Source organism: Pelomonas dachongensis (assembly GCF_043555865.1).
GTDB classification, from domain to species: domain Bacteria; phylum Pseudomonadota; class Gammaproteobacteria; order Burkholderiales; family Burkholderiaceae_C; genus Pelomonas; species Pelomonas dachongensis.
In genome coordinates this window covers 1-112,876 of the sequence record NZ_JBIGHY010000004.1, presented here as the reverse complement: position 1 = coordinate 112,876, position 112,876 = coordinate 1, and the positions used below count along the sequence as shown (strand labels likewise).

General features: G+C 67.6%; 105 protein-coding genes and 1 tRNA gene (1 of these 106 cut by a window edge). 23 read left to right on the top strand and 83 right to left on the bottom strand.

Features of this window, described 5'->3' with window-relative positions:
• The 4 genes in view from ACG02S_RS12615 to ACG02S_RS12600 are tightly spaced (at most 19 nt apart) and all read right to left on the bottom strand, a layout consistent with a single transcriptional unit that may run on beyond the window.
• Window positions 1-1,359, bottom strand: partial view of a M61 family metallopeptidase gene (locus tag ACG02S_RS12615; protein WP_394470816.1) — the 5' portion only. It extends 351 nt beyond the left edge of the window; the window shows 1,359 of its 1,710 coding nt (coding positions 1-1,359); the start codon lies at window positions 1,357-1,359; its stop codon lies off the left edge, out of view.
• Window positions 1,359-1,799, bottom strand: coding sequence for a DUF3429 domain-containing protein (locus ACG02S_RS12610; protein ID WP_394470815.1), 441 nt, complete (start codon window positions 1,797-1,799; stop codon window positions 1,359-1,361). The genes ACG02S_RS12615 and ACG02S_RS12610 overlap by 1 nt, the downstream gene beginning before the upstream one ends.
• 5 nt (window positions 1,800-1,804) lie before the next feature.
• A complete protein-coding gene (locus ACG02S_RS12605; protein WP_394470814.1) occupies window positions 1,805-2,536 on the bottom strand; it encodes a DsbC family protein in 732 nt (243 codons plus the stop codon).
• 19 nt (window positions 2,537-2,555) lie between these two features.
• Complete coding sequence (locus ACG02S_RS12600) at window positions 2,556-3,677, bottom strand: FAD-dependent monooxygenase (protein WP_394470813.1); 1,122 nt, start codon at window positions 3,675-3,677, stop codon at window positions 2,556-2,558.
• A gap of 138 nt (window positions 3,678-3,815) precedes the next feature.
• Here ACG02S_RS12600 and ychF point away from each other — a divergent pair, with 138 nt between their 5' ends.
• Window positions 3,816-4,907: a redox-regulated ATPase YchF gene (ychF, locus tag ACG02S_RS12595; protein ID WP_394470812.1), complete on the top strand. Its 1,092-nt coding sequence runs from the start codon at window positions 3,816-3,818 to the stop codon at window positions 4,905-4,907.
• Window positions 4,908-4,964: 57 nt separating this feature from the next.
• On the opposite strand, the gene ACG02S_RS12590 is transcribed toward ychF, so the two are convergent.
• From ACG02S_RS12590 to ACG02S_RS12525, 14 genes are all read right to left on the bottom strand, one after another.
• The gene (locus ACG02S_RS12590; RefSeq protein WP_394470811.1) at window positions 4,965-5,468 is read right to left on the bottom strand and encodes a Csu type fimbrial protein; all 504 of its coding nucleotides are present in this window, start codon (window positions 5,466-5,468) and stop codon (window positions 4,965-4,967) included.
• 4 nt (window positions 5,469-5,472) lie between these two features.
• Window positions 5,473-7,746 (bottom strand): fimbria/pilus outer membrane usher protein, encoded by a 2,274-nt coding sequence (locus tag ACG02S_RS12585; RefSeq protein WP_394470810.1) that lies wholly within the window; start codon window positions 7,744-7,746, stop codon window positions 5,473-5,475.
• 32 nt (window positions 7,747-7,778) lie between these two features.
• Entirely contained in the window at window positions 7,779-8,516 is a 738-nt protein-coding gene (locus ACG02S_RS12580) for a fimbrial biogenesis chaperone (protein ID WP_394470809.1), read from the bottom strand.
• A gap of 12 nt (window positions 8,517-8,528) precedes the next feature.
• Window positions 8,529-9,035 (bottom strand): Csu type fimbrial protein, encoded by a 507-nt coding sequence (locus ACG02S_RS12575; RefSeq protein ID WP_394470808.1) that lies wholly within the window; start codon window positions 9,033-9,035, stop codon window positions 8,529-8,531.
• A gap of 215 nt (window positions 9,036-9,250) precedes the next feature.
• Window positions 9,251-10,090 (bottom strand): response regulator, encoded by an 840-nt coding sequence (locus tag ACG02S_RS12570; RefSeq protein WP_394470807.1) that lies wholly within the window; start codon window positions 10,088-10,090, stop codon window positions 9,251-9,253.
• Between the two features lie 118 nt (window positions 10,091-10,208).
• Window positions 10,209-10,844, bottom strand: a complete 636-nt coding sequence (locus tag ACG02S_RS12565) for a response regulator (protein ID WP_394470806.1) — start codon at window positions 10,842-10,844, stop codon at window positions 10,209-10,211.
• Window positions 10,841-12,238, bottom strand: a complete 1,398-nt coding sequence (locus ACG02S_RS12560; RefSeq protein WP_394470805.1) for a CHASE3 domain-containing protein — start codon at window positions 12,236-12,238, stop codon at window positions 10,841-10,843. The genes ACG02S_RS12565 and ACG02S_RS12560 overlap by 4 nt, the downstream gene beginning before the upstream one ends.
• A 206-nt stretch (window positions 12,239-12,444) precedes the next feature.
• Window positions 12,445-13,482 (bottom strand): GGDEF domain-containing protein, encoded by a 1,038-nt coding sequence (locus ACG02S_RS12555; RefSeq protein WP_394470804.1) that lies wholly within the window; start codon window positions 13,480-13,482, stop codon window positions 12,445-12,447.
• 4 nt (window positions 13,483-13,486) lie between these two features.
• The gene (locus ACG02S_RS12550) at window positions 13,487-19,552 is read right to left on the bottom strand and encodes a hybrid sensor histidine kinase/response regulator (RefSeq protein WP_394470803.1); all 6,066 of its coding nucleotides are present in this window, start codon (window positions 19,550-19,552) and stop codon (window positions 13,487-13,489) included.
• Window positions 19,553-19,582: 30 nt separating this feature from the next.
• Window positions 19,583-21,964, bottom strand: coding sequence for a methyl-accepting chemotaxis protein (locus ACG02S_RS12545; RefSeq protein ID WP_394470802.1), 2,382 nt, complete (start codon window positions 21,962-21,964; stop codon window positions 19,583-19,585).
• Window positions 21,965-22,034: 70 nt separating this feature from the next.
• Complete coding sequence (locus tag ACG02S_RS12540; RefSeq protein ID WP_394470801.1) at window positions 22,035-22,565, bottom strand: chemotaxis protein CheW; 531 nt, start codon at window positions 22,563-22,565, stop codon at window positions 22,035-22,037.
• A gap of 16 nt (window positions 22,566-22,581) precedes the next feature.
• Window positions 22,582-22,947 carry a response regulator transcription factor gene (locus tag ACG02S_RS12535; RefSeq protein WP_394470800.1) on the bottom strand — a complete coding sequence of 122 codons (366 nt, stop codon included), beginning with the start codon at window positions 22,945-22,947 and terminating at the stop codon, window positions 22,582-22,584.
• 23 nt (window positions 22,948-22,970) lie between these two features.
• On the bottom strand, window positions 22,971-23,360 hold the full coding sequence (locus tag ACG02S_RS12530) for a response regulator (RefSeq protein WP_394470799.1): 390 nt from the start codon (window positions 23,358-23,360) through the stop codon (window positions 22,971-22,973).
• A 49-nt stretch (window positions 23,361-23,409) separates the two neighbouring features.
• The gene (locus ACG02S_RS12525) at window positions 23,410-23,562 is read right to left on the bottom strand and encodes a rubredoxin (RefSeq protein WP_394471142.1); all 153 of its coding nucleotides are present in this window, start codon (window positions 23,560-23,562) and stop codon (window positions 23,410-23,412) included.
• Window positions 23,563-23,744: 182 nt separating this feature from the next.
• Between ACG02S_RS12525 and thiD the strand changes: the two genes are divergently transcribed.
• The 3 genes from thiD to mpl are packed head-to-tail and all read left to right on the top strand — an operon-like array spanning window position 23,745 to window position 27,427.
• Window positions 23,745-24,686, top strand: coding sequence for a bifunctional hydroxymethylpyrimidine kinase/phosphomethylpyrimidine kinase (gene thiD / locus ACG02S_RS12520; RefSeq protein WP_394470798.1), 942 nt, complete (start codon window positions 23,745-23,747; stop codon window positions 24,684-24,686).
• A 19-nt stretch (window positions 24,687-24,705) separates the two neighbouring features.
• Window positions 24,706-25,992, top strand: coding sequence for a glutamate-1-semialdehyde 2,1-aminomutase (hemL, locus tag ACG02S_RS12515; protein ID WP_394470797.1), 1,287 nt, complete (start codon window positions 24,706-24,708; stop codon window positions 25,990-25,992).
• A 28-nt stretch (window positions 25,993-26,020) separates the two neighbouring features.
• The gene (mpl, locus tag ACG02S_RS12510) at window positions 26,021-27,427 is read left to right on the top strand and encodes a UDP-N-acetylmuramate:L-alanyl-gamma-D-glutamyl-meso-diaminopimelate ligase (protein WP_394470796.1); all 1,407 of its coding nucleotides are present in this window, start codon (window positions 26,021-26,023) and stop codon (window positions 27,425-27,427) included.
• 188 nt (window positions 27,428-27,615) lie between these two features.
• Here mpl and ACG02S_RS12505 read toward each other — a convergent pair whose 3' ends face one another.
• Both ACG02S_RS12505 and ACG02S_RS12500 read right to left on the bottom strand, forming a co-directional pair.
• A complete protein-coding gene (locus ACG02S_RS12505) occupies window positions 27,616-28,056 on the bottom strand; it encodes a response regulator (protein ID WP_394470795.1) in 441 nt (146 codons plus the stop codon).
• 29 nt (window positions 28,057-28,085) lie between these two features.
• The gene (locus ACG02S_RS12500; RefSeq protein WP_394471141.1) at window positions 28,086-29,531 is read right to left on the bottom strand and encodes an RAD55 family ATPase; all 1,446 of its coding nucleotides are present in this window, start codon (window positions 29,529-29,531) and stop codon (window positions 28,086-28,088) included.
• A 565-nt stretch (window positions 29,532-30,096) separates the two neighbouring features.
• Between ACG02S_RS12500 and ACG02S_RS12495 the strand changes: the two genes are divergently transcribed.
• The 7 genes from ACG02S_RS12495 (at window position 30,097) to ACG02S_RS12465 (ending at window position 37,926) form a co-directional block, all read left to right on the top strand.
• Entirely contained in the window at window positions 30,097-30,918 is an 822-nt protein-coding gene (locus ACG02S_RS12495) for an SOS response-associated peptidase (protein ID WP_394470794.1), read from the top strand.
• An 11-nt stretch (window positions 30,919-30,929) separates the two neighbouring features.
• Window positions 30,930-31,208, top strand: a complete 279-nt coding sequence (locus ACG02S_RS12490) for a hypothetical protein (RefSeq protein ID WP_394470793.1) — start codon at window positions 30,930-30,932, stop codon at window positions 31,206-31,208.
• 1,096 nt (window positions 31,209-32,304) lie between these two features.
• On the top strand, window positions 32,305-33,825 hold the full coding sequence (locus tag ACG02S_RS12485; RefSeq protein WP_394470792.1) for an alpha/beta fold hydrolase: 1,521 nt from the start codon (window positions 32,305-32,307) through the stop codon (window positions 33,823-33,825).
• 968 nt (window positions 33,826-34,793) lie between these two features.
• Window positions 34,794-35,156, top strand: coding sequence for a hypothetical protein (locus ACG02S_RS12480; RefSeq protein WP_394471140.1), 363 nt, complete (start codon window positions 34,794-34,796; stop codon window positions 35,154-35,156).
• Between the two features lie 142 nt (window positions 35,157-35,298).
• Window positions 35,299-36,891 carry a methyl-accepting chemotaxis protein gene (locus ACG02S_RS12475; RefSeq protein ID WP_394470791.1) on the top strand — a complete coding sequence of 531 codons (1,593 nt, stop codon included), beginning with the start codon at window positions 35,299-35,301 and terminating at the stop codon, window positions 36,889-36,891.
• A 99-nt stretch (window positions 36,892-36,990) separates the two neighbouring features.
• On the top strand, window positions 36,991-37,377 hold the full coding sequence (locus ACG02S_RS12470; protein ID WP_394470790.1) for a hypothetical protein: 387 nt from the start codon (window positions 36,991-36,993) through the stop codon (window positions 37,375-37,377).
• Window positions 37,378-37,410: 33 nt separating this feature from the next.
• Window positions 37,411-37,926: a hypothetical protein gene (locus ACG02S_RS12465; RefSeq protein WP_394470789.1), complete on the top strand. Its 516-nt coding sequence runs from the start codon at window positions 37,411-37,413 to the stop codon at window positions 37,924-37,926.
• A 40-nt stretch (window positions 37,927-37,966) separates the two neighbouring features.
• On the opposite strand, the gene ACG02S_RS12460 is transcribed toward ACG02S_RS12465, so the two are convergent.
• Genes ACG02S_RS12460 through ACG02S_RS12435 form a run of 6 tightly spaced genes read right to left on the bottom strand, consistent with a single transcriptional unit; the run spans window position 37,967 to window position 41,506 of the window.
• Window positions 37,967-38,176 carry a hypothetical protein gene (locus ACG02S_RS12460; protein WP_394470788.1) on the bottom strand — a complete coding sequence of 70 codons (210 nt, stop codon included), beginning with the start codon at window positions 38,174-38,176 and terminating at the stop codon, window positions 37,967-37,969.
• Window positions 38,177-38,234: 58 nt separating this feature from the next.
• Entirely contained in the window at window positions 38,235-38,723 is a 489-nt protein-coding gene (locus tag ACG02S_RS12455) for a DUF456 domain-containing protein (RefSeq protein ID WP_394470787.1), read from the bottom strand.
• Between the two features lie 28 nt (window positions 38,724-38,751).
• On the bottom strand, window positions 38,752-39,702 hold the full coding sequence (locus ACG02S_RS12450) for a sodium-dependent bicarbonate transport family permease (protein WP_394470786.1): 951 nt from the start codon (window positions 39,700-39,702) through the stop codon (window positions 38,752-38,754).
• A complete protein-coding gene (locus ACG02S_RS12445) occupies window positions 39,699-40,685 on the bottom strand; it encodes a TerC family protein (RefSeq protein ID WP_394470785.1) in 987 nt (328 codons plus the stop codon). The genes ACG02S_RS12450 and ACG02S_RS12445 overlap by 4 nt, the downstream gene beginning before the upstream one ends.
• A gap of 45 nt (window positions 40,686-40,730) precedes the next feature.
• Window positions 40,731-41,162, bottom strand: a complete 432-nt coding sequence (locus tag ACG02S_RS12440; protein WP_394470784.1) for a TerB family tellurite resistance protein — start codon at window positions 41,160-41,162, stop codon at window positions 40,731-40,733.
• A gap of 5 nt (window positions 41,163-41,167) precedes the next feature.
• Window positions 41,168-41,506 carry an HPF/RaiA family ribosome-associated protein gene (locus tag ACG02S_RS12435; protein WP_394470783.1) on the bottom strand — a complete coding sequence of 113 codons (339 nt, stop codon included), beginning with the start codon at window positions 41,504-41,506 and terminating at the stop codon, window positions 41,168-41,170.
• Window positions 41,507-41,603: 97 nt separating this feature from the next.
• Between ACG02S_RS12435 and ACG02S_RS12430 the strand changes: the two genes are divergently transcribed.
• Entirely contained in the window at window positions 41,604-42,494 is an 891-nt protein-coding gene (locus ACG02S_RS12430; protein WP_394470782.1) for a LysR family transcriptional regulator, read from the top strand.
• A 490-nt stretch (window positions 42,495-42,984) separates the two neighbouring features.
• Here ACG02S_RS12430 and dnaB read toward each other — a convergent pair whose 3' ends face one another.
• The 7 genes from dnaB to ppsA form a co-directional block, all read right to left on the bottom strand.
• Entirely contained in the window at window positions 42,985-44,409 is a 1,425-nt protein-coding gene (gene dnaB, locus ACG02S_RS12425; RefSeq protein WP_394470781.1) for a replicative DNA helicase, read from the bottom strand.
• A 154-nt stretch (window positions 44,410-44,563) separates the two neighbouring features.
• Window positions 44,564-45,016, bottom strand: a complete 453-nt coding sequence (rplI, locus tag ACG02S_RS12420; RefSeq protein ID WP_394470780.1) for a 50S ribosomal protein L9 — start codon at window positions 45,014-45,016, stop codon at window positions 44,564-44,566.
• Window positions 45,017-45,028: 12 nt separating this feature from the next.
• Complete coding sequence (rpsR, locus tag ACG02S_RS12415; protein WP_394397242.1) at window positions 45,029-45,319, bottom strand: 30S ribosomal protein S18; 291 nt, start codon at window positions 45,317-45,319, stop codon at window positions 45,029-45,031.
• A 28-nt stretch (window positions 45,320-45,347) separates the two neighbouring features.
• Window positions 45,348-45,659: a primosomal replication protein N gene (priB, locus tag ACG02S_RS12410; protein WP_394470779.1), complete on the bottom strand. Its 312-nt coding sequence runs from the start codon at window positions 45,657-45,659 to the stop codon at window positions 45,348-45,350.
• 50 nt (window positions 45,660-45,709) lie between these two features.
• Window positions 45,710-46,075, bottom strand: a complete 366-nt coding sequence (rpsF, locus tag ACG02S_RS12405; protein ID WP_394470778.1) for a 30S ribosomal protein S6 — start codon at window positions 46,073-46,075, stop codon at window positions 45,710-45,712.
• 159 nt (window positions 46,076-46,234) lie between these two features.
• On the bottom strand, window positions 46,235-48,304 hold the full coding sequence (locus tag ACG02S_RS12400; RefSeq protein WP_394470777.1) for a sodium:solute symporter family protein: 2,070 nt from the start codon (window positions 48,302-48,304) through the stop codon (window positions 46,235-46,237).
• A 73-nt stretch (window positions 48,305-48,377) separates the two neighbouring features.
• Window positions 48,378-50,786: a phosphoenolpyruvate synthase gene (ppsA, locus tag ACG02S_RS12395; protein WP_394470776.1), complete on the bottom strand. Its 2,409-nt coding sequence runs from the start codon at window positions 50,784-50,786 to the stop codon at window positions 48,378-48,380.
• Window positions 50,787-51,042: 256 nt separating this feature from the next.
• Between ppsA and ppsR the strand changes: the two genes are divergently transcribed.
• Window positions 51,043-51,864 carry a posphoenolpyruvate synthetase regulatory kinase/phosphorylase PpsR gene (gene ppsR, locus ACG02S_RS12390; RefSeq protein ID WP_394470775.1) on the top strand — a complete coding sequence of 274 codons (822 nt, stop codon included), beginning with the start codon at window positions 51,043-51,045 and terminating at the stop codon, window positions 51,862-51,864.
• Window positions 51,864-52,748: an EamA family transporter gene (locus ACG02S_RS12385; RefSeq protein ID WP_394470774.1), complete on the top strand. Its 885-nt coding sequence runs from the start codon at window positions 51,864-51,866 to the stop codon at window positions 52,746-52,748. The genes ppsR and ACG02S_RS12385 overlap by 1 nt, the downstream gene beginning before the upstream one ends.
• Here ACG02S_RS12385 and glgA read toward each other — a convergent pair.
• Window positions 52,729-54,195, bottom strand: a complete 1,467-nt coding sequence (gene glgA / locus ACG02S_RS12380; RefSeq protein WP_394470773.1) for a glycogen synthase GlgA — start codon at window positions 54,193-54,195, stop codon at window positions 52,729-52,731. The genes ACG02S_RS12385 and glgA overlap by 20 nt on opposite strands.
• Complete coding sequence (gene glgC, locus ACG02S_RS12375) at window positions 54,195-55,454, bottom strand: glucose-1-phosphate adenylyltransferase (protein WP_394470772.1); 1,260 nt, start codon at window positions 55,452-55,454, stop codon at window positions 54,195-54,197. The genes glgA and glgC overlap by 1 nt, the downstream gene beginning before the upstream one ends.
• Before the next feature lie 324 nt (window positions 55,455-55,778).
• On the opposite strand from glgC, the gene ACG02S_RS12370 reads away from it, so the two are divergent.
• Complete coding sequence (locus tag ACG02S_RS12370) at window positions 55,779-57,878, top strand: TonB-dependent siderophore receptor (RefSeq protein WP_394470771.1); 2,100 nt, start codon at window positions 55,779-55,781, stop codon at window positions 57,876-57,878.
• Window positions 57,879-57,914: 36 nt separating this feature from the next.
• On the opposite strand, the gene ACG02S_RS12365 is transcribed toward ACG02S_RS12370, so the two are convergent.
• From ACG02S_RS12365 to rpsB, 18 genes are all read right to left on the bottom strand, one after another.
• Window positions 57,915-59,093, bottom strand: a complete 1,179-nt coding sequence (locus ACG02S_RS12365; protein WP_394470770.1) for a DUF2325 domain-containing protein — start codon at window positions 59,091-59,093, stop codon at window positions 57,915-57,917.
• A gap of 73 nt (window positions 59,094-59,166) precedes the next feature.
• Complete coding sequence (gene hemP, locus ACG02S_RS12360) at window positions 59,167-59,352, bottom strand: hemin uptake protein HemP (RefSeq protein WP_394470769.1); 186 nt, start codon at window positions 59,350-59,352, stop codon at window positions 59,167-59,169.
• Window positions 59,353-59,429: 77 nt separating this feature from the next.
• A complete protein-coding gene (locus ACG02S_RS12355; RefSeq protein ID WP_394470768.1) occupies window positions 59,430-60,200 on the bottom strand; it encodes a TrmH family RNA methyltransferase in 771 nt (256 codons plus the stop codon).
• Window positions 60,197-60,838 (bottom strand): ribonuclease HII, encoded by a 642-nt coding sequence (gene rnhB, locus ACG02S_RS12350; protein ID WP_394470767.1) that lies wholly within the window; start codon window positions 60,836-60,838, stop codon window positions 60,197-60,199. The genes ACG02S_RS12355 and rnhB overlap by 4 nt, the downstream gene beginning before the upstream one ends.
• Complete coding sequence (gene lpxB / locus ACG02S_RS12345) at window positions 60,810-61,937, bottom strand: lipid-A-disaccharide synthase (protein WP_394470766.1); 1,128 nt, start codon at window positions 61,935-61,937, stop codon at window positions 60,810-60,812. The genes rnhB and lpxB overlap by 29 nt, the downstream gene beginning before the upstream one ends.
• A gap of 5 nt (window positions 61,938-61,942) precedes the next feature.
• Complete coding sequence (gene lpxA / locus ACG02S_RS12340; RefSeq protein WP_394470765.1) at window positions 61,943-62,731, bottom strand: acyl-ACP--UDP-N-acetylglucosamine O-acyltransferase; 789 nt, start codon at window positions 62,729-62,731, stop codon at window positions 61,943-61,945.
• An 11-nt stretch (window positions 62,732-62,742) separates the two neighbouring features.
• Window positions 62,743-63,204, bottom strand: a complete 462-nt coding sequence (fabZ, locus tag ACG02S_RS12335) for a 3-hydroxyacyl-ACP dehydratase FabZ (RefSeq protein ID WP_394470764.1) — start codon at window positions 63,202-63,204, stop codon at window positions 62,743-62,745.
• Window positions 63,201-64,229, bottom strand: coding sequence for a UDP-3-O-(3-hydroxymyristoyl)glucosamine N-acyltransferase (gene lpxD / locus ACG02S_RS12330; protein ID WP_394470763.1), 1,029 nt, complete (start codon window positions 64,227-64,229; stop codon window positions 63,201-63,203). Before lpxD ends, fabZ begins: the two co-directional genes overlap by 4 nt.
• A 10-nt stretch (window positions 64,230-64,239) precedes the next feature.
• The gene (locus ACG02S_RS12325; protein WP_394470762.1) at window positions 64,240-64,749 is read right to left on the bottom strand and encodes an OmpH/Skp family outer membrane protein; all 510 of its coding nucleotides are present in this window, start codon (window positions 64,747-64,749) and stop codon (window positions 64,240-64,242) included.
• Window positions 64,749-67,031 (bottom strand): outer membrane protein assembly factor BamA, encoded by a 2,283-nt coding sequence (gene bamA / locus ACG02S_RS12320; RefSeq protein ID WP_394471139.1) that lies wholly within the window; start codon window positions 67,029-67,031, stop codon window positions 64,749-64,751. The genes ACG02S_RS12325 and bamA overlap by 1 nt, the downstream gene beginning before the upstream one ends.
• Before the next feature lie 84 nt (window positions 67,032-67,115).
• On the bottom strand, window positions 67,116-68,480 hold the full coding sequence (gene rseP / locus ACG02S_RS12315; RefSeq protein ID WP_394470761.1) for an RIP metalloprotease RseP: 1,365 nt from the start codon (window positions 68,478-68,480) through the stop codon (window positions 67,116-67,118).
• Window positions 68,477-69,643 (bottom strand): 1-deoxy-D-xylulose-5-phosphate reductoisomerase, encoded by a 1,167-nt coding sequence (gene ispC, locus ACG02S_RS12310; protein WP_394470760.1) that lies wholly within the window; start codon window positions 69,641-69,643, stop codon window positions 68,477-68,479. Before ispC ends, rseP begins: the two co-directional genes overlap by 4 nt.
• 10 nt (window positions 69,644-69,653) lie before the next feature.
• Window positions 69,654-70,490: a phosphatidate cytidylyltransferase gene (locus tag ACG02S_RS12305; RefSeq protein ID WP_394470759.1), complete on the bottom strand. Its 837-nt coding sequence runs from the start codon at window positions 70,488-70,490 to the stop codon at window positions 69,654-69,656.
• A gap of 20 nt (window positions 70,491-70,510) precedes the next feature.
• A complete protein-coding gene (gene uppS, locus ACG02S_RS12300) occupies window positions 70,511-71,230 on the bottom strand; it encodes a polyprenyl diphosphate synthase (protein WP_394471138.1) in 720 nt (239 codons plus the stop codon).
• A 29-nt stretch (window positions 71,231-71,259) separates the two neighbouring features.
• A complete protein-coding gene (gene frr, locus ACG02S_RS12295; RefSeq protein WP_394470758.1) occupies window positions 71,260-71,820 on the bottom strand; it encodes a ribosome recycling factor in 561 nt (186 codons plus the stop codon).
• A 73-nt stretch (window positions 71,821-71,893) separates the two neighbouring features.
• Window positions 71,894-72,604 (bottom strand): UMP kinase, encoded by a 711-nt coding sequence (gene pyrH, locus ACG02S_RS12290; RefSeq protein WP_394470757.1) that lies wholly within the window; start codon window positions 72,602-72,604, stop codon window positions 71,894-71,896.
• 94 nt (window positions 72,605-72,698) lie between these two features.
• Window positions 72,699-73,592: a translation elongation factor Ts gene (gene tsf, locus ACG02S_RS12285; protein ID WP_394470756.1), complete on the bottom strand. Its 894-nt coding sequence runs from the start codon at window positions 73,590-73,592 to the stop codon at window positions 72,699-72,701.
• A gap of 69 nt (window positions 73,593-73,661) precedes the next feature.
• Window positions 73,662-74,408: a 30S ribosomal protein S2 gene (gene rpsB / locus ACG02S_RS12280; RefSeq protein ID WP_394470755.1), complete on the bottom strand. Its 747-nt coding sequence runs from the start codon at window positions 74,406-74,408 to the stop codon at window positions 73,662-73,664.
• A gap of 312 nt (window positions 74,409-74,720) precedes the next feature.
• On the opposite strand from rpsB, the gene ACG02S_RS12275 reads away from it, so the two are divergent.
• On the top strand, window positions 74,721-75,971 hold the full coding sequence (locus tag ACG02S_RS12275; protein WP_394470754.1) for an NAD(P)/FAD-dependent oxidoreductase: 1,251 nt from the start codon (window positions 74,721-74,723) through the stop codon (window positions 75,969-75,971).
• Window positions 75,972-75,981: 10 nt separating this feature from the next.
• A complete protein-coding gene (locus ACG02S_RS12270) occupies window positions 75,982-77,334 on the top strand; it encodes an NAD(P)H-hydrate dehydratase (RefSeq protein ID WP_394470753.1) in 1,353 nt (450 codons plus the stop codon).
• 9 nt (window positions 77,335-77,343) lie between these two features.
• Here the strand turns inward: ACG02S_RS12270 and rnr are convergent, their stop codons facing one another.
• Window positions 77,344-79,668 carry a ribonuclease R gene (gene rnr / locus ACG02S_RS12265; RefSeq protein ID WP_394470752.1) on the bottom strand — a complete coding sequence of 775 codons (2,325 nt, stop codon included), beginning with the start codon at window positions 79,666-79,668 and terminating at the stop codon, window positions 77,344-77,346.
• Between the two features lie 68 nt (window positions 79,669-79,736).
• Between rnr and ACG02S_RS12260 the strand changes: the two genes are divergently transcribed.
• A tRNA-Leu gene (locus ACG02S_RS12260) sits at window positions 79,737-79,821 on the top strand.
• 155 nt (window positions 79,822-79,976) lie between these two features.
• Here ACG02S_RS12260 and ACG02S_RS12255 read toward each other — a convergent pair.
• From ACG02S_RS12255 to ACG02S_RS12160, 20 genes are all read right to left on the bottom strand, one after another.
• A complete protein-coding gene (locus ACG02S_RS12255; RefSeq protein ID WP_394470751.1) occupies window positions 79,977-80,498 on the bottom strand; it encodes a phosphoribosyltransferase in 522 nt (173 codons plus the stop codon).
• Window positions 80,499-80,537: 39 nt separating this feature from the next.
• On the bottom strand, window positions 80,538-81,875 hold the full coding sequence (locus ACG02S_RS12250; protein ID WP_394470750.1) for an adenylosuccinate synthase: 1,338 nt from the start codon (window positions 81,873-81,875) through the stop codon (window positions 80,538-80,540).
• A gap of 39 nt (window positions 81,876-81,914) precedes the next feature.
• Window positions 81,915-83,078: an ATP phosphoribosyltransferase regulatory subunit gene (locus tag ACG02S_RS12245; RefSeq protein ID WP_394470749.1), complete on the bottom strand. Its 1,164-nt coding sequence runs from the start codon at window positions 83,076-83,078 to the stop codon at window positions 81,915-81,917.
• A gap of 63 nt (window positions 83,079-83,141) precedes the next feature.
• A complete protein-coding gene (locus ACG02S_RS12240; RefSeq protein WP_394470748.1) occupies window positions 83,142-83,324 on the bottom strand; it encodes a DUF2065 domain-containing protein in 183 nt (60 codons plus the stop codon).
• A complete protein-coding gene (hflC, locus tag ACG02S_RS12235) occupies window positions 83,321-84,196 on the bottom strand; it encodes a protease modulator HflC (protein WP_394470747.1) in 876 nt (291 codons plus the stop codon). Before hflC ends, ACG02S_RS12240 begins: the two co-directional genes overlap by 4 nt.
• Window positions 84,197-84,211: 15 nt before the next feature.
• On the bottom strand, window positions 84,212-85,420 hold the full coding sequence (gene hflK / locus ACG02S_RS12230) for an FtsH protease activity modulator HflK (RefSeq protein WP_394470746.1): 1,209 nt from the start codon (window positions 85,418-85,420) through the stop codon (window positions 84,212-84,214).
• A gap of 47 nt (window positions 85,421-85,467) precedes the next feature.
• On the bottom strand, window positions 85,468-86,709 hold the full coding sequence (hflX, locus tag ACG02S_RS12225; protein ID WP_394470745.1) for a GTPase HflX: 1,242 nt from the start codon (window positions 86,707-86,709) through the stop codon (window positions 85,468-85,470).
• Window positions 86,710-86,720: 11 nt separating this feature from the next.
• Entirely contained in the window at window positions 86,721-86,963 is a 243-nt protein-coding gene (gene hfq, locus ACG02S_RS12220) for an RNA chaperone Hfq (protein ID WP_056198163.1), read from the bottom strand.
• Between the two features lie 78 nt (window positions 86,964-87,041).
• Window positions 87,042-88,379 (bottom strand): ribosome biogenesis GTPase Der, encoded by a 1,338-nt coding sequence (gene der, locus ACG02S_RS12215; protein ID WP_394470744.1) that lies wholly within the window; start codon window positions 88,377-88,379, stop codon window positions 87,042-87,044.
• A gap of 10 nt (window positions 88,380-88,389) precedes the next feature.
• The gene (locus ACG02S_RS12210; RefSeq protein WP_394470743.1) at window positions 88,390-89,535 is read right to left on the bottom strand and encodes an outer membrane protein assembly factor BamB; all 1,146 of its coding nucleotides are present in this window, start codon (window positions 89,533-89,535) and stop codon (window positions 88,390-88,392) included.
• Window positions 89,532-90,200: a YfgM family protein gene (locus ACG02S_RS12205; RefSeq protein ID WP_394470742.1), complete on the bottom strand. Its 669-nt coding sequence runs from the start codon at window positions 90,198-90,200 to the stop codon at window positions 89,532-89,534. The genes ACG02S_RS12210 and ACG02S_RS12205 overlap by 4 nt, the downstream gene beginning before the upstream one ends.
• A 34-nt stretch (window positions 90,201-90,234) precedes the next feature.
• Entirely contained in the window at window positions 90,235-91,542 is a 1,308-nt protein-coding gene (hisS, locus tag ACG02S_RS12200) for a histidine--tRNA ligase (RefSeq protein ID WP_394470741.1), read from the bottom strand.
• A gap of 11 nt (window positions 91,543-91,553) precedes the next feature.
• Complete coding sequence (ispG, locus tag ACG02S_RS12195) at window positions 91,554-92,816, bottom strand: flavodoxin-dependent (E)-4-hydroxy-3-methylbut-2-enyl-diphosphate synthase (RefSeq protein WP_394470740.1); 1,263 nt, start codon at window positions 92,814-92,816, stop codon at window positions 91,554-91,556.
• Entirely contained in the window at window positions 92,816-93,760 is a 945-nt protein-coding gene (locus ACG02S_RS12190) for a helix-turn-helix domain-containing protein (RefSeq protein ID WP_394470739.1), read from the bottom strand. Before ACG02S_RS12190 ends, ispG begins: the two co-directional genes overlap by 1 nt.
• A 33-nt stretch (window positions 93,761-93,793) precedes the next feature.
• Complete coding sequence (gene pilW / locus ACG02S_RS12185; protein ID WP_394470738.1) at window positions 93,794-94,576, bottom strand: type IV pilus biogenesis/stability protein PilW; 783 nt, start codon at window positions 94,574-94,576, stop codon at window positions 93,794-93,796.
• Window positions 94,577-94,604: 28 nt separating this feature from the next.
• Window positions 94,605-95,714 (bottom strand): dual-specificity RNA methyltransferase RlmN, encoded by a 1,110-nt coding sequence (gene rlmN / locus ACG02S_RS12180; RefSeq protein ID WP_394470737.1) that lies wholly within the window; start codon window positions 95,712-95,714, stop codon window positions 94,605-94,607.
• A 42-nt stretch (window positions 95,715-95,756) separates the two neighbouring features.
• Window positions 95,757-96,185 carry a nucleoside-diphosphate kinase gene (gene ndk / locus ACG02S_RS12175; RefSeq protein WP_394470736.1) on the bottom strand — a complete coding sequence of 143 codons (429 nt, stop codon included), beginning with the start codon at window positions 96,183-96,185 and terminating at the stop codon, window positions 95,757-95,759.
• 86 nt (window positions 96,186-96,271) lie between these two features.
• Window positions 96,272-98,272, bottom strand: coding sequence for a 23S rRNA pseudouridine(2605) synthase RluB (rluB, locus tag ACG02S_RS12170; protein ID WP_394470735.1), 2,001 nt, complete (start codon window positions 98,270-98,272; stop codon window positions 96,272-96,274).
• Entirely contained in the window at window positions 98,269-99,048 is a 780-nt protein-coding gene (scpB, locus tag ACG02S_RS12165; RefSeq protein ID WP_394470734.1) for an SMC-Scp complex subunit ScpB, read from the bottom strand. Before scpB ends, rluB begins: the two co-directional genes overlap by 4 nt.
• Before the next feature lie 231 nt (window positions 99,049-99,279).
• Window positions 99,280-100,302: an RluA family pseudouridine synthase gene (locus tag ACG02S_RS12160; RefSeq protein WP_394471137.1), complete on the bottom strand. Its 1,023-nt coding sequence runs from the start codon at window positions 100,300-100,302 to the stop codon at window positions 99,280-99,282.
• A 43-nt stretch (window positions 100,303-100,345) separates the two neighbouring features.
• Here ACG02S_RS12160 and ACG02S_RS12155 point away from each other — a divergent pair, with 43 nt between their 5' ends.
• Window positions 100,346-101,161 (top strand): outer membrane protein assembly factor BamD, encoded by an 816-nt coding sequence (locus ACG02S_RS12155; RefSeq protein ID WP_394470733.1) that lies wholly within the window; start codon window positions 100,346-100,348, stop codon window positions 101,159-101,161.
• Between the two features lie 21 nt (window positions 101,162-101,182).
• Here the strand turns inward: ACG02S_RS12155 and ACG02S_RS12150 are convergent, their stop codons facing one another.
• Window positions 101,183-103,234 (bottom strand): DNA repair helicase YoaA, encoded by a 2,052-nt coding sequence (locus tag ACG02S_RS12150; protein ID WP_394470732.1) that lies wholly within the window; start codon window positions 103,232-103,234, stop codon window positions 101,183-101,185.
• Window positions 103,221-103,424 (bottom strand): YdcH family protein, encoded by a 204-nt coding sequence (locus ACG02S_RS12145; protein WP_394470731.1) that lies wholly within the window; start codon window positions 103,422-103,424, stop codon window positions 103,221-103,223. The genes ACG02S_RS12150 and ACG02S_RS12145 overlap by 14 nt, the downstream gene beginning before the upstream one ends.
• 62 nt (window positions 103,425-103,486) lie before the next feature.
• On the opposite strand from ACG02S_RS12145, the gene ACG02S_RS12140 reads away from it, so the two are divergent.
• Window positions 103,487-104,257: a PP2C family protein-serine/threonine phosphatase gene (locus ACG02S_RS12140; RefSeq protein WP_394470730.1), complete on the top strand. Its 771-nt coding sequence runs from the start codon at window positions 103,487-103,489 to the stop codon at window positions 104,255-104,257.
• Here ACG02S_RS12140 and ACG02S_RS12135 read toward each other — a convergent pair.
• The gene (locus ACG02S_RS12135; protein ID WP_394470729.1) at window positions 104,235-105,179 is read right to left on the bottom strand and encodes a glycosyltransferase family 9 protein; all 945 of its coding nucleotides are present in this window, start codon (window positions 105,177-105,179) and stop codon (window positions 104,235-104,237) included. The two genes, ACG02S_RS12140 and ACG02S_RS12135, sit on opposite strands and share 23 nt — an antisense overlap.
• A gap of 98 nt (window positions 105,180-105,277) precedes the next feature.
• On the opposite strand from ACG02S_RS12135, the gene ACG02S_RS12130 reads away from it, so the two are divergent.
• Window positions 105,278-105,907 (top strand): DUF4254 domain-containing protein, encoded by a 630-nt coding sequence (locus ACG02S_RS12130; RefSeq protein WP_394470728.1) that lies wholly within the window; start codon window positions 105,278-105,280, stop codon window positions 105,905-105,907.
• A complete protein-coding gene (locus ACG02S_RS12125) occupies window positions 105,904-106,674 on the top strand; it encodes a hydroxypyruvate isomerase family protein (RefSeq protein WP_394470727.1) in 771 nt (256 codons plus the stop codon). The genes ACG02S_RS12130 and ACG02S_RS12125 overlap by 4 nt, the downstream gene beginning before the upstream one ends.
• Here ACG02S_RS12125 and ACG02S_RS12120 read toward each other — a convergent pair.
• The 6 genes from ACG02S_RS12120 to ACG02S_RS12095 form a co-directional block, all read right to left on the bottom strand.
• Window positions 106,652-107,386 (bottom strand): lysophospholipid acyltransferase family protein, encoded by a 735-nt coding sequence (locus ACG02S_RS12120; protein WP_394470726.1) that lies wholly within the window; start codon window positions 107,384-107,386, stop codon window positions 106,652-106,654. The two genes, ACG02S_RS12125 and ACG02S_RS12120, sit on opposite strands and share 23 nt — an antisense overlap.
• A complete protein-coding gene (locus ACG02S_RS12115; protein WP_394470725.1) occupies window positions 107,383-108,687 on the bottom strand; it encodes a dihydroorotase in 1,305 nt (434 codons plus the stop codon). Before ACG02S_RS12115 ends, ACG02S_RS12120 begins: the two co-directional genes overlap by 4 nt.
• Before the next feature lie 2 nt (window positions 108,688-108,689).
• Window positions 108,690-109,652 carry an aspartate carbamoyltransferase catalytic subunit gene (locus tag ACG02S_RS12110; protein WP_394470724.1) on the bottom strand — a complete coding sequence of 321 codons (963 nt, stop codon included), beginning with the start codon at window positions 109,650-109,652 and terminating at the stop codon, window positions 108,690-108,692.
• A 79-nt stretch (window positions 109,653-109,731) separates the two neighbouring features.
• Window positions 109,732-110,217 carry a bifunctional pyr operon transcriptional regulator/uracil phosphoribosyltransferase PyrR gene (gene pyrR, locus ACG02S_RS12105; RefSeq protein ID WP_394470723.1) on the bottom strand — a complete coding sequence of 162 codons (486 nt, stop codon included), beginning with the start codon at window positions 110,215-110,217 and terminating at the stop codon, window positions 109,732-109,734.
• Window positions 110,214-110,612: a Holliday junction resolvase RuvX gene (gene ruvX / locus ACG02S_RS12100; protein WP_394470722.1), complete on the bottom strand. Its 399-nt coding sequence runs from the start codon at window positions 110,610-110,612 to the stop codon at window positions 110,214-110,216. Before ruvX ends, pyrR begins: the two co-directional genes overlap by 4 nt.
• The gene (locus ACG02S_RS12095; protein ID WP_394470721.1) at window positions 110,612-111,199 is read right to left on the bottom strand and encodes a YqgE/AlgH family protein; all 588 of its coding nucleotides are present in this window, start codon (window positions 111,197-111,199) and stop codon (window positions 110,612-110,614) included. The genes ruvX and ACG02S_RS12095 overlap by 1 nt, the downstream gene beginning before the upstream one ends.
• 15 nt (window positions 111,200-111,214) lie before the next feature.
• On the opposite strand from ACG02S_RS12095, the gene ACG02S_RS12090 reads away from it, so the two are divergent.
• A complete protein-coding gene (locus ACG02S_RS12090; protein ID WP_394470720.1) occupies window positions 111,215-112,657 on the top strand; it encodes a cryptochrome/photolyase family protein in 1,443 nt (480 codons plus the stop codon).
• Window positions 112,658-112,876: the final 219 nt, after the last annotated feature.

Here is a 112,876-nt window from a genome sequence, read left to right as displayed (position 1 = left end):
CACGCCATGCGCCGCCAGCAGCTCGCGCAGCGGCAGCTCGTGGGTGCCGTGCACCCATGCGTGCAGCTGCGCCGCCACCTCGTCACCCGCCAGCCCGCGCACGCCGGCCAGGATGTCGGCCTCGCTGACCGGCCCGCCCTCGCTGCGGTGCCACAGCTGCCGCATCAGCGCATCCAGCCCCGCCCCGCGAGTGCGCAGCGAGAGGTCCAGGCACAGCGCCACCAGCGCACCCTGCGCGTAGTAGTTGCTCGTCGTGTTGGGGCTGTTCTCGTCGGGCCGGTAGTACTTGGTCCAGGCCTCGAAACTGGCAGCGCTGAGCGGCTGCACACACCGGCCCGGGGCGGCCAGCACGCTGTTGACAGACGCCGCCAGCAGCTTCAGGTAGCGCGGCGCGTCCACCAGGCCCGCGCGCAGCAGCACCAGCTCGTCGTAGTAGCTCGTGAAGCCCTCGAAGAACCACAACAGCTCGGTGTAATTCTCGCGCTGGTAGTCGAAAGTAGCGAACTCAGCCGGCCGCAGCCGCTTCACGTTCCACGCATGGAAGTACTCGTGGCTGAACAGGCCCAGCAGCCTCATATAGTTGTCGCCCGGCGTGGCGGGCTCGGCGGCGGTCGGCAACTCGCGGCGCGCGCAGATCAGCGCGGTGCTTGCGCGGTGCTCCAGGCCGCCATGGCCGTCGTCCACCGCCCACAGCAGGAAGCTGTAGCGAGCGAACGGCGCGCCGCCCCACAGCGCAATCTGCGCCTCGCAGATACGCTGCACGTCGGCCAGCAGCCGCTCGCCGTCGAAGCTGGGCCAGGCGCCGGCAACGACGATGCGATGCGGCACGCCGGCCGCCTGGAACTCCCCCTGCCAGTGCGGGCCGATCTCGAACGGGTGGTCAAGCAGCTCGTCGTAGTCCGCCGCCTCGAAACCGTCGCCCTGCACACGCATCTCGGTGGCGACCTGCCAGCCATCGGGCACGGCGGCCAGCGTCAGGCGGTGCGGCTCACTCTCGCGGCCATGCGCGCGCAGGCACAGGCTGCTGGCGTTGAAAAACGCGCGCTGGCTGTCCAGCCAGGCGGTGCGCACGGACGCATCGAACGCGTAGACCTCGTAGCTCAACACCAGCGCCTCGGCGCCGGTGCAGCGGACCCGCCAGCTCGCCTTGTCCAGTTGCTCGACGGGCAACTCCCGTTCGCCCTGACATGCGCTCAGCCGGCTCAGGTGCTTGGAAAATTCGCGCACCAGGTAGCTGCCCGGGATCCACACCGGCAGGCTGAAGTCCTGCTCGGCTGCGGGGTGCGCCAGCGTCAGCGTGACGCGAAAACGGTGGGCCGCGAGGTCGGCCAGTTCGACGCGGTAGTCGGGTCCGTGCATCAACTGCCTGCGGCGGCCAGGAAGCAACTCAGCGCCGCGACCAGCGTCAGCCGAAAGCGCAGGGTCAGCCAGCCCCCTGCCCCGAGCTGCGGGTACAGGCGCCGGTCCACGAGGTAGCAGGCAATCAGCATGCCGCCATGCAGCGCCAGTCCGGCATGCGGCGGCATCAGCACGCCCACCCAGCCCAGCGACATGGCCGCCGCCCCCCAGACCAGCGATCCGCGCAGCGGCAGGCCGCGCGCGAACGACAGCCCCCAGTGCAGGCCTCCCAGCATCGCGATGACCAGGCTTGCATACGTCGACACCGCGAAGCCGACGAAGACGTACTGCTGCTCCATGCCCTGGCCGCCGAACAGCCAGATCAGCCCGGCGCCCAGCACCAGCGGCAGCAGCGCCGCATAGGCCAGGCGATGCGCGAGCTGGCGAAGATCTGCGCTCATGAGGGTCAGGACTTGCCGGCCGGCGCCGTCACCGCCTGCAGGCGGCGCTCCAGCTCCACGGCGCCCACGGCGCCCGGGATGCGGTTGCCGTCCTCCATCAGGATGGCCGGCGTGCCGTTGACATGGATGCGGCGCGACAGCGCCAGGTTGCGCTCCACGGCGCCGCTGTCGCAGGCGGCCGGCGGCTTGGGCGGCTGCTCGTTCTTCAGCATCCAGCCCAGCCAGGCCGCCGTGTTGTCCTTGGCACACCAGATGGCGCGCGACTTCTCGGGCGAATCGCCACCCAGGATGGGGATCAAGAAGGTGTAGACCGTGACGTCCTTCAGCTCCTGCAGCGACTTCTCGAAGCGCTTGCAGTAGCCGCAGTTCGGGTCGGCGAACACGGCGATGCGGCGCTTGCCGTTGCCGTTCTTCCACACCAGCGCATCCTTGAAGGGCAGTGCGGCGAAGTCGACCCGGTTCAGCTGAGCGATGCGCTCCTCCGTCAGGTTCTTCTTGGCCTTCATGTCGAAGATCTCACCCTCGATCAGGAAGCTGCCAGTGGCGTCGGTGTAGCGCAGCTCGTTGCCGATGCGCAGCTCCCACAGGCCCGGCACCGGCCCCGGCCGCACCTCGTCGATCTTGGGCGCGTTGGGCATGCGCTCGGTGAAGCTCTTGCGGATGACGGTCTCGTTGGCGAGGGCGGGCAGGCAGGCGGCGACGAGCAGACCGGCGAAGAGGCGGAGGGAATACAGCACGATTCGGGCGATGGACGGGTTAGAGCCCCAGCGCGCGCTGGGTCAGCCAGCGTTTGACGGGGGCAAGTTGGTCGAGTGCATCGAGGCCGCGATTGCGCAAGCCCTGCGCCGTCGGGGATGGATGAGCGAACAGCCGCTGCAGCGCATCGGTCAGCTCGCCCATTGCCAGCGTGGGCGCCAGGCGCTCGCGGGCGTAGCGTCGCAGCAGGCGCTCATCGCCCAGCGGGCGCCAGGTCTCGCGCGCGGCCAGCACGCGGGCCAGCGCAGCCACGTCGCCCAGGCCCAGGTTCAGACCCTGGCCGGCCAGCGGGTGGACGATGTGGGCGGCGTCGCCCAGCAGCACCCAGCCGGGGCCGCTGACCGCGTCGGCCCGCGCGATGGCCAGCGGCCAGCTCGACCGCTCGCTCGCCAGACCCAGGCTGCCGGCGACGCCGCCAGTGATCGACTGCAGTTCCTGCTCGAACTCGGCCGGCGCCAGCTGCTGCAGCGCTTCAGCGCGTGCGGCGTCGCAAGACCACACCAGACCGTAGGACGCACCCGGCGCCGGCCGCTCGAACGGCAGCAGCGCCAGCACCTCGCCGCCCGGGCGGAACCACTGGCGCGCCACGCCCTGGTGCGGACGGTCGGCCACCAGCCGTGCCGCCAGCGCGCGGTGGCCGTAGGACTGCGACATGAACTCGACGCCGAGCGCCGCCCGGGCGCCCGATTCGCGGCCCTCGCACAGCGCCGTCAGCGCGCTGCGGCAGCCGTCAGCCACGTCACGCACATGTGGTGAGAAGCGCAGCGCCGTGGCCAGTTGGGCATCCAGCGCACCGGCATCGACGATGACGGCCAGCTCGGACAGCCCCTGCTGCCATGCCGAGAAGCTCAGCCGGCCCGCCGGTCGGTCCGCCGGCGCGTCGCCGCGGATGACCATGTCGTAGACCGGACTGATTGCATCGGCCGGCAGCGCGTCCCATACCTTCAAGTCGGTCAGCAGCGCGACGGAGGCCGCGTTGAGCGCATAAGTGCGCACGTCGTCGGCGCGCGCCGGCTCGGGCCGCCCGGTCATGCCGACGGACAGGCCCTGGGCCGCCAATGCCAGTGCCAGGCTGCTGCCCACGGCACCCCGCCCTTTGACCAGTACATCCACGCTCTGCATGCTGGCATTGTAGGCAGCGGGTATGCAGCCACCTGCCGCACCTGGGCCCGACCGCAGCCAGCCGCGCCCGGCCGACTAAAATTGCCGGCTTGGGCCGCCGACCTGCGGCGATCGCCCTCCCCAAAGGAAAGTCCTCTCATGAGCCTCAAATGCGGCATCGTGGGCCTGCCCAACGTCGGCAAGTCCACCCTCTTCAATGCCCTGACCAAAGCCGGCATCGCCGCCGAGAACTATCCGTTCTGCACCATCGAGCCCAACGTGGGCATCGTCGAGCTGCCTGACCCGCGGCTGGCGGCGCTGGCCGAGATCGTCAAGCCCGAGCGCGTGATGCCGGCCGTCGTCGAGTTCGTCGACATCGCGGGCCTGGTGGCCGGCGCCAGCAAGGGGGAAGGCCTGGGCAACCAGTTCCTGTCGCACATCCGCGAGACCGACGCCATCGTCAACGTGGTGCGCTGCTTCGAGGACCCGAACGTCATTCACGTCAACGGCAAGGTCGACCCGATCTCCGACATCGAGGTCATCCAGACCGAGCTGTGCCTGGCCGACCTCGGCACTGTCGAGAAGAGCCTGCACCGCTACAACAAGGTGGCGCGCGCCGGCGACAAGGAAGCCATCGCACTGGTCAAGGTGCTGGAGAAGTGCCAGGCAGCACTGGACCAGGCGAAGCCGGTGCGCAGCATCGACTTCAGCAAGGAAGAGTGGGTCATCTTGAAGCCGCTGTGTCTGATCACTGCCAAGCCGGCGATGTTCGTCGGCAACGTGTCGGAAGACGGCTTCGAGAACAACCCCTTCCTGGACCGCCTGAAGGAATACGCTGCGGCACAGAACGGCCCGGTCGTCGCCATCTGCGCGAAGACCGAGTCGGAACTGGCCGAGATGGAGGACGAGGACCGCGCGCTGTTCCTGGCCGAGATGGGCCAGGACGAGCCGGGCCTGAACCGCCTGATCCGCGCGGCCTTCAAGCTGCTGGGTTTGCAGACCTACTTCACGGCCGGCGTGAAGGAAGTGCGCGCCTGGACCGTGCCCATCGGCGCCACCGGCCCGCAGGCGGCTGGCGTCATCCACACCGACTTCGAGCGCGGCTACATCCGCGCCCAGACCATCGCCTTCGACGACTTCATCCAGTACCGCGGCGAGCAAGGCGCCAAGGACGCGGGCAAGATGCGCGCGGAGGGCAAAGAATATGTCGTCAAGGACGGCGACGTGCTGCACTTCCTGTTCAACGTCTGAGTGCCGCCCGACGCTGAACCGCGAGGCCGGCTGCATGCCGGCCTTTTGCATTGCCGCTCAGTAGTAGGTCAGCGTGACGCTGATGGTGTCGGCATACGTGCCCGGCACGGCCGTCAGCTGGCGGCCAGGGATGCGGCCGTAGATGTAGAAGGTCTGCGCCGGCGACAGGCCGAGCAGGTCCAGCAGCACGCTCGCGTTGACCAGTTGCGATGTGGCACTGCCGTCGCCCCAGAGCGTCGTGTACGACGCATCGGTGTAGAGGTTGTAGCGCAGCACGTTGGCGCCGCTGGCCATGCGCCGGTTGGCGTACGTTCCCCCACCGCCCGCGCTGATGGCGATGTTGAACGGAATCAGCAGGCCGGCCACACCGCCGCAGCTGATCCTCACGCTGCCCGTCGTGTCGGTGTTGCCGAAGGCCAGCGGGCTGTAGGTGCCGAAGGCGACGTTGGTCGTCGTCACGCCGCAGCTGCAGACGGCGGGCAGGCACAGCGCCTGGGCAGGCGCGCCCCAGCCCAGCAGGGTCAGCAGCAGCGCCAACAGAACGAGCGGGTGTCGGGTCATGTCATCACCGGCAGATCAGGGTGCCCAGGTCGGGCAGATCATCGCCGCTGGCGGCCGGCAGTTCCAGGTCGAACTCGCAGCGGCCTTCGGGCCACTGCGCCAGCACGCGGTTGCGACCGGCCGCCAGGCCCGCGACATAGGCGCGCCCGTTGAAGCCCACGGCGAACTGCTTGCCCGGGGCGACCAGCCGCAGCTGGCTGCCCGGCGGCAGCGCGCGGCCGGTGGCGTCGATCAATTGCATGGCCGCGGCGCGGCCGCGCTGGATCGGGAAGTCGATGCGAGCCGCGCTGCGCGCCGCCGGCGTCAGCTGGATCTCCAGCGCCTCCAGCTCCACGTCCATTGGTAGGTCCGACGCGAAGATGCCCACGCGGTTGGACTGGTAGCCGCGCAGGCCGGACACGAAGGCGCGGCCCTGCGCATCGGTGCGGGCGACGATGTGGTTGTCCTGTGTGATGCGCACGCCTGCGTGGCCGCCCACGTCGACGATGGCGATCCCGCCGTCGACGCGACGGCCGGCAAAGAAGCTGCCGTCCATCCAAGCCAGCCCGCCGCTGGCGCCGGCCCGCACCTCGGTGTCACGGCCGCGCCGCGCGACGCCACCGCTCAGCACCGCGCGCTCACCCTGCCATTGCGCCTGAGCGAACTGCCGGTTGTCACCTTCGGCCAGCAGTTGGTAGCCCAGGCCGGTGCCGAACGCCGGGTTGCGCTGGAACTGTGCCTGCAGCACGTTTTCGTATCCGCCGTCCAAGCCACGCTGGCGCTGCAGGCTGGCGCCGGCGCCGTGGCGCTCGTCCAGCGCGCGGCTCCAGCTCAGGCCCACGGTGTTGCCGTTGCCGCCGGGGCTGAAGTCGCGCAGCACGATGAGCCCCAGGTAGCCCCAACGGCCCAGGTCGCGGCCGTAGTTGAACTGCGCCAGCTTGCTTTCGAAACGGCCACCGCGCTGCTGCGCAAAGCTGACCCCGAACGAATGGCCGCGCCAGGCAGTGCCGGCCGCAGCCGTCACGACGGTGCGTGGCGCGGTGCCCTCCCCCAGGCCCTGCTGGCTGAAGCGCGAGCTGGCGTGGCGCACCTGCACGCTGCCGCTCCAGTCACGCGCCTGGCGCTCCACACCGGCCAGCAGCATCCACCCGGCACCGAGGCCGCGCGCGTGGCTGGCAACGGCCGAGGCCGTGACGGTGCCCAGCGTGGGCCACAGCAACCAGGCGCTGGCGCCCACCGACTGCTGACGGCCTGCGGCCTCGACGCGCAGCTCGCGCGTGAAGCGCTCGGTGACGCCGCGCCGGTGAGTGACGCTAGCCTGCGCACGACCGTAGCGGTTGCTGGCGATGCCGTAGTCCTCGCGCTCCGCGCCGAAGTCGATGCTGACGGCGCTCAACCCCGGCTTGAGCAGCGCCGGGCTCACGTAGTACGGCGTCACGACCACCTGCTCGCGGCCCAGCAGGTCGCGCACGACGGTGCGGATCTCGCCCTGGCCGGTGACGACCGGCAGTTCGCTGAGGTCGAAGGGCCCGGCCTGCAGCCGGCTCTGCAGGCGCTGGCTGTTATTGACGTAGACGTCCAGCGTTGAAGGCAGCGCCGCCTCGCCGCGCAGCGCCGGCAGCGGAAAGCTCAGGAACCCGGGCTGCAGCGAGAAGTCGGTGCCCCACTGGACGCCGCCGTAGCGCAGCGCCCGCCCCCAGGCGCCACCCTGGCTGACGGCGTCGCCGACGCGCAGCCGGGCCAGCCGCGCCGGGTCGTCGCGCTGCCAGCGCGTGTCCAGCCGCACGCCGCGGCCCTCGCTGCGGGCCAAGCCGGTGCTGCTGAAGTCGCCCGTGGGGCTGAACAGGCCCAGCTCCCACAACGCATCGGCCATGGCACGGCTGCGCGAGCGGCGCTGCCACTGGGCGTCGTAATTGATGAAGGGCGCCCAGGCCGACGGCTGGGTGACGCGGGGCTGACCGGGCGACAGGTCGACCCGCTGCCCCACGAAGGCGGCGGCCGGTGCGTCGACCTCCAGCGTCTGCGTCGCTTCGTCGATATGCCAGCGCAGCGGGCCGGCTGCAGCGAGCATCACGTGCTGCTCGCCGTCGATGACGCGCGTGCCGGCGGTGGGCAGGCGCAGGTTCAGCTCATCCCAGTTGGACTGCGGAATGGCCAGCCCCTCGGCCAGCCGCACGGCGCGCAGCATGCCGTCCTGCGCGATGCCATTGAAGCGCAGCGCCAGCAACAGCGTCTCGCCCCAGTTCACGCGCGTCGGCGTTGGCTGCGGCGACTCTGCAGCCGCGGCGACCGCAGCCATCAGCACTGCAGCAACGGCAGCGCGGCTGAAGATCAGGGCTTGACCTCGCGAGGCTCGTTCAGCGCCACGGTCTGCGGGCCCTGGTCGGTCTGCACCAGCACCTGCGTGGCCTTGTCATGCGCCGGCAGCCGGAAGGTGCGCTGCTCGCCCGGGAAGATGACGGACTGGCTGCCCTTTTGCGTCAGCGACGCGAGCGCGGTGCCGCCCTCACCCTGCAGGCGCAGCTCACTGACCTTCAGGTGCACGTTGCCGCCGTTGGACACCTGCGCCAGCAGCTCGCCATTGGGGGCGCGGCTGACCTGCCACTGCTCGCTGCGCTTGACCTGCGCAGGCGCCACGTAGACAGGCACGCGCAGCGCGACCAGCACGCGAACGCTGCCGGCCACGTTCAGCACGTCGGACGGGCGCGGCATGGGCACCTCGCGCAGCACGATGCGATAAGTCGCCTCCTGCTCCAACTGGGGGCTGCGGCGCAGGCCCAGGCGCAGTACCTGCGTCTGCCCGGGCTGCACTGTGAAGACCGGCGGGTTGACGATGAGGTCACTGGTGGGCGCGTCGATGTCGATGCCGCCCACGCGGTTCCAGGCGATGGCCTCGGCCTGCATCAGCACAGGCTCCTGGCCATTGTTCATCACCTGCACGGTGGCGCGGTCGTTGGCGCGGTCCAGCTTGACGGTGACGGGCATCAGCGTGACGTCGGCGGCGCGTACCGAGTACGACCAGAACGACACCAGGAAGAACAGAGCCAGCATCCTGGCGAAGCGCTTCATGGCTAACCTCCTTCAGTAGCTGACCGTGACGGTCACGGTGTCGGTGTAGCTCCCCGGGACGACATTGGCAAGTGAAGGCAGGCGGCCGTAGATGGTCAGCGTCTGCGCGCTGCCGGTGCCGGTACCCGGCGACGTGCTGCTGCTGGCGGTGCCGTCGCCCCAGACGCTGGAGCGGCCGGCGTCCAGGTACAGCTGGTAGGCCAGCGTGTGGCTGCCGCTCTTCATCGTGCGGGAGCCGAAGTTGGACGTGCCGCCGGCGTTGACGCCCGCATTCAGCGCCACGGTGTACGGCGTGGTGTTGGTGCACTGCACCGTCAGCGTGGAGGTGGCGTCCAGTGGCGTGGCGGTGGCCAGCGGGTCGATGGCGGAGCCGAAGTTCAGCGTCGTGCCCGACACGGTGCAGGCGGTGGTGACGGTGGCGGTGACCTGGAAGCTGTTGCCGCTGGTGGCAGCCTGAGCCAGCGCGGGCAGCAGGGCAGCGGTCAGCAGGGCCAGCTTGCGGATGTTCAGGGTGGTCATCGTCATGTCTCCGGGTTGATTTGAAGCACTTGCGGGGGGGCGGGTCGGACCGGTGGGTCGCCTTGACCGTTTCCCGATGAACGCAATCTTCGAATCTGGCCGGATTCTTCAGCAGCGGGCGTTGCCTGTCTGTGGGCGGCGGGATGTCTGCAAGCTGGCGTAGGCCAATTGCCTACACGCGCCAGGCAGAGCGACCGCGTCCCTCCCGCCGCCCCTCAAAGCGCGCCGAACGCACTGGCCTCGGCCAGCGTCAGCAGGCCGTGCGGCGACACCGCGTCGGCGGGGAAGAGGGCCATGCCGATCTCGATGTTCAACGCGCGCTCGCCCCCCGGCAGCTGGAAAGGGGGCGCCATGCGTGCCGCCAGGTCGCGGGCATGGCCGGCTGCCTGATCGGCTTGATGCAGCCGGGTCAGCACCACGGCGAACTGGTCCCGGGTACTGCGCGCCACGATATCCGACTCGCTGCCGACGGACCTCAGCCGTTCGGCAACCTGTATCGCGATGGTGTCGGCCTGATCGGCTGGCAGATCGGTCAAGCCCAGCAGGCGCACCACATAGACGGCCAGGTCCACCCCGTCACGGCTGGCGCAGCGGGACGCCTGGTCCAGGCGCTCGTGCAGCGCCACCTTGTTGTGCAGGCCGGTCAGACCGTCCCGCAGCTGCATGCAGGGCCGGCCGTCCAGGTCGCCAGCACGCGTGGCGGCCAGGCCGGCCAAGTCGTCGAACAGCGTGTTGAGGCCGGTGCCCTTGTCGTAGAAGGCATCGGCGCCAGCCTTCATGCAGGCGCTGCGGTAGGGCTCCGCGTCCTGGGCCGTCAGCACCGCGATGCGACCGCTGTAGCCAGCGTCGCGCAGCTGGCTGACCAGGCCGAAGCCCGATCCGCTGGCCAGGGACAGGTCCAGCAGCACCACCTGGGGTTGCGTCCACTGGATCAACGCGAAGGCCTGGCGCTGTCCGGCAGCCTCACCCACGACCCGCAGGCCAGGCATGGCATCCAGGCGGCGTACCAGCAGCCGGCGGATGGCGACAGAGTCTTCAACAACGAATATGTCCATGGCGCCGATCCTGCGGCCAGGCGCGCTCCGGCATCAGTGGGGGATGCAGGCAGCACGACGGCGGGATTGCCGCGAGGTGATGTAGGTGAATTGCCTACACGCCGGAGGGGCTGACGCGTCAGATATCGGTCAGCCCGTGCTGCACGCAGTACTTCGTCAGCTCGGTGTTGTTGGCCCAGCCCGCCTTCTCCAGGATGCGGGCCCGGTAGCTGCCCACCGTCTTGACCGACAGGTGCATGGTCTCGGCGATCTGCGAAGGCGTCTTGCCGGCTGCGATCAGCAGCATGACGCGGTGCTCCTGCGTCGACAGCTGCTCGTGCGGCAGCGCCTGAGGCGCTTTGCCGCTGAGCAGCGCCAGCAGGTGGTCGGCCATCGTGGCGGTGACGTAGCGGCCGCCTTCCGACAGCCGGCGCAGCGCAACACGCAGCTCATCGGACGCACGGTCCTTGGGCAGGTAGCCGCTGGCCCCCATCTGGATCAGCCGCGCGGCGTAGGCGGCCTCGGCATTCAGGCTCAGCACCAGCAGCGGCACGCCCGGCACGGCGCGCAGCAGCTTGCTGGCGCCCTCGGTGCCCTGGGCGTCCGGCAGCGACAGGTCCAGCGTGATGAGCCCTGGCCGGGCCGCGGCCGCCCGGGTCAGCGCCTCGGCAATGCCCGATGCCTCGTCCACCTGCGCGTCGGGCCATTCCTGCAGCACCAGCTGGCGGATGCCCATGCGCATCAATGGGTGGTCGTCAACGATCAGGACTCTCATGTCCAGGCCTCCTCTTCCTGCGCATCCTGATCCCCGGCGCCGGGCGGCTCCAGCGGCAGCCAGACCCGCACGCGGGTGCCGTGTTCCAAGGCCGCGCCAAAGTCGAAGTCGCCGCCGGCCAGCGCCGCACGCTCTCGCATACCGCGCAGCCCTGACGCATCGGGCCGCGTGCCGCCCGGGCCGCGACCGTTGTCGACGATCTCCAGCTCGTACCCCGACTCTCCCGCCTGCACCCGGGGCCGGCCGGTCACGCGCAGCGCGGTGGCATGGGCGTGCCGCAGCACGTTGGTGCTGGCTTCCTGCACGATGCGGAACAGCGGGTTGGCCTGCTGCGGCGTCAGCAGCTCGGCGGCATCAAGTTCCAGCCGCGTAGTCAGCCCAGACTGGCGCCCCAGCGTCTGCAGGTAATGCCCGAGCGCCGCCTCGAGGCCAAGTTCGTCGAGCAGCGGCGGGCGCAGCGCGGCGGAGATGTGCCGCGCAGACCGGATGGTGTCGTCGGCCAGCACCTCCAGCTCCTTGAACAGCGGCTCGGCGCGCGAGGGCGGCTCGGCACGCAACGTGGCCACAATCATCTTAATGGCGGTGCCGACCTGGCCGATCTGGTCGTGCACCTCGCGCGCCAGGCGGCGGCGCTCGTCCTCGATGCTGCGATCCAGCTCGGTGGCGAAGCTGCGGATGCGCAGCAGCGCCTGGCTCAGCGCCTCGGTGCGCTGCGCCACCTGCTGTTCCAGCCCCGCGTTGGCGACGCGCAGGGCTGTCTCGGCCAGGTCCCGCAACCGGCGCTCATAGAACATCAGCGCTAGCGCCAGCGCCAGCGCCACCAGCCCCACCCCGAGCAACGACTTCGTCAGCCAGGTCGTGCGCTGCTGGACGTCCTCGGCCAGAAGGTCGACGTCTGCAATGCGCCGCTGCTGCTCCAGCGCCAGCTGGTCGACCTGGAAGCGCAGGTCATCCATGAGCCGCTTCCCTTCGACGTAGGGCCCCAGGTCCTGCGCGATGGCCGTGTGGTCCACGCGGCGCTCGACACTCTGACGGCTGTGCTGGATGCGGGCGTCGATCAGCTGGTCAAGCCGGTCGAGCATTTCCGTCGGCGCCCCGTTGCGCTGCAGCCGCACGCGCAGCCCCTCGCGCTGCTTGCCCAGCTCCTGCAGCGCCTCCTCGTAGGGCCTCAGGAAGGGCAGCTGCCCGGTGATGATGTAACCGCGCTGGCCGGTCTCGATGTCCACCAGCAGCGTCAACAGCCGCTGCAGCTCGGTGTCCAGTTGCAAGGCCTCGCGACGCTCGGCATCCCGCACCATCAGGTCAGCCAGGCTCAGGCGCGTGCCGACGGCCGTGCCAACGAACGCAATGACCGCAGCAATCAGAAGGCACAGCGAGACCCAGTAATAGCGCATGTTCTCCCGCAGCAACGTGACGATCGGGGAACGGCCGCGGACCTCTGCGGCGACGCCCGGCGAAGACAGCCGAGCCGGTCCACACACTCGAACACGAACAATCGGCCGGCGTCGGCGCGACGCCAGCACGGAACGCCGTTAGGCTATGGCTTGCGCACTAAAAAGGCAAGTCAGCGCAACCCGCATGGAGTTGCGGTTAGCAAACCTCAGAACAGCTCGACGTCGCTCTGCTGCTCGGCCTCGCGGATGACACCCCGCGCGACCAGCGCCGCGTAGTTGTGAACCTGGTTCCGGCCGTGGCCCTTTGCGTGGTAGACCGCCTTGTCGGCCCGCTCGAAGGCGGCTGCGGGCGCGTCTCCGGCCCGCACCTCGGTAAAACCGATGCTGACCGTGATGTGGCCCACCTGCGGGAAGGCGTAGCGCTCGGTGTTCAGGCGCAGGCGCTCGAAGGCCTCGCCAGCATGGACTTCCTCGTCGCAGCGCATCAGCACGACGAACTCCTCGCCGCCGAAGCGGTACAGCAGGTCGTGGAAGCGGAACGACCCGCGCATCAGGCGCGACAGCAGCAGCAGCACCTCATCGCCGATCAGGTGGCCGAAGCGGTCGTTGACCGACTTGAAGTGGTCGATGTCGATAACGCCCAGCACGTAGTGTGGCACTGCGACATCATGGCGCCGGTCCTCGCCCTCGTGACTGACGGCCGGCCGGGCCGGCATCTCGGAAAGGACCTTCAGGAAGCTCTCGTCGAAGGTCTTGCGGTTCAGCAGCCCGGTCAGCGTGTCACGCTCGGAATAGTCCAGCAGCCCCTGGAAGTTGTGATAAATCCGCAACACGCTGCTGACCATGCGCTGCGCGCCCGTGCCCAGCCGGTGGGACGACAGCACCTCGATGACGCCCACCACGTCGCGGTCGGTCGCAATGGGGAACAGGTACAGCCAGCTCTCGCCTTGCATCACCTGCGTCACGTTGCGGCTGCGCATTGCCTCCAGCCGCAACGGATGGGTCGTCGCCAGCGGCAGCGACTCAGGCATGGCCCACAGCGGATCCGCCGTGGCCACCGCCTCGCCGGCACGCAGGTGGGCGCGCGTCAGCCAGCGCTCCTCTCCCGTCTCGCCGATGCAGCGGTAGATGGCCACCGACTCGGGCTCCAGCAGGTCACGCAAGGCCATGACCAGCGTGACGTCCATGACGTCACGGTCGCGGAAGCCGGTCAGTTCGGCAAGATGGTCAACAACCTGGGACATGGGTTCAAGCGATGCTCGCCTGTGTGAACTGGCGGATCAGGCCCAAGAGGTAGTCCTCGTCGTACGGCTTGCCGAGGTAGTGGTCAACGCCGAGTTGCGCCGCATAGTCACGGTGCTTCTGCGCGATGCGCGACGTGATCATGATGACCGGCAGCCCCGCCAGGCGGGCATCGGCACGCATGTTGCGCACCAGGTCGAAGCCGTCCATGCGCGGCATCTCGATGTCCGACAGCACGACGTTGGGCAGCTCGTCGGCAGACAGCTTCTCCATGGCGTCCAGACCGTCCTTGGCGAGCACCACCCGCAGGCCCACCCGCTCCAGGAAGCGCTGCGTCACGCGGCGCACCGTCAGCGAGTCGTCCACGACCAGCACCAGCGGCGCCTGCGTAGCCTCCTCGACCACCGGGACCACCGGCGCGGCCTCGCCGCCGTCCTCCACCTGCGCCTGCAGCGCTGCCAGACGGGTCTGCGCGTCGGCGCCGTACCAGTCGGCCAGTGCCACGACGTTGTAGATCAGCGCCACTTCGCCCGAAGCCAGCAGGCTGATGCCCGCCAGGCCCGGCACGCGGTTCAGCTGTGCGCCGAGGTTCTTGACGACCACTTCCTGGTTGCCGACCACTTCGTCGACGTGCAGTGCCAACGCCGCCTGGGCGCTGCGCACCAGCACGACCGGCGCATGGCGCCCGTGGGGATGCCCGCGGCCCGCATGGCCCAGCAGACCGCCCAGCCAGTAGAACGGCAGCTCGACGCCGCCGTGCTGCAGCTTGCCGCTGGCATAGGCCGCTTCGATGGCCTCGACCGGCACACGCTGCACAGACTCCATCAGCGCCGCCGGCACGGCGACGACCTGCTCGCCGCTCTTCAGCAGCACGACCTGCGTCAGCGCGGTGGTCAGCGGCAGGCGCAGCAGGAAGCTGGTGCCCTGGCCGGCCGTCGACGTGGTCTCGATGCTGCCACCCAGCGTGCCGACCTCGGCTCGCACGACGTCCATGCCGATGCCCCGGCCGCTCAGCTCGGTGACCTGGCTGGCAGTGGAGAAGCCCGGCGCGAAGATCAGGCGGCGCAGATGCGCGTCGTCGGTCTCGGCATCGGCCGAGATCAGTCCCAGCTGCAGGCCACGTTCGCGGATGCGGGCTAGGTTGAGACCGGCCCCGTCATCCGAGAAGTTCAGCAGCACTTCGTTGCCGTGCTGGCTGACCTCGATGCGCAGCGCGCCGACCGGATCCTTGGCAACGGCCGTCCGCACGTCCGGTGCCTCGATGCCGTGAGCCACGCTGTTGCGCAGCAGATGCTCGAAGGCGCCCGAGGTGCGCTCCAGCACGGAACGGTCCAGCTCCGTCTGGCCGCCCTTGATCTCCAGCTTGACCTGCTTGCCGCTGTCACGCGCGGCTTGCCGCACCACGCGGTGCATGCGCTCGCCGATGGAGTCGAACTCCACCAGCCGCGTGCGCAGCAGGTCATCCTGCAGCTCGCGCGTCAGTCGCGACTGCGCCGCCAGTTCGTCTTCGCCGGTCTGCACGTTGCGCGTCAGCGTGCGCTGCAGCGTCGCGACGTCGCCGACCGATTCGGTCAGCATGCGGGTCAGTTCCTGGAAACGGGTGTAGCGGTCGAACTCCAGCGGGTCGAACTCGCGCCCGCCCTGCTGCGCCGCCTCCTGCTGAGCGTGCATCTGGGCTTCCGCCTGCAGATCCAGCTCGCGCAGCTGCGTGCGCAGCCGCTCCAGGTTGTCGTCCAGGTCGAGCAGTGCGCCCTTCATCTGGACGAGCTCGGACTCCATGCGCGCACGGCGGATGCTGACCTCGCCGGCCTGCGTGGCCATGCGTTCCAGCAGGCTGCCGCGCACGCGCACCAGCGACTGGCCGATGGCCAGGTTGTCGCTGCCGGCCTCGATCTCGGCGGCCTCGGCAAAGCGGCTCCAGTCGATCTGGCGGTCGGACCCCGGCTGCGCCTCCTCGACCGGCGCCGGCATTGCGAAGCGGGCCAGCGGCTCGGGCCGGTCGTCCTCAACGTCGACTTCGACTGCGGGGGCTGGCGTCGGCGCAGGCGCCGGCGGTGGCGGGGCCACCAGGGCGGCCGGCGCAGTGGCAGCGGGCGCCTTCAGGCTCTCGCCCAGTGCCTCGAAGGCATGCTCCAGCGCGTCACCTTCGTGCTGCAGTGCCTGCACCTGGGCGAAGTCGGCGGTGCCGGCCTGCAGCAGCGCCTCGATGGCGGACTCCAGGTGATGGGCTTGTTCGCCGAGTCGCATCGCACCCGCCAGGCGTGCACCACCCTTGAAGGTGTGCAGCGCGCGCATGCAGGCGTCGGACCGACCGAGGTCGTCCGGCTGGGCCTGCCAGTCGCGCAGCGCGCCGTGGAGCTGTTGCAGCAGGTCGCGGCCTTCTTCCTCGAAGATCGGATACAGCTCGGGCTCGATGGCGTCGGGCAGACCCGGTTCCGGCTCGGGCTCCTCGGCTTGCAGCGGCAGCGCCGACGCCACTTCGGACGCGGGCGCCAACTCGGGCTCCGGCTCGGCGACGACCTGGGGCTCTGCCTCCAGCGCCTCGTCCGCGAAGACGGGCGGGAGCTCGTCGACGGTCACCGGCTCCAGCTCCGGTTCTGGCTCCGGCTCCGGCTCCGGCTCCGGCTCCGGCTCCGGCTCCGATTCCAGGGTCAGCGCCGTTTCTGGCGCGACCGGTTCTTGCTGCGCCTCGGCGGGCGCTTCTTCGTCGTAGTCGCCGATCAGCGTGTCCGCCACATCGTCCGGCTCGTCCAGCGGCAACTGCGTGGAGTTGAACTCTTCCTGCGGCTCGTAGGCATGCAGGCGCTCGATGACGTCGGGGTCGTTGTCCTTCAGGAACCCGGCGGCGAACTGGTGCAGCAGCCGACGGATGTCGTCGGCGGCGCGCACGAACAGCGCGGCGTCCTCTTCCGTGTAGCGTGTAGCGCGCTGGGCGCGACTCAGTGCGTGTTCCAGCTCCCGGGCCAGCGCGGACAGGCCTTCATAGCCCACCGTGCCGGCATTGCCGGCCAGCGCATGCGCCTGCTCCTCGCAGCTGTGCGGCACGGGCGGGTCGCGATCGACCGCCCATTCGGCCAGCCCCACGGCTAGCTTGCGCGACAGCTCGTCGGCCTCGTTCAGGAAGATGTTGAACAGCGCGATGCTGATGCGCAGCGGTCCGATGACCTTGAAACCTTCGTCCGGATCGACAGGCGTGACGTCCTCGTCGGACGGCACGGCCGTCTCGGCGAAGTCCGGCTCCACCACCGTCAGCGTGGGCAGGGCCATCGTGGGCTCGTCCAGCGGCGCCACGGGGGTCGCAACGGCCGGCGTATCGACGACCTGCGTCGGCTCGTCGTCCAGATCGAGCTCCAGGCGGAAGGCCGGCAGCGTCTGCTCTTCAGGCGCCACCAGCGGCATGGGCGCTGTCGCCTCGTGCTCAGCCATCAACTCGGTGGGCAGGTCGCCCAGATCCAGCGTGACCTCTTCGACCACCGGCTCGGGCAGGAGCTGGGGTTGGGGCTCGGCCAGGTCAAGCGAGAACTCGGGCTCGTATGCGGGATCCGGCTCGGGCTCCGGCGCGGCAGCCATCTCGACGACCTCCACCACCTCGATGGTCTCGATCTCCAGCGGCAGCTCCACCATCTCCACGGTCGCATCGGCGACGGGTTCGGGCGCGGCTTCAACCGTCGCGGTGGCCTCCACCTGCAGCGGCAGGTATTGCCCTTGCAGGCGCAGCGCGTCGGCGCTGCGGCGCAGCGGGCCGGATTCGCTGCGACCGCTTTCGTTGCCAGCGATCTGCTCGCGCCAATGTGTCAGGTGGTCCAGGGCCTCCGTCGTGAGGTTCAGCAGCGCGGTGTCGGCCTGCGGCGTCGCCTCGGCCAGACGCGCGTTGTAGAGCTGCTCGCACGCCCAAGCGCCTTCGCCGAAGTCGTTCAGGCCCACCATGCGGGCGCTGCCCTTCAGCGTGTGGAACGCGCGCCGGATGACGGTAAGCTGGCCGTGATCGGTCGGCGACTTGCGCAGCGCATCCAGCGCGGCGCGGGCATTGCCGATGACCTCGTCGGCCTCCTCCAGGAAAATCTCGCGCATCTCCGGGTCGTCGGCGACGCTAGGCTCGGTCGGCGCAGCTGCGGCCACGGGTGCCGGTGGGGGCGCCGGCACGGCGACAGGGGTCGGCGCGGGCAGCGACAGATCCAGATCGGGCAGGCTGAGGTCGGGCAGGTCCAGCGTGGTCAGGTCGACACGCACGGGCTGCGTTGCATCGAACACGGGCGCGGGGCTTGCCGGCTCGAGATCGACATGGAAACCGCTGGCCTCGAAGTCGGGCAGCTCGACCGCGCCTTCGCGGCGGCCCATGACCGGTTCCAGCCGGCCACTGCGCTCATCGAACTGGAACATGCGCTTGGCCAGGGCCGGCTGCACGCTCAACATGTCGATGAGGAAACCCAACGCGCCCAGGTTGGTGGCGAGGCGTTCGAAAACGTCGCGCGCGCCCGGCCGATCAAAATCAATTTCGGTGCTCGCGAGGCCGTCGACCTCGTCGCGCATGCGCATGGTGGCCTGGGCGGCCTGGTCCAGGCCCAGCACGCTCAACACACCGCGCATGGCCTGCAACTGGCCGGGCACGGGGATCAGCAGCTCACGCTGCGTGGGGCTGCGGAAGTACTCGTCGCACTGCTTTTCGATCTCGGACAGGCTGGCGCGCAGCTCATGCACCACGCTGCCCAGCGTCTGGCGATCGGAGACGCGGCGGTACAGCTCCTCCATCCAGTCATCCAGCGGCTCGGCGGCCTGGCCGTGCGCGACAGCCTCGACGCGGCGCGCCAGATGGCGCACCCGGTCGGCTTGCTCGGCCTGGTCGAAGGCGGCATCTTCCAGTGCCGCCTCGACGTACAACAGGCTGGTGGCGACTTCCATCGCCAACGCCGGCGGAGGCGTGCTGCGCGAGCGCAACGTCGCAACGACGGCGCGCTGCAGGGTCTGCGCGAGCACCTCGCCGCTGGGGAACAGCCGCGTCAGCGACTCGGCCAGCGCGGCAAACTGCTCATCCAGGCCGGCCAGACGGTGCTGGTCGCCCTCGGCCGCGCTGGACCAGCTGTCCTTGGCCGCCACCACGCGGCGCTTGGCCTGCGCAACCCAGGCCGGGTCGATGCGGCCCAGGCTGGCGTCCTCATAGTCGCCTGCCTGCTCTTCGGTCAGGCGCCAGGCGTCATGGACAGCCTGCAGGCGCGGGCCGGCACCTTGCGTGACGCGGCATTGGGCGCAGAAGAACAGCAGGTCCTGCGCGAGGCGCTCGGACACGTCGGCCTGTCCCAGCACGCGCAGCTCGTGCAGCAGCTTGGAGCCCAGGCGCTTGATGTAGGCATCGCTGGGCAGCAGCTTCAGCGCCTGCCCCTCGAACACGGCGGCGGCCAGCTGCCACAGCGTGCGCGAGTTGCCGGCCGGCAGCGCGGCGGCAAGGCCGGCGCACAGGCCAGACAGGTTGGCGGCATGGGCCGGGTTGGGCTCGCGCATCTGGCGCAGCAGCGCGGCCTCGAACGGCGCACGCACCGTGTCGGGTGCGCGGGGCGCGACGCCAGGCTCCAGCGGCACCGTGCGCCAGCCCCATTCGAACGACCACAGGTCGGCCGGGTGGATGCGCTCGGCGCCATTGAGCTTCTGCAGCTCACGGTAGCTGGGATACAGCGACAGAGGCGACGCGCGCGCGCCGGCCAGCAGCCGGGCCACATAGGCCAGCAATGCGAAGTCGGCGCGCTCGATGGTGTCGACCGTGCTGGCCTCGACTTCCAGCGGCCGCTGAGCCAGCCGTTCGACGGCGGTCTCTGCGGCGCGCAGCATGGCCGCGCCCGCGGGCAGGCCGACCAGCGACAACACGCCGCTGACCTGATGCAGTTGCGCCGCCGCCTGCTGCAGCGGTGCACTAGGTTGGCTGTCGCTGCCGAAGGCGGACAAGCGGTTGTCGCCGCCTTCCCTCACCAGGCGACGCAGGGTCTTGTGTACCGACTCCAGGGAACGGCGCAGTTCTTCCTGCACCCAGGCCAGCGGACTGAGGTCGGCCGGAAGTTCGGAGTCTCGCAGGGAGCTGTCCATGCGTTGGCTTTCTCGCTCAGTGCGTCAGGTTCAGGCGACCTTGAATCGGGCCACCGAGGTGCGCAGCGCCTCGGCGGAGCGAGACAGCTCGTGCACCATCTGGGCAGTGGAGCGCGTACCTTCGGAGGTCTGCTCGGTCACGGCGAAGATGTGCTGGATGTTGGAAGCCACTGCATTCGCATGCTCGGCCTCCTGCTTGGCCTGAGCGGAAATGCGCACGATCAGCTCGTCCAGCTGGCGCGACACGCTGTCGATGTCTTCCAGCGCCTTGCCGGCCGCGTCGGACAGTTGAGTACCTTCCACCACCCCGCGCGTCGAACGCTCCATGGCGGCCACGGCGTCGTGCGTGTCGGTCTGAATGGTCTTGACCAGCGCGGCGATCCGGCGCGTCGCATCGCCGGAACGTTCGGCCAGCCGCTGCACTTCTTCCGCCACCACCGAGAAGCCGCGACCGGCTTCACCGGCGGATGCGGCCTGGATGGCGGCGTTCAGGGCCAGCACGTTAGTCTGTTCGGTAATGTCCGAGATCAGCTCCGTGATCTCGCCAATTTCCTGAGACGACTCGCCCAGCCGCTTGATGCGCTTGGACGTCTCCTGGATGGAGTCCCGGATGGTGTTCATACCGGCGATGTTGTTCTGCATCGCGGCCAGACCCAGCTCGGCGGCCTGACGGCTCTGGCGCGCGACCTCGGCGGTCGTCTGCGCCTGTGCGGACACGTCCGTGATTCGACCCGCCATGCCCAGCACGGCCTCGCCGGTCGCGCGGATCTCGTGCAGCTGCTCCTTCGACGCTGCCAGCAGGTCGGTCGACGTCTGGTCCACCGCGCCGGTGGTGTCGGTCACGCGCGCTGCCGTCTGCTGCACCTGGCCCACCAGCGTGCGCAGCTCCTCCACCGTGTAGTTCACGGAGTCGGCAATCGCGCCGGTGATGTCTTCCGTCACCGTGGCCTGCTGTGTGAGGTCACCTTCAGCGACCGTGGACAGCTCGTTCATCAGCCGCAGAATGGCCGCCTGGTTGGCGTCGTTGACGCGCTTGGCCTCCTGCTCCAGCGCCTCGGCGGCGCGCTTCTGTTCTTCGGCGAGTTCGGCACGGCGACTCTGGTCGCCCAGGTACAGGCGCAGGAAGCCCAGTGCGCCACCCACCAGCGCGACCAGCGACAGCAGCAGCAGGACGATCAGGCCCCAGCCGGCACCGCCGGACTTTTCCAGGTCGGCGGCGGACTGCTCCAGCCCTTTGCGCAGCGGCTCTGAGTCGGCCAGGATGGCGGTCTGCGCTTCACGGGCAGACACCAGACCTTGCAGGTTGCCCAGGATGGCGGAGGCCTGCGTGCGGGTCTGTTCATACTGCATCAGCAGCGTCTGCAGGCGTTCCTTCAGCTGCGGGTCGCGGGCGGCATTCAGGCGCAGCTCGGGGCTGCCGTTGATCAAGGCCTCGGTGATGAGCTTGAAGGAGTTCAAGTCCTTGCCCAGCAGGAACACGGCCTCGGGGCTCACGCCTTCCTGTGTCAGGAACTCGTTGGCGCTCTTGCCGATACGCTGGGTCAGCATGACCAACTGACCGACCGCAGAGACTTCGCCGGCGGACGCGCCGATCTGCAGCGCTTGAGATGACACTGCCTCTGCGCTTTCGAGCAGGTCGCTGGACTGGCGGTTGATGGCGCGCAGCGCCTGACCCACCTGCGTCAGCACCTTCTCCTGGCCCTGCACGATCTTGCCGTTCTTCTCGGCGCGCTCGACCAGCGGCATCAGCGATTCCAGCGTGGGCTGCACGGCAGCCGGTGCGATGGACAGCTCACCCGTGCCGGTGCGCAGGTTGTTGACCACGCTGCTGAGCGTGCCCACCGATTCGCGCAGTTCCGCGAAGGCCGTCGGATTGCCCACCAGCGCCGCAGACACGGACTTGGCCATCCGCTGCGAGTGCATCAGCGCTGAACCGGCGGCGCGCACCTGGGCCGCGCTGCGGTTGGAACTCACCAGCACCATCGCGACGGAACTCGCCGTGCCCACCAGGCCTAGTACCACCAGGCCCGTCAGCACGCGCTGGCGGTGCTTGCCGAACAGTTCGGTCAGCCGCTCGGCACCCGTCGCTGCGGGCGGAGACAGCAGCATCGTGGGATCGGCAGCCTGCGTGGTCTGGGCGAACCCCATGCCGCTGGGCGGGAACTCGCTGTTGGGCCCAGGCTCCGTCGGCACGGCGGGCGAGATGATGGACGGCGAATCACCGTAGCCGTAGGCATAGGCCCCTTCAGCACGCGGCGGGATCTCGACGCCAGCCAATGTCGCTTCAGAGTTGCGTGTCGGGTCGAAGCCGGCGCCACTCGTGGAGTCGATGGTCGTGTCGCCCGCCTCGGGGGCCGGCGGCGGCACGTCATCGGCCTCGGACTTTCCCCTGATTTTTTCCAGCAGACTCATCTCACCCTCGCCCTTCAATTGTTTGTGACGTCCGCGATCCCACGCGGACCTCGGGACTCGCTCTCGCGGATCACGCGACGATATGCAAGAAGTTTTCCTGCCTCGCCAGCGCCTCAAGATTGATCTCTTGCCAACGCCGGCCGGCTTCATCACGCCGCAGCGCACCCGCAAAGCGGGGCAGCGGACCTGCCGGCTGCTCTTCGGCCAGCGGCAGTTGCTCATTGCTGCGCAGGCCGGCCAGCCGGTCCACCAGCAGCGCGCAGTTCAGATTCAGGTCGCTGTTCATCGAGACCAGCCGCGCCTGCGCGGACACATGGCGGGCCGCGAGCGGCTCACGCAGGCCCAGGTAGACCGCCAGGTCCACGACGGTGAACAGGCCGCCGCGCAGATTGGCCACACCGTTCAACCAGGGCTTGGCGTACGGCACGGCCTTGATGGGCACTGGCGCGAAGATCTCGCTGGCCTGCTTCAGCGAGAACAGCAGACCCACGCCCGCGCATTCCACGGCCAGCCAGTTGGCAATCAGCGTGGTCTCGCGCGCGGCCTGCATGCGTTCGGCCAGGCGTTGCTGCAATTCACGGAGAGCGGTCTTATTGGCCATGTCTGCGCGGTCCCGTTCAGCCCAGCGCCTTGATCTTGGCCAGCAGCTCCTCGGCCTTGACCGGCTTGACGACGTAGTCGCTGGCGCCCTGGCGCATGCCCCAGACCTTGTCGGTCTCCTGACCCTTGCTGGTACACATGATGACCGGCACGCCGATGAAACGCTCATCGCGCGTGATGGCCCGGGTCAGCTGGAAGCCGTTCTGGCCGGGCATGACGACGTCCATCAGGATCAGGTCGGGCTTGGCCTCAGCCAGCCGCTTCATCGCCTCTTCGCCGTTCTCGGCGGTGCGCACTTGATAGCCGCGCTTGGTCAGCATCTCCGACAGCGCGTGAAGTTCTGTCTTGGAGTCGTCGACCAGCAAAATGTTCTGGATGCTCATGGCTGTTCTCGCTTCTGTTGCGCTCAGGGGGTGTGCTGCAGCACGGCCTGAAGCAGCTGATCCTTGGTGAAGGGCTTGGTCAGGTAGTCTTGCGACCCCACCATGCGCCCTCGCGCCTTGTCGAATAGGCCGTCTTTGGACGACAGCATGATGACCGGCACCCCCGAGAACTCCGGGTTGCGCTTGATGATGGCGCAGGTCTGGTAGCCATCCAGGCGCGGCATCAGGATGTCGCAGAAGACCAGGTCGGGATGAAAATCTCCCAGTTTGGCGAGCGCGTCGAAACCGTCCTCAGCCAAAGCGACCTCATGGCCGCCCTGTTTCAGGAAGATCTCCGCGCTGCGGCGAATGGTGTTGCTGTCGTCGATGACCAGGACCCGCGTAGGGCCGGTGCCGGAAACTTGCTCGTTCAAACCTCGTCTCCTCTGAACTGTCAGCTCGGGGCCGGGCCGGCAAACCGAATCAGATCCGCACCATCTCAAAATCTTCCTTGCGCGCGCCGCAGTCGGGGCAAACCCAGTTCATGTCGACGTCTGCCCATTTGGTGCCCGGCGCAATGCCGTGCTCGGGATCGCCCGTTTCTTCGTCATAGATCCATCCACAGATCAGGCACATCCAAGTACTGGGTTCGCTCACGTGTTGCTCTGGTTTTGCTCACTACAATCGAATCATTCTAGCCAGGGCCCGGAAGCGCAATGCTGAGGGCAAACGCCTGTGCTGAGACTCACGGAACGGCCCATTTAGCGGCAGACTCCACGCTTTTCTGCAGCTCTTCGGCCGCACAGCCCCGACCCTCCATGAGCCCCTCCTCACTCCCCCACGACGCTCAAGCGGATCCGACGCCGGACGACCAGGAAAACCCGCCGCCGGCCTGCGTACTGAGCTTCAATGCCAGCGACGCATGCGGCGCCGGTGGTCTGGCCGGCGACGTCGCCACCATCGCCGCGATGGGCGCGCACTGCCTGCCCGTCGTGACGGCGGTCGTGCTGCGTGACACGGCCGAGACCTTCGAGCACCACAACCTCGACCCTGACGTCGTTGCCGAGCAGGCCCGCCACATCCTGGAAGACGTGCCCATCACGGCCTGGAAGGTCGGCTTCCTCGGCAACGCCGAGGCGGTGAGCGCCGTCGCCGAGGTGCTGAGCGACTACCCCGATGTGCCGCTGGTGACCTACCTGCCCTCCATCGCCTGGATCGACGAGGACGAGCAGCAGAGCTACCTGGACGCGCTGCGCGAGCTGGTGCTGCCGCAGACGGCCGTGCTGGTGGGCAACCACAAGACGATGACCGACTTCCTGCTGCCGGACTGGGACAACGAGCGCACGCCGTCGGCCCGCGAGCTGGCGGTCGCGGCCGCGCAGGCGGGCGCCCAGCATGTGCTCGTCACCGGCATGCAGCTGCCCAACCAGTTCGTGGACAACGTGCTGGCGAACGCTTCCGGCCCCATCGCCGGCGAGAAGTTCGAGCGCTTCGAAACGGCCTTCTTGGGTGCCGGCGACACGCTGGCTGCCGCCCTGGCGGCGCTGCTGTCGGTCGGCGCCGAACTGCACTCCGCGGTCAGCGAGGCATTGTCCTTTCTGGATCAGTCGCTGGACGCGGGCTTCCGCCCCGGCATGGGCAACGTGGTGCCGGATCGCTTCTTCTGGGCGCTGCCGCCAGCCGACGAGGAAGGGGGCGAGCCCGCGTTCGAAGATGTCGAGCCCGAGCAGCCGCCCAAATCGCCTCGGCGCATGCACTGAAACCTATCAAAGCTTTCCGATGGTTACCAATTCGCAGCTGTTCGAACGCGCCGCGCGCGTCATTCCCGGTGGCGTGAACTCGCCGGTACGTGCCTTCCGGGCTGTCGGTGGCACGCCGCGGTTCATTGCACGAGGCCACGGCGCCTACATCTACGACGCCGAAGGCAAGCGCTATGTGGATTACATCGGCTCCTGGGGGCCGATGATCCTGGGCCATGGCCACCCGGCGGTGCTGGAGGCGGTGCAGAAAGCGGCCGTCGAAGGCTTCTCGTTCGGCGCGCCGACCGAGCGCGAGATCGAGCTGGCCGAGCAGATCCTGAAGCTGGTGCCCAGCATGGATCAGGTGCGTCTGGTCAGCTCCGGCACCGAGGCGACGATGAGCGCCATCCGCCTGGCGCGCGGGGCGACAGGCCGGGCGAAGTTCATCAAGTTCGAGGGCTGCTACCACGGCCACACGGACGCGCTGCTGGTCAAGGCCGGCTCGGGCCTGGCCACGTTCGGCCACCCGACCAGCGCGGGCGTCACGCCCGGCGCGGCCGCTGACACGGTGGTCCTGGAGTACAACAACGTCGAGCAGCTGGAAGCCGCGTTCGCGCAGTACGGCAACGAGCTGGCCTGCGTCATCGTGGAGCCCATCGCCGGCAACATGAACTTCGTGCGCGCGTCCGTGCCGTTCATGACCGCGATGCGCGAGTTGTGCACACGGCATGGTGCACTGCTGGTGCTGGACGAGGTCATGACGGGTTTCCGTGTTGCACTGGGCTCCGCACAGTCGCACTACGCCACGCTCATCCCCGGCTTCGCACCAGACATCTCGGTCTTCGGCAAGGTCATTGGCGGCGGCATGCCACTGGCGGCCTTCGGCGCCAGGCGCGAGGTCATGCAACACCTGGCGCCGCTGGGCGGCGTCTACCAAGCCGGCACGCTGTCGGGGAACCCGGTTGCCACGGCCTGCGGCCTGGCGACGCTGAAGGAAATCCAGAAGCCCGGCTTCTTCGAATCGCTGACGGCCAAGACCCAGCAACTGGTGGCAGGCCTGAAGGCGGTGGCCGCCGAGAACGGTGTGCCGTTCAGCGCCGACAGCGAGGGCGGCATGTTCGGCTTCTTCCTGCTGCCGGAGCTGCCGCAGAACTACACCACCGTCATGACGACGGACAAGGAGCGCTTCAACCGCTTCTTCCACGCGATGCTGGATGCCGGCATCTATCTTGCTCCGGCCTTGTACGAGGCAGGTTTCGTGTCGGCCGCGCACAGCGCAACGGACATCGAGACCACGCTTTCGGCCGCGCGCACCGCTCTGCGCTGATCTTCAGGCGCCCCGGGGCGCGACTGCCATGCATCTCCACATCCTCGGCATCTGCGGCACCTTCATGGGCGGCTTGGCGGCGCTCGCGCGCGAGGCCGGCCACCGCGTGACCGGTTGCGACGCCAACGTCTACCCGCCCATGAGCACGCAGCTCGAAGCCCTGGGCATCGAGCTGGTTGAGGGCTTCGGCGCCGAGCAGCTGGAGCTCAAGCCCGACGTCTTCGTCATCGGCAACGTCGTCACGCGCGGCGAGCGCTTCCCGCTGATGGAAGCCATCCTGGACGCCGGCCTGCCCTACGTGTCGGGCCCGCAATGGCTGGCGGAGCACGTGCTGCAAGGCCGCCACGTGTTGGCCGTGGCCGGCACGCATGGCAAGACCACGACGACGTCCATGCTGGCCTGGATCCTGGAGCATGCCGGTCAGAAGCCCGGCTTCCTGGTCGGCGGCGTGCCGCAGAACTTCGGCGTGTCGGCGCGGCTGGGGGCCGTGGAAGCTGCGCTACCGCGCTGCGTGGGCGCGCCGTTCGTCATTGAAGCGGACGAGTACGACACCGCCTTCTTCGACAAGCGCAGCAAGTTCGTGCACTACCGGCCACGCACGGCCATCCTGAACAACCTCGAGCACGACCACGCCGACATCTTCCCTGACCTGGCCGCCATCGAGACGCAGTTCCATCACCTCGTGCGCACCGTGCCCGCGAGCGGCCGGCTGGTCGTCAACGCCCGCGAGGAGGCGCTGCAGCGCGTCATCGCACGCGGCTGCTGGAGCGAGGTGCTCCGCTTCGGCGCCAAAAAAGAGGAGGCCGGCATGCTGCGCGCGCGCGGCGAGCCGCAGGCCTTCGACGTGCTGCGCGGCAGCCTTAAAGTGGCGCGTGTCGAATGGGGACTGATCGGCGAGCACAACCAGCTCAACGCGCTGGCGGCCATTGCCGCAGCGGAGCATGTCGGCGTGACGCCGGAGCAGTCGGCTGCGGCGCTGGCCGAGTTCCAGAACGTGCGCCGGCGCATGGAGTTGCGCGGCGAAATCAGTCGAGCTGGGGGCGTCATCAAGGTCTACGACGACTTCGCGCACCACCCGACCGCCATCCGCACCACCATCAACGGCCTGCGCCGCCGCATCGCGCCGGCCGAGCGCATCCTGGCCATTTTCGAGCCCCGCTCCAACACGATGAAGCTGGGCACGATGAAGGCGCAACTGCCCTGGGCGCTGGAGGAAGCGGACCTGGCCTTCTGCAACCAGCAGGGTCTGAGCTGGGACGCGAAGGAAGCGCTGGCGCCAATGGGCGCGCAAGCGATGGTCGGCGCCGACGTCGAGGATCTCGTCGCGGCCATCATCAAGGCGGTCAAGCCGGGCGACCACCTGCTGTGCATGAGCAACGGCGGTTTTGGCGGCATTCACGACAAGCTCCTGCAAAGCTTGGCCGCCCGAGCCTGAGGCTCGAGGGCGGCATTCACGACAAGCTCCTGCAAAGCTTGGCCGCCCGAGCCTGAGGCTCCAGGACGTCAGCTGCGGGCTGAAGGCGATCGGCCAACAAACGGATTGCACGTCGTACCGCCAGGTGCGGCACCGTCAGACCGACATGGACGCCGTGGAGCGAAGGCGGCGCTCGCCTCGGCGCCGCTTCAGGCGTCCGGCGGAATTTCGATGCCCTTCAGCAGATGACGCATCGACTTGTTCACGTCCTTCGCGTTGATGCGCGGCTTGCGGCCACCGATGAAGTCGCGGATTGCACCAAGCAGTCTGTTCACGTCCGCAGGTTTGGACAGGAAGCAGTCGTAGTCAGAAAACGCGGCTCCGACGACTTCCTCGCTCGTACCGCTGACGAAGACGAAGGGAATGTCACTCCAGGCGGAGTTTGCCCGAACGGCCGTGCCCAATTCCGCGCCATTCATGTGCGGCATCATGAAGTCGGACACGATGACTGCCGGCTTCTCCGTGGCGAGCAGATCCAAGGCGGCCTTCCCATTGGGAGCCGACGCCACCCGATAGCCCTGAGCGGCCAGCACCAGTTCCATCACCTCCGCAGCGCCGTACTCATCTTCAACGACCAAGATCAGCTGCATGGACAACCCTCTCGACGCCCCTCGCGCGTCTACGCCGAGCCTACCAACGCTACAGACGTAGTGGCTGTAGGAGCGCCACGCATCTTTGCAACCGTCAATTGACGCTCTCTCCCTCCCGTAAGCGTCAACAAATTGTCAAACAGAGCTGACACGCCGGGGGCTAGGGGCGTTCCACCTGCAAGCGAGAGTTCGGCGGGGTCCAGCGTAAACAGCGAAGTCGCATGCGCTCGCCTCAGTTCATGGAGTAGTCTGCCGAGGAAACGGTGGCCTCGCTCGGGAAATGCGGACGTGTCCGCAAGCGCTGCAAGGCCGTCCAGCGCGACACGAGCTGCCTTGCGTTCGTGGACTAGGCGCAGGATCTTGTGTCCCATTTCATCCAACGATTCATCGGTTTGCCCGATGGACTGCACATGCAATGCGCCGCTGGCCATCGCCTGTTTCAGCGGAATACCAAACCCCTCGGCCAGCGCGCAGGCATCAAATGGCGTTTCAGGCGAACCGAGAAGAAGAAGGCCAGGCTGTTCTACAGAGGCCTGCGCTGCAAATGCCAGTGCGAGCAGGGTCTTGCCAGTGCCACTCTCGCCGACGGCCAGAGACATCGTGCCTGACCCGACGCCGTCGTAGTTGAGCGCGTCGTCGACGGCTCGAGTGCCCAGCTTGACTCTGCAGGCCGGCGCAGCTTCCTTGGGCCGCAACGGCAGGCTCTCCAGGCGCGGGAAAAACCTGAGGCCATCGCTGGTGATGCAAAAGGAGTGCTGCCCACGCACGACCTCACTGCCGCGGAACTTGCGAACCTGGAAGCGCCTCTCGGCTTTGCCGCGAAACAGGTGATCTTCGAACGTAAAAATGCCGTCAACCATCGTCTGCTCTGCGCTGAGCGCGTTGCCCCGACCGCTGGTCAACAGCAAACAGGTACAGCTCATTGCGATCACGAGGCTCTGCAGCTCGTGCACGAACTGCCGAACGCCTTCATCGATATCCGGCGCGCTGACCACCAGACCATCGACCACCAGCAAGCTTGCACCGCTGCGCGCGAGTTCTCCACGAAGCAGCCCGATCACCGCCTTGAGTCCTTCGGTTTCCAGTTCTCGGTATCCGCTGATATAGAGAACCAGTGAGTTGACCGCAGATTTGTGGAAGAACGCCTGCCCGTCCATGTGCTGGACCATGCGCGCGTGCGACTCCGACAGCATGGTCACGTAGAGCGTTTTCTGCCCTTTAAGCGCGTGGGAATATGCGATCTGGTTGGCGAGCGTTGTCTTCCCAACGCCTGGTGGACCTTCCAGTATGTAGACACCGCCCTCGAACAGGCCGCCGTGCAGGATCTCGTCAAGTCCCGGGATCGTCGTGGGAAATCTGTTCATCGAGCTGAAGTGGACTGGATCGTTGGTGGAGCAGCGCTCCGGGAAACTTGTTTCTATACAGCAATCGTACTGCGAGGGTTGGGGTGCGAAGCCGTTGTGCCGAGCGCGCACCAGCGTTCCAGCCAACAAGCGCGACTGCTATCGCCAGCACAAATCGAATGAAGTCCAGCACGTGCATCGAGATGGAACGTTGGGATATCCGCGGAACGGAAAGCAGATCGAGCACCGGCGGCACGTTCAACACATGCATTCTCAAGCGGCCCTCGCCTCCGAATCCACATCCACATCCACAGTTCCCATGATTCTTCGCGTTGCACATGGTGTCTTCGAAGCCAAAACGGGCCGAGGCACCGTCAGGTGCGCTCGCGGCGCAGCCTTGCATCGGCGTGCCAGACCCCACCGCTCAGAGTCCAAGGCAGCCCATCCAGTTGCGCGCACGCTGGCAGGCGGTGGACGAAGCTCGTTGCCATGCCACAGCGCCGCCTCGACATGGGCTGGAAACGGCTGCGCCAGTGGGCCGGCAGTGTTCTGAGCGGGGGCTGGAGATTCATTGTTGTTGTACTGTATTTTCATACAGTATCATTGCGCCATCGGCCTTGTCGAGCTGCCACATGCCAGGCGTGAAGCGCGCCACGAACGGCAGGGCGGCTTCCCCAAGGCAGCGCTTGCGTTCCCTATGTGCTCGAACTACGAACCCGTCACGGACAACGACCGGCTGCTGGCCTGCTTCGGCATCTCGCTGCCTGACGATGCGGATCCTGCGCCTCATTGCAGTGCCGGCGTCGTGGCGCCTTTCATCGTGCGCTCGGAAGTGAAGTCGCCCGATGCACTGGGTGACGCCAACTTTGGCCTGCTGGGGCTGTTGCCGCACTTTGCGACCGACATCAGTTTTGGCAAGCACACCAACAACTGCCGGACCGAGACGATGAAGTCCAAGCCGGCTTTCCGGGAGAGTTGGTGGGCCGGGCGGCGCTGCGTGATCCCAGTGCAACGGATCTCCGAGTGGAACTACGAGTCGGGACGGCCGCAGATGTGGCAGATCCAGCGAGCTGATGAGGAGCCCATGGGCCTGGCGGGCCTGTGGAGCGAGTGGACAAGCCCAGTGGGCGAGAAGCTGCTGTCGTTCAGCATGCTGACCATCAACGCCGACGGCCATGAAGTCTTTGGGCGCATGAACGCGCCGGACCACGAGAAGCGCATGCCGGTCATCCTGCCGATCAGCGCGCAGGAGTTGTGGTTGTACGGCTCACTGAAGGATGCGCAGCGGCTTCTGGCGCGCTACCCGGCCGAGCATTTGCAGGCTACCCCGCGCGAGCAGACCGCGGCCGCCCGCCGTGAACCCAAGAGCTGGCAGGCCGTGCCGGACATGTTTGCGCCGGAGTGGCATGCAGCTGCTGTCGAAAAGCCGCGCAGGCGCACCACTCGCGTCACCAAGGCCTCGCAACAGGTGCCTCGGCCGCCCGAACACCCCGGCCCCATCACGGGCGATCTCTTCTGACTGGAGTACACATGCAACTCGATCTGAACAGCGTGGAGAGCATCGTCGCCTGGTGGCAGGTCTGGCCTGAACGGCATGATGTCTATCTGGACTACAAGCTCAGCGCGAGCCCGGAGTTCGCGCCCGCCATCCTTGCCGCGCAGCGACGGATTGCAGCCAGTCGCGAGTTGATGGCGCTGTACGAGAGTTCAGTTCAAGAAGGGCGCGTTCAGCAAGCGCAGCTCGCCGAACAGCAGATCACCTTGTCGGCGAGAGAACTCCGTTATCGCGAGTTCGCGATGATGACCTGAGACACGCGCGCGGTGTGCAATGGAGCAGTTGCCGTGTGTCTTGTTGACGGCGCGGTATTGGGCTTGTCAGTGAAAGCTGTCGAGCCCTTTTTTGTGGAGTCGTCGCGTCGCTTTGTAGCCGCAGCGGTCCGGGGCGTTTCCTTCAAGAGCTCAACGACGGGTCAGACTACTGCCCTGCCTTCTGCTGCAGCCACACCTCTTGCCGAAACAAGGCAAGTCTTTCACCAAAGGCAGATCAAATTCCACTGGATCGACAAACGGCGAGCTTTGGCAGCGGCCCGCTGGGAAATGCAGGCGCCTCAGGCGCCCGGTTTGGCCTTACCGCGATTGCTTCTTCTGACGTTGGCGCAAGACCCACGCAACGCTCAGAAACCCGCCAACATCAGGCCACTGCGGCGCGGCTCGGGCACGACGGCACCCTGCTCGACGCCGCTCAGGTTCAGGCGCCAGAAGCCACGAGTGCGGCGAGCCGGCAATGGAGCGCTTGAAGAAATTGCGGCGGCTGTTGCCGGAGCGAACGGGTTGGACTTTGGTGGGGCGCCCCATACATGACCGCGCTTGATGTGGCTGCGACCATTGCCACCGGGTATGACGGCGCTGAGACGGTGAAGGCTTGAGTCGGACCACCTGCGAGCCTGGCAATGATCTCTCGTTATTGCCGGCGCCCACACCAAGACCTCTGCCCGCGCCCCCGGCACGTGCTGCCGCTGATGCGGCGCCCGGCGCTGATGCGGCGCCCGGCGCTGCTTGCAACTCTCGGCAAGGCGCTGGACACCGCCCTTGACGTCCATTGCGCGGCGGGCGCAGGGCTGCGGCGTACATCACAGCGAAAGGTGGCCTGCGCTGGCATTCCTGGGAGGTGGCGCGTTGCAGGGCGGAACTCGGGCTATCGGAGTCGCGGGCGGCTTGCTGTGCGACCGCGTCCATGTCGGCATCGTCAGGACATGGTGAACCGGCCGAAATTTCGACGAGACTGCTCGGCCGCTGCGTAGCAGTAGCGGTTGTCGGGCAGCCGCCCAAAGCTGAACGGCGGCACGTGATGGGGCACCATTCAGTGCAACTTATCGACAACCGCCCCGCACGAATCGCTCCGCTTGTGGATGTCACTGACGTTGTTGCCGAGGAACCTGTGCTTGTTCACCGTTTGACCTGGATCGGGCCCAGCCCCGCCTTTTCGCTGAGGCAGGTGGCAGAGGTCATCGTCGCGGACGATGCTGATGATTTCGTGCTGGAGGCGGGTTGGCAAGGCAGTGACTTCTTCGTCATTGGGCCGCTGGAACATGGTCTGCCCGTGCCGGACCTCTTGCGGCTTATCCGCAAGCGCAGCCAAGCTGGCGTGGTGGTGCTGGGTCAGGGAAGCGCTCCGATCGCAAGTCTGCTGCGCGCGGGTGCGGATTTCGTGCTGCCGGGCGACGCGGGTGCCGATGATGTTCAGGCCGCCATTGAAGCCGTGCAAAGACGGGTGCATCCACCCGGCGCCACCAATGCACCCTGGACGTTCGCCGCGGCGAGCTCACGCCTGCTCACCCCAGAAGGCTACGAGATTGACTTGAGCGAAGCCGAGCAGCAAGTCATTGCCAGCTTCGCGCTCGCGTCGGGCGAGCCTGTAAGCCGCGAGCAGTTGATGCATCGTGTCTGGGGTCAAAGTGCTGCACGTTGCAGCGACAACGCCCTGCAAGCCGTCATGTACCGACTCCGACGTCGCATTCAACAAAGCGGGGCGGCTTTCGCGCCCATCCAGTCTGTGGCAAAGGTCGGCTATCGGTTCTGCGCGCCCCTGGCGACGGAACCAGCGGCCGCAGAACCCTCGTCAGACTTGATTCAGCGCCACCACGTGCGCCTGCAAGGGCCTGCGGCCGCCAGCCCGCCGCTGGTATTCATTCACGGCTATGCCTGCGACCAGGGCGTCTGGGACGGCACAATTCGCGCCCTGGGGCCACAGCGCCGGACCTTGTCCTACGACCTGGCAGGGCACGGCGGTTCATCTCCACGAACCTACAGCGTGGGCCGGCATGCAACGCTGGATGGGCACGCCAAAGATTTGATTCAAATCTGCAGCGCTGCGGATCTGGATCAGCCGGTGCTGGTGGGGCATTCGGTGGGCGCCTCCATCGGCTTGCTGGCCGCAGTGCGCCTTCCACAACACTTCAAGGCGTTGGTCCTGGTCACGCCTTCCGCGAGTTACGTCAACGACGCGACATACGAAGGTGGCTTTGAGCGCGACGAGCTGTTGGCGCTGCTGAAGGAGATGGATGCGGACTACCTGCCTTGGGCGCGACGCCTCGCCCCTGAACTGATGGCGGCGCCGCGATCTCACGCATTGTCCAAGTCGCTCACGGAACGCTTCTGCCGTTGCGACCCTTCGGTGGCGCAACATTTTGGTCGGGTGAGTTTCCTGACCGATCAGCGAGCGCTGCTACCGCTCGTACAACTTCCCACGCTGATCATTCAATGCCGAGACGATCCGCTGGTGCCCCGGGCGGTCGGTGACTACATGCATGCCGCCATGCCGCAGAGCAAGCTGGTTCGACTGGATGTTCCGGGCCATTGCCCGCACCTCAGCGCTCCGGATCAAGTCAAGATTGCCATCGACGACTTTTGCGCAAGCCTGGGCTGACCGGTTGGGTTGAGACCCCCTCTGGACCGTCTGTGTCGGTGACTTGGCGCCATCGAAGGACGACTGCGTCAATCCGCAGGCGCCGTGTCCACGGCCTGAACCTCGGCGTCTGCCGCAGAGGAACGGCAATCACCAGCGCTGGCCCGTTCCTCTTCAACCGCCGTCCTGCACGCACCCTGGGCTGCCGATGGGAAATCGGCCGGGTCGGAAAGCGTCTGGACTGCTGGGGTCATGGCCGCGCTGGCTTCCGACAACGTGTCAACGGACTGCTTGTGACAACCCGTCAGGCGTGACGAGCTCCACGCTTTCCGTCAGAAAATACAACCACATACGTCAGATCTGACGATACTTCTTGTTGCAGAAGACAAGAGGCGAATGGGAGCGGGTCCACCGAAACAGGCTGGCCAGGTCGAGCGCGCCAACGCATCTGTGGTGTCGCTTGCCTCTGCTTCAACCCGAAGACTGCCCCATTGCCTGATATGCCATCTCCTCAGATCTCCGTGCTCGACCTCACCGCACGCATCGGCGCGTCCGCACTGGAGCAACTCGGGGTGGCTGGGGTGACCGGCTTCGGCAAGTGGACGGACATCCCTCTGGCCCAGGTCGCACGTGCGCCGCGCATCGACTGGCACCGCCCTTCCAGCTCTGCGGACTTGGCCGCCCTGAACCCCAACCCCGCGGCCCTGGCGGTCTTGGTGGGACCCGGTTCCCTCGCACTTCTCGCTGAGGCGCTGACCCAACCCAGCATGGCCGACGCGCCGGCCGTCTGGTTCCTCCTGCTGCCCACTGCGGTAATGGAGCAAATCGCCCTCACCCGCTTCATCGCCACCCAGCGGCGTGAGGGTGTGACCAAGTACCAACTGCCCAACAGCGACCCACAAACGCTTTGGTTCGTGCTGATGGAGCAATTGACCAAAGTTGAACTGCTGAACGACCACTTTCTTAACGACGAGAACCGAGAAATCCATATGACGACGAATCTGAAGCCCTCCATGGATGCCGCGATGACGATTGACGGCGCGTTGGCCGTGGCGCTGGTGGACTATCGCAGCGGCATGTGCCTGGCCCAAGCTGGGGGCGGCCTCAACCTAGAGCTGGCAGCTGCAGGCAACACGCAAGTCGTGCGCGCAAAGCTCAAGACGATGGAGACGCTGGGCATCCGCAACGGCATCGAGGACATCTTGATCACGCTCGCCAATCAGTACCACCTGATCCGCCTGGTACCCAACGCGGAAGGCCTCTTTTTGTACCTGGTGCTCGACCGCGCGAAGGGCAACTTGGCACTGGCTCGCTACAAGCTGACCGACGTGGAGCGCTCCCTCAAGGTGTAGTCGTCAAACCGCGCGAAGGCCTGCGTGCAGGTTCTGAGCCGACAGTGCATCCGGCATGCGAGTGTTCGTCCTTGGGCGCGATCGTTCGACAGGCCCATTTAGAGAGCGATGGTCAGGCTTCGTCGGCTGACGCCTAGGAGGCATGCAAAAGATGTTCAAGTTCGATCAACAAACCATCAAGTCGAAGCTGACGATGGCTTTCTCGATCCTGGTCGCCATCTTGGTCGCCATGACGGCGTTATCTATCGCGAGCCTGAGCAAGTCTCAGGGCAGCTTCAATAGTTTCGTGACGGAAGAGTTCAGCCGAGGAAGCCTTGCTAGAGACATCCGCGCGGCGGCCAGCGCTCGCGCCATCTCTGCACGCAACCTGATTCTGCTGACCAGCGCAGAAGACATCCAGGCGGAGACGGTCGCCGTCAAAGGAGCTCATGACCGCGTGCAGGAACGGCTTGCGGCACTTCGCAAGGCGGTGGACTCCGCCCAGAGCGTGAGTGCCGCAGAGCGCGATCTGCTTGAACGCATGATCGAGCTCGAATCCAAGTACGGACCGGTTGCCCTGGACATTGTGGCCAAGGCACTCGCCGGCCAAAAGGAGCAGGCGATTGAGAAGATGAACGCCGAATGCCAGCCGCTGCTCAAGGCGCTGATTGCGAATACGGCCGACTACTCGAACCTGATCGCGCAAGGCGGGATGGCCAAGATCGAGGCGTCGGCTGGCGAATTCGAGCTGGAACGCTCGCTGCTGATGGGCGCCTCGGTCGTGTCAATGGCGATCGCCGTCTTGATGGGTTTCGCCATCCACCGAAGTCTCATGAGATCTCTCGGCGCGGACCCGGTTTCCCTCAGTGCTGCCGCCCGACAAGTGGCCTCGGGCAACCTGAGTCCGCTGAAGGCACCCGGGGCCGTACCTGCCACCAGCGTGCTCGCTTGTCTGCAGGACATGCAGTCCGCCTTGGCCGGCATCGTCAGTCAGGTGAGGTCAACGGCCACGTCCCTCGAGGCGGGTTCGAAAGAGATTGCAACGGGCAATTCGGACCTGTCAGTACGCACAGAGCAACAGGCCACGAGCCTGCAGCAGAACGCCTCCTCCATGGAGCAGATGACCGCCACGGTGCGGCAGAACGCGGAAACTGCACAAGAGGCCAGCCGTCTGGCGCTGTCGGCGCGTAAGGCTGCTGAGAATGGCGGGGCTGTTGTTCGCCAGGTGGTGTCCACCATGGATGAGATCAGTGACAGCTCCAGCAGGATCGCCGACATCACCAGTGTGATTGACGGCATCGCGTTTCAAACCAACATCTTGGCGCTCAATGCCTCCGTTGAAGCGGCACGAGCAGGCGACCAGGGCCGCGGCTTTGCCGTTGTAGCCGGCGAGGTACGCAATCTTGCACAACGCAGTGCCCTGGCAGCCAAAGAAATCAAGGCGCTTATTGATGCCAGCGTCACAAAGGTCGTCGTTGGTTCCAGCCTGGTCAATGACGCCGGTTCAGCCATGACCGCCATCGTGGACGAAGTCAAACGTGTTGCCGACCTGATCGCAGAGATCAGCCGGGCAACTCAAGAGCAGGCCAACGGCATCAACCACGTCAGCAGCTCGGTGGCGAGGCTGGATGAATCGACCCAGCAAAATGCGGCGCTGGTCGAGCAGATGGCCTCCGCGGCCGGCGTGCTGAATCAACAGGCGCAAGGGTTGGTGCATTCCGTAGCTGTCTTCAGATTAGTCCAGAAAACCATCTAGTTGTTGAGTTTGCAGTCGGTTGTACCGGCATGCTCCGGCGCCGCCTCGACGACCAAATTCGGCGCGTGACACTGCGAGTTCGATGCTCGGCTCGACGTGATGTGCACGAAGACCGGCGCAGCCGTCACATGCCGCGTCCGGGTCCGAAACCTCCAACACAGGCTGTCCATCGAGTCGCTGTCAAAGCGGCTGCGCGCACACGGGGAGTACGCCGATGTGGTGCCGGTGGCATTGCTGGCGGATGGCGTCAAGGATCGCAACGCAACCAAGGCCAAGATCCGCGCACTGCTCAACGTATTGGCTGGCAACGAGTCAGCCAGCGCCGCCCTGTCTGGCGTGCCAGATGCATCTCGGCTCGCCGCAGCCACTCCGGACGACCTGGTGATCGTGACCTTCGCCGGGCACGGCTACGTGGATTATCCAGGGACTTTCTATCTGCTGCCGCAGGACTTCGGCGCGAAGGGCAGCACTCGTCTGATCTCATAAGTCCTGTCGGCATCGGCGATCAGCACTGAGGATTTGGCGTCCTGGATTCGCGATGTGGATGCGGGAGAGTTTGCGCTGATCATCGATGCCTGTCACTCTGACGCCTCGGTAGCCTCGCCTGGATTCCGACCAGGGCCGCTGGGGACCCGTGGACTGGGGCAGCTCGCATACGACAAGGGGACCCGTATCCTCGCGGCCAGCCAGGCCGAAGATGTGGCGGCGGAGGATCCCTCGCTCAAGCATGGCCTGTTGACATTCGCGCTGATGCAGGGTGGTCTTGCTTCGAGCCGCGCCGACTTCAAGCCAGCCGACAAGAGCATCAGCCTCGAGGAACTGCTGGCCTACGGGAGGTCGGCGTGCCGGTGCTCGAGCAAGAGCTCCGCAGCGGCAAGCGGGCCGGCGCCGATGGGCTTCGAGCGGCAAAGGATATCGGCCTGTCGACAGCCGATCGTCGGGTGCAGCGGCCAAGGCTATTCAACTTCGCGCGGCGTGGAGAAGGGCCGGCGTTGGGTACGCCAACGTGACGGTCGGCCAAACCGAACGCTCTGACGAATGGGTCGCTGCACTCCTTTCGAGCCCTGGCGGCTGTCTAGCTTGGCACGCTGGTGACTGGCACGGGATCGCTGTCGAGCGGACAGAGTCCACTGGGCACAAAGTCTGCGTTGGCCATGTCGCCATCGGTGAACACGAGGCTGGCGGAACCTTGTTGCCCGCGCACTGCACCGTTGCGGACAGCAGTGCCGCGCTTGCCGCAAGCCGCTGCGTTGAAGCGACTCACCGGATTGAGCAGGAACGACATAGGCCGTGGATCCAATCCTCCTGAAAAACCGCAGCCTTCAAGTGCGACGCGGCAACATTTAGAACACAAGCGCCGCCACAAAAACCCCGATCATCACGAAGGCGATGACGACCTTCGCGACCAGTGCCAAAAGCAGACCTAGCCCAGTCGCAATACCCACCCGCGTGGCCGCTTGGTGGTCGCGGCGAGCGACGTACTCCCCGAGTGCCGCACCGATGAAAGGCAGCACGAACACGCCGACGATGCCGAACATCAGTCCAGCGACGGTGCCTACCGCAGCGCCGATCAATGCCAGCCGGCTGGCGCCCACTTTCTTGGCACCCAACAGCGCGGCCACGTAGTCGAGGATCCAGGACAGCAGAGCCAGCGCTACCAGCAGGCCCACCGTCCAACCTCCGACGCGCTCGAAGCCGTCAATCCACGCGCCGAGTACCGCGCCGGCCAGCACCAGCGCGGCACCTGGCAACACCGGCAGCACTGCGCCCGCGAGGCCGGCGGCCATCAGGAGGGCCGTCAGTATCCAGAGAAGAACATCGGTGCTCGGCATGGTGAGTGGTCTTGACGCTGCGTCAGCATCAGCCGCCGTGGGCGATGCGGATGTAGGACGGTATGCCGACGAGGATGTTGAAAGGAAAGGTCACGCCAAGCGACAGGCCCAGGTACAGGCCCGGTCTGGCCTCCGGGATGGCGTGACGCACGACGGCGGGTACGGCGATGTAGCTGGCCGAGGCCGCGAGCACCAGCAGCAGCGCCGTGTTGCCCGGCTCAAGGCTCAACAGCCGGCCCAGAGTCAGCGCGACGGCTGCATGGACCAGGGGCGCGGCCAGCGCATAGCCAAGCAGCCAGCGCGGCGCGCCGCCCAGCGCGCCCAGCTGGCGGGCGCAAGACAGGCCCATGTCCAGCAGGAAGAAGGCCAGCATGCCCTTGAACAGGTCGCCGGTGAAGGGCTGCATCGCCGCCTCGCCTCGGTCGCCCGTCAGCATGCCGATGAGCATCGCGCCCAGCAGCAACAGCTGCGCGCCGTCAGTCAGCGATTCATGCAGCACGTCGCGCAGCGGCACCACCTGGACCGTGCCCTGCTGGCGGCGGGCGCGGTTGGCCAGCAGCACCGCTAGCAAGATAGCGGGCGACTCCATCAGTGCCATCGCCGCTGCCATGTGGCCGCCGTAGGGCAGGCCTTGCGTGTCGAGGTACTGCACGGCGGTGATGAAGGTCACCGCGCTGACGGAGCCGTAGGTGGCGGCGATGGCCGCTGCGTCGAAGCCGTTGAGCGAGCGGCGCAGCAGCGCATAGCTCGCCAGCGGTACCGCCACCGCCAGCAGCAAAGCGGCACCGAGGCTGGCCGCGACCTCGGGCGTCAGGCCCGACCGCGCCAGCGCGAAGCCGCCCTTGAGCCCCAGCGCCATCAGCAGGTACAGCGACAGGAAGCGCGAGATGGCCGGTGGAATCTCCAGGTTGGAGCGCAGCAGCCCGGCCGCGATACCGAAGCAAAAGAACAGGATGGCGGGGTCGAGCAGCTGGTTCATGCCGGCTTGCCCACCGCCTGCGCACGCGTCTTCCAGAGCGACACCAAAACGCCACCTGCGATCAGGCCGAAGGTGATGCCCAGCGACAGCGCGGGCGGGAACTTGCCGATGACGTTGACGAGAAAGATTTTCGTGCCGATGAACACCAGCACCAGGGCCAGCGCGTACTTCAAGTAGTGAAAGCGGTGGATCATGGCCGCCAGCGCGAAGTACAGGGCGCGCAGGCCCAGGATGGCGAAGATATTGCTCGTGTAGACGATGAACGGATCACTGGTGATGGCGAAGATCGCTGGCACCGAGTCGACGGCGAACACCAGGTCGACGATCTCCACCATCGCAAGCGCCAGGAACAGCGGCGTCGCGTGGCGCACCAGCTTGCCGCCCGTGTCGGGCTGCTTCACGAAGAAGGCATTGCCTTGCAGCTGGTCGGTGACGCGCAGATGGCGGCGCAGGAACTTCAGTACCGCGTTGTTGGCCATGTCGGGCACGTGCTCGGCAGCCAGCCACATCTTGACGCCCGTGATGACGAGGAAGGCGCCGAACAGGTAGAGCACCCAGCTGAAGTTCTGTACCAGCGCCGCGCCCACACCGATCAGTGCCGCGCGCATGACGATGACACCCAGGATGCCCCAGAACAGCACGCGGTGCTGGTACACGCGCGGGATGCCCAGGAAGCCAAAGATCATCGCGATGACGAACACGTTGTCCATCGACAGCGACTTCTCGATGAGGAAGCCGGTGTAGTACTCCAGGCCAGACTGCGCGCCCATGTACCACCACACCCACGCGCCGAACAGCAGCGCGATGCTGATGTAGCCGGCCGACAGCAGCAGACTCTCGCGCACGCCGATCTCGCGCTCCTCCTTGTGCAGCACGCCCAGGTCCAGCACCAGCAGCACGACGACGACGGCCAGGAATGCCATCCAGGCCCAGACCGGCTTGTCCAACCAAGGGGTTTGCAACAGGGTGAGCAGGGTGTCCACGAGATCCTCTGAGTTGTTGGTTTGAAGGTGAAGGGGCCGACGGCGTCAGACGTGTGCTGCGTCCAACGCGCGCAGAAGGTCGAGACGGTCGATGGAGACGTGCCAGCGTCTCGCGGCGGCCTGCAGCACGCGAAACTCGCTGCGAGCCAGGTGGGCATCGGCCTCGATGACGGCGGCGCACAGCTGCAGCACGCGGATGCGCAGCGACTCGTCCTGCACCTCGTCGAGCAGCGCGTCGATCGTGGTGTCGTCCAGCGTCAGCGTGCTGGCCGGAGCGGCAGCATGCGTGGCCAGCAAGTCCTCGCAGAAGTCTCGCAGCACTGTCTGCAAGGTGCCCTCTGGCAGCGAAGCGGCCTGGTTGAACTGCAAGCGCTGCAACGCACCCAGCTCGCGCGGATGCAGGTTGCCATCAGCCAGCAGCGCGAGCGAGACGATACGGGCCACGGCCTGGGGACTGTCGGTGGGATAGCTGCGCATGGAAGTCAGGCGGCGTCGGGACCTGGCAGCGTCGGGCGGCGGCGCGACTGCTTGCGGCCAATTACGCGCGCCAGCAGGTGTCCGGCGCGCAGCAGCGCCTCATGCACCGCGCGCCGCCACGTAGTGGCAAGCGCGCGCGCCACCAGCGTGCCGTGACCCTCGGTGCGCAGCGTGATGCGGCACTCCTTGTCGGGGCCTCCACGCGGGCCGTTCAAGTCCTCCAACCGCACGGTCACCTGCGGCACCGCGTCGGCGCGGCGGCGCATCGCAAAGCGCACGCGGCGCTCGACGAAGGCGGCGAGGTCGCCGGCCGCCCTGTTCAATGACTGGAAGTTCACTTGCATGTCGATCTCCGAAGTTGAAGGACTGCCGCACGATAGGCGGCCCGAGACTTCCGTGAAAGCAGACAATACGGGAGCGAACTTCCCGAAAACCAGGAACATGTCACAGCACTTCAACTACCGGCACCTGTACTACTTCTGGGTGGTCGCCAAGGAGGGCGGCATGTCGCGCGCCGCCGCGCGGTTGGACATGGCGGTGCAGACGGTCAGCGCGCAGGTGCGCGAACTGGAGCGCGATTTGGGCGTGCAGCTGCTGCGCCCCGAGGGCCGCGGCGTGGCGCTGACCGAGGCGGGCCAGCGCGCGATGCAGCAGGCCGATGTCATCTTCGAGGCCGGCGAGGCGCTGCCCGGTCTGCTGCGTGAGCGCGACGGCGCGGGGCCTGCAGTGCGGCTGGCGCTGGGCATCAGCGACACCTTGCCCAAGCTGGTGGTACGTCACCTGGTGCAGCCCGTGCTGGCCACGCCCGGGCTACGGCTGCTGTGCCACGAGCAACGCTTCGACGACCTGCTGGGCAACCTGGCCGTGCACAAGCTCGATCTGGTGCTGGCCGACAGGCCCGCACCGCCGCACGCCGGCCTGAAGGTTTTCAACCACGCGATGGGGTCATCGGCGCTGGCCTGGTATGGCACAGCAGAGCTGGCGGCGCACGCGAAGAAGCGTTTCCCGCTGGGCCTGGCCGATGTGCCAATGCTGCTGCCCGCCGCCAATGCGGCCGTACGTCCGCACATCGACCGCTGGCTCATGCAGCACGGCGTTGCCGCGCGCGTGGTCGGCGAGTTCGAGGATTCGGCGCTGCTGAAGATCTTCGCTGCAGGCGGCTTGGGCGTATTCCCGGCGCCTTCGCTAGTGCACCAGCAACTGCTGGCGCAGTACGGCGTGCGCCATATCGGCGCGCTGGACGGCGTGGTGGAGCACTTCTACGGCATCAGCACCGAGCGGCGTGTCGTACATCCGCTGGTGCGGCGCATGGTGTCACCCGCCCAAGCCTGAGCTGGCAAAGTAGCTGGGCAGTCACGCTGCGAAGTCCCATGGGACGTGGGGGCATCCCGTGCGACATCGCACGTCGCATCGACGATAGGGTTGCGCGACGCCAGTTGCACGCGCTCGAGCTTCAGCCGCTGCTTGCCGCGGCGCTCGCGCGCCGACAGGCCAACCAGCTTGTAGAGCCAGTACACGTGCTTGTCGTTGATCTTCGTGCCGCCGCGCGCAGCAGATCGCCGATGCGCCGGTAGCCGAAGCGCGGCGCTCGTGGGCCAGCTCGACGATGCGCTGGCTCGTGGCCTGGACCAAGGCGCTGGCGCGCCGTCCAGTGATCGAGTTCGCTTCCAACGTCGTGCCAACCGTGCACCTCTTCGCCGTTGGGCTCAGCGCTTTACGCCGAATTCCACCTTCAGCGCCTCGTTGCCCAGCACGACCTCGGTCAGCAGCTTCTGAAGGATCCGCTTTCCTTGTGACAGACGCGCCGCTGTTACGGCATTTACTAGTACTCGTCGCGCTCCACGCCCACGTAGCCCGGCGCGAGATTCTCGAACTTGGTGTGCATGCGCTGGAACATCAGTTTCACGGTCCCCACCGGGCCATTCCGCTGCTTGGCAATGATGATCTCCGCCACACCGGGTTCCTTGCACTCATCCTTGGTGTAGTACTCGTCGCGGTAGATGAACATGATGATGTCCGCGTCCTGCTCGATGGCGCCGGACTCGCGCAGGTCGGACATCATGGGCCGCTTGTCGGGGCGCTGCTCCACCGAGCGGTTCAGCTGTGACAGCGCGATGACCGGGCACTTCAGTTCTTTGGCCAGTGCCTTCAGGCCGCGCGAGATCTCGCCCAGCACGGTCGCACGGTTCTCCTCACTGCCGCCGCCGTTGCCGCTCATCAGCTGAAGGTAGTCGATGACGATCAGTCCCAACTGGCCGCAGATTCGCGCCTGGCGTCGGGCCCGCGCGCGCACTTCAGACGGCGACAGGCCCGGGCTCTCGTCGATGAAGATGCTGGCCTTGCCCAGCTTGTCCACCGCCTCCGACAGGCGGCCCCACTCGTCGTCCTTCAGCTGGCCGGTGCGAAGGTGGCTCTGGTCGATGCGACCGATGGAGCCCACCATTCGCAGCGCCAGCTGCGCGGCGCCCATTTCCATGGAATAGATGACGACCGGCAGGCCCTCATTGATGGCCACGTTCTCGGCGATGTTGACCGCGAACGCCGTCTTGCCCATCGACGGTCGAGCGGCCAGCACGATGAGGTCGCCGGGTTGCAGGCCGGCCGTCTGCTTGTCCAGGTCGTAGAAACCGGTGCGCACGCCAGTGACGTCCTGATGCCCGGCCTCCGCCAGCTCGTTGACGCGGTCGATCAGAGCGACGACGAGGTTGTCCATGCTCTGGAAACCCTGGCGGCTGCGAGAGCCCTCCTCGCCGATCTTGAAGATCTTGCCTTCGGCCTCGTCCAGGATCTGCGTAACGGCACGGCCTTGGGGATTCATCGCGGCGGTGGCGATCTCGTCGCTGGTCGCCACCAGCTTGCGCAGAATGGCGCGCTCCCGAACGATCTCCGCATAACGTCGCAAGTTGGCGGCACTGGGCACGCTCTGCGCCAGCGCGTTCAGGTAGGCCAGGCCCCCGCATTCCTCGGCTCGGCCCACGGACGTCAGCTCGTCGAAGACGGTGACGACGTCAGCCGGCTTGCCGGCGTTGACGAGCTTGCCGACGGCCGCGAACACGTGCTTGTGCTCGAACCGGTAGAAGTCGCTGTCGGTCAGCAGGTCGGCCGCCTTGTCCCAAGCCGAGTTGTCGATCAGCAGGCCGCCGAGCACGCTCTGCTCGGCCTCGACCGAATGCGGCGGCACGCGCAGCCGCGCCACTTCATCGTCTTGCGGTACGGCGGAGGAGGAGGCAGGGAAGATCGCGGACATGCCTGTGGATAAAGCTGTGGACGAGCTGGGAGCAGCCGGTGGGTGACGCGGGAAAACTCCGGCCATAAAGACCGAAGGCCGAAACCCTGAGGGTATCGGCCTTCGTTCGATGTTGCGGTGACCGGGTGTCTCCGCACATCAGGGGAAGCGAGATTTACTCGGCTTCAGGCACCACGTGGACGGTGATGTCGACCACCACGTCTGTATGGGCAACGACGCTCACCGGGAACTCGCCAATGGTCTTCAGCGGACCGTTGGGCAGGCGCACCTGGGCCTTGGCGACGGCGGTGCCGGCCTTGGTCAGCGCTTCGGCGATGTCGGCGTTGGTCACCGAGCCGAACAGACGGCCATCAACACCGGCCTTCTGGGCGATGCGGACGGTCGTGCCGGCCAGCTTCTCACCCAGCTTCTGGGCTTCGGCCAGCTTCTCGGCGGCGACCTTTTCCAGTTCGGCGCGCTTGGCTTCAAATTCCTTGATCGCGGATTCCGTGGCGCGACGAGCGGCCTTGGTCGGGATCAGGAAGTTGCGGGCGTAACCATCCTTGACCTTGACGACGTCGCCGAGGTTACCGAGGTTGGCCACTTTTTCGAGCAGGATCACTTGCATGTCGTCAGCTCCTTAGACCTTGTGCTGGTCGCTGTACGGCAGCAGAGCCAGGAAACGAGCGCGCTTGATCGAGACGGTCAGCTGGCGCTGGAAGAAGGCACGCGTGCCGGTCAGGCGAGCGGGCGTGATCTTGCCGTTTTCGGCGACGAAGTCGCGCAGCGTGTCGATGTCCTTGTAGTCGATCTTCTCGACGCCAGCGACCGTGAAACGGCAGAAACGCTTGCGGCGGAACAGCAACGACTGTTGGTTGCGCTTGGGCTTCTTGTCTTTGGAGAAGCGACCTTTGCCACGAAGAGGGGGCATGTTGGACCTCTGTTAAATCTATCCGGAATCAAATGTTGCCGGGCTCCGGGGCAGCGACGGGTTCGATCAACGTGACGTGGGCGATGAAGCCCCGGCCGTTGCGCTGGTGGGTCAGGAAGCCGCGGAAAACCGCGTGGCCACCTATTCCCAGCGCCTGCAACTGCTTGGCCACCTCGCCCACCGCAACCGCCTTGATCTCCAGGGAAACCTTGCGCGGCTTGCCGGCTTCGATGACTTCGGACTCGGCCTTGAGGCTTGCGTCCAGGGCCATCAGCCCGGCGGGTGTGTAGCGAACTTGTCCGAGTTGCTGGATCTGTGCCGACAGCGAAAGCTGGTTCACACGTCGGCGGTTGCTGCTCTGAAACCTGGTGCTAGCGAATGAGCTTCAGCTCAGGCCGCTTCTTGCTGTTGCGGCGCCTTGCGGGCTTCTTCGCGCTCGACGGCCTTCATCATGACCGAAGGGGTCGTGATGGCCTTGTCCTGGACCACGGTGAGGTGGCGCAGCACGGCGTCGTTGAAGCGGAAGCCGGTTTCGAGTTCACCCAGGATTTCCTTGGTGGCCTCGATGTTCAGGCACAGGTAATGAGCCTTGCCGAGCTTCTGGATCTGGTAGGCCAGCTGACGGCGGCCCCAGTCTTCGACACGGTGCACGACACCACCACCGGCGGTGACGAGGCCCTTGTAACGCTCCAGCATGGCCGGAACCTGTTCACTTTGATCCGGATGGATCAGCAGAACGATTTCGTAGTGACGCATATCTACTCCTTGTGGATTCCAGCCCCGTGGAAATCACGGGGCTGTGGAAGCCGCACCACGGCGTCTACTCGTCGGTGCAGCAAGGGGGAACCCGCAATTCTAGCCCGGACTCGCGGAATGGCCAAGTCCGCTCGCAGCGCCGACGGCCAGCAGGGATCCTCAGGGCGCGGGACGGCTGCGCAGCGTGTCGACCAGTTCGCGCGCGCGCTGGCCCGGCGCGGCGGTCAGCAAGCTGACCAGCACCAGCGCCAGCGCCCCGGCGGGCACGCCGAACAGGCCCGCCGAGGCCGGCTGAATGGCCCAGATCAGGGTCGCCGGCCCGGGCAGGCCCACCAAGGCACGCAAGCCCGGATGAGCGACGGCCAGATAGCCCAGGCAGACCGCCAACCCCGTCACCATGCCCGCCAGCGCGCCGGCGCGGTTGGCGCGACGCCAAAACACGCCTGCCACCAGCGCCGGAAAGAAAGTGGAGCCGGCGATGGAGAACGCCGCCGTGACGACCGCGAGGATGTCCGCGGGCCGGCTGGCCGCCACTGCGGCCGCGGCCAGCGCGGCCGCCAGCAACAAGGCTTTCGACAACGTCACTCGCCGCGTTCGCGAGGCCTCCGGGTTGATGGCCTTGTAGTACAGGTCATGGGACAGCGCGCTGGAGATGGCCAGCAGCAGGCCGTCCGCCGTGGACAGCGCCGCCGCCAGCCCGCCGGCTGCCACCATGCCGGAGATGACGTAGGGCAACCCGCCCAGTTCCGGCAGCACCAGCATGACCAAATCGGGATGCAGGTGCAGTTCGCCCAATTGCAGCCGGCCATCGCCGTTCAAGTCCACGGCGGACAGCAGCCCGGGGTCCACCCGCTGCCATTGCCGGATCCACGCCGGCAGTTGCTCGAAGCTGGATCCCACCAGGCCGGTGAACACCTCGGTCTTGACCATGACCGCCAGCGCCGGCGCGGTCAGGTACAGCAGGCAGATGAACACCAGCGACCACGCGACCGACTCGCGCGCCTTCGCGACCGAGGAGGTCGTGTAGTAGCGCGTCAGCAGGTGCGGCAGGCCCGCGGTACCCACCATCAGGCACAGTACCAGCGCCACAAAATTGCGGCGCGATTCGCTGGCTTGGACCTGCTCGGAGGGGCTGCCGTCGGGGTTGCCCGCAAACGGCTGCGTGTGCGGCACCAGCCCCGACAGCGGCCGGGCCAGATGGGCTTCATTCGCCTGCTCGCGACGCCAGCGCTCCTCCGCCTCCGCGCTCGTGCGCGGCAGTGCGGCGCGCTGCTTCTCGGCGGCCTGGATCTGCGCGAGCGGCGCCTCCTGCGCCTTCAGGCCCGCCACACGTGCGGCGGCCTGGGCCTGGGCTTGGTCCAGCGCGGCGGGCACATCGGCCAGGCGCTCGCCCGCCGCGTCCGCGCGCTGCTGGTGGATGGCGCGCACCTGCAACTCGGCGGGGTCGTGGATCAGTTCGCGCTCGCGTTCGGCCAGCTGATGCAGCTGCTGGCCGAAGACCAGCTGCGGCAGCGGCCAGCCGGTCTGCTTCACGCTGAGCCACATGACCGGCACGAGGTAGGCCAGGATCAGGATGATGTACTGCGCCACCTGCGTCCAGGTGACGGCGCGCATGCCGCCCAGAAAGGAGCAGACCAGCACGCCGCCCAGCCCGACGAACACGCCGACCTCGAAGCCCAGACCGGTGAGCCGCGTCGTGATGAGACCGACGCCGTAAATCTGCGCGACGAGGTAGACAAACGACACCAGGATGGCGGCGCCCGCGCCCATCAGGCGCAGCGTGCGGCTCTCGAAGCGCTCGGCCAGGAAGTCCGCCAGCGTGTACTGGCCGAAGCGGCGCAGGTACGGCGCGATGCACAGCGCCACCAGCACGAAGCCGCCGGTCCAGCCCAGCACGTAGGCGAGGCCCGCGTAGCCGCTCGCATACAGCGTGCCGACCAGGCCGATGAAGGTGGCGGCGCTCATCCAGTCGGCGCCGGCCGCCATGCCGTTGTACAGCGGCGGCACGCGGCGGCCGGCGACGAAATACTCCGCGGGATCGGTGGTGCGGCACAGGATGCCGATGACCGCGTAGATCGCCACCGTGGTGCCGAGGAAGGTGTAGCCGATCCACGACTTCGGCATGCCGCGGCTCTCGGCCAGCCCCAGGCCCACGACGAGCCCGATGAAGCTCAGCGTGAACAGCAGGTATCGGCGATGCAGGCGGGCGTGGGAAGTGGGCGCGGACACGGGCGCGATGATGGCCGCAAAAAAGCCCGGGTTCCCTTACGGAGAACCCGGGCTGGTCGTCAGGCGCGAAGGCTTACTTGGCGGCCAGGCGCTGCCAGGTGTCGATCACCGTGTCGGGGTTCAGCGAGATGGACACGATGCCCTCCTCGGCCAGCCACTCGGCGAAGTCCGGATGGTCGCTGGGTCCCTGGCCGCAGATGCCGATGTACTTCCCGGTGGCACGGCAGGCGCGGATGGCGCGCGAGATCATGGCCTTCACGGCCGGGTCGCGTTCGTCGAAGTCGCCGGCCAGCTGCTCCAGGCCCGAGTCGCGGTCCAGGCCCAGCGTCAGCTGCGTCAGGTCATTGGAGCCGATGGACATGCCGTCGAAGTGTTCCAGGAACTGCTCGGCCAGGATGGCGTTGCTGGGCACCTCGCACATCATGATGAGCCGCAGGCCGTCGGTACCGCCCGCGGCCGCGCGCTTCAGCCCTCGCTCGGCCAGCATGGCGACGACCTTCTCGGCCTGCTTCACGGTGCGCACGAACGGCACCATGATCTCGACGTTGTTCAGGCCCATGTCCTTGCGCACGCGCTTCAGCGCCTCGCACTCCATCGCGAAGGCATCCTGGAATTCGCCGCTGATGTAGCGCGACGCGCCGCGGAAGCCCAGCATCGGGTTCTCTTCATCCGGCTCGTAGCGTGTGCCGCCAATGAGCTTTCGGTACTCGTTGGACTTGAAGTCCGACAGCCGCACGATGACCGGGCGCGGGAAGAACGCCGCGGCGATGGTGGCGATGCCCTCGGCCAGCTTGTCCACGTAGAAGGCACGCGGCGACGCGTGGCCGCGGGCCACCGACTCGACGGCCTTCTTCAGGTCGGCGTCGATGTTCGGATAGTCCAGGATGGCCTTGGGGTGGACGCCGATGTTGTTGTTGATGATGAATTCCAGCCGGGCCAGGCCCACGCCGCCGGACGGCAGCTGCGCGAAGTTGAAGGCCAGTTGCGGGTTGCCGACGTTCATCATGATCTTGATGGGGCAGTACGGCAGCTCGCCGCGATGCACCTCGCTGACCTCGGTCTCCAGCAGGCCGTCGTAGATGTAGCCGGTGTCGCCCTCCGAACAGGCCACGGTGACCAGCTGTCCGTCCTTCAGCACATCGGTCGCGTCACCGCAGCCGACCACGGCGGGAATGCCGAGCTCGCGCGCAATGATGGCCGCGTGGCAGGTGCGCCCGCCACGGTTCGTCACGATGGCGCTGGCGCGCTTCATGACCGGCTCCCAGTTCGGGTCGGTCATGTCGGTGACCAGCACGTCGCCGGGCTGCACGCGCTCCATGTCGGCGACGCTGTCGACCAGGCGAACCGGCCCGGTACCGATCTTCTGACCGATGGCACGGCCTTCCGCCAGCACGGCGCTGTGGGCCTTCAGCTTGTAGGCGAGCTCGACCTGGCCGGCGGCCTGGCTCTTCACCGTCTCGGGGCGGGCCTGCAGGATGTAGATCTTGCCGTCCACGCCGTCACGGCCCCACTCGATGTCCATCGCGCGGCCGTAGTGCTGTTCAATGATCAGCGCGTACTGGGCCAGCTCGGTGACCTCGGCGTCATTCAGCGAGTAGCGGTTGCGGGACTCGACCGCCGTGTCCACGGTCTTCACCAGCTTGCCGCTGGCGGCCTTTTCCTCGATTGAGGCGAACTCCATGCGCAGCAGCTTGGAGCCCAGGTTGCGGCGGATGATGGCCAGCTTGCCGGCCTTCAGCGCGGGCTTGTGGACGTAGAACTCGTCCGGGTTCACGGCACCCTGCACCACCGTCTCGCCCAGGCCGTAGCTGGAGGTGATGAAGACGACGTCCTGAAAGCCGCTCTCGGTGTCGATGGTGAACATGACACCCGCCGAGCCCAGGTCGCTGCGCACCATGCGCTGCACACCCGCGGACAAGGCCACGTCGTTGTGCGCAAAACCCTTGTGCACGCGGTAGCTGATGGCGCGGTCGTTGTACAGCGACGCAAACACCTCGCGCATCTTGTGCAGCACTTCATCGATGCCGACGACGTTCAGGAAGGTTTCCTGCTGGCCCGCGAACGAGGCGTCGGGCAGGTCCTCGGCGGTGGCAGACGAACGCACGGCGAAGGACACGCCGGGGTTGTCGGCGGTCAGCTGCGCGAACGACGAACGCACGCCGGCCTCCAGATCGGCCGGGAACGGTTGGTTCTCGATCCAGCCGCGAATCTCGGCGCCGGCCTGCGCCAGCGCGCGGACGTCGTCCGTGTTAAGCGTGGCCAGGCGCGCCGCGATGCGCGCGTCCAGTCCCTCGTGCTTGAGGAACTGCCGGAACGCATGCGCCGTTGTGGCGAACCCTCCGGGGACGCGCACCCCGCTGGCGGCGAGCTGCGAGATCATTTCGCCGAGGCTGGCGTTCTTGCCGCCAACTGCCTCGACATCGGTCATCCTCAGGTTCTCAAACGGTACGACCAGGGCGGTCGCCTCGAAAAGGGTGGACATGGAAAAACTCCGGGAGGTTGAAAAACCGGTGTCGTCGCGTCGTCCACACCCATGCTTTCATCTGCCGAGCTGAACCGCTCAAGGCAGGCGCGGCTCCGTCCATTTCTGGATTCTTCTAGGAGGGCGGAGGCGCACATGAGGCTGATCGCGAGGAATTGCCGCGGATTCTAGGCGGTTCGTACCTCGGCGTAACCGCCCCGGAACGCAGGGTCCGCTGGCTATCATGGGCGCGCCCCGAAACTCGCCGATCACCACCATGCCCGCCAGAACCGTCTACTTCGTCTCTGACGGCACCGGCATCACTGCCGAGACCTTCGGCAACTCCATCCTGGCGCAGTTCTCCATCAAGCCGCGGCACGTGCGCCGGCCGTTCATCGACACGCCCGAGAAGGCGCAGGCGGTCGTCGCCGAGATCAACGAGCTGGCCATGCGCGAGGGCGAGCGGCCCATCGTGTTCGCCACACTGGTGGACCGCGAGGTTCTGAAGATCGTCCGGGAGCGCTGCCAGGGCCGCGTCATGGACATGTTCGGCACCTTCATCGAACCGCTGGAAGAAGAGTTCGGCATCAAGAGCAACCACCGCGTGGGCCGCTTCTCGGACGTGGCGCAGAGCCAGGAGTACCACGACCGCATCGAGGCCATCAACTTCTCGCTGGCGCATGACGACGGGCAGTCTTCCAAGAACCTCGACGTCGCCGACGTCATCCTCGTCGGCGTGTCGCGCTCAGGCAAGACGCCCACCTCGCTGTACCTGGCGATGCAGCACGGCATCAAGGCCGCCAACTACCCGCTGATCCCCGAGGACTTCGAGCGCCGCAAGCTGCCCGCGCCGCTGCTGCCGCACAAGCGCAAGTGCTTCGGGCTGACCATCGATGCCGAGCGGCTCAGCAGCATCCGCAACGAACGGCGCCCGGGCAGCAAGTACGCCGACACGCTGAACTGCCGCTACGAGGTCAACGAGGCCGAAGCGATGATGAAGCGCGAGGGCATCGCGTGGTTGTCGTCCACACACAAGAGCATCGAAGAGATCGCGACGACCATCCTGCGCGACATCCGGCCAGACCGGCTCGTGTACTGATGCCCGCCTCGGCGCTGGCCCTCGTACTCACCGCCGCCCTCCTCCACGCGCTCTGGAACCTGGCCGCCAAGAAGTGGGGCGGCGGGCCGCATTTCGTGCTGACCTGCGCGGTCGGCGTCGTCGTGTTCTGGCTGCCCGTCGTGCTGTGGATAGGCCTGGACGAGGTGCCCGGCTGGACGCTGCTGAACTGGGCCTTCGTCGCCGCCAGCGCTGTCGTGCACCTGCTGTACTTCAACTGCCTGATCGCCGGCTACCGGCACAGCGACCTGACGGTCGTCTACCCCGTCGCGCGCGGCAGCGGACCGCTGCTGTCGGCCATCGCCGCCGTCGTGCTGCTGGGCGAACATCTTGGCGTGTACGGCACGCTGGGCCTGGCGGGCGTGGTCGGTGGCATCCTCGTCATCACGATGGGGCCGCGCCTCATCGGCCGCGGCGTGCCGCAGGACGCCAAAGCTGCGCGGCGCCGCCGCGACGGCATCGGGTGGGGCGCCGCCACGGGCGCGTTGATCGCCGGCTACACGGTGCTGGACGGCTACGCCGTCAAGGTGCTCGCGATGTCGCCGCTGCTGCTGGACTACTTCGGCAACGTGTTGCGCGTGGCCATGCAGTTGCCGGTCACGCTGCGGCAGACGCACAGCTTCTGGCCCGAGGTGAGGCGCTCGTGGCGCGGCATCCTGGCCGTCGCGGTGCTTGGACCGGCCGCCTACGTGCTGGTGCTGCTGGCCGTGAAGGAGGCCCCGCTGTCGCGCGTGGCGCCGGCGCGCGAGGTGTCGATGCTCATCGCGGCGTTGCTGGGCGGGCAACTGCTGGGCGAAGGCGAGCGCGGCTGGCGGCTGGCCGGCGCGGCGCTGATCGGCGTGGGCGTCATTGCGCTGGCGCTGTAGCCAGGCCGGCATAGATCTCGACATAGCGCCGCGCCGCCGCATCCCAGCCGAAGCGCTGCCGCATGGCTGCGTTGCGCACGTTCGCCCAGCTCGCGGGCCGGCTCCACAGCGCGAAGACGCGGCGCAGCGCGCGCCGGTAGGCGTCCGCGGTGAAGGCGTCGAAGACGAAGCCGGTCGCGGCCCCGGCGTCGAGGTCTTCCAGCGTGCAGTCCACCACCGTGTCGGCCAGGCCGCCCACGCGGTGAACCAGCGGCAGCGCGCCGTAGCTGAGGCCGTAGAGCTGAGTCAGCCCGCAGGGCTCGAAGCGGCTGGGCACCAGCATCACGTCGCTGCCGGCGTAGATGTGATGGGCCAGGCCCTCGTCCATGCCGGTGCGGCGGGCCACCTGCCCGGGATGCCTCGCCGCTGCGGCTGAGAACTCGGCTTCCAGGCGCGCATCGCCGCTGCCCAGCACCACCAGTTGGCCGCCGGCAGCGAGCAGGTCGTTCAGGGCTTCCAGCACGAGCGGCAGGCCCTTTTGCTCGGTGAGGCGGCTGACGATGCCGAACAGCGGGGCGTCGACCTTTACGGCCAGACCGCATTCGCCTTGCAGGGCGGCCTTGCAGTCGGCCTTGCCTTCGGGGCGGTCGGCGTCGTAGGGCTGGGCCAGGCTGCGGTCGCGCGCGGGCGACCACAGGCGGTAGTCGACCCCGTTGAGCACGCCGTGCAATACGGCGGCGCGGTGGCGCAGCAGGCCGTCCAGGCCGCACCCCTGCTCCGGCGTCTGGATCTCGCGGGCGTAGCCGGGACTGACGGTGGTGATGGCATCGGCGAAATGCAAGCCGGCCTTCATGAAGCTGACCTGGCCGTAGAACTCCAGGCCCTCGACCGCGTAGTGCGCTGGCGGCAGGCCCAGGTCGGCGAAGCAGTCGGCGGGAAAGAGGCCTTGGTAGGCGAGGTTGTGCACGGTGAAGACCATGCGCGCGTCAGTACGGCCACGTGCGCGGCCCGCGGCGATGTGTGCGCAGGCCAGGCCGGCATGCCAGTCGTGCGCATGGACGATCTGCGGGCGCCACGCCGGGTCCACGCCTTCGGCCAGCCGCGCCGCGGCCAGGCCCAGCAGCGCGAAGCGGCGGTGGTTGTCGGCATAGGTCACACCGGCTTCGTCGGCATAGGGGTTGCCGGGGCGGTCGAACAGGCCGGGCGCATCGAGCACATAGACAGGCGCCTCGAAGCCTGGCAGCCGGCCGCGCAACAGCACCGCCCGGCCCTCGCTCCACGGCAGTGCGACGGGCGCAACGGCGCACTCGTGCACCAGCGACTCGCGGATGGCCGGGAAGCCCGGCACCAGCAGCCGCGGCTCGGCTCCGGCCGCGGCCAGCGCGGCGGGCAGCGCACCGGCCACGTCGGCGAGACCGCCGGTCTTCAGCAGCGGGAACAGCTCCGCGCTGACCTGCAGAACCCGCATCACAACCTCGCGAGCATCTGCTTGGTGATCAGCACGACGCCGCTGTCGGTGCGTTCGAAGCGGGCGGCGTCCAGCGCTGCGTCTTCACCGACGACGAGGCCGTCGGGGATCACACAGGCGCGGTCGATGATGACCTTGGTGAGCCGGCAGTGCCGCCCCACCTCGACACCCGGCAGCAGCACGCACTGGTGGATGTTGCAGAACGAGCGGATGCGCACGTTGTTGAACAGCACCGACTGCACGACGTGGGCGCCCGACACGATGCAGCCGGCGCTGACGATGGTGTTGACCGTCATGCCGTGCATACCGTTGTGGTCGGGGATGAACTTGGCCGGCGGCAGCTGGCGCTGGTAGGTCCAGATCGGCCAGTCAGTGTCGTAGATGTCCAGCTCGGGATTGATGGAGGCCAGGTCCAGGTTGGCGGCCCAGAACGCGTCCAGCGTGCCGACGTCGCGCCAGTAGGGCGCGGCGCCGTTGGGGTTGTGGATGCAGCTCATGCTGAACGGGTGCGCCACGGCGCGGCCCTCGGCAACGACCTTGGGGATCACGTCCTTGCCGAAGTCGTGGCTGGAGTCGGGGTTGGCCAGGTCCTCGGCGAGCAGGCGGTAGAGGTAGTCGGCATTGAAGATGTAGATGCCCATGCTGGCCAGGCAGACGCTGTCGCTGCCCGGCATGGTGGGCGGGTTCGCCGGCTTCTCCTGGAACGCGGTGATCTGGCGCTCGCCATCGATGGCCATCACGCCGAACGCGCTGGCCTCGCCCTTGTCCACCTCGATGCAGCCCACCGTGCAGCCGGCACCGGTGCTGACGTGGTCCACCAGCATGCTGGAGTAGTCCATCTTGTAGACGTGGTCACCCGCCAGCACGACGATGTACTCGGCCGCCGTGCTCTGGATGATGTCCAGGTTCTGGTAGACCGCATCAGCGGTGCCGCGGTACCAGCTTTCCTCATCGACACGCTGCTGCGCAGGCATCAGGTCGACGGTCTCGTTCAGCTCGGCGCGCAGGAAGCTCCAGCCGCGCTGGATGTGGCGCAACAGCGAATGGCTTTTGTACTGCGTGACCACGCCGATGCGGCGGATGCCGCTGTTCACGCAGTTGCTGAGCGCGAAGTCGACAATGCGGAACTTGCCCCCGAAATAGACCGCCGGCTTGGCGCGGGCGTCAGTGAGCTGCTTCAGGCGGGAGCCTCGTCCGCCAGCGAGCACGAGGGCGATGGCACGGCGGGACAGCTGGTGCGGCGAGGGTACGGTGGCCATGGAATGTCGGGTGTGTGGTTTCGCCGCAGTCTGGGCGGGCAATGCGCCAGCCGCCAGCGGGGGTTCCCGCAACTATCCGGCAGACGCCACATGACACGAGCAATTGCCGCACCTTCCGAGCCCCCCGTAAGGCTCGCGGGGCTTCTTCAACCGGCAACACAGCTCAGTCGTGGCTGCGAAGCGGGCCGCATGAATGCAACAGTCGCCCTTTTTGAATGATATTGATTCTCATTTGCCAGCCTACAATGCCAGCACAACCTCATCCCCGGCCCTGCTGCGACGCTGCCCTCTTGCAGGCGATGCGCGCAACGCCTGCCAACCACCATGAACAAGCCTTTCACGCTGACGGCTGTCGCCGTCGCCTCCGCCTGCGCCCTGCTCGGCGCCGTCCACGCGCAGACCACCCCCGCGCCCACGCAGCAGATCGAGTCCGTTGTCGTGACGGGCAAGCGCGCCAACCGCATCTCCAAGGGCGCAACCGGCCTGGCGATGGAGCTGAAGGACACGCCGCAGACCATCAGCACGCTGGACAAGGAAGACATCGCCAACTTCGGCCTGACCGGCAGCAACGAGGCGCTGGCCCTGGCCACCGGCATCAACGTTGAGCTGTGGGAGACCAACCGCGCAACGTTCAATGCGCGCGGTTTCGACATTCAGCTCACGCAGCTCGACGGGCTGGGCATGAGCAACTCTTGGGGCACCGTGGTCGGCCGCGAGGACACGTTCGTGTTCGACAAGATCGAGCTGATCCGCGGCGCCAATGGCCTCCTGACCGGCGTTGGCAACGCGTCCGGCACCATCAATTACGTGCGCAAGCGCCCCACCAACGAGGACGGCGGCGAGGCCAACATCGCCTTCGGCTCATGGGGCAAGAAGCGCATCGGGCTGGACTACAACAAGGTGCTGAGCGATGACGGCGCTTGGGCCGCCCGTCTGGTGGTGGCGCACGAGGACAAGGACTCCTACCTGCGCGATCTGAAAGACCAGCGCACCACCGTCTACGGTGTGGTGGACGGCCAGATCGGCCGCAACGGGGTGCTCACCGTGGGCGTGACGGCCACCGATTCCAAGCAGGACGGCGCCATGTGGGGCTCGCTGACGCTGCGCCGCTCCGACGGTACCCAGGCGGACCTGCCGGTAGGCTCGTCCACCGCGCAGAAGTACAACTACTGGAACGTCGAGTCCCGCAGCGCCTTCATCGAGTACGCGCATCGCCTGTCGGACGACTGGGAAGCGAAGGTCACCTACAACAACCGCCAGGGCAAGGAATCGACCAAGCTGTTCTACGTCTACGGCACGCTGAATCCGGACAACACCGGCCTGATCGGACAGCACTACCGCAGCGAAGGCGACACCAACAACCAGACGCTGGACGTGAACCTCAGCGGCCGCTTCAGCGCCTTCGGTCGCAAGCATGACCTGCTGGTGGGCCTGAACCGCTCTGAGGAGGAGCTCAGCACCGACACCTACGTGCCAGGCGGCGACTGTCTGGCCGGCTACGCGAATCCGTCGCTGCCAGCCCAACCCTTCGGCGGCGATGCCGTGCCTGAGCCCACCTGGGGCCAGCGCACCACCTGCACAACCGGCGAGCAGTCGCTGACCCGCCTGTATGTCGCCTCGCGTCTGCAGCTGACCGACGCCTTCAAGGCCATCCTGGGCGTCAACGCGATGCGTCATGTGCGCGGCGGCCAGTCGCGTTACGGCAGCGGTGGCAAGCTGCTGGACCCGAAGACGCAGGAAGTCAGCCCCTACGTCGGCTTCACCTACGACATCACGCCCGACGTGCTCGGCTATGTGTCGTACTCCGACATCTTCCTGCCGCAGGAACAGGCTGACATCAACGGCGACCTGCTGGCGCCGGTGAAGGGCATCAACACCGAGGTCGGTGTCAAGGCTGAATGGCTGAACAAGTCGCTGCTGACCACGTTCGCGCTGTTCACCGCCAAACAGGAAGGCCTGGCCACCTACGCCGGCGTCAATGCTGCCGGCCAGTGGTGGTACAAGCCGGTGAACGTCGAGTCCAAGGGCTTCGAGATCGAAGCCACCGGCCGCCTGGGCAAGGATGCCAAGATCACGACCGGCTACACCCGCCTGATCCTGACCGGCGACGACGGCAAGGACATCTACGAATGGGTGCCGCGCAACACGTTCAACGTCCGTGTGGACAGCGGGGTACCTGCGCTGCCGGCGCTACGAGTCGGCATCGCTGCGCGCTGGCAGTCGGACGTGTCCAAGGCCTTTGGCCCTTCCCAAGGCGCTTATGTGAAAGCTGACGCCTTCGCGGCCTACAGCCTGAACGACCGCGCCACGCTGCGCGTGAACGTCAACAACTTGTTCGACAAGAAGGCCGTTGGCGGCCTGCAGTCCGGGGCGATCTACATCCCGCCGCGCCACTACAGCGTGTCGCTGAGCTACAAGCTCTGATGCGGCAGCGCCCCGGCCGCACGCCGGGGCTGGCCCTCACGAGGGCTCAATCGCCGCCTGCGCCAGCGCGCGCTCGAACGCGCTGCGGCTGGGCGTCTCGACGAACACGCAGCGCTTGCCGTGGCGCTTGCAGTGGTCCTTCACGCGCCAGTAGGCGTCGTGGCTGATGCAGCCGGTCTGGCAGATCACCAGGTCGGCCGCAGCCAGTTGCGGCTCCAGCTGCGCGGGCTTGTGCTCGCTGCCGCCGTCGTGGTGCAGGAACTGCGCGCCGCAGACCTCCACCGCCTGCCGGTACTGCGGCACGCTGCCGCCACGCCCGCCCACGCACAGCACCACGCGGTGCTCAAGCTTGACCGGCACAAGCGGCAGCTCGCATGCCGCTGCCACGGGTGCGGGCTCCGCATCGGCCACATCTGCCGGCAGCGCCGCGCGTGACGTCAGCCGGTGGACCTCGCGCTGCAGCAGCTGGTTGCGCGCCGCCTGCTCGGCCAGCCGCTCGCGTAGCGCTTCGCGCTCCGGCAGGTCCGGCCGTGCTGCCTGCCATTGCTGCAGCTGCTCCTGCGCATGCGCGAGCTGTGTCTGCAGCGCGATCACCGCGCCACGCTGCTGCATGCGTTCCTGCTCCCAGGCCTGCTGCTCACGCGCGCGCTCCTGGCCCCAGGCCGTGACGCGCTGTTGCGCTTCGGCGTAGTCGCGCATCAGCGCCTGGTGCTCGGCCGCGAGTTCGCGGTGGCGCGCCAGATCCACGCGCTGCGCGGCGCCCACCTGGTGCTGCAGCATGTGCACCTGGCCGAGCACGCGCATCTCCAGCCACTCGTCGCAGCGCGCATGCGTCAGCGTGGCCCACAGCGCGCCGGCGATGCCCTCGCTGTGCAACGCACGGCCGCGCCACCAGGCCATCAGGCTGTCGCGACACTTGGCCTGCGCGGCAGCGCGCACATCCAGCGTGAAGCGCTGCTCCAGGTCCTTCTGCAAGGCCTCCGCCACCGCATTGCGGCGTGCGGCTGCGGTGACGAGGCTGCAATGCAGCGTGTAGTCGTCTTCGTCACCCTGCAGCACCAGCAGCTTCTTCGCCAGCTGGCGCACGCGCTCCAGCGGCAGGCAGACGCCGATGACGGGACAATGAGCATGGCTGCCCAGCTCCCAGAGCCGGCGGCGGCGCGAACCGGTGGTGGGGGGCAGTGCCGCATGCGCGGCGCAACAGGCTTCGGCCATGGGCAGGCTCCGGTGGGAAGCGCGGGCTCGCGGCGGCTGGCTGGCGCGGGTGTCGAATGGCGACAGGGACGGCTTACTTGGTCAGGATCAGCTTGCCCAGACTGGTCACGCGCAGGCGGTAGACCTGCTGCCGATGGACGATCAGCACCTCGCCGCGCGGGCCCAGTAGCGCGTCACTGTCGATGCGCGGCAGTGGAGCAACGTCGGGGCGCGACGCCGGCGTCGCAGGCGTCTGGCGGGAGTGGGGGTCAACAAGCATGTCGCCACTTTAATGAGAGCGATTCGCAATTGCAAGCGAATCTCATCTTCAAGCCAGGCCCGCCCGGCGGCCGTCGTTCAGCCGCGCTGGCGCTCGCTCTCGTAGAGGCAGATGGCGGCAGCGGCGGCGACGTTCAGCGACTCCTCGCCACCCGGCTGCGGGATGCCCACAGTCAGCGCGCAGCGCGCCATCAACGCAGGCGACACGCCCTGGCCTTCATGCCCCATGACCCACGCGCAGGGCGAGGGCAGGCTCACGCGGTGCAAAACGTGCTCCGTGTGCGAGCTGGTCGCGATCAGCGGCACCTGGAGGGCGGCCAGATCATCTGAGGCCAGGCCTTCCACGAGGCGCAGCCCGAAATGTGCGCCCTGCCCCGCCCGCACGACCTTGGGCGACCACAGCGCCGCCGTGCCCTTCAGCGCGAGCACCTGGCGCACGCCGAAGGCCGCCGCGCTGCGCAGGATGGCGCCCACGTTGCCGGCGTCCTGCAGCCGGTCCAGCACGACGCTTGCAGCGTCAGCGGCGATGGCCGGCGCTGCGGGCAGCGTCAGCTCGGCACCGATCTGTGCGGGCGACTCCAGGCCGCTCAGGCCCTTGAACAGCGCGGTAGGCACGACCAGCGCGCGCGGCGCGGCCCCGGCGAGCGCCGCCAGTGCCGGGTCCTGCATCGCGCCTTCGGTGAGCACGACGAGCGCCGGCTGCCAGCCGCGCTGCAGCGCCGCGCGCAGCAGGTGGTCGCCTTCGACCCACACGCTGCCGGTCTTGCGGTAGCCCGCCGAGTCGGCCGCTATCTTGCGCAGCCGAACGAGCGCCGGGTTGTCGCGCGAGGTGACGGGGTCCAGCTTCATGCCAGCGTGTTGGTCGTCACGTCGATGCAGACGTTGCGCACGGGCGCAAAACTGCGGCGGTGCCACGGGCTGGCGCCATGCGCCTTCAGCGCGGCCAGATGCTCCGGCGTGCCATAGCCCTTGTGGGTCGCAAAGCCATACTGCGGATGGCTCTGGTGCATCTGCTCGCAGAACAGATCTCGCGCAACCTTGGCCAGGATGCTGGCGGCGGAGATCGCCTGCACGGTCGCGTCGCCCTTCACGATGGCCTCGGCGCTCATAGGCAGCACGGGCAGGCGGTTGCCGTCAATGCGCACCAGCGTCGGCTTCAGTCGCAGGCCGTGCACGGCGCGCTGCATGGCCAGCATCGTCGCCTGCAGGATGTTGATCTGGTCGATCTCCTCAGTCGTCGCGTGTGCGATGCAGCAGCACAGCGCCTTCGCGCGGATCTCGTCATAGAGCCGGGCGCGTTTGGCAGCCGTCAGCACCTTGGAGTCAGCCAGCCCCTGGATCGGCTGCAGGTCGTCGAGGATGACGGCGGCGGCGAACACCGGCCCGGCCAGCGGCCCGCGGCCGGCCTCGTCCACACCGGCCACGAGGCCGGACGGCGTCCAGTCGAGCATCACCTGCTCAGGCACCGATAAGCGTCGCGATGGCATCGCTGGCACGCCGCGCGGTGTCTTGCCGCAGCAGCTCGTGGAGTTGGACAAAGCGCGCGTGCAGCGCAGCGCGGCGTGGTGCATCGGCCAGCAAGGCCTCGGCCTCGCGGGCGAGCATCTCGGGCGTGCAGTCGTGCTGGATCAGCTCGGGCACCAGGAATTCGCGCGCCAGGATGTTGGGCAGGCCCACCCAAGGCAGCAGGCCCTTGCCCTTCATGCGCCACCAGTTCAGCGCGTTCATGCGGTAGGCGATGACCATGGGCCGCTTGAACAGCGCCGCCTCCAGCGTGGCCGTGCCGCTGGCCACCAGCGTCAGGTCGCAAGCGGCCAGCACGGCGTGGGACTGGCCGTCGATGAGCTGGATGTCGGCACCCTGCAGCATCGGCTCGACGAGGCCGCGCAGGCCCGGCACCACCGGCATCACGAAGCGCCGGCCCGGTCGCGCCAGCAGCTTCGCAGCGCCGATCAGCGCGGGCGCGATGTAGTTGATCTCGCTCTTGCGGCTGCCGGGCAGCAGCGCGATGACGGTGTCGCCCTCGGCCAGGCCCAGCGCCTCGCGCGCAGCCGCACGCGGTGGCTCCATCGGGATGGCGTCGGCCAGCGGATGGCCGACGTAAGTGGCGCCGATGCCGGCCTGGTGCAGGATCTCGGGCTCGAACGGGAACAGGCACAGCACGTGGTCGGCCGCGGCCTTGATCTTCTCGACCCGCTCTGGCCGCCAGGCCCAGATGGACGGGCAGACGAAGTGCACGGTCTTGATGCCCGCCTCGCGAAGCCGCGTCTCCAACCCGAAGTTGAAGTCAGGCGCGTCCACACCGATGAACACATCGGGCCGGTTGGCGATGAGCCGCGTGCCCAACTGCTTGCGGATGGACAGCAGCTCGCGGATGTTCAGCAACGCATCGACATAGCCGAAGATGGACAGCTTGGTGTGCGGCCACCAGGTCTCAAAGCCCTGCGCTATCATCTTCGGGCCGCCAATGCCCTGCGAGGTCAACTCGGGCCAGCGTGCGCGCAGACCATGCAGCAGCAGACCCGCGAGCAGGTCGCCGCTGGCCTCGCCGGCCACGAATCCGAAGCGTGGCGCTGGTCCGCTCATTCGCTTCAGCGCACGATGCCGCGTGTTGACGCGGCAAGAAACCCGAGCATGTTGTCGATGTCACCATCGGCTGCACCGCCCTCGGTCCCCTTCAACGCCGCGATGGCCGCCTTGGCCTCATCCAGCGTGTGGCCCGTGCGGTACAGCAGTTTGTAGATCTGGCGGATGACGCCGATGCGCTCGGCGCTGAAGTCGCGGCGCTTCAGGCCCACCACGTTGACCGCCCGTGCCGCCAGCGGGTTGCCGTCCACCGTCATGAACGGCGGAACGTCCTGCGCCACGTGGGCCTGGAAGCCGATCATTGCGTGGTCGCCGATGCGCATGCGCTGCAGGATGCCGGTCAGGCCGCCGATGGTGACGTGGTCTCCCACGTGTACGTGTCCGGCCAGCGTGGCGTTGTTGGCCAGCACGCATTCGTTGCCGATGACCACGTCATGCGCCAGGTGGCAGTAGGCCATGATCCAGTTGTCATTGCCCACCGTCGTCTCGCCGCGGTCCTGCACCGTGCCGATGTTCAGCGTGCAGAACTCGCGGATGGTGTTGCGGTCGCCGATGACCAGCGTCGTCGGCTCGCCGGCGTACTTCTTGTCCTGGTTGGCGGCGCCGATGGAGCTGAACTGGAAGAAGGTGTTGTCGCGGCCAATGGTCGTGTGGCCTTCGATGACGACATGAGGGCCGACCTGCGTGCCGGGGCCGATCTTCACGTGCGGGCCGATCAGCGAATAGGCGCCGACCTCGACGCTGCTGTCCAGCTGCGCTCCGGGGTGGACGATGGCGGTGGGGTGGATGGCCATCGCGTGCGACCTCAGGCTTCGAGCCGGCGCATCGTGCACATCAGCTCGGCCTCGGCCGCGAGCTGATCGCCCACCAGCGCGCGGGCGCTGAACTTGTAGATGCCGGCCTTCGCGCGGCCCAGCGCCACCTCCAGCACAAGCTGGTCGCCCGGTTCGACCGGGCGCTTGAAGCGTGCGCCGTCGATGCCGGCGAAATACACCACCGACTTCTCGTCCAGCACCATGTCCTTGCTGCGCAGTGCCAGCAGCGTCGCGGCCTGGGCCATGGCTTCGAGGATGAGCACGCCCGGCATCACGGGCCGGTGCGGAAAATGGCCGAGGAAGAAGGGCTCGTTGATCGACACGTTCTTGATCGCGCGGATGCGCTCGCCCTTGACCAGCTCCACCACACGGTCCACCAGCAGGATGGGGTAGCGGTGCGGCAGGCGCTTGAGGATGTCGTGGATGTCCATCGTGATCGTCTCGGTCGTCATTTTTTTTCCAGCGCGCGCACACGCTCTCTCAGGGTGTGGAGCTGGCGCAGCGTTGCCGCATTCTTCTGCCAGCTCGAGTTTTCTTCGAAGGGGTAGGCGCCGCTGTAGGCCCCGGGCTGCGTGATGTCCCGCGTCACCAGCGTGCAGGCGGTGATGTGCACGCCGTCCACGATGTTCAGGTGGCCGATGATGTTGGCAGCGCCACCGATGGTGCAGTTGGCACCCACCGTCGTCGACCCTGCGATGGCGCCGCAGCCGGCCATGGCCGTGTTTCGGCCGATGCGCACGTTGTGCGCGATCTGGATCAGGTTGTCCAGCTTCACGCCATCCTCGATGACGGTGTCGGCCAGCGCGCCGCGGTCGATGCAGGTGTTGGCGCCGATCTCGACGTCGTCGCCGATGCTGACGTTGCCGAGCTGCTCGATCTTCACGTAGCCCTGGCTTGAAGGTGCGAAGCCGAAGCCGTCGGCGCCGATGACCACGCCGCTGTGCACCAAGCCGCGCGCGCCAATACAGCAGCCGTAGCCGAGCACGACCCGAGGCGCCAGGCGAGTGTGCGCGCCGACGCGGGCGCCACGCTCGACGACGCAGTGCGCGCCGATGCGGGCGTGGTCACCGATGACAGCGCCTGCCTCGATGACGGCCAGCGGGCCGATCTCGACACCCTCACCGACCTGCGCCTCGGGCGACACGACGGCACTCGCGTGCACACCGACCGCGGCAGCGGGGCGCGTGCGCGCGGCCCACCACTGCGTGAGGCGGGCGAAGTACAGATAGGGTTCGGGCGTGACGATGGCCGCGCCACGGGCGGCAGCCGCCTCGGCGAACGCCGGCGCGACGATGACGCAGGCGGCCCGCGTCGTCGCGAGCTGGGCCCGGTAACGCGGGTTGGACAGGAAGCTGATGCTGCCTTCGCCCGCCTCGTCGAGCGGCGCGATGCCCGTGATGCGCAGATCGGACCCGCCAAGCAAATCGCCGCCCAAGGCGGCGATCAGTTCGGAGAGCGCGACGGTCGTCGTGCCCATCGTGACAGCTTTACTTCTGCGCGTTCAGCGTGTCGATCACCTTCTTGGTGATATCCACACGCGGGCTGAAGTGGATGGCGTCCTGCAGGATCAGGTCGTACTTCTCGGCATCGAAGATTTGCTTGATGACCCTGTTCGCCTTCTCGACCACCGCCGACAGTTCCTCGTTCTTGCGCTGAGTCAGGTCTTCCTGCCATTCACGCTTCTTGCGCTGCAGGTCGCGATCCTGCTCCACCACGTCACGCTGGCGGCGGCCACGCTCGGCTTCGGACAACGTTGGGGCGTCCTTCTCGAGCTTCTCGGCAGCGCCGCGCAACTTGGTTTCCAGATCGCGCAGGTCTTTCTCGCGCTTGCCGAACTCCGTCTCCAGCTTGATCTGCGCGGCCTTCGCCAGGTTGGCTTCGCGCAGCACGCGTTCGCTGTTGACGTAGCCGATCTTCAGTTCCTGGGCTTGCACGGCCGAGGCGGCCACCATCATCGAAGCGGCCAGGGCCACCGATTGCAAGAGCTTGCTCATCATCAGAATGCAGTCCCGATCTGGAATTGGAATTTCTCGATTCTATCCTTGCCGGATTTGCGAATCGGCTTGCCGTAACTCAACCGCAGCGGCCCCATCGGCGAGATCCAGGAGAGGCCGATACCGGCCGACATGCGCAGCATGTCGCGTCCCTCGTTGGCCTTGTCGTCAACCAGCGTCTTCCAGTTGAGCTTGGCCTCCGGGCCCCACACGCCGCCCATGTCCATGAAGCCGAAGATGCGGAAGCTCTTGTCATTGCCGCTGCCGGGCACCGGCAGGTACAGCTCGGCATTGACGTTCAGGCGGCGGTTGCCGCCGATGTACGAGCCGGTCGGATCCACCGGTCCCAGCGAGCCGGCCTCGAAGACCCGCACGGAGCCCAGGCCGCCGCCATAGAAGTTCTTGAAAATGGGGTAAGGGCGGCTACCCAAGCCCTCGCCCCAACCCAGCTCGCTGTTGAGGCCCAGAGTGATCTTGTTGGTGATCTCGAAGTAGCGCTGGTACTGCAGGTTCAGGCGCCCGAACCGCGCATCGCCCACCGCACTCAGCTCGAAGTTGACGCGCTGGTAGACGCCCTTCATCGGCGTGATGACGCTGTCGCGGCTGTCACGCTGCCAACCGATCGTCAGCGGCACGGAGTTGCTGCGCTGGCCGAACTGGTTGACGAACAGCAGGTAACTGTTGGGCAGGCCCTTGGAGGTCGTGATGTCGGTCTGTTCGTAGCCGAGGCCGAAGAACACCGTGTCGACCTCGGAGAACGGCACGCCGAAGCGCAGCGCGCCGCCCTTGGTGACGTACTCGTATTCCTCGCCCAGCGTGTTGATGGGCTTGGTGGTGCGGTAGAACACGTCGATGGCGCGCGACACGCCGTCCACCGTGAAGTACGGGTCCACCGTGGAGATCTGGAACTGCCGCCCCGTGCGCGCCGTCGCAACGTCGATGCCGAGGTAGTTACCCGAGCCGAACACGTTGTCCTGGCGGATGGAGCCGGAGAAGGACAGCTTGGTCTGGCTGGAGTAGCCGGCACCGACCGTGATGGCGCCGGTCGGGCGCTCGACGACGGTCAGGATCACGTCGACCTGATCCTGCGCACCCGGCACCTCCTGGGTGTCGATGGAGACTTCCTTGTCCTTGAAATAGCCCATGCGCTCCACGCGATCGCGTGAAGCCTTGATCTTCTGGCCGTCGTACCAGGCCGATTCGAACTGGCGGAACTCGCGGCGGATGACCTCGTCCCGCGTGCGCGAGTTGCCCGAGATGATGACCTTGCGCACATAGACGCGGCGCTGCGGCTCGGCCACGAACGTGACCATCACCTGACCGGTGGCGCGGTCGATCTCCGGCCGGCTGTCGACGCGCGCGAACGCGTAGCCATAGGTACCGAACAGGTCGCTGAACGCGCGCGTGGTGTTTGCCACCGCCTCGCCCTGGTAGGCCTGGCCGGGCTGCAGGAACACCAGGTGCTTGAAGTCTTCCTCGCGGCCCAGGAAATCGCCTTCCAGCTTCACGCCGGTGACCGTGTACGGCTGACCTTCGCTGATCGTGACAGCGATGCTGATGCTCTGCTTGTCGGGCGAGATGGTGACCTGCGTGGAGGTGATCGCCACTTCCAGGTAGCCACGGTTCAGGTAGTGGCTGCGGATGGTTTCCAAGTCCGCGTTCAGCTTGGCGCGCGAATAGCGGTCGGTCTTGGTGTACCAGGTCAGCCAGCCGCTGCTGGTCTGCTCCAGCAGGCCGAGCAACGTGCTCTCGGAAAACACCTTGGTGCCCAGGATGCGGATCTCGGCGATCTTGGCCGGCTCGCCCTCGGTCACGTTGAAGCTGACGTTGACGCGGTTGCGCTCGATGGGGGTGATGGTCGTCGTGACCTCGGCGCCGTACAGGCTGCGGGTCAGGTACTGGCGCTTCAATTCCTGCTCAGCGCGGTCGGCCAGCGCCTTGTCGAAGGGCTTGCCCTCGCCGATGCCGACGTCCTTCAGCGACTTGGACAGCGCCTCGGTGTCGAACTCCTTCAGACCGACGAAGTTCACGTTGGCGATGATGGGACGCTCGTCGATGATGACGACGACCGCGTCACCCTCGATGTTGATGCGCACGTCCTTGAACAGGCCCGTGGCGAACAACGCGCGCAACGCGGCGGCGCCCTTCTCGTCGTTGTAGGTGTCGCCGATGCGGAACGGCAGCGAGGCGAAAACGGTGCCCGGATCGGTGCGCTGCAGGCCCTCGACGCGGATGTCCTTCAGCACGAAGGGATCGACCGCCCAGGCTAGCCCCGACTGAAACATCCCCAACAGGGCCAAAGCCAGGAGTGAGGGGCGACGCTTCTTCGCTCCCGAACTGAAAGAAAAGGACATGGGGACCGGGGAGTTTCAATGCCAGCCCGTCAGGCGGGAGGCAATGTCGTTGGAAAAGGCCAAAGCCATCATCAGCACCAGGACCAGCGCGCCGACGCGCTGAAGTTGCCGCTGCCACCATTCCGAGACCGGGCGGCCGCTCAGACCCTCGAAAAGATGATACATGAGGTGCCCGCCGTCGAGCATGGGCAGCGGCAGCAGGTTCAGGATCGCCAGGCTCATGGAGATCTTGGCGAGGAAGTCGAGGTAGGGCACGAGGCCGGCCTTGGCCGATTGGCCAGCCGCATCGGCAATCGCGATCGGTCCGCCGAGGTTCTTCAGCGACGCCTCGCCGATCAGCATGCGACCCAGCAGGCGCACCGTCGTCGCGGCCATGTCCCAGCTCTGCTGGACGCCCTGCCACAGCCCGTCGAGCAGGCCGCGACGGACGAAGACGCGCTCGGGCGCCGCACCGAATCCGATGCCCAGGCGCGCCACGCGGCGCTGGCCTTCGTCGGCCATCACCGGCGTCGCCTGGACTTCGACCACCTGGCCGCTGCGCTCGACGCGCAGCGCCAGCGGACGCGGCTGGTCGCCATCGTGTGCGCGCCGGACGGTCTGCTGCAGGTAGCCGAAATCGGGCACGGTCTGGCCGTCGATGGACAGCACGCGGTCGCCGGTGCGCAGGCCCGCAGCAGCGCCGGCGCTGCCGGGCTGGACCTGGCCGATGAGCGGCTGGACATGCGGCGCCAAACCGATGTCGTTGAACAGTTGCGCGTCAGGCGCGCGGCCGGACAGCCGCTCGGTCTCCAGCTTCACGCTGCGCGAGCCGTGCCCCCCCTCGCCGCTGACGCTCAGGTACAGCGGCTCGCCCAGCGCCTGGGCGCGTGCCACGGCGGACTGCAGGTCGAGCAGCGACTGCACGTCATCCCAGCGCTGGCCGTCGTCAGACACGGCGTTCACCGTGTCTGCGGCGCGAATGCCGGCGCGCTCGGCCAGCGACCCGGCCGGCGGCGTGCCCAGCACCGCCTTCGGCACCTCACTGCCCAGCCATGCGACAGCGGCGAACAACACGATGGCCAGCAACCAGTTGGCCGCCGGACCGGCCGCGACGATGGCGGCGCGCTGGCGCAGCGGGCGCTGGTTGAAGGCCTGGGCGCGCTCGTGCGGCGCCACGGCACCCTCACGCTCGTCCAGCATGCGCACGTAGCCGCCTAGCGGCAGCGCGCTCAGCGTGAACTCGGTGCCATCTCGACCCACGCGGCGCCACAGCACCTTGCCAAAGCCGATGGAGAAGCGCAGCACCCTGACGCCGCAGGCACGCGCCACGCGGTAGTGCCCCCACTCGTGGATGGCGATCAGCAGGGCCAGGGCGGCCAGGAAGGCAAGCAGTGTCGTCACAGCAATTCGCGCGCGTGGGCCCGGGTACGGGTGTCAAGGTCGAGCAGCGCATCGATGCTTGCGCAGTCACCGGGCTGAACGTCGGCCAGGCATTGCGAGTTGACCGCATGGATGCGGTCAAAGCGCAGGCGACCTTGCAGGAAGGCGTCGACCGCGACCTCGTTGGCCGCGTTCAGCACAGTGGTGCTGCCTTCCGGCGCGCGCAGCGCCTGCCAGGACAGGTGCAGGCCGGGGAAGCGAATCGCGTCGGCCTCCTCGAACGTGAGATTGGGCGTGGTCAGCAGGTCCAACCGGCTGGCGCCGGACGTGATGCGCTCGGGGAAGGACAGGCCGTAGGCGATGGGCACGCGCATGTCGGGCGTGCCGAGCTGCGCAAGGACCGACTGGTCGCGGCAGACCACCATCGAATGGATGATGCTCTGCGGGTGGATCAGCACCTTGATTTGCTCGGGCGCGAGGTTGAACAGCCAGCGCGCCTCGATGACCTCCAGCGCCTTGTTCATCATGGTCGCGGAGTCGACCGAGATCTTGCGGCCCATGACCCAGTTGGGATGGGCGCAGGCCTGATCGGGCGTCACATCGGCCAGCGTCTGCGGGTCGCGGCTGCGGAAAGGGCCGCCCGAGGCTGTCAGCACGATGTGGTCGATGCGCTGGTTCCAGGTGGTGCGGTCCTCGGGCAGGCACTGAAAGATGGCGGAGTGCTCACTGTCGATAGGCAGCAGCGTTGCGCCGCCCTGCTCCACCGCCTGCATGAACAGCGCACCGCCGACGACGATGGCCTCCTTGTTGGCCAGCAGCAGCCGCTTGCCGGCCCGTGCCGCGGCGATGGCCGGCGCGAGGCCGGCGGCCCCCACGATGGCGGCCATCACGGTATCGACCTCCGGGTGCGCGGCGATCTCGGCCAGCGCGGCGGCGCCGTCCAGCACCTCGGTGGTGCTGCCGGCCTCGCGCAGGCGCTCGCGCAGACGGGCGGCGGCGGCGCGCTCGGGCATCACGGCGAAGCGCGGCTGCCACTGCAGGCACTGGGCCTGCAACTCGTCCACGCGGCTCATTGCGCTGAGCGCCACGACTTCATAGCGCTCGGGGTGGCGCGAAAGCACGTCCAGCGTGTTGACACCGATGGAGCCGGTCGAGCCGAGGACGCAGACGCGTTGGCGATTCATGAAAGGGAACTCAGTGGCTGATCAGCGCGAGCGCCAGCGGGAACACCGGCAGCAGCGCGTCGATGCGGTCCAGCACGCCGCCATGGCCCGGCAGCAGGTTGCTGCTGTCCTTGGCTCCAGCCGCGCGCTTGACGAGGGATTCGAAAAGGTCGCCGACGACGCTCATCGCGCCGAGGAACATCAGGGCCAGCAGCGACACCCAGCCATGGCGCTGCACCAGCAGGGTGTAGAGGCTGGGTGAGTCGACGGCCAGCTGCACGTCGATGACATGCACCCACACGAAGCCCAGCAGGATGACGCCGGCGATGCCGCCCCAGACACCCTCCCAGCTCTTGCCGGGACTGATGGCGGGCGCCAGCTTGCGCTTGCCGAACGCGCGTCCGCAGAAGTAAGCGGCGACGTCGGCCATCCACACGAGGCAGAACACCGACAGGATGAAGTTGATGCCGATCACCTTGGCCTGCACGATGGCCAGCCACGCGCCCCACAGCAATACGGCGCCCAGTGCCAGTCGAGCACCGCGCGACAGCTGCGGCCAGCCCGTCGGGCCAGCACGCAGCGCATACGCGCCGCCCAGCACCCAGACACCCGTGGCCAGCAGCCAGATCCACGCCGGCGGCGCATGCAGGCCGCCCAGCACCAGCGTCCAGACGCAGGCCAGCGCCAGCGCCACGCCGGCGGCGACGGCACCGCTGCCGGGCAGGCCGTTCAGGCGCGACCATTCCCAGCCCGCAGCGCCGATCATCAGCACGCTGACCCAGGCGAACGGCCACGGCGACGACTGGAACAGCACCGGCAGCAGGATGGCCAGCAGCACGAGGGCGGTGAGGATGCGGGTCTTCAGCATGGCAGGCTCATCCGCAGTCCTCAGGCCGCCGCGGGCGCTTCCTTGACGCCGCCAAAGCGGCGGTCGCGCGCATGGAATGCCGCGATGGCCGCATCCAGCTCGCGCGCGCCGAACTCTGGCCACAGGCAGTCAGAGAACACGAACTCGGTGTAAGCGACCTGCCACAGCAGGAAGTTGCTGATGCGCACCTCACCGCCGGTGCGGATGAACAGGTCGGGGTCGGGCACATGGCTCATCGCCATGAACTCCGACAGACTGGCCTCAGTCAGTTCGCTGGCCGGCACACCCGCTTCCATGGCCTTGCGACAGGCCTGCACGATGTCCCAGCGACCGCCGTAATTGAAGGCGACGTTCAGCGTCAGCTTGGTGTTGTGCGCAGTGTTGGCCTCGGCCTCGTCCCAGGCGTGGCGCAGCTTGGGCGACACCGCCTCGCGGTCGCCCACGACGCGGATGCGCACGCCCATTGCGCCCATCTTGGCCAGATAGCGGCTGACGGCAGCCAGCACCAGGCCCATCAGGCCGGACACCTCGTCGTCCGAGCGCTTCCAGTTCTCGCTGGAGAACGCGAAGACGGTCAGGTGCTCGATGTCACGATCGATGCAGGCCTGGACGGTGCGCACGACCGCCTCGACGCCGGCCTTGTGGCCAAAGAAGCGCGGCAGGAAGCGCTTCTTGGCCCAGCGGCCGTTGCCATCCATGACGATGGCGACGTGCCGCGGCGGCGCGGGACGGTCCTGCATCACGCTGGAGGACGCGCTAAAGACGGCGCTCAAACCGCGAGGATCTCGGCTTCCTTGGCCGAGATCAGCTTGTCGATCTCGTTGATCACGCGGTCGGTGAGCTTCTGCACTTCGTCGAGGCTGCGACGCTCGTCGTCCTCGCCGATTTCCTTGTCCTTCAACAGCTTCTTGGCCTGCTCGTTCGCGTCGCGGCGCAGGTTGCGCACCGCCACCTTGGCGTCCTCGCCCGCGTTGCGCACGACTTTGGTCAGGTCACGGCGGCGCTCTTCGGTCAGCGGCGGCATCGGCACCCGGATCAGGTCGCCCTGCGACGCCGGGTTCAGACCCAGGTCGCTTTCGCGGATGGCCTTCTCGATCTTGGCGCCCATGCCCTTTTCCCAGGGCTGGACGGAGATGGTGCGGGCGTCCAGCAGCGTGACGTTGGCCACCTGGCTAATGGGCACCATGGAGCCGTAGTAGTCGACGCTGACCTGGTCCAGGATGCCGGGGTGGGCGCGACCGGTGCGGATCTTGTGCAGGTCGCCCTTCAGCGACTCGATCGACTTGGCCATCTTGGCCTCGGCGTTCTTCTTGATGTCGGCAGTGCTCATGATCGATACCTATGAATTTGCGGGACATACCGCTCGCGCGTCCGCGAGCAGTCCGGTCCCCAACTGACTCGTCTTAAACGTGCACCAGCGTGCCCTCGTCCTCGCCCTGCACGACGCGCTTCAGCGCGCCAGCCTTGAAGATGGAGAACACCTTGATCGGCAGCTTCTGGTCGCGGCACAGCGCGAAGGCTGCACCGTCCATGACCTGCAGATTGCGCGCGATGGCCTCGTCGAAGCTGATGCGCGCGTAGCGCGTGGCGCTCGGGTCCTTCTTGGGGTCAGCCGTGTAGACGCCGTCGACCTTGGTGGCCTTCAGCACGATCTCGGCGCCAATCTCGGCACCGCGCAGCGCAGCGGCCGTGTCGGTCGTGAAGAACGGGTTGCCAGTCCCAGCGGCGAACACGACGACCTTGCCCTCCTCGAGGTACTGAAGCGCCTTTGGGCGCACGTAGGGTTCAACGACCTGCTCGATGGCGATGGCCGACATGACTCGGGCGATCATGCCTTCCTGGCGCATCGTGTCGGCCAGGGCCAGCGAGTTCATCACGGTGGCCAGCATGCCCATGTAGTCGGCGGTCGCGCGATCCATGCCGACCGAGCCGCCGGCGACGCCGCGGAAGATATTGCCGCCGCCGATGACGACCGCGACTTCAACACCCATCTGCGTGACTTCGCGGACTTCCTGCACCATGCGGACGATGGTCGCGCGGTTGATGCCGTAGGCGTCGTCACCCATCAGGGCTTCGCCGGAGAGTTTGAGCAGGATGCGCTTGTACGCGGGCATGGTGTCCTCAAAAATCGGGGGGCTTGTCGTGGCCCGGAAGTTTAAAGGGCGCCAACTTGGCGCCCCTTCATTTCGTTCTATTTCGCAAGCGTCTTTACTGACCCTTGGCAGCCGCCACCTGGGCAGCCACCTCGGCAGCGAAGTCATCGACCTTCTTCTCGATGCCTTCACCGACCACGTAGAGCGTGAAGCCCTTGATCGTCGTGTTGGCCGACTTCAGGTAGGCAGCCACGGTCTGCTTGCCGTCGGCAGCCTTCACGAAGACCTGGTCCAGCAGCGAGACTTCCTTCAGGAACTTCTGCACCGAGCCTTCAACCATCTTGGCGACGATGTCGGCCGGCTTGCCGGATTCGGCAGCCTTCTCGGTGGCGATCTTGCGCTCCTTGGCGACCAGATCGGCCGAGACATCGGCGCTAGACAGGGCCGCCGGCTTCATGGCGGCCACGTGCATGGCGACGTCCTTGGCGGCGACATCGTCACCTTCGAACTCGACCATCACGCCGATGCGGGTGCCGTGCAGATAGGACGCCAGCTTGGCGCCGGTGTAGCGCTGGAAGCGGCGGATCGACATGTTCTCGCCAATCTTGCCGATCAGGCCCTTGCGCACGTCTTCCACGGTCGGGCCGAAGCCTTCTTGCGACAGCGGCAGGGCCGACAGCGCGGCAACGTCAGCCGGGTTCTGTTCAGCCACAAGGCCGGCCAGGGCGTTGACGAAAGCCAGGAAGGCGTCGTTCTTCGAGACGAAGTCGGTCTCGCAGTTCACTTCGATCAGGGCGCCGTTGCCGCCGACCACGGCCGAGGCAACGATGCCTTCTGCGGTGACGCGGGAGGCGGCCTTGCCAGCCTTGTTGCCGAGCTTAACGCGCAGGATTTCTTCCGCACGGACCAGATCGCCGTCAGCCTCGGTCAGTGCCTTCTTGCACTCCATCATCGGGGCGTCGGTGCGGGCACGCAGTTCGCCCACCATGCTTGCAGTGATTGCAGCCATTTCTATCTCCAGATTTCAGTTGGCAAAAGGGGCCTCGCGGCCCCTTTCAGATGCAGGATCGGAAGGGGCTCACGCCTCTTCGGAAACCTCGACGAACTCGTCGCCAGCGGGGGCGACGGCAGCCAGAACCTCGTTCGTGGCGTTGGCCTTGCCTTCCAGCACGGCGTCGGCAACGGCACGGGCGTACAGCGCCACGGCCTTGGCCGAGTCGTCATTGCCGGGGATGACGTAGTCGATGCCGATGGGCGAGTGGTTCGTGTCCACCACGCCAATGACGGGGATGCCCAGCTTCTTGGCTTCGGCGACGGCGATCTTGTGATAGCCGACGTCGATGACGAAGATGGCGTCGGGCAGCGCGGTCATGTCCTGGATGCCGCCGATGTTCTTCTCCAGCTTGGCGATGTCGCGCTGGAACAGCAGGGCTTCCTTCTTGATCGCGGGCTGCGTGCCGGCGTCAACCTGGGCCTGCATGTCCTTCAGGTTCTTCAGCGAGGTCTTGACCGTCTTGAAGTTGGTCATCATGCCGCCCAACCAACGCGAGTCGACATAGGGCATGCCGGCGCGCTGCGCTTCGGCGGCGATGAATTCGCGGGCCTGGCGCTTGGTGCCGATCATCAGGATCGTGCCGCGCTTGGCAGCCAGCGATCGGATGAACTTCATCGCATCGTTGAACGCGGGCAGCGTCTTCTCGAGGTTGATGATGTGAATCTTGTTGCGATGGCCGTAGATATACGGGGCCATCTTGGGATTCCAGAAGCGGGTTTGGTGACCGAAATGGACGCCGGCTTCCAGCATCTCGCGCATCGTGACAGACATGGGTCTTACTCCGAAGGTTGTGTCTAAAATCCGGCCCGAATTGCGTTGCAGCGTCTGGAAACAGGAGTTTCGAGTCCGCCGCAAGCCGCAACACCTTTGCGTGGCCGGTTTGCGATTTGTTGCAACGAGTGGGCGCTGAAGTCCTCAGCCACACACCCCTCACAACTGTTTTTGCCTCGGGCGGCAGCTCAAACGGCTGACCCCTCCGGCAAAACCCGCAGAGTATACACATTTCATGGCCGCCTTCCGCCGCCGCGCCCCGGCGCCCGCTCCGATTTCCTGCCTGAAGGCGCACGCCTGCCAGGTGTCCGCGTGAGCCGCTGCGTCGCCGTGGTGGGCGCCGGCCTCGCGGGCGTGACGACCGCCTACGAGCTGGCGCTCGCCGGCTTCGAGGTGCATGTCTTCGAGCGCGGAGGCAGCGTCGCCGAGCAGGCCAGCTTTGCCGGCAGCGCCCTGCTGCTGCCGTTCGTGCCCGGCCTGGCCGAGTCGGCCTCGTCGGCGCCGCTGAGCTGGCGCTGGCGCCGCTGGCGAGCCAACCGGCGCACCAGCGATGCACCGGCCACGCTGGCCGCCCTGAGCCAGCTGGGCCTGGCCCGCACCGCCGAGTTGCGCCATACGCTGGGGCTGGACGACGAGACCACCGAGGGCCTGCTGGTTGCGCTGGTCGACGCCAAGCGCGTGGCCGCCATCGAAGCGCAGCTGGAAGGCTGGACCGCACTCGGCCTGCGGCCCGAATTGCTGGACGCCGATGCCGCGCGCCAGCGCGAGCCCGGCCTGAATGCCGACGCCCAGCTGGCCGGCGCGCTCGCACTGGCCCATGGCGGCGCCGGCAATGCGCGGCTGTTCGCGCAGCAGTTGCGCCAGCAGGCACAACGCCTGGGAGCGCGCTTTCGCTTCCACACGACGGTGCGGGCCATCACGCCAGACGGCGCCGGGCTGACGCTGCGCCACGAGCACACGCCGCCGGCCGACGCGCCCACGCGAGCGGCCGACCGCGAGGCCGGCGACACGCAGCCGCATCCTGCCGGCCCGCAGGACGAGCGCTTCAATGCGGTCGTGCTGTGCAACGGCCTGGATGCGCCGGCGCTGCTGGGCCGGCGCCTGCCCCTGGCCGCCATGCACGAGGCGTCGGTCACCGCGCCCATCCGCCTGTTGGAAGCCCACCCGGAACTAGGCCCCAAGGCCGGCTGGGTGGACCCGGCCCGCGGCATCGCCATTGCCCGCACGGGCCAGCGCGTGCGCGTGACGGGAGGGCTGGCCATCACGGGCGCGCAGGACAAGGTCGCCCCCGACTTCGAAGCATTGCACCGCGACCTGCAGCACTGGTTCCCGGGCTCGGTGTTGCACCAGCAGGTGCAGCAGGGCCAGAGCCGCCGGGCGCTGGCCGCCGACGGCCTGCCGCTGCTGGGGGCCAGCGGAAGCGCCGGCATCTGGCTCAACCTGTCCCCCGGCAGCCAGGGTTGGGGCCTGGCCTGTGGCGCCGCGCAGGTGCTGGCAACGCAGATGGCCGGACAGACACCCGCGCTCGATCTCTCCGCGCTCGGCCCGCAGCGGCTGACCTAAGCTCGCGGGCATGCACGCGCTGCTGCCCACGACCACCACACTGCCGCTGTTCGACGTAGCCGCCAGCCGGCGCATCGAGGCGCGCGCCCTTGCCCATTCGCCCGACCTGATGGCTCGGGCCGGCCTGTCCATCGCCAAGCTGGCGTTGGCATTGCGGCGCGACGAGGGCCCGGTCTGGGTGGCCTGCGGCCCGGGCAACAACGGCGGCGACGGGCGCGTTGCGGCGCAGCGGCTGGCCGAAGCGGGCATCGCGGTCCACCTCAGCCATAGCCCTCCCGAGCGCCCGGCGCTGGTCATCGATGCGCTGCTGGGGCTGGGCTTGAACCGCGCACCAGCCCCGGAGTTGCTGGCCACGATGGCAGCGATGCAGGCCTGCGGCGCGGCCATCCTCGCCGTCGACCTGCCCAGCGGGCTGCTGGGCGACACCGGCCAGCCGGCCGGCGAGCGCGCCGTGCGCGCCGACCACACGCTGCAGTTGCTGACGCTGAAGCCCGGCCTGTTCACCGGTGAAGGCCGCGCGCATGGTGGCCGGCTGTGGTTCGACGACCTGGGCATCACGCCGGACGAGGCGGCGAGCGCCGACCTGCTCGGCCCCGCGGCGGCGCCAGCACGCAGCCAGACCAGCCACAAGGGCAGCCACGGCCAAGTGCTGGTCGTGGGTGGCGCGCCAGGCACGCAGGGCGCGGCACGGCTGGCAGCCCGGACGGCGCTCGCCTGCGGCGCCGGGCGCGTCTACGTGGACTTGCTTGACCTCTCCGCCGACGAAGCCGCCGACCCCGGCCAGCCGGAGCTGATGCGCGGCACCGCAGCCGAACTCCCGCAGGCGGTTGGTGTCATCGGCTGCGGCGCCGGCGCGGCGATCTCAGATGCACTGCCCGCGCTGCTGCAACGGCTGCCGCGCCTGGTGATCGACGCCGACGCATTGAACGCCATCGCGGCCGACGCCTCGCTGCAGGCGCTGCTGTGCGCCCGCGCACCGGCCAGCACGCTGCTGACACCGCACCCGCTGGAGGCCGCACGGCTGTTGGGCTGCGACACCGTCAGCCTGCAGGCCGACCGCCTCGCTGCGGCGCAGGCGCTGGCAGAACGCTTCAGCTGCACCGTCGTGCTGAAGGGCTCGGGCAGCGTCATCGCGTCGCGCGGCGAGCGACCGGCCATTTGCGCCAGCGGCGGGCCGGCGCTGGCCACCGCCGGCAGCGGCGACGTGCTGGCAGGCTGGCTCGGCGGCCTGTGGGCGCAGCAGCCCGGCGCGCCCGCGCACCGCATCGCCTGTGCCGGTGTCGATGCGCATGGTCGCGCCGGTGAAGCCGGCGGCGTGCGGCGCGCCGGCGACCTCATCTCGCAGCTCGCCCCGTCGCGCTGAGCGCGCTGCTCAGCGGCGCTTGCGCGTCGGCGGCTTCGCTGCCGTCTTCTTGGCGGCCTTGGTGGCGGCGCGCTTGGCGGCCTGCTGCGCGGCCTTCACCGGGTGCAGGCCGGCAATGACTTCCTTGCGGCTCTTCTTCACATCGCGGTCGGCCTGGCGAACATCTTCCAGCGTCTCGACGGCTGTCTTGGGCGCGCGCTTCTTGGCCGGCGTCTTGCCGGCCGATTTGCCGCTGGACTTGGTCGCCGCGCCGCGGCTCACCGACCGCAGCTCTTCGCCATCGCGCACAAGCCTAAAGTCGATGCGCCGGCCGTCCAGGTCCACGCGGCTGACCTGGACCTGCACGCGCGCACCGGTGGCGTAGCGGATGCCGGTGCGCTCGCCGCGCAGCTCCTGGCGCACGTCGTCGAAGCGGAAGTACTCGCCGCCCAGTTCGGTGATGTGCACCAGGCCTTCGACGTACAGCGCATCCAGTTGCACGAACAAGCCGAACGAGGTGACGGCCGACACGGTGCCGGCGAACTCCTCGCCGAGGCGGTCGCGCATGTAGCGACACTTCAGCCAGGCCTCGACGTCACGGCTGGCCTCATCCGCGCGGCGTTCATTGGCGCTGCAATGCGCGCCGACGACCTCCCAGCGCTCGGCTTCGTTGCGCGCGTCCGCCGGGTTGGGCGGCGGCGGGCGGCCCGGGCGCTTGGGTGCCTGCGGCACGTTCATCTTGGCGGCGTCCAGTGGGTACTTCTTGTTCGCCAGCAGCGCCTTGATGACGCGGTGCACCAGCAGGTCCGGGTAGCGCCGGATGGGGCTCGTGAAGTGCGTGTACGCTGGGTAGGCGAGGCCGAAGTGGCCGGAGTTAGTACCGGTGTAGATGGCCTGCTGCATGGAGCGCAGCAGCATCTGGTGGATCTGCTGCGCGTCCGGACGGTCCTTGGTGGCCTGCGCGATCTGCTGGAACTCACGCGGCGTCGGATCGTCGGAGACACCCATGCCGATGCCCAGTGAGCGCAGGTAGTTCTGCAGCGTCGTACGCTTCTCGGGTGTCGGGCCTTCATGCACGCGGAACAGCGCGTGGTGCTTGTTGGTCTGGATGAAGTCTGCCGAGCAGGTGTTGGCGGCCAGCATGGCCTCCTCGATCAACCGGTGCGCGTCGTTGCGGGTGCGCGGGATGATCTTCTCGATGCGGCCGTTGTCGTCGCAGACGATCTGCGTCTCGGTAGTCTCGAAGTCGATGGCGCCGCGCCGGCCGCGCTCGGCCAGCAGCGCGCGGTAGACCTCGTGCAGGTGCAGCAGGTGCGGCACCAGCTCGCGGCGCTTGGCGGCCTCGGGGCCATGCGTGTTGCCCAGGATGGCCGCGACCTCGGTGTAAGTGAAGCGCGCGTGCGAGCAGATGACGGCCGGGTAGAACTGGTAGGCGATGACGGTGCCGTCGCTGGACACGAGCATGTCGCAGACCATGCTGAGCCGGTCTTCGTAGGGGTTCAGCGAGCACAGGCCGTTGGACAGCTTCTCCGGCAGCATCGGGATGACGCGGCGCGGGAAGTAGACCGACGTGGCACGCTCGTAGGCATCGGCGTCCAGCGGCTCGCCGGGTTTCACGTAGTGCGACACGTCGGCGATGGCGACCAGCAGGCGCCAGCCCTCGATGGCTTTCTTGCCGCGACCCTGCTTGAAGGGTTCGCAGTAGACGGCGTCGTCGAAGTCGCGCGCGTCCTCGCCGTCGATGGTGACCAGCGGCACATCCCGCAGGTCGACGCGCTGCTTCAGGTCGGCGGCGCGGAGCTTCTCGGGCAGCTTGGCGGACTGCGCCAGCGTCTCAGGGCTGAAGCGGTGCGGCACGTCGTACTTGCGCACGGCGATCTCGATCTCCATGCCGGGGTCGTCGATCTCTCCCAACACTTCAACCACACGGCCGACCGGCTGCGAGTACAGCGACGGCGGCTCAGTCAACTCGACGGCGACGACCTGGCCTGCGGCCGCATTGGCGATGCCGTTTTTGGGGATCAGGATGTCCTGCCCCATGCGCCGGTCCTCGGGCGCCACCAGCCAGATGCCGGACTCCAGCAACAGCCGGCCGATGAGGGGTCGCTTCTTGCGCTCGAGGATCTCCAGCACCTTGCCTTCGGGACGGCCGCGCTTGTCGAAGCGCACCACGCGTACGCGCAGGCGGTCGCCGTGCATGACGGCGTGGGTCTCCTGCGACGAGAGGTAGATATCGGCCGAGCCGTCATCGGGGATCAGGAAGCCGTGGCCATCGCGATGGCCTTGCAGCGTGCCTTCGACCTCGCCGAGCAATCCGGCGCTGTCGGTGTTGGAGGTGTGATTTGCGTTTTTCAAGTCTTTTATGCTATAGTCCGCGCTTTCCTGAAACGGCCCAGGACTTCACCAGAAGTTCTGAGCACCTTGCCCAGGTGGCGGAATTGGTAGACGCACTAGTTTCAGGTACTAGCGGGTAACTCCGTGGAGGTTCGAGTCCTCTCCTGGGCACCAAAACAAGAAACGAAAAGGCCGACGCGAAAGCGCCGGCCTTTTTGCTTTGGTCCCGCAGAACAGGCCTTCAGAGGCTGCGAGTGCGGCGCCCGAATCCACGTGCGCCGGCTTCGATGGGCACCTCAGCGATTCCAGCCTTGCGCCCATCTTCATGTTCAAACGACGAACTTCTTCGCCAGGGCCTCGGGCCCCATGCCGTCGTATTCCTCGAACGGCTGGTGGATCCATGGCGAGGTTTCCAGCATCTCGCAGTAGTAGTCCGGCGTGTAGGCCGACACTTGCTTGGTCCAGATGACGGCCGAGCGCAGCTCGGTGATGGAAGGCATGCCGCGCAGGCGCTCGACGACGGCCTTCAGCGTGACACCGGAGTCCGCCAGATCGTCCACCAACAGCACGCGGCCCGCCAGTTCGCCCTTGGGCATGGTGATGTACTTGGCCATGTCCAGGCGGCCCTGGATGGTGCCGGCCTCGGCGCGGTAGGAGCTGGTGGACATGATGCCCAGCGGCTTGTCGAACACGCGTGACAGCACGTCGCCCGGACGCATGCCGCCACGGGCCAGGCACAGGATCTGGTCGAACTCCCAGCCCGAGGCGTGCACTTTCAGCGCCAGGCGCTCGGTCAGCAGGTGGTACTCGTCCCAGGACACGTAGAGATGTTTGCCGTCGTCGGTCAACATGGTGGTGTTGTCTCCGTGGTGTGATGGTGATCAGGCGGGTTACGCCGAATAGGGATGGCGCAGCACGATGGTGTGCTCTCGGTCGGGGCCGGTGGAGACCATGTCGATGGGCGCACCGATGACCTCTTCCACGCGCCTCAGGTAGGCGCGCGCATTCGCCGGCAGCGCGTCCAGCGATGTCGCGCCGAAGGTGGTTTCGGTCCAGCCGGGGAAGGTCTCGAAGACGGGCGTGCAGGCCTCGATCTCGTCGGCGTCCAGCGGCAGGATGTCGAGCTGTCTGCCATCCAGCTCGTATCCCACGCACATCTTGATCTCGGCGAGGCCGTCCAGCACGTCCAGCTTGGTCAGGCACAGCCCCGTGATGCCGTTGATGATGATGGAGCGCTTCAGCGCGGCGGCGTCCAGCCAGCCGCAGCGGCGCGCGCGGCCGGTGACGGTGCCGCGCTCCTGGCCCACGGTGGACAGGTGATAGCCCACGGTGCCCGGCTGCTCCCAGTCCAGCTCGGTCGGAAACGGGCCCGATCCCACGCGAGTCGTGTATGCCTTGGTGATTCCCAGCATGTAGTGCAGCATCTGCGGGCCCACGCCCGCGCCGGCGGCGGCGTTTCCAGCCACGCAGTTGCTGGACGTGACGTAGGGATAGGTGCCGTGGTCGATGTCCAGCAGCGTGCCCTGCGCGCCTTCGAACAGGATGTTGGCGCCGGCCTTGCTGGCCTTGTGAATCATGTAGCCCACGTCGGCCAGCATCGGCTTGATCTGCTCGGCCATCTTCATGGCCTGCTCGAAGATGGGCTCGAAGGCCAGTTCCTCGCCCTTCAGATAGCCCGTCAGCGCGAAGTTGTGCAGCTCCAGCAGCTCGCGCAGCTTCTTGGCAAAGCGCTCGGGGTGCTTCAGATCCTGCGCGCGCAGCGCGCGGCGGGCCACCTTGTCTTCGTAGGCCGGGCCGATGCCCTTGCCCGTCGTGCCGATCTTGCCGCTGCCACTGGTCTCGCGCTGCGCCTCGCGCGCCTTGTCGACGGCCACGTGAAACGGCAGGATCAGCGGGCAGGATTCGCTGATGAACAGGCGCGAACGCACCTCGACACCGGCCTTCTCCAGACGCTCGATCTCGGACAGCAGGTGCGTCGGGTCCAGCACCACGCCGTTGCCGATGTAGCAGGCCACACCGTCGCGCATGATGCCGCTGGGGATCAGTTGCAGCGCCGTCTTGACGCCCTTGATGACCAGCGTGTGGCCGGCGTTGTGACCCCCCTGGAAACGCACGACGCCTTGCGCGTGGTCCGTCATCCAGTCGACCACCTTGCCCTTGCCCTCGTCACCCCACTGGGTGCCGACGACGACCACATTGCGTCCGCGCGCGGTTTGGCTCATGTTCATTGCCTGTCTTGCTTGAAATGGGAATGTGGGCGCCGCGCCTTACAGCGTGCGGACGACCCAGCCAGCGTGCTCGCGAACCAGTTCGCGGTCACAGTCGAATTCATCGGCCTCGTGCTCATGGCCCGGCAGCACGCAGGCCACCGTCTCGCCTTGCTCGCGCAGCGCACGCACGGCCTGCCGCAGCGAGGCGTCCTCGCCCCACGGCGCACGCACCGCGGCGCGCAGCGGCGTCGGCGTGACCAGCGCCACCAGCGTCTTCAGGTCCAGGCTGAAGCCCACGGCCGGGCGGCGGCGCCCGAAGGCGGCCCCGACTTCGTCGTAGCGCCCACCGCGCAGCACGGCGTCCGAGCAGCCCCGGGCATAAGCCGCGAAGCGGATGCCCGTGTAGTAGGCGTAGCCCTGCAGGTCGGCCAGGTCGAAGCCCAGGCTGATCTCGGGATGCACAGCCGCCAGATGACCGGCCAGCCACTCCAGGTCGGCCAACGCCGCCTTTACAAGCGGGTGTTCGGGCAGGCGGCGCGCGGCCTCGGCAAGCACCTCGCGGCCACCGTAAAGGCTGGGGAGCGCCAGCAGCGCCTCGCGCGCGGTGGTGGGCATGTCGGCGGTCAGCGCCGCCAACTGGGCCATGTCCTTGGCCGCCAGCGCGGCCGTCAGCGCATCCAGCGCGTCGGCCGACAGCTTGATGCCGTCCAGCACGGCCTGCAGCAGCCGCGCATCGCCCAGATCCAGCATGACGTGCGACAGGCCTGCCCGGCGCAGCGCATCCAGCGCGAGATCATGCACCTCCAGGTCGGCCTCCAGGCCCGCGTGACCGTAGATCTCGACGCCGAACTGCAGCGGCTCGCGGCTGGTGTTGAGGCCGTCGGGCCGCGTGTGCACAACGGGGCCGCAGTAGCACAGGCGCGTCACGCCGCGGCGGTTCAGCAGGTGGGCATCGATGCGGGCAACCTGCGGCGTCGTATCGGCACGCAGGCCCAGAGAGCGGCCAGACAGCTGGTCGACCAGCTTGAACAGCTTGATCTCGGAACCCGAACCCGTGCCGGACAGCAGCGAGTCGAGGTGCTCCAGCAACGGCGGAATGACCAGCTCGCAGCCGTAGCTGCGGGCCATGTCGAGCAGCTCTCTACGCAGCTCTTCGATGCGGCGTGCCTGCGAAGGCAGGACATCGGCGATGTGCTCGGGCAGCAGCCAAGCAGAGGACATGGGCGCAGGCTAGGCGGTTAAAAACGGCATTGTACCTATGCCCTTCCCGCCCGAGCCTTGAGATCAGCGCAACCAGAGCAGCCCCAAGGTACCCGACGCGATGCTGACCAAGCCTATGAAACGGATCTGCCCGTCGCTCATCGTCAGAATGCGGCTGAAGGCCTCGCGCCAACGGGTCGGGCTGATGAAGGGCATCAGCCCCTCCAGCACCAACACCAACGCGCAAGCCGTCAGCAGTTCGGTCACTTGCCCGCGCCGGGGCCGCGCATGGCCTTGAAGAAGTCGCTGCTCGGGTCGACCACCATCACGTCGCTCTTCTTGCTGAAGCTGGCCCGGTAGGCATCCAGCTGGCGGTAGAACTGCGCGAACTGCGGGTCGCGGCCGAACGCATCGGCATACAGCGCCGACGCCTTCGCGTCGCCCTCGCCCTTGACCTTCTGCGCGTCGCGGTAGGCCTCGGACACGATGACCTCGCGCTGGCGGTCGGCATCGGCGCGGATCTTCTCGCCTTCGGCCGCGCCGGTGGAGCGCGCCTCGTTGGCGACACGCTTGCGCTCGGACTCCATGCGGCGATAGACCGAGTCGGTGATGTTGGACGCGAAGTCCACGCGCTTGATGCGCACATCCACGACCTCGATGCCGAACTGCTTGGCCTCATCGGCCAGACGCGCGCGCACGTCTTGCATGACCTTCTCGCGCTCGGTCGCCAGAACGGCGAGCACGGTGCGCTTGGTCACCTCTTCGTTGAAGGCGGCCTGAACGATGGGCGACAGGCGGTTCTCGATGTTGCGCAGGTCGGAGCCGTTGTTGCGGATGAACTGGCGCGGCTCGACGATGCGCCACTTGATGAGCCAGTCGATGACCAGGCTCTTCTTCTCGGCAGTAAAGATCGGGCGCGATTCGGGGCTGTCCAGCGTCTGCACGCGGCGGTCCAGCATGACCACGTTCTGCAGCGGCGGCGGCATCTTGAACTTCAGGCCCGGTTCGGTGATGACTTCCTTGATCTCACCGAGCGCGTAGACGGCGGCGAACTGGCGCTGGTCGACGATGAAGAGCGTCGACGACAGCAGCATCAGCACAACAAGGGCGCCAGCAACGATGGCGGCAATACGGTTCATGGCTTGGGTCCTCGATCAGCGGCCGTCACGGCTGCGCTGGTTGTCGCGACTGCGCGGGTCGTTCGAGCCCGGCAGTGTCTGCGCCTCCGGCAGCAGCGCACTGGGCTGCGGCTGGGACACCGTCACGCTGCCACTGCTGCCCTGCTGCAGCAGCTTGTCCAGCGGCAGGTACAGCATGTTGGAGCCGCTCTTGCTGTCCACCATAACCTTGCTGACGTTGCTGTAGACCTGCTGCATCGCGTCGGTGTACAGGCGGTCGCGCGTGACCTGCGGCGCCTTCTGGTACTCGGCCAGCACGCTCTTGAAGCGCTGTGCATCGCCCTCGGCGGTGGCGATGACGCGGGCCTTGTAGCCCTCGGCCTGCTCGCGCAGCTTCGCGGCCTCACCCTGCGCCTGCGGGACGATCTGATTGGCGTAGGCCTCGGCCTCGTTCTTGATCTGCTCGCGGTTCTGGCCTGCCTTGAACGCGTCGTCGAACGCGGCCTGCACCTGCTCGGGCGCCTGCACGCTCTGCACGTTGACGTTCTTGACTTGGATGCCGGCCTTGAGCCGGTCCAGCTGCGTCTGGATGGACTTGACCAGATCGGTGGCGATGGCATCGCGCTGTTCGTACAGCACGGAGTCCATCTTGCTCTTGCCGACGATCTCGCGCACGGCCGACTCCGCCGCCAGCGTGACCGCGTCGCGCGGCTGCACGTTCTCGTACAGGAAGTCGCGCGCGTCCTTGATCGTGTATTGCACCGTGAAGCGGATGTCCACGATGTTCTCGTCCTGCGTCAGCATGGACGAGTCGCGCAGACCGGTGGCAGCGACGACGGAGTTGCGGCCCACCTCCACCTGCTGCAGCTGCGTGACCGAGACCACCTCGTGCTGCTGAAACGGATACGGCAGGCGCCACTGGAAGCCAGCCTCGACGGTCTTGCTGTACTTGCCGAAGGCCGTGATGACGCCCTGCTGGCCTTCCTGCACGATGAAGAAGCCACTGGCCAGCCAGCCCAGCACGACCACGCCGGCGATCAGGCCAATACCGATGCCGGCCCCCTTCATGTCGGGCGCGCCGCCACCGCTGCTGCCGCTGTCTCCGCCGGTTGGGCCTCCGTTGCGACCACCGAACATGCCGGAGAGCTTGCGGTTGAAGTCACGCCAGAGCTCGTCGAGGTCGGGCGGGCCGTCGTTGCGGCCGTTATTCAGCAAGCGCCCGGCGGCACGGGCTACCGGCGTCATCAGACGCTGGACCCATGGGCTGCGGGACGGAATTTGGGAAGTGCTGCTCATGCCTGGGAAGGGTCTGAGGATGGAGGCTCGACTTCAAGAGCCGAGGCGTCGAAACGTGGGTCGCGTTCTTCGTAAGTCAAGGGCTCGGCCTTCATGGCCTGCGCAATCAATTCCCGCAGCTCGCCCAGGCCCGTGCCGTCCACCGCGCTGACGAACACGCGCGGCGTGGGCTCACCGGCCGCGTCATTGCGCAGCAGCGCATCGACGGCGACACGCGGGCGCTGGTCTTCGGGCAGCAGATCCTGCTTGTTGTAGACCAGGATCTGCGGCACGCCGCCGGCGCCGATTTCTTCCAGCACGCGCTCAACCTCGGTCATCTGCTCGTCCAGCACGGGGCTAGCGGCATCGACGACGTGCAGCAGCAGATCGGCGTCGGCCGCCTCCTGCAGGGTCGCGCGGAAGGCCTCGACCAGCTTGTGCGGCAGGTCGCGAATGAAGCCGACCGTGTCGGACAGCGAGACGCTGGCGCCGGCCTGCTCCAGGTAGAGCGAGCGCGTGGTGGTATCCAGCGTCGCGAACAGCTGGTCGGCCGCGTAGGCGCGCGCCTTGGTCAGCGCATTGAACAGCGTGCTCTTGCCCGCGTTCGTGTAGCCGACCAGCGAGACCTTGAAGACGCCGTTGCGCGACCGCGAGCGGCGCTGCGTGCTGCGCTGCTTCTGCACTTGCTTCAGGCGTTCCTTGGTCTTCTTGATGCGGTCGTCGATCATGCGACGGTCCAGCTCGATCTGCGCCTCGCCGGGGCCGCCGCGCATGCCGATGCCGCCGCTTTGCCGCTCCAGGTGGCTCCAGCGCCGCACCAGGCGCGTGGCCAGGTATTGCAGCCGCGCCAGCTCGACCTGCAGCTTGCCCTCGTGGCTCTGCGCGCGGGCGGCAAAGATCTCGAGGATCAGTGCCGTGCGGTCGGCCACCGGCACGCCCAGCACCCTCTCGAGGTTGCGCTGCTGCGCGGGCGAGATGGCCTGATCGAACAGCACCGTGTGGGCCTGATGCGCCTGCACGAGAAGCTTGATCTCATCGGCTTTGCCGGAGCCGACGAACAGCGCCGCGTCGGGCGAAGGTCGGCGGGCAATGACCTTGGCGACGGGCGTGTCGCCGGCGGACTCGGCCAGCAACGCCAGCTCGTCCAGGCTCTCGTCGAAACCCTGTTTGGCGGAGTGCCGACCGAAATCGACACCCACGAGAATGGCGCGCGCCGCCTCGGAGGGCGGCGTCGCGGTGTGGGTAGACGTTGAGGACAAGGCGGCGGGAATCAGGCGTCCGCGGGGGCGTCGCCAGCGTGGAAGTTGACCGCGCGGCCCGGCACCACGGTAGAGATGGCGTGCTTGTAGACCATCTGCGTCACCGTGTTGCGCAACAGCACGACGTATTGGTCAAAGGATTCGATATGGCCCTGGAGCTTGATGCCGTTGACCAGGTAGATCGAGACGGGCACATGCTCTTTGCGGAGCAGGTTCAAAAAGGGGTCCTGCAAAAGTTGGCCTTTGTTGCTCATCGGTATGCTCCGAGTTTTCGGGAAGGTGGGGTACGGGTTGGACCTTAACACAGGGTTTTGCCGCACCCGGACATGACCCTAGGTCTTTTCGTCGAAGGGATTCTTCGAGGAACGCAGCTCTATCTTCAGCGGCGTGCCGACCAGCTTGTAGTGGGCACGGATGCGTCCTTCGAGGTAGCGCTTGTAGACCTCGGTGACGCCGTCCAGCGCATTGCCGTGGATGACGACGATGGGTGGGTTCTGGCCACCCTGGTGGGCGTAGCGCATCTTGGGCCGCGACACGCCCGAGCGCTTGGGCTGCTGGTGTTCCACGGCCTCCTGGATGAGGCGGGTCAGCACCGGCGTCGTCATCTTGCGGTAGGCAGACGCGTAGGCATCTGCCATGGCATTCCACAGCGCCGACAGCCCTGTGCGCTTCAGCGCCGAGATGTGGTGCATGGGCGCGAACTTCAGGAAGGCCAGCCGCTGCTCGATCTGGCGCTGCAGCGTCTCGCGCTGATAGCTGTCGACGGCATCCCACTTGTTGCAGGCCAGCACGACGGCGCGGCCGCTGTCGAGGATATAGCCGGCGATGTGGGCGTCCTGGTCGGTCACGCCCTGCGTGGCGTCCAGCAGCAGCAGCACGACATGGGCGTCGGCGATGGCCTGCAGCGTCTTGACGACCGAGAACTTTTCGATGGCCTCGAACACTTTCCCCTTGCGGCGCAGGCCGGCGGTGTCGATGAGCTTGAACTTCTGGCCATTGCGCTCGAAGTCCACCGAGATCGCGTCGCGCGTGGTGCCCGGCATGTCGAAGGCGACGAGGCGCTCTTCGCCGAGCCAGGTGTTGATTAGCGTGCTCTTGCCGACGTTGGGGCGGCCTGCCACGGCGAGGCGGATGACGCCATCCTGCTGCGGGCCGGCACCGAACTCTTCGCTGGCATCCTCGAAGGGCTCCAAAACGGCGTCCAGCAGGCTGCGGATGCCTTGACCGTGCGCCGACGAAATCGGGTGCGGGTCGCCCATGCCGAGCTCGTGGAACTCGTTCATCAACGGCGACTCGCTCATACCCTCGGCCTTGTTGACGGCCAAGTGCACACGTTTGTTGACGCTGCGCAGATAGCGGGCGATATCGCTGTCGTGGGCCGACAGGCCCAGGCGGATGTCGACGACGAAGATGACCGCATCGGCCTCGGCGACGGCCTGCTTCGTCTGCTTGGCCATCTCCTTGACGATGCCGGTGGAGCTGTCCGGCTCGAAGCCGCCGGTGTCGATAACGATGAACTCGCGGTCGCCCAGGCGGCCGTCGCCGTAGTGGCGGTCGCGCGTCAGGCCGGCGAAGTCGGCCACGATGGCATCGCGCGACTTCGTCAGGCGGTTGAACAGCGTCGACTTGCCCACGTTGGGGCGGCCGACCAGGGCAATCACAGGTTTCATTTCGTCGGTTTCACTCGGCCTTGATGGCGAACAGCCCGCCACCCTTGGTGACGAACAAGGCGGTATCGCCCAGCAGCGCCGTCGCGACAACGGGCGAGCCATCGGTGGTCAGGCGCGAGCGGGTCTTGCCGGTATCACGGTCCAGCAGGTGGACGTAGCCCTCGTAGTCGCCAATCAGCACCTGCTTGTTCAGGACCACCGGCACCGACAGCTTGCGCAGCTGGAACTGGTCGGCCGACCAGGCCAGGTCGCCATTGGCGAGCTTCCAGGCCGACAGGCGGTCCGATGCATCGCCGGCGACGACGACCTGGTCGTCCGCGCCGATGCCGTTGGTGCCGCCCACGACACGGTTCCACAGCGCGCTGCCGCGCTCGGCGTTGACGCAGCCCACGGCCGACTGGAAGGCGCGTGCGCAGATCGCTTCACCCTGGCGCACCGCCGGGCCGACCAGGTCGGCCAGACGCTCGACCTCATTGGTGCCGCGCGGCGTGGCGATGCTGGCCTCCCAGCGCAGCTGGCCCAGCAGCGGATCGACACCCGCCAATCGCGAGCCCTGGCCCACGATGAGCGTGTCCTTGTAAGCCGTCAGCACGCCGGCCTTGGACAACGTCAGCGGGTCGCCGGGGCGGCGCAGTTCCCAGATCTTGCGGCCGTCCAGCGCATCGAAGGCGATGACCTGGCGGTCCAGCGTCAGCGCGAAGACGCGCTCGCCCGCCACCAGCGGCGCAGCCACGACGGGGGTCGGCAGGGCCTTCTTCCAAGTCACGCGGCCGGCGTCCAGCACCACCAGTTCGTTGTCTCGGTTGACGACCGCCGCGAAGCGGCCGTCGCTGCCGACGCCTGCCAGCAGCTTGCCGCCAGCATTGCCACGCCACAGCTCGCGACCGTCGGCCGCAGCCAGCGCGCGCAAGGAACCGTCGCTGCCGGCAACCACGAAGCTGTCGCCCGGCGTCGCGACGCTGAGCGGGAAGGCGATGCCGTCACCCTTGCCGCTCCAGACCACGCGGCCGGTCGCAGGACCGGACAGCGTCTCCAGCTTTGCAGGCTGGGTCTTGGCGTCGCCAAACCAGGAGTTCCACGTCGAGCTGATCGTGGAGCAGCCCGACAGCGACGTCGCCGCCAGGGCGATCAGCGAGATCTGGACAAGGCGCTTCATTGCGCGGCTCCGGTGGTTTCGACGGCAGCGGGCACACCCAGCGTCGACAACTTGGCCTCGACGATGCGGCGGTAGTCCTGCTCCTTGGGCAGGCCGGCCAGCGACTTCTGGTACTGCGCCTTGGCTTCGTCGCGCTTGCCTTGCAGCAGCAGCGCGTCACCGCGGCGGTCCGCCACCAGCGCCTCAAAGTCCTTGGACTTGATCGCGTCCAGCGTCTTGCCGGCTTCGTCGTAGGCCTTGGAATCCAGTTGCAGGCCGGCCAGGCGCAAGCGGGCCAGGTCGCGGTAGGAGGCCTCGGAGCCATGTTCGGCGACCCAGGCGAGGCTCTGCTTGGCCTCGTCGGTCTTGCCCTTCTCCAGCTGCAGCTTGGCAGCCTGCAGGCCGGCCTGGGCCGCGAAGCCGGTGCCGCCGAAACGCGCCTTCAGGTCGCCCGCCGCGGCGGCGGCCTTGTCGGCATCCTGCGCGGCGAGCGCGCGGTCGAACTCGGCGTACATCGCGCCGGCCTGGGCGGCCTGGTCGCGCTGGTACCAGTTCCAGCCCTGCCAGCCCGCGTACGCGGCCAGCACGGCGGTGATCACCCAGGTGATGAGGCCGCCCCAGCGCTTCCAGAACGCCTTGAGCTGGTCGAGTTGTTCTTGTTCTTCGAGGTCGAGATGGGATGCCATGGAAAAAGGACAGCTGTGCGGGCAGGGCCCGGGATTATGCGGTGCGCAGTTCGGTGGCCCAGGCGGCCACGTCGGCTAGGGCGCGGGTGACTTGCTCGGCGCCGTCACGAAGCGGCTTCACCGCCACTTCGCCGCGCGCCAGCTCATCGCCGCCGAAGACCAGCGCGTAGCAGGCGCCAGAGCCGTCCGCCTTCTTGAACTGCGACTTGAACGAGCCGCCGCCGGCGTGCATCTGCACTTTGACCCCGGCAGCGCGCAGCGCCTCCAGCGTGGGCAGGATGCGCGGGAGGTCGGCCGGCTCGGGCACGACGGCGTAGACGTCGGGCGCGGCAGTGGACGCTTGCAGGTTCAGCGTCTCCAGCAGCAACAGCAGGCGCTCCAGGCCCATACCGAAGCCCACGCCCGGCGTGGGCTTGCCGCCCAGTTGCTCGACGAGGCCGTCGTAGCGGCCACCGGCGCAGACGGTGCCTTGCGAGCCGAGCTTGGTCGTCACCCACTCGAACACGGTCAGGTTGTAGTAGTCCAGCCCGCGCACCAGGCGCGGGTTGATGCGGTAGGCCAGGCCGACCGAATCCAGCAACGCCTTCACGCCGTTGAAGTGGGCCAGCGAGGCTTCACCGAGAAAATCCAGCAGCTTCGGCGCGCCTTCGGCCATGGCCTGCATCGCCGGGTTCTTGGTGTCCAGCACGCGCAGCGGGTTGCTGTACATGCGGGCCTTGGCTTCCTCGTCCAGCACGTCCTGGTGCTGCTCCAGATGGGCGATCAGCGCCTCGCGGTGAGCGCGGCGCTCGTCCGGCTGGCCAAGGCAGTTGATCTCCAGCGAGACGTCCTCGCCTTCCTTCAGGCCCAGCTCGCGCCACAGCGTGCGCGCCAGCAGGATGACCTCGGCGTCCACGTCCGGGCCGGCGAAGCCCAGCGCCTCGATGCCCATCTGATGGAACTGGCGGTAACGGCCCTTCTGCGGCTTCTCGCGGCGGAACATCGGGCCGACGTAGTAGAGCCGGCGCGGGCTGTCGCGCAGGTAGCTGTGCTCGATCATGGCGCGCACGACGCCGGCCGTGCCCTCGGGACGCAGCGCCAGGTGCTCGGCCTGACCGTGCTTGTCGGCGCGGTCTTCGAAGGCGTACATCTCCTTCTCGACGATGTCCGTCACTTCGCCGATGCCGCGCACGAACAGCGCCGTCGGCTCGACGATGGGCACGCGCACATTCTGGTAGCCGTAGCGCGCCAGCACGCTGCGCATCGTCGCTTCCAACGCCTCCCAGCGCGCCGACTCCGGCGGCAGGATGTCGTTCATGCCCTTCACCGCTTGCAGCGGCTGGACTTTCTTGGTCTCGCTCATGGGATCCAGGTTCAGGCCGTGGCCGTGGCGCCGAAGCGCTTCTCGATGTAGTTCTCGACCAGCGCGTGGAACTCAGCCGCGATGTTGTCGCCACGCAGCGTCAGCGCCTTCTCGCCGTCGATGAAGACGGGCGCCGCCGGCGCCTCGCCGGTGCCAGGCAGGCTGATGCCGATGTCGGCATGCTTGCTCTCGCCGGGGCCGTTGACGATGCAGCCCATGACGGCCACCTTCATCTCTTCGACGCCGGGGTACTTGTTGCGCCAGACCGGCATCTGCAGGCGCAGGAAGTCATCGATCTGCTTGGCCAGCTCCTGGAAGGTGGTGCTGGTCGTGCGGCCGCAGCCCGGGCAGGCAGTCACGCTGGGGTTGAAGTGGCGCAGGCCCAGCGACTGCAGGATCTCCAGGGCGACGACGACTTCCTGCGTGCGCGCCTCGCCCGGCTGGGGCGTCAGGCTGACGCGGATGGTGTCGCCGATGCCTTCCTGCGCCAGGATGCCCAAAGCGACCGACGACGCGACCGTACCTTTGGTGCCCATGCCGGCTTCGGTCAGGCCGAGGTGCAGCGCGTAATCGCAGCGGCGGGCCAGCTCGCGATAGACCGAGATCAGGTCCTGCACGCCGCTGACCTTGCAGCTGATGATGATGTTGTCCGGGTTCATGCCCAGTTCGGTCGCATAGGCGGCCGACGTCAGCGCGGACTCGACCAGCGCCTGGTACATGACCGGCTTGGCGCCCCAGGGTGTGGCACGGCGGGCGTTCTCGTCCATGAACTGCGCGAGCAGCTCCTGGTCCAGGCTGCCCCAGTTGACGCCGATGCGCACGACCTTGTCGTACTTCATCGCCGCCTCGATCATCTGGCCGAACTGCTTGTCCTTCTTCTCGCCCTTGCCCACGTTACCAGGGTTGATGCGGTACTTGGACAGCGCCTGCGCCATCGCCGGATACTCGGTGAGCAGGCGGTGGCCGTTGTAGTGGAAGTCACCCACCAGCGGCGTGTCGATGCCCATGCGGTCGAGCTGCTCGCGGATGTAGGGCACCTGCTCGGCCGCCTCGGGCGTGTTGACGGTGATGCGCACCATCTCCGAGCCCGCGATCGCCAGCTCCTTGACCTGGATGGCGGTGCCGATGGCGTCCACCGTGTCGGTGTTCGTCATGGACTGCACACGCACCGGCGCGTCACCGCCGACGGTGACGACGCGATTGCCCCACACCACACGGGCCTGGCGGCTCTTGCGAGGTGCAGGTGCGGCCTCGGGAATGATCCATTCGCTCATCAATTCAACTCCAGACGGGCGATGTTGTCTTTGGAACGGGCGGACAGGTCCAGCGCCGCGCCGCGCCATTCGATGCGCGTGCCGCTGACGTTGCCGATCCGCACCTTGTAGGGCGCCGCGCCGCCAAACACCTGCTGCTCGCCTGCGCCCAGCACGCGAGACAGCAAGGTCTGACCCTGGGCGTCGACGACCTCGACCCAGGTCTGCGACGTCGCGCTGATGCGCAAGGCCTGAGCCGCCGGCACGACCGGGGCCGGCGCAGGCTGGGCCACGACGGCGGGGGCTGCCCCTGGCGTTGCGACGGGCGCAACCCCAGGTGCTACAGCGGATGCCGGCGTCAGGACCGATGCGGGTGCTGGCGCAGAGGCCGGCGCCACCGGCGCCGCAGCAGCCACCAGCCCGGATGCGGGCTGCGCGGCGGGTGCAGCGACGAACTCCGCCGGCGCGCTGGCTGCGCCGCTGACGGCGGGAGGGAACGCGGGCGCGGCGACGGTGGCCGTGCCGGCATCGCCGGCGGGCAGCCAGCCAGCGGGGATCCAGTAGACCGCGGCAGCCGCCAGCAGCAGCAGGGCCGGACCCCAGACGACCGGGCGCGCCAGCAGGGCCAAGATGCCGCCGTCCACAGCACCGCCGCGCTCGCGGAAGGGCTGGTTCAATCCCGGGCGCACGTCGAACTCGCTGGAATTCACGCGCGGCAGCAGGGCCAACACCGGCGCCGCGTCGACCTTGAGCGCGCGGCACATCGCCGTTGCCAGCGCGCGGGCGAAGGTGGCGTCAGGCAGTTCGTCGTAACGGTCGCCTTCGAGCGACTCCAACTTGGCTTGCGGCACCTTCAGCATCACCGCCAGCGCGGCGATGTGCAGGCCCCGCTGCTGGCGGGCGTTCCTCAGCATGGCGCCGGCCGTCACGGGCTGGCTGGCTGATCCCTCGGACATGGATTGCATCGTCTCTTCTTGTCGTCGCCGCGGTGGCGGCCTTCAGTCGTAGCGGCCGGCGTCCAGCGCCTGCGTCTCGGGCGCCTGCGGGAACTTGCGGCGCAGGTGCTGGGCCAGATCGTCCACCGCAGCCGTGTTGCCCAGCTTGCGCTCGATGCGCAGCTGCAGCCACTGGCTCTGGGCGTTCAGCAACTCGGGCTGGTCGTTGACGCGCTTCACGTAGAAGCGCGCGCGCTGCAGCTCGCCATTGCGGAACAGCACTTCGGACAGGTTGATCGCCACCGCCGGGCTGGCCGGGTCCAGCTCGAAGGCGCGCGTCAGCGTCTTCTCGGCCACCAGCAGCCGGCCGGCGCGGGCTTCGCAGACGCCCTTGGCCAGCAGCGTGCGGGCCGGTGCGCGGTAGGTGGGCTGGGCCAGCGCCTGATCAAACAGCGAATCCGCCGCCTCCCAGCGCTGGCGCTGGCACAGGAACCAACCGTAGTTGTGCAGCGTGTCGGGGTCGCCCGGGTAGGCCGCCAGCGCGCGGCGGAAGCTGTCCTCGGCCAGCTGGTGATCGCCCATGGCCGCGTAGATGAGGCCGCGCAGGTTGACGGCCTCGCGCATCTCGGGCTTGGCCTGCTGCGCGAGCTTCAGCTCGTCCAGCGCGGTGGAGAACTGCCCGCGCGAGAAATAGCCCTGGGCCAGTTCGAGCCGGATGGCCGCGCGGCGGTCGGCATCGGTCTGGTCGGAGTCGGTCTTGATCTCGCGGTCCGCGGTGGGGGCGGTGCCGGTGGTGGCGCAGCCCGCGAGCAGTGCGGACAGCAGGAGGGGCAACAGTCGCTTCATCGAATCCTCGAAGGTAGCCACCAGGGCGTCAGGTGGATTTGGCCACCGTCACGGGGGCTCTGACCATGCGGATATGCGCGCGGGTGCGGTCCTGCACCTCGCCCGCCAGCTGGCCGCACGCGGCGTCGATGTCATCGCCGCGCGTCTTGCGCACGGTCGTCACGATGCCGGACTGGATCAGCACATCGGCAAAGGCCTGCACGCGCGCGTTGGTGCTGCGGATCAGGCCGGACGCCGGGAACGGGTTGAACGGGATCAGGTTGATCTTGCAATTCACCTGGCCCTTCAGCAGCCGGACCAGCTCGCGCGCCTGCTCCGGCGCGTCGTTCACCTCGTGCAGCATGCAGTACTCGAAGGTGATGAAGTCGCGCGGCGCCCTCTCCAGATAGCGGTTGCAGGCGTCAAGCAACTCGGCGATGAGGTACTTCTTGTTCAGCGGCACGAGCTGGTCGCGCAGGGGGTCCGTCGGTGCATGCAGACTGACGGCCAGCGCAACGGGGCAGTCCTCGCGCAGCCGGTCGATCATGGGTACGACGCCCGAGGTCGACACCGTCACGCGGCGGCGGCTCAGGCCGTAGCCATGGTCATCCAGCATGGTCTTCAACGACGGCACGAGCTGGTCGTAGTTCTGCAGCGGCTCGCCCATCCCCATCATCACGACGTTCGAGATGACGCGTTCGGTCGTGCCCTGCCGTTGACGCAGGTTGTGCTCGGCGAACCACAGCTGGGCCGTGATCTCGGCCGTCGTCAGGTTGCGGCTGAAGCCCTGGTGGCCGGTGGAGCAAAAGCGGCAGCCCACCGCGCAACCGGCCTGGCTGGAAATGCACAGCGTGCCGCGGTCGTCCTCGGGAATGAAGACAGCCTCGACCGCATTGCCGGCGCCGACGTCGAACAGCCACTTGATGGTGCCATCGGTCGACACATGCTCCGAGATCACCGGCAACGCGGTGATCTGGGCGCGCCCCTTGAGCTTGTCTCGAAGGGACTTGGCAAGGTCGGACATCTGCTCGAAGTCCGACGCGCCCTTCTGGTGGATCCAGCGGAACAGCTGGGTCGCACGGAATTTCTTTTCGCCCAGTTGCTCGCAGTAGGCGGCCAGCCCTTGCAGATCGAATCCGAGCAGGTTGACCGCATCCATGGCGAGCTCCCGGGCCGGGGTCACCGACCCCGTTGGGGTTTCTTAACGGCCGGCGTAGACGTTCATGCCGGGGAAGAAGAACGCCACTTCGACGGCGGCCGTCTCGGCAGCGTCGGAGCCGTGCACGGCGTTGGCGTCGATGCTGTCGGCGAAGTCGGCGCGGATGGTGCCCTTCTCGGCCTTCTTCGGATCGGTCGCGCCCATCAGGTCACGGTTCTTCAGGATGGCGCCTTCGCCTTGCAGCGCCTGGATCATCACCGGGCCGCTGACCATGAAGTTGACCAGGTCGTTGAAGAACGGACGGGCCTTGTGGACGGCGTAGAACTGCTCGGCTTCGACGCGCGACAGGTGCACCATTTTGGCGGCCACGACCTTCAGGCCGGCCGCTTCGAAGCGGGCGTAGATCTGGCCGATGACGTTCTTCGCCACGGCATCGGGCTTGATGATGGACAGGGTGGTTTCGATCGCCATTGAGTTCTCCTGAAGGGCTGTATTGGACAAAGCCTGCGATTGTAGCGGGCAGGGATGACCCTAGTGACGGGCCATCCGCCCGGAAGTCAACGCCGGCCTCCAAAGCCGCCGCCGGAGCGACCACCGCCGCCACCGCCCTTGCCGCCGCGGCCGCCACCTCCACCTCCACCACCGCCGCCGCGGCGCAGGAAGGCGTCGCCGCCGATGTAGCCCACGGAGGTCTGCATCGGATCCGGCTCGCGCTGGCCACCCGGCTGCTTCTTGCCGGGCTTTTGCGGGTGGTTCTGCTGGCTGCCGCCAGCGCCGAAGCCCTGCGGAATGCCGCGCTTGCCACCGGTCGCATGGCGACGGTCGAAGGTCTGCTCCAGCGGATTGACGTAGGCGGGAATGAAGCCATCGTCCTCCTCGTCGTCATCCCGGCGTTGCACCCGCTCCTCGCGCGGCGGGCGCGGCTGCTGCGGCTCCGGCGGCCGGCTCGGGCGCGGCCCCACGCCGCCGTGGCGGTCGTCGGAGCGACGCTTGTTGCGGTCCTTCCTGTCCTGCTGCTGCAGCGCGGCCGGCTGTTGCTGCGGCTGGCCGTTGTGAGAGCCATGGCCGGCGAGGCGGCGGATGATGCGCACATCGTCGTCGCCCAGTTCCACCCAGACGCCGCGCTTCAGGCCGCGCGGCAGCACCACGGTGCCGTAGCGGATGCGGATCAGCCGGCTGACGACCATGCCAACCGCCTCGAACAGCTTGCGCACCTCGCGGTTGCGGCCTTCCGTGATGACCACGCGGTACCAGCGGTTGGCGCCTTCGCCGCCGCCGTCCTCAATGCTCTTGAACGACGCGGTCTGGCCCTCGACGCTGACGCCTTCCAGCAGCCTGCTGCGCTGTTCGTCGCTCAGCGAGCCCAGCACGCGGGCCGCGTACTCGCGCTCGACACCGAAGCGCGGGTGCATCAGCTGATTGGCCAGTTCGCCAGAGTTCGTGAACAGCAGCAGGCCTTCGGTGTTGATGTCCAGGCGACCAACGGACTGCCACTTCTGGCCTTGCACACGCGGCAGCGAGCGGAACACGGTTGGCCGCCCCTCGGGATCGTTGAACGTGGACACCTCGCCAGTGGGCTTGTGGTAGGCCAGGATGCGCGGGTTGGGCGGCGAGATGCGCACGCGCACATCCTTGCCGTTGACGCGCACGCGGTCGCCGAACGAGATGCGCTGGCCCACGTGGGCCACCTCGCCATTCACCTCGATCTTGCCTTCGGCAATCCATTCCTCAATGTCACGGCGCGAGCCGATCCCGGCCTGCGCCAGCACCTTCTGCAGCTTGGGCGCGTCGGCCTCGGCGGCCAGCACACGCTTGCCTTCGCCGTCGACCGCACCGCCCTCGTCATCGGACTCGGGGCGCAGCGTCGGCGGCGCATCCGCCGGGCCTTCCGATTCCACATCCAGGTTGCCGGACAGCACGTCGGCGAAGCGCGCACCGGCGGCCTCGACCAGTTCGGGTGCCAGCACCGGGCCCGCAGGCTCGCTGCCGCCCTGCGCCTCGCCTACCTGACGCTCGCCGCGCTCCTTGCGGTTGCGCCGGCGGTTGCGGCCACGTCCACCACGTTCGCCGTCCTCACCCTCACCCTCACCCTGGACGCCTTCAGCGCCTTCAGCGCCTTCAGCCGCTTCGGCGCCTTCAGCCCCACCTGCCGCTTCTGCCCTTCCGGCAGCGTCACCGGGCGCGCTGCGGCCGTCCGCCGCGTCGTCGCCCAACGTGAACAGCGGCAGCGTGACGGGCGCCGCAGCGGTCTCCGGTTGCCCCTCGGCAGCCGAGACAGCGGCCTTGCGCGGCGCACGCTTGCGTGCCGGCGCCGGCCCTTCGGCGGAGTCGTCGGCCGGCTCCAACGGCAGCGCCGCGGCTTCGCCCTCCACATCAGCCGCCTTGCGTCGCGTGCGCTTGGCCGCGGGGACCGGCGCTTCCGGCGCGCCCTCCACGGCAGCGGGCACGGCGTCAGGGGCAGCCACCTTGGCCGTCGTGCGACGACGCTTGGGTGCGGCGGTCGCCTCGCCGTCGGCGGCAGGTGTCAGGGACTTGTCTTGTTCGGCAGCGTCGTTCATGCGGATTGGAGCGGGTTTTGCGGGGACGGATCGGAAGGATCGGGGAAATCGGAGGGGGGCAGCGCCGGCGTACCGTCGGCCCCGAAAAGGCTTTGCGTCGGCGCCTGGGCAGGCGCAACGACAGGGTCGGCAGTGGCGGCGTCGGTTGGCACGTCGGCCGCAGCCTCGATGGGCTCCTCGACGGCCGGCTCGGCTGCTGCCGGTTCATCACGCTCGGCGACGTCCAGCAACTGTCCTTGCAGCGCCTCGAAGGCCGGCGGTTCGGTGCCGACCTCCAGAGCCGGCAACTGATCCAGGCTCGCCAGGCCCAGGTCATCGAGGAAGGCCTTGGTCGTCGCGTACAGCGCCGGGCGGCCGGGCGTCTCGCGGTGGCCGATGGCGTCGATCCAGCCGCGGTCTTCGAGCTGCTTGATGATCTGGCTGGCGACGACGACACCTCGGATGTCCTCGATGTCGCCACGCGTCACCGGTTGCCGGTAGGCAATGATGGCAAGCGTCTCCAGCACGGCCCGCGAGTAGCGCGGCGGCTTCTCGGGGTGCAGCCGGTCGAGGTACTCGCGCAGCTCGGGCCGGCTCTGGAAGCGCCAGCCTGAAGCCAGCGCCACCAGCTCGACGCCCTTGCCGTCCCAATCACGGGTCAGATCGTCGAGCAGGCTGCGCACGCTGTCGGCACCCAGCTCGTCGGCAAACAGGCTGCGCATCTCGCGCAGCGTCAGCGGCTGCGAGGCACAGATCAGCGCGGTTTCGAGGACGCGCTTGGCATCCTGGGTATTCATGAACTCAACTTCGCACCCTCAATGGGTAGAGCTCTGGCGTTGGCCCCGCAGCTGCGCGCATCAAGCGTTCGTCAGGCTGCTGAGGCGGGTCTGGCGCCCTGCCCGGCCATCCAGAGGCCAGGCGCACCAGCGATTCGGTCGTCGGCTTCCGGATTCAACTGCGGTCCGGCGTGCGCTGCGCCCTCTCGGCACAACACGCTGACACGACAACCGGGATGCATTGTAGCCATGTCAGCCGGACAGCCCCGGCGCGCCGATTTCGGACCACGCCGCAGCCAGGTCTGCCGGCAATGGTGCGGTCAGGACAAGCGCCTCGCCGGTGACCGGGTGCCGGAACGAAAGCCGCGCCGCGTGCAGCGCCTGGCGAGACAGGCCCAGGGCCGCGGCCCCGCCGTACAGCGCGTCGCCCACCAGCGCGTGGCCGCTGTGCGTTAGGTGCACGCGGATCTGGTGCGTGCGGCCCGTGTGCAGCACGCAGTGCACCGCACTGACGGGTCGGCTCTGTACGCCGACTTTCACCTCGCTCACGCCCAGCGGGTACACGTCGGTGCGCGCCGGCTTGCCCAGGTTGGCCGGTGCGATGGCCATCTTGACGCGCGACACTGGATCGCGGCGCAGCGCCTGCTCGACGACGAAAGCCTCCTCGACGCGCCCCCAGGCCAAAGCCAGGTACTCCCGGTGCACCTCGCGGGCGGCGATCTGGCGGCTCAACGCCGTGACGGCTTCCAGCGTCTTGCCGACGACCATCAGCCCGCTGGTGTCCTTGTCCAGCCGGTGCACGATGCCCGCGCGCGGCAGCGTGGCGGCGGCCGCATGGCGGGCCAGCAGGCCGTTCATCAGCGTGCCCGACCAGTTGCCGGGCGCCGGGTGCACGACGAGACCGACCGGCTTGTCGATGACGGCCAGGTGCTCGTCCTCGAAGACGACGGCCAGCGCCATCGGCTCAGCGCGGAAGGCGCGGCTCTCGTCTGTGGGCTGCAGCTCGACCTCGACGCGCTGGCCAGCGCGCAGCCGCTGGGCCGGCTTGGCGAGCGGCCTGCCGTCGGCTGTCACACAGCCCCGCTCGATCAGCGACTGCAGGTGGTTGCGCGAAAACTCTGGCGCCAGTCCGGTCAGCCAGCGGTCCAGGCGCTCACCGTGACCGGCGGCATCGACCTCCGCACCGCGACGCTCGGGAGCGTCGTCGGCAGCGGCAAGTTCGCCCGCCTCGTCTTCCGGGTCCGGCAGACCCCCCGCCCTATACTCCGCGTCCATCGTTCCTTGTGACCAGCCGGCAGCATCGCCGTCGACTTCAGACATGTTTGTTGAGAAATTCAAGGCCGGCCGCATCGTCGCCGGCGCCGTGCTGATGGCTTTCGCGCTGGGCCTGAGCGGCTGTGGCTCCACGGCCAAGGAGGATCCAAACTCGCAGGCTGCACTGGACAAATTGTATGCAGACGCCAAGGACGACCTGAGCTCCGGCAGCTACGACCGCGCGATCAAGACGCTGGAGCGCATCGAAGGCCGCGCCGCCGGCACGACGATGGGTCAGCAGGCGACGCTGGATGTCGCCTGGGCTTATCACAAGACCGGCGAGCGCGCGCAGGCTGTGTCGACGCTGGACCGCTTCATCAAGCTGAACCCGTCCAGCCCGGCGATGGACTACGCCCTCTACATGAAGGGCATCGTCAACTTCAACGAAGACCTGGGTCTATTCGGCCGCTTGGCCAATCAGGACGTGTCCGAGCGCGACCAGCAGGCCTCGCGCGAGGCGCTGCTGGCCTTCCGCCAGCTCGTGGAGCAGTTCCCCGAATCCAAGTACACGCCGGACGCGACGCAGCGCATCAACTTCATCACCAACACGTTGGCGGCCTACGAGATCCACGTGGCACGCTACTACTACAATCGCAAGGCTTATGTGGCCGCGGCGAACCGCGCGCAGTCGGCCGTGGCCGAGTTCCAGTACGCGCCCGGCATCGAGGAAGCGCTCTACATCATGGGCGAGAGCTACGACAAGCTGGGCCTTGCGCAGCTGCGCGACGACGCGCGTCGCGTGCTGGACAAGAACTTCCCCGACAGCCAGTACGCCAGCGGCGGCGGCAAGCGCAAGAAGCCTTGGTATCAGCTGTGGTGAACTGAACAAGAACGGGCCTCTTCAGGCCCGTTCTTCATTGAGCAGCTGCAGCCAGGCCAGCGCTTCGGCCTCGTTGGCGACGGGCGTCATCGGCGGCAGCGCTCCGCGCAGGCGGCGGCCGTAGTTCATGCCCGCCATGCGCGGGTCGCATACCACCAGCAGGCCGCGGTCGGTCTCGGTGCGGATCAGCCGGCCCGCGCCCTGCTTCAGCGCGATGGCGGCCTCGGCGACGAAGTACTCCGAAAACGCGTTGCGGCCCTGCGCCTCCAGCCGCTGCACGCGTGCCTCCACGAGCGGGTCGTTGGGCGGCGGGAACGGCAGCTTGTCGATGACGACGCATTGCAGCCCGTCGCCCGGCACGTCGATGCCCTCCCAGAAGCTGGCCGAGCCCAGCAGCACCGAGCGCGGGTTGTCGATGAAGCGCTGCAGCAGCACGCGCTTGGGCGCCGCCCCCTGCTGCAGCACTGCGATGTCGTCGCCGCCCTCCTCGAAGCGCTCGCGCAGCGCGTCGCCCACGGTTTGCAGGTTGCGCAGCGTCGTTGTCAACACGAAGGTGCGACCGCCCAGCGCACGCGCCAGGCGTGACGCGAGCAGCGCGACGCTGGGCGGGTGGGTCGGCTCGCTGGGCTTGGGAAAGCCGCGCGGCACGTACAGCCGCGCATGCGCCGGGTAGTCGAACGGGCTGCCGACGCGCAGGATCTCGGCGTCGGTCAACCCGGCCGGCTCGGTGAACCAGGTCAGACCGTCGTCGTCGCCCAGCGTGGCGGACGTGAACACCCAGGCCTTGGGCACGCCCTCAAGCTGCTGCTGCATCGCCTCGCGTATGTCCAGCGGCGACTCGACCAGCCGCGCGCCGTGCGGGCTCAGGTCTATCCAGCGCACGTCACCTGGATCGGGCTCGGCGGCAAACACCTTGGCCAGGTCACGCAGTTGCTGCGCGCGCTCGCACAGCCGCGCGAAATCCGGCGCCGCCTCGCGCACGGCGGTCAACGCCTCCAGTGCCGCAGCACAGGCCGTCTCGACACCGGCCAGCGCGGTCGCAAAGGCCGGCTGGTGCGCACGCTCCTTCCAGCCCAGCTTCAGCGTGCCGCGCAGTTCGCGGCCTGCCGTGGCCAGCGGGCCAGCGGCGGCCAGGCGCAGCTCGCGCGCTGCTTTCTCGACACCGGCATGCAGCGCCTGCCAGTCGTGCACGCCGCGCGGATGGGCCAGCCCTTGCGCCAGCGTGTCGCGCGCGAAGTCGATCAGCTGCGACGTGCCCAGCACGGTGCCGAGGAACTGCACGCCCGCCTCGGCCAGCTGATGGGCCTCGTCGAAGATCGCGATCTCCACACTCGGCAGCAGCTCCGCCACGCCGGTGTCACGCAGCGTCAGGTCGGCGAAGAACAGGTGGTGGTTGACCACCACCACGTCGGCCTCCATCGCCTCGCGACGCGCCTTGACGACATGGCAGGCCTTCCAGTCGGGGCACTCCTGCCCCAGGCAGTTCTCGCGGCTGGAGCTGACGATGGGGATGATGGGCGCGCGCTCGTCCAGCCCGTCGATCTCGGCGAAGTCGCCGCTCTTGGTGATCTGCGCCCAGCGCTCGATGCGCGCCAGCGACAGCGCCGTGCGCCGGTCCGGGAACTCGCCGGAAACACGCGCCTCCTTCATGCGGTGCAGGCACAGGTAGCTGCCGCGCCCCTTCAGCAGCGCCAGCCGCAGCGGGGTCTGCAGCGCCTGGGTCAGACGCGGCAGGTCGCGCAGAAAGAGCTGGTCCTGCAGGCTCTTGGTGGCGGTGCTGATCAGCGCGCGGCTGCCGGACAGCAGCGTCGGCACCAGGTAGGCGAACGTCTTGCCGACACCGGTGCCGGCCTCCACCACGAGCGCCTGGCGCCGGCTCAGCGCGCGCGCCACGGCGCGGCTCATCTGCAGCTGCGGTTCGCGCGGCTTGTAGCCGCGGTCCAGCCGCGCCAGGGGGCCACCGGCGTCGAACGCGGCCTCCACGGCCTGGGCCAGCTCGTCGGCGGCAGGAGCAGGCTGGGGCGTGGCCTGGTCGAGCTGGTCCAGCCAGTCGTCGAGGTCAGGCGGGTTCATCAGGCGTGGTTTCGAGTTCCAGCCGGGCGATCATGTCGCGCAGCGCTAGGCGGCGCTTTTTCAGACGCTGCACGGCCAGCTCGTCCACCGGCGCCTGATCGGCCAGGCGGTCGATGGCCGCGTTCAGCTCCGCGTGCTCCATGCGCAGTTCGATGAGCCGCCGCGTCAACGAGTGAAGTTGTTCATCCATTCCGGGGGTTACAAGTGCGCGTCGCAGCGGAGCAGAGCGAGCGGACCAGTATAGTTTTCGCCATGCCGCCTCCCACCGCCGCCGGTTTCCGAATCAATGCCGCCACCGGCACTCATCGCGGTGACCGCGCCTATCAACAGGACCAGGTGGCCGTCATTGCGCACCCTCGCATCGAGGGCTGCGTGATGGGCATCGTGGCCGACGGCATGGGCGGCAAGAGCGGCGGCCGCAAGGCGGCTGACCAGGTCATCCTGACCGCACGTCAGCTGTTCGAGCGCTACTCGCCCGAGGACGAATCGCCCGCCGAGCTGCTGGGTCAGATCGCGTCCGAGGCTCATCTGATGATCAAGCTGACGGCCATCTCCGCCGAGGAGGAGCCGCACAGCACCATCGCGGGCTTCGTCGTCACCAGCGACCGCTGCGTGCACTGGATGCATTCCGGCGACTCCCGCATCTACTGGTTCCGCGGCGCCCGCCTGGTGAAGCGCTCGATGGACCATTCCTACGTGCAGCGCCTCGTCGACGAAGGTCAGCTGACCGAGGCCGAGGCCAGCACGCATCCACAGAGCAACCTGCTGACCGCCTGCCTGGGCACGACGCAGGACCCGACCTCCACCTCAGAGCGCTTCGAGGACCTGGAAGTCGGTGACACGCTGATGTGCTGCAGTGACGGGCTGTGGCACTACTTCACGGCGCAGGAGCTGGGCAGCGTGCTCTACAGCCTGCCGCCGCGCGAGGCGGCGGAGCTGCTGGTCAGCAAGGCCCGTCAGCGCGCCCGCGGCGGCGGCGACAACCTGTCCATCGCCATCGTCAAGCTCGAAGCGCTGGACTGAGCGCGGCGTCCACCGTCGCCATCACCTCGTCGACGCTGCACCATCCGCCCTCGTCGCGGCGCAGCAGCGTCACCGTCGAGCCCCACGGCGCCCAGCGCCTCGGGTCCGTCGGCCCCAGCACACTGAGGAGCCGCGCGCCCACGCCCGCCGCCATGTGGGCCGGCCCGGTGTCGTTGGACACCACCACACCGGCCAGCTGCAGCAGAGCGTTGTAGACGCCCAGACTTATGCCTTCGAGTCGCTCCACCTGCGGGTAGAGCAGCTGGGCGCCCTCAACCTCGGCCGGCCCGGGCACGATGACGACCTGCCGCCCTGCCGCGTGCAGCCGCTGCACGAACTCCGGGAAGGCCGGCCAGCTGCGGTCCAGAAACTCCACCTGCCCGTTCGCGAACGGGCAGATCAGCACGAACCGGCCAGGTAGGATGCCCTGTGGCTTCAGCAACGCCTGCGCTGCATCGCGCTGCGCCTGTGTGACCGTCATGCCGATGTCCGCCGGCGGCTCGGCTTGGATGCCCAGGAAGTCGCACGCCAACTCCCAGTACTCGACCAGCGTGTGCCTGCCGGCGCGGCGCGGGTGCCCCCGGCGCATCAGCCAGGTGCGGCCGTCGCCCGCATGGCCCTCGGCCTGCAGTCCCGCCAAGCGGGCATCCAGCGCGGCCGAGAAAGCGTAGGGCAACAGCAGCATGTTGGCGCGCCGGTCGAAGCCGGGGTCTTGCGCCTTCAGGCGCTGCCGCAGCTCACGCAGCTGCGCGACGCGGTCGCTGAGCTTGGCGGGCCGCACGTGCACCGACCAGCCTTCAGCCTCCAACAGCCCGCGCGCCCACCCTTTGCCGACCAGCTCCAGCCGGTAGCCATGCTGGGCCAGCAGGCGCAGCGCGGGCAGGCTCAGCACCGTGTCACCGACGAAGTTGCGCAGACGCACGATCAGGGGTCGTTCCGACGGGCTGGACAGGGAAGTGGCTTCTATCATCCGCAGCTCTTGAAAGAGCGCGGAATTCTGCCTGCGCGAGCACCTCCACCATGCCCGAGATCACCCTGCCCTCTGCCGCCGAAGTGATCGCCGCCCACGACGCGGCGCTGACCTCGGCACCCGTGACCGTCGAACCCGACGACCTGCGCGGCTGGATCGCCGCCAACCACTTCCACAACCGCAGCCTGTGGGCCCAGGAGGATCTCGCCCGCCGCAAGCTGGCGCCCGACGCCGAGATCGTCGCCAACAAGCGTGCCATCGACCGCCACAACCAGCAGCGCAACGACGCCATCGAGCGCGTGGACGAATTCCTGCTGTCGGCACTGGGCTTGGTGGACCCCGCCACCCTCACCGCCGCCCTGCCGCGCAGCACGGTGGCGCCGGGCGCGCGGCTGAACAGCGAGACGGCCGGGTCCATGCTGGACCGCATCTCCATCCTGGGGCTGAAGATCGCCGCCATGCGCGAGCAGACACTGCGCACCGACGTGGACGACGCGCACCGGGAGAGCTGCGATGAGAAGCTGCAGCGCCTCTCGCAGCAGCGTCTCGACCTGGGCGCCTGTTACGACGAGCTGCTGGCCGACGCGCGCGCTGGCCGCGCGTATTTCAAGGTCTACCGCCAGTTCAAGATGTACAACGACCCGCGGCTGAACCCGGCACTGGTGGCGGAGTCCAAGTGATCCCGACACGCTTCGCGGCCAATCTGGATTGGCTGTATGCGGAGCACGCCTATCTGGATCGCGGCGCGGCGGCGCTTGCCGACGGGTTTGGCTCGGTCGAGCTGCAGCAGCCGCATCTGCATGACATCGACGTGCTCGCAACGCGGCTGGCGGGCCTGCGCATCGCCCTCATCAACGCGCCCGCCGGCGACTGGGCGGCGGGCGAACGCGGTTGTGCGGCACTCGCAGGCCACGAGGCGGCGTTCCGCAGGCAAATGCTGCACGGCCTTGCGCTGGCGGCCCGGCTCGGGGCGCCGCGTGTGCACGTGCTGTCCGGCCTCGCCGACGACACGCCCGCCACGCGCGCGACCTGGCTTGCCAACCTAGACTGGGCCGCCAGCCAGACGCCGGACGGGGTCACGTTGGTGATCGAGCCCATCAACCGCCGCGACATGCCGGGCTACTTCCTGCACAGCCAGGCCCAGGCACTGGAGCTGCTGGCGCAACTGAACTCGCCCCGCGTGAGGCTGCAGCTGGACCTGTACCACTGCCGCGTGGCGGAGGGCGAATCGCTGAGCCACCTGAAACGGGCGCTGGAGCTTCAAGTGCTCGGCCATGTGCAGCTGGCCGGCGAGGTCGGGCGCCACGAGCCTCGGGCGGGCGAATACGCCGCCGAGCTGGCGCTGCTGGACGATCGACGCTGGGCCGGCAGCGTGGGGCTGGAGTACCGCCCCCGTGCCGGTACGTCCGCCGGGCTGCACTGGCTCAGCGCGGCAGGCGCGCGCTGATCAGGCCGTGCAGCGCCTCGGCCAGCGCGCGGCGGTCCTGGCCTGGTGAAGGCACCACTGGCAGGACCTGCACGTCGACACACAGCCCGCGCGCCGCCGCGATGCGCCACAGACTCTGGACCAGAGTGGTGTCACCGATGAACTGCGCCGCAACGCTGAAGGGCTGGCCGGGTTCATGCCAGCGCAGCACCAGCGGCAGCACCGGCGCCTGGGTGGACACCGCCGCTTGCAGCAGGTTGGCGTGGAAGGGCAATAGCGCTGATCCGGCACCGGTCGTGCCTTCGGGGAAGACGGCCACGCAGTCGCCCGCCTGCAGCGCAGCAGCTGTCTGGTGAACGACGCGCAGCGCGTCGCGCTTGCTGGTGCGCTCGATGAAGAGCGTGCCCACGCCCTCTACCAGTGCGCCGACCAGCGGCCAGTGCTTCACGTCGGACTTGGACACGAAGCGCGCCTGCGGCAGCACCGCATGCACGGCCGCGATGTCGAGCCAGGACACGTGGTTCGCAACGACCAGGTGTCCTCCCGCCAGCGGACGACCGTGGCAGGTCAAGGTGATGCCCAGCAATCGCAGCGTCTTGGCCGACCACCACTGGATACGCTGGTGCTTCTCCGCCGACGTCAGCTGCACGAAGCGGCGCTTGACGATCCACAGGCCGTGCAGCACATGCGGCACGAGGCGCACCAGGCGCCCGGCCGCCAGCAGGCCATTCATGCCGCCTCGTAGGCGATGTGACCGGCCACCAGCGTGGCGCGCACGCGCGCCGGCAGCTCGAAGCCACTGGACGCGTAGGCGAACGGCGTGTGCTTACCCTGGCTGGCCAGTTGCTCGGGCGTGACCGCCCAGCTGGACTTGGCGTCGAACACGCAGACATCGGCCACGCCGCCTTCCACGAGGCGGCCGGCGCTGGCTGCCAGCGACCCGAGCGCCGGGCCCATGACGCGAACCGGCTCGGATGTGACCACCGCCAGCGCGCGCTGCAATGGCAGGCCCGCGTCCTGCGCCCAGCGCATGGCCAGGCTGAGCAGCAGCTCCAGGCCGGTGGCGCCCGGCGTGGCCTCGGCGAAGGGCACGGCCTTCTCGTCGGTCGTCACGGGCATGTGGTCGGACACCAGCGCGTCGAGGGTGCCGTCGGCGAGGCCGGCGCGCAGCGCGTCGCGGTCGCGGCCCTGGCGCAGCGGCGGCGTCAGTCGCATCGCGGAGTCGAAGTAGCCGATGTCCACGTCGCTGAGGTGCAGCGAGTTGATGGACACGTCGGCCGTGACCGGGAGGCCTTCGCGCTTGGCCGCGCGCAGCAGCTCCACACCGGCGGCGCTGGAGATGCGGCACAGGTGAACACGCGCACCGGTGCTGCGCATCAGCTCGAACAGCGTGTGCATGGCCACGGTCTCCGCGCTGACGGGCACGCCGGACAGGCCCAGCCGGGTGGCGACCGCCCCGCTGGCGGCCACGCCGCCGCCCAGCCAGGCGTCCTGCGGGCGCAACCAGACGGTGTAGCCATAGGTGGCCGCGTACTGCAGCGCACGGCTCAGCACCAGCGTGTCCTTGATGGGCACCTCAGCCTGCGAGAAGCCGATGCAGCCGGCCTCGGTCAGCTCGGCCATCTCTGTCAGCGCGGCTCCGCTCAACTGGCGCGTCAGCGCGCCGAGCGGGAACAGCCGGCAGCGGCTCAGCTTGCGAGCGCGGAACTTCAGCATCTCGACGAGGCCGGGCTCGTCGAGCACGGGGTCGGTGTCGGGCGGGCAGACCAGGCTGGTCACGCCACCGGCAGCTGCAGCGGCCAGTTCGCTTTCCAGCAGGCCTTCGTGCTCGTGGCCGGGCTCGCGCAGTCGGGCGCACAGGTCGACGAGGCCGGGGGCAACGACCAGGCCGGTGGCGTTCAGGGTGCGGTCGGCGGTGAAGTCGCCGACCTCACCCAGCTTGACGATGCGGCCGTTGGCGATGGCGACGTCGCCGGTGCGGTCGAGGCCGGAGGCGGGGTCGATGAGACGACCGTTCTGGATCAAGATCTTCATGCTCATGCCTCGTTGCCAGCCAGGATGGCCATGACGGCCATGCGCACCGCGATGCCGAATGTCACTTGGGGCAGGATCACGCTGCTCTTGCCGTCCGCCACTTCGGATGCGATTTCCACGCCGCGGTTGATGGGGCCGGGGTGCATGACGATGGCGTCCGGCTTGGCGAGCGCCAGCTTCTCGGGCGTGAGGCCGAAATTCTTGAAGAACTCGCCGCTGCTGGGCAGCATCGCGCCGCTCATGCGCTCGTTCTGCAGGCGCAGCATGATGATGACGTCGGCGTCCTTCACGCCCTCTGCCATGTCGTGGCACACGCGCACGCCCATGTCGCGCAGGTCGCCCGGCACCAGCGTCTTAGGGCCGACCGCGCGGATCTCGGGCACGCCCAGGATGCTCAGCGCATGGATGTCGCTGCGGGCGACGCGTGAGTGCACGATGTCGCCGACGATGGCCACCGTCAGGTTGCGGAAGTCCTTCTTGAAGTGCCGGATGGTGTACATGTCCAGCAGCCCCTGCGTCGGGTGCGCATGCCGGCCGTCACCGGCGTTGACCACGTGCACGTGCGGTGCGCAGTGCTGAGCGATCAGGTAGGGAGCACCGCTCTCGCTGTGGCGCACGACGAACATATCCGCGTGCATGGCGCTGAGGTTGGCGACGGTGTCCAGCAGCGTCTCGCCCTTGGCGGTGGAGCTGCGCGCGATGTCCAGGTTGATGACGTCCGCGGACAGGCGCTTGGCGGCGATCTCGAAGGTGGTGCGGGTGCGCGTGCTGTTCTCGAAGAACAGGTTGAACACCGACTTGCCGCGCAGCAGCGGTACCTTCTTGACCTCGCGGTCGTTGACAGACAGGAAGCTGCCGGCCGTGTCCAGGATCTGCTCGATGACCGCGCGCGGCAGGCCTTCGATGGACAGCAGATGGATCAGCTCGCCATGCTTGTTGAGTTGGGGGTTTCGTTTGCTGAGCATCACAGGACTCCCTCAGGGCCGACCCAAGGGCGGCCGAAGCCTGCGCGGGGGGCGGTGAACGAAGTGAACGTGGGGGCCATTACTTCACCTCGAACGCGAATCGTCGGTCTTCGTTGCGCACCAAGCGCAGGCTCTGGTTGGCGTCGAGCGTCACCCGGGCGGCCGAGAAGGCCGCCTCGATGGGCAACTGACGCCCGCCGCGGTCGACCAGCACCGCCAGCTGCACGCACGCCGGGCGGCCGAAGTCGAAGAGCTCGTTGATGACCGCCCGCGTCGTGCGGCCGGTGTAGAGCACGTCGTCGATCAACAGGATGTCGCGCCCATTCACCTCGAACGGCAACGTCGTGTGGTCGGCCTTGGCGAGGCCACGCGAGCCGAAGTCGTCACGATGCAGTGCGCTGGAGATGGTGCCTGCAGCCACGCCGAGATCGGCTGCCAGCCGCTCGGCCAGCCAGGCGCCGCCGCTCCAGATGCCCACCAGGGCGGTGTCGGCGGTCAGCAGTCGCTGCACGCCTTTCTTCAGCTCAAGGTACAGGCCTTCAGCGTCCAGCTTGAGGTCGCTCATGGGTGCTCTCTGAAAAATTGTTCGAGGATCAGCGCGGCGGCCGCCGCATCCACGTCGTGCGCGCCTTGGGCCTCGGCCTCAACGCTGGTGTAGCGCTCGTCGACCTCGAAGACCGGCAGGTGGTAGCGCCCGCAGAGACGGCGGCCGAAGTTCTGCGCCTTGGCGGTCATCTCGTGCGGCGCCCCGTCCGGATGGCGTGGGACACCGATGACCAGGGCGTCGGGCTGCCAGGTCTTGATGAGCGCCGCGATGGCCTCGAAGTCGCCGCCCCTGATGGTGCCGCGCGGCTCGGCCGCTGCCAGCAGGCGAGTGCCGCTGGCCACGCCAATGCGGCGCAGGCCGAAGTCGAAAGCAAGAAAGGATTGAAGCAGGGAAGGCGATGCCACTGCGGCCATCACGCGTGACCTGCATCGGCGCTGAGCATGCGCGGGTCCACGCCCAGGAGCGCAAGCGCGCGCTCGTAGCGCAGCTCCACCGGCGTCTCGAAGATGATGGCGGGGGAAGCGTCCACCGTCAGCCAGCCATTGCGGCCGATCTCTTCCTCCAGCTGGCCCGCGGCCCAGCCGCTGTAGCCCAGCGTCACCAGCAACCGCTTGGGGCCCGCGCCATTGGACAGTGCCTCCAGCACATCGCGGCTGGTGGTCATCTCCAGCCCGCCCGGCACGGCCAGTGTCGCGTTGTAGTGATTGCCCTCGGCGTCCAGCGGCTCGTGCAGCACGAAGCCCCGGTCGGTCTGCACCGGGCCGCCATAGTAGACGGGCGTCTCCGCCAGTGGATCCGCCGGCGGGCTCAACTCCACCTTCTCGAACAGCGTACCCAGCGTCAGCGTGGTCGGCTTGTTGACGACCAGCCCCAACGCACCGTTGTCGTTGTGCTCGCACAAGTAGACGACCGTTCCTGCGAAAGCCTCGTCAGCCATGCCGGGCATGGCGATGAGGAACTGGTTGATCAGGGAAATCCGTTCGGCAGCCATGGAAGGCATTTTATTCTGCGAGGCATGACCTCCTCCGATGAAGCTGTTGACCGTGCCCTTGTCTGGTTCCGCCGCGACCTGCGCGTGGATGACAACGCCGCGCTCCACCACGCCCTGAAGCGGGCCAAACAGGTGTTCTGCATCTTCGTGCTGGACCGCGACATCCTTGAGGCCCTGCCACGGGAGGACCGCCGCGTGCAGTTCATCCTCGAGGCGTTGCAAGTGCTGGACGACGACTTGCGCCGGCTGGGCGGCGCGCTGATCGTGCGGCATGGTTTCGCGTCCGACGAGATACCGCGGCTGGCCGCCGAACTAGGTGCACAGGCCGTCTTCGCGAATCACGACGACGAGCCACAGGCACTCAAGCGGGATGCCTTGATCGCAGAGTTGCTCGGCAGCTTCAACGCGAAGATGCAAACGTTCAAGGATCACGTGATCTTCGAGCGCCGTGAGGTCATGACGGCTGCGGGCGGCCCGTATGGCGTGTTCACGCCGTACAAGAACGCATGGCTGAAGAAGGTCGATGCGTTCTATCTGCGCAGCTATCCGGTTGAACGACATGCAAAGGCCCTGGCGAAGACCCCATCAGCCAATGGCGTGCCCCAGCTGAGCGATATCGGCTTCAAACCAGGCGGGCTCATCGCCCACGTCGGCAAAGGGAGTCGCGGCGCCGAGGCGCTGCTGGACGACTTTCTCGAACGAATCCAGGACTACGACAAGAAGCGAAACTTCCCCGCCGTCAAGGGCCCCAGCTATCTCAGCACGCACCTGCGCTTCGGCACAGTGTCCATCCGACGACTCGCGCGCATTGCGCACGAGATGATGCAGGGCGGCGACCACGGCGCCGAGGTCTGGCTGTCCGAACTGATCTGGCGAGACTTCTATCACCAAGTCATGCACCACCATCCGCACGCGATGAGTGCGGCCTTCCGCCCTGAGTACGATGCCATCGTCTGGGAAGCGGGGCCTCGAGCCGATCGCCTATTCGACGCGTGGTGCGAAGGCCGCACCGGCTACCCACTCGTGGATGCGGCCATGCGCCAGCTCAACCAGACCGGCTACATGCACAACCGCCTGCGGATGGTGACGGCCAGCTTCCTCACCAAGGATCTGGGGCTGGACTGGCGCCGCGGCGAAGCTTATTTCGCAGCGCAACTGCTGGACTTCGATCTGGCCGCCAACAACGGCGGTTGGCAATGGGCAAGCAGCAGCGGTTGCGACGCGCAGCCGTACTTCCGCATCTTCAACCCGACAGCGCAAAGCGACAAGTTCGACGGACAGGGTAAGTTCATTCGCCGCTACTGCCCTGAGCTGGCCTCACTGGACGACCGAGCCATCCACGCCCCATGGGCGCGAGCGCCGCTCGAAATGCAGGGGATCGACTACCCCAAACCCATCGTCGACCATGCTGAAGCGCGAGAGCAGACGCTGAGGCGTTATGGGGTCGTCAAGGGCAAGACAACTTGAGGTGCCTGCACTGCTTGGGGGTTGGCAAGAGATGCGTGGCGATGGCACACCTGACGAGAAGATTCGGCGCAGAAGCCACGACGCCACCAAACCAGCGATTGGAACCAGGCGACCACTGCCGCTCTGTCAGTTGCGTTCCGAATTCCCAAAAGCAAAACCCCCACCATCTTTCAATGGTGGGGGTTGGCTCAATAAATAGCCTGACGATGACCTACTTTC

Bases quoted from the DNA above. Each gene is read 5' to 3' on its own strand.
- ACG02S_RS12610 (WP_394470815.1), bottom strand. From the start codon at position 1,799: ATGAGCGCAGATCTTCGCCAGCTCGCGCATCGCCTGGCCTATGCGGCG.
- ACG02S_RS12600 (WP_394470813.1), bottom strand. From the start codon at position 3,677: ATGCAGAGCGTGGATGTACTGGTCAAAGGGCGGGGTGCCGTGGGCAGC.
- ychF (WP_394470812.1), top strand. From the start codon at position 3,816: ATGAGCCTCAAATGCGGCATCGTGGGCCTGCCCAACGTCGGCAAGTCC.
- ACG02S_RS12590 (WP_394470811.1), bottom strand. From the start codon at position 5,468: ATGACCCGACACCCGCTCGTTCTGTTGGCGCTGCTGCTGACCCTGCTG.
- ACG02S_RS12585 (WP_394470810.1), bottom strand. From the start codon at position 7,746: ATGGCTGCGGTCGCCGCGGCTGCAGAGTCGCCGCAGCCAACGCCGACG.
- ACG02S_RS12580 (WP_394470809.1), bottom strand. From the start codon at position 8,516: ATGAAGCGCTTCGCCAGGATGCTGGCTCTGTTCTTCCTGGTGTCGTTC.
- ACG02S_RS12575 (WP_394470808.1), bottom strand. From the start codon at position 9,035: ATGACCACCCTGAACATCCGCAAGCTGGCCCTGCTGACCGCTGCCCTG.
- ACG02S_RS12570 (WP_394470807.1), bottom strand. From the start codon at position 10,090: ATGGACATATTCGTTGTTGAAGACTCTGTCGCCATCCGCCGGCTGCTG.
- ACG02S_RS12565 (WP_394470806.1), bottom strand. From the start codon at position 10,844: ATGAGAGTCCTGATCGTTGACGACCACCCATTGATGCGCATGGGCATC.
- ACG02S_RS12560 (WP_394470805.1), bottom strand. From the start codon at position 12,238: ATGCGCTATTACTGGGTCTCGCTGTGCCTTCTGATTGCTGCGGTCATT.
- ACG02S_RS12555 (WP_394470804.1), bottom strand. From the start codon at position 13,482: ATGTCCCAGGTTGTTGACCATCTTGCCGAACTGACCGGCTTCCGCGAC.
- ACG02S_RS12550 (WP_394470803.1), bottom strand. From the start codon at position 19,552: ATGGACAGCTCCCTGCGAGACTCCGAACTTCCGGCCGACCTCAGTCCG.
- ACG02S_RS12545 (WP_394470802.1), bottom strand. From the start codon at position 21,964: ATGAGTCTGCTGGAAAAAATCAGGGGAAAGTCCGAGGCCGATGACGTG.
- ACG02S_RS12540 (WP_394470801.1), bottom strand. From the start codon at position 22,565: ATGGCCAATAAGACCGCTCTCCGTGAATTGCAGCAACGCCTGGCCGAA.
- ACG02S_RS12535 (WP_394470800.1), bottom strand. From the start codon at position 22,947: ATGAGCATCCAGAACATTTTGCTGGTCGACGACTCCAAGACAGAACTT.
- ACG02S_RS12525 (WP_394471142.1), bottom strand. From the start codon at position 23,562: ATGTGCCTGATCTGTGGATGGATCTATGACGAAGAAACGGGCGATCCC.
- thiD (WP_394470798.1), top strand. From the start codon at position 23,745: ATGAGCCCCTCCTCACTCCCCCACGACGCTCAAGCGGATCCGACGCCG.
- hemL (WP_394470797.1), top strand. From the start codon at position 24,706: ATGGTTACCAATTCGCAGCTGTTCGAACGCGCCGCGCGCGTCATTCCC.
- mpl (WP_394470796.1), top strand. From the start codon at position 26,021: ATGCATCTCCACATCCTCGGCATCTGCGGCACCTTCATGGGCGGCTTG.
- ACG02S_RS12505 (WP_394470795.1), bottom strand. From the start codon at position 28,056: ATGCAGCTGATCTTGGTCGTTGAAGATGAGTACGGCGCTGCGGAGGTG.
- ACG02S_RS12495 (WP_394470794.1), top strand. From the start codon at position 30,097: ATGTGCTCGAACTACGAACCCGTCACGGACAACGACCGGCTGCTGGCC.
- ACG02S_RS12490 (WP_394470793.1), top strand. From the start codon at position 30,930: ATGCAACTCGATCTGAACAGCGTGGAGAGCATCGTCGCCTGGTGGCAG.
- ACG02S_RS12480 (WP_394471140.1), top strand. From the start codon at position 34,794: ATGACGACGAATCTGAAGCCCTCCATGGATGCCGCGATGACGATTGAC.
- ACG02S_RS12475 (WP_394470791.1), top strand. From the start codon at position 35,299: ATGCAAAAGATGTTCAAGTTCGATCAACAAACCATCAAGTCGAAGCTG.
- ACG02S_RS12470 (WP_394470790.1), top strand. From the start codon at position 36,991: ATGTGCACGAAGACCGGCGCAGCCGTCACATGCCGCGTCCGGGTCCGA.
- ACG02S_RS12460 (WP_394470788.1), bottom strand. From the start codon at position 38,176: ATGTCGTTCCTGCTCAATCCGGTGAGTCGCTTCAACGCAGCGGCTTGC.
- ACG02S_RS12455 (WP_394470787.1), bottom strand. From the start codon at position 38,723: ATGCCGAGCACCGATGTTCTTCTCTGGATACTGACGGCCCTCCTGATG.
- ACG02S_RS12450 (WP_394470786.1), bottom strand. From the start codon at position 39,702: ATGAACCAGCTGCTCGACCCCGCCATCCTGTTCTTTTGCTTCGGTATC.
- ACG02S_RS12440 (WP_394470784.1), bottom strand. From the start codon at position 41,162: ATGCGCAGCTATCCCACCGACAGTCCCCAGGCCGTGGCCCGTATCGTC.
- ACG02S_RS12435 (WP_394470783.1), bottom strand. From the start codon at position 41,506: ATGCAAGTGAACTTCCAGTCATTGAACAGGGCGGCCGGCGACCTCGCC.
- ACG02S_RS12430 (WP_394470782.1), top strand. From the start codon at position 41,604: ATGTCACAGCACTTCAACTACCGGCACCTGTACTACTTCTGGGTGGTC.
- dnaB (WP_394470781.1), bottom strand. From the start codon at position 44,409: ATGTCCGCGATCTTCCCTGCCTCCTCCTCCGCCGTACCGCAAGACGAT.
- rplI (WP_394470780.1), bottom strand. From the start codon at position 45,016: ATGCAAGTGATCCTGCTCGAAAAAGTGGCCAACCTCGGTAACCTCGGC.
- rpsR (WP_394397242.1), bottom strand. From the start codon at position 45,319: ATGCCCCCTCTTCGTGGCAAAGGTCGCTTCTCCAAAGACAAGAAGCCC.
- rpsF (WP_394470778.1), bottom strand. From the start codon at position 46,075: ATGCGTCACTACGAAATCGTTCTGCTGATCCATCCGGATCAAAGTGAA.
- ppsA (WP_394470776.1), bottom strand. From the start codon at position 50,786: ATGTCCACCCTTTTCGAGGCGACCGCCCTGGTCGTACCGTTTGAGAAC.
- ppsR (WP_394470775.1), top strand. From the start codon at position 51,043: ATGCCCGCCAGAACCGTCTACTTCGTCTCTGACGGCACCGGCATCACT.
- ACG02S_RS12385 (WP_394470774.1), top strand. From the start codon at position 51,864: ATGCCCGCCTCGGCGCTGGCCCTCGTACTCACCGCCGCCCTCCTCCAC.
- glgA (WP_394470773.1), bottom strand. From the start codon at position 54,195: ATGCGGGTTCTGCAGGTCAGCGCGGAGCTGTTCCCGCTGCTGAAGACC.
- glgC (WP_394470772.1), bottom strand. From the start codon at position 55,454: ATGGCCACCGTACCCTCGCCGCACCAGCTGTCCCGCCGTGCCATCGCC.
- ACG02S_RS12370 (WP_394470771.1), top strand. From the start codon at position 55,779: ATGAACAAGCCTTTCACGCTGACGGCTGTCGCCGTCGCCTCCGCCTGC.
- ACG02S_RS12365 (WP_394470770.1), bottom strand. From the start codon at position 59,093: ATGGCCGAAGCCTGTTGCGCCGCGCATGCGGCACTGCCCCCCACCACC.
- hemP (WP_394470769.1), bottom strand. From the start codon at position 59,352: ATGCTTGTTGACCCCCACTCCCGCCAGACGCCTGCGACGCCGGCGTCG.
- ACG02S_RS12355 (WP_394470768.1), bottom strand. From the start codon at position 60,200: ATGAAGCTGGACCCCGTCACCTCGCGCGACAACCCGGCGCTCGTTCGG.
- rnhB (WP_394470767.1), bottom strand. From the start codon at position 60,838: ATGCCATCGCGACGCTTATCGGTGCCTGAGCAGGTGATGCTCGACTGG.
- lpxB (WP_394470766.1), bottom strand. From the start codon at position 61,937: ATGAGCGGACCAGCGCCACGCTTCGGATTCGTGGCCGGCGAGGCCAGC.
- lpxA (WP_394470765.1), bottom strand. From the start codon at position 62,731: ATGGCCATCCACCCCACCGCCATCGTCCACCCCGGAGCGCAGCTGGAC.
- fabZ (WP_394470764.1), bottom strand. From the start codon at position 63,204: ATGACGACCGAGACGATCACGATGGACATCCACGACATCCTCAAGCGC.
- lpxD (WP_394470763.1), bottom strand. From the start codon at position 64,229: ATGGGCACGACGACCGTCGCGCTCTCCGAACTGATCGCCGCCTTGGGC.
- ACG02S_RS12325 (WP_394470762.1), bottom strand. From the start codon at position 64,749: ATGATGAGCAAGCTCTTGCAATCGGTGGCCCTGGCCGCTTCGATGATG.
- bamA (WP_394471139.1), bottom strand. From the start codon at position 67,031: ATGTTTCAGTCGGGGCTAGCCTGGGCGGTCGATCCCTTCGTGCTGAAG.
- ispC (WP_394470760.1), bottom strand. From the start codon at position 69,643: ATGAATCGCCAACGCGTCTGCGTCCTCGGCTCGACCGGCTCCATCGGT.
- ACG02S_RS12305 (WP_394470759.1), bottom strand. From the start codon at position 70,490: ATGCTGAAGACCCGCATCCTCACCGCCCTCGTGCTGCTGGCCATCCTG.
- uppS (WP_394471138.1), bottom strand. From the start codon at position 71,230: ATGCAGGACCGTCCCGCGCCGCCGCGGCACGTCGCCATCGTCATGGAT.
- frr (WP_394470758.1), bottom strand. From the start codon at position 71,820: ATGAGCACTGCCGACATCAAGAAGAACGCCGAGGCCAAGATGGCCAAG.
- pyrH (WP_394470757.1), bottom strand. From the start codon at position 72,604: ATGCCCGCGTACAAGCGCATCCTGCTCAAACTCTCCGGCGAAGCCCTG.
- tsf (WP_394470756.1), bottom strand. From the start codon at position 73,592: ATGGCTGCAATCACTGCAAGCATGGTGGGCGAACTGCGTGCCCGCACC.
- rpsB (WP_394470755.1), bottom strand. From the start codon at position 74,408: ATGTCTGTCACGATGCGCGAGATGCTGGAAGCCGGCGTCCATTTCGGT.
- ACG02S_RS12270 (WP_394470753.1), top strand. From the start codon at position 75,982: ATGCACGCGCTGCTGCCCACGACCACCACACTGCCGCTGTTCGACGTA.
- ACG02S_RS12255 (WP_394470751.1), bottom strand. From the start codon at position 80,498: ATGTTGACCGACGACGGCAAACATCTCTACGTGTCCTGGGACGAGTAC.
- ACG02S_RS12250 (WP_394470750.1), bottom strand. From the start codon at position 81,875: ATGAACATGAGCCAAACCGCGCGCGGACGCAATGTGGTCGTCGTCGGC.
- ACG02S_RS12245 (WP_394470749.1), bottom strand. From the start codon at position 83,078: ATGTCCTCTGCTTGGCTGCTGCCCGAGCACATCGCCGATGTCCTGCCT.
- hflC (WP_394470747.1), bottom strand. From the start codon at position 84,196: ATGAACCGTATTGCCGCCATCGTTGCTGGCGCCCTTGTTGTGCTGATG.
- hflK (WP_394470746.1), bottom strand. From the start codon at position 85,420: ATGACGCCGGTAGCCCGTGCCGCCGGGCGCTTGCTGAATAACGGCCGC.
- hfq (WP_056198163.1), bottom strand. From the start codon at position 86,963: ATGAGCAACAAAGGCCAACTTTTGCAGGACCCCTTTTTGAACCTGCTC.
- der (WP_394470744.1), bottom strand. From the start codon at position 88,379: ATGAAACCTGTGATTGCCCTGGTCGGCCGCCCCAACGTGGGCAAGTCG.
- ACG02S_RS12210 (WP_394470743.1), bottom strand. From the start codon at position 89,535: ATGAAGCGCCTTGTCCAGATCTCGCTGATCGCCCTGGCGGCGACGTCG.
- ACG02S_RS12205 (WP_394470742.1), bottom strand. From the start codon at position 90,200: ATGGCATCCCATCTCGACCTCGAAGAACAAGAACAACTCGACCAGCTC.
- hisS (WP_394470741.1), bottom strand. From the start codon at position 91,542: ATGAGCGAGACCAAGAAAGTCCAGCCGCTGCAAGCGGTGAAGGGCATG.
- ispG (WP_394470740.1), bottom strand. From the start codon at position 92,816: ATGAGCGAATGGATCATTCCCGAGGCCGCACCTGCACCTCGCAAGAGC.
- ACG02S_RS12190 (WP_394470739.1), bottom strand. From the start codon at position 93,760: ATGCAATCCATGTCCGAGGGATCAGCCAGCCAGCCCGTGACGGCCGGC.
- pilW (WP_394470738.1), bottom strand. From the start codon at position 94,576: ATGAAGCGACTGTTGCCCCTCCTGCTGTCCGCACTGCTCGCGGGCTGC.
- rlmN (WP_394470737.1), bottom strand. From the start codon at position 95,714: ATGGATGCGGTCAACCTGCTCGGATTCGATCTGCAAGGGCTGGCCGCC.
- ndk (WP_394470736.1), bottom strand. From the start codon at position 96,185: ATGGCGATCGAAACCACCCTGTCCATCATCAAGCCCGATGCCGTGGCG.
- rluB (WP_394470735.1), bottom strand. From the start codon at position 98,272: ATGAACGACGCTGCCGAACAAGACAAGTCCCTGACACCTGCCGCCGAC.
- scpB (WP_394470734.1), bottom strand. From the start codon at position 99,048: ATGAATACCCAGGATGCCAAGCGCGTCCTCGAAACCGCGCTGATCTGT.
- ACG02S_RS12160 (WP_394471137.1), bottom strand. From the start codon at position 100,302: ATGGACGCGGAGTATAGGGCGGGGGGTCTGCCGGACCCGGAAGACGAG.
- ACG02S_RS12155 (WP_394470733.1), top strand. From the start codon at position 100,346: ATGTTTGTTGAGAAATTCAAGGCCGGCCGCATCGTCGCCGGCGCCGTG.
- ACG02S_RS12150 (WP_394470732.1), bottom strand. From the start codon at position 103,234: ATGAACCCGCCTGACCTCGACGACTGGCTGGACCAGCTCGACCAGGCC.
- ACG02S_RS12145 (WP_394470731.1), bottom strand. From the start codon at position 103,424: ATGGATGAACAACTTCACTCGTTGACGCGGCGGCTCATCGAACTGCGC.
- ACG02S_RS12140 (WP_394470730.1), top strand. From the start codon at position 103,487: ATGCCGCCTCCCACCGCCGCCGGTTTCCGAATCAATGCCGCCACCGGC.
- ACG02S_RS12130 (WP_394470728.1), top strand. From the start codon at position 105,278: ATGCCCGAGATCACCCTGCCCTCTGCCGCCGAAGTGATCGCCGCCCAC.
- ACG02S_RS12120 (WP_394470726.1), bottom strand. From the start codon at position 107,386: ATGAATGGCCTGCTGGCGGCCGGGCGCCTGGTGCGCCTCGTGCCGCAT.
- ACG02S_RS12115 (WP_394470725.1), bottom strand. From the start codon at position 108,687: ATGAAGATCTTGATCCAGAACGGTCGTCTCATCGACCCCGCCTCCGGC.
- ACG02S_RS12110 (WP_394470724.1), bottom strand. From the start codon at position 109,652: ATGCTCAGCAAACGAAACCCCCAACTCAACAAGCATGGCGAGCTGATC.
- pyrR (WP_394470723.1), bottom strand. From the start codon at position 110,217: ATGAGCGACCTCAAGCTGGACGCTGAAGGCCTGTACCTTGAGCTGAAG.
- ruvX (WP_394470722.1), bottom strand. From the start codon at position 110,612: ATGGCCGCAGTGGCATCGCCTTCCCTGCTTCAATCCTTTCTTGCTTTC.
- ACG02S_RS12095 (WP_394470721.1), bottom strand. From the start codon at position 111,199: ATGCCTTCCATGGCTGCCGAACGGATTTCCCTGATCAACCAGTTCCTC.
- ACG02S_RS12090 (WP_394470720.1), top strand. From the start codon at position 111,215: ATGACCTCCTCCGATGAAGCTGTTGACCGTGCCCTTGTCTGGTTCCGC.